At 65.8% G+C, this 113,522-nt stretch carries 101 protein-coding genes and 2 tRNA genes (1 of these 103 running past the window's edge); 40 read left to right on the top strand and 63 right to left on the bottom strand.

From position 1 onward, the window contains the following. Positions 1-110: 110 nt before the first annotated feature. The 3 genes from STE01S_RS12385 to hpaE all read right to left on the bottom strand — a co-directional run bounded on the left by STE01S_RS12385 (position 111) and on the right by hpaE (position 4,436). Entirely contained in the window at positions 111-1,217 is a 1,107-nt protein-coding gene (locus STE01S_RS12385) for an MFS transporter (protein ID WP_255265946.1), read from the bottom strand. Positions 1,218-1,485: 268 nt separating this feature from the next. Further along, on the bottom strand, positions 1,486-2,928 hold the full coding sequence (locus STE01S_RS12390) for an NAD-dependent succinate-semialdehyde dehydrogenase (protein WP_062768033.1): 1,443 nt from the start codon (positions 2,926-2,928) through the stop codon (positions 1,486-1,488). After that, positions 2,928-4,436 carry a 5-carboxymethyl-2-hydroxymuconate semialdehyde dehydrogenase gene (gene hpaE, locus STE01S_RS12395; RefSeq protein WP_062768036.1) on the bottom strand — a complete coding sequence of 503 codons (1,509 nt, stop codon included), beginning with the start codon at positions 4,434-4,436 and terminating at the stop codon, positions 2,928-2,930. Before hpaE ends, STE01S_RS12390 begins: the two co-directional genes overlap by 1 nt. 154 nt (positions 4,437-4,590) lie before the next feature. On the opposite strand from hpaE, the gene STE01S_RS12400 reads away from it, so the two are divergent. The 10 genes from STE01S_RS12400 to STE01S_RS12445 all read left to right on the top strand — a co-directional run bounded on the left by STE01S_RS12400 (position 4,591) and on the right by STE01S_RS12445 (position 12,621). Further along, the gene (locus STE01S_RS12400) at positions 4,591-5,199 is read left to right on the top strand and encodes a fumarylacetoacetate hydrolase family protein (RefSeq protein WP_062768287.1); all 609 of its coding nucleotides are present in this window, start codon (positions 4,591-4,593) and stop codon (positions 5,197-5,199) included. After that, positions 5,196-5,948 carry a fumarylacetoacetate hydrolase family protein gene (locus STE01S_RS12405; protein ID WP_062768039.1) on the top strand — a complete coding sequence of 251 codons (753 nt, stop codon included), beginning with the start codon at positions 5,196-5,198 and terminating at the stop codon, positions 5,946-5,948. Before STE01S_RS12400 ends, STE01S_RS12405 begins: the two co-directional genes overlap by 4 nt. Further along, the gene (locus tag STE01S_RS12410; protein ID WP_062768042.1) at positions 5,945-6,271 is read left to right on the top strand and encodes an aromatic ring-opening dioxygenase subunit LigA; all 327 of its coding nucleotides are present in this window, start codon (positions 5,945-5,947) and stop codon (positions 6,269-6,271) included. Before STE01S_RS12405 ends, STE01S_RS12410 begins: the two co-directional genes overlap by 4 nt. After that, positions 6,268-7,086: a DODA-type extradiol aromatic ring-opening family dioxygenase gene (locus STE01S_RS12415; protein WP_062768045.1), complete on the top strand. Its 819-nt coding sequence runs from the start codon at positions 6,268-6,270 to the stop codon at positions 7,084-7,086. The genes STE01S_RS12410 and STE01S_RS12415 overlap by 4 nt, the downstream gene beginning before the upstream one ends. Next, the gene (locus STE01S_RS12420; RefSeq protein ID WP_062768048.1) at positions 7,086-7,481 is read left to right on the top strand and encodes a 5-carboxymethyl-2-hydroxymuconate isomerase; all 396 of its coding nucleotides are present in this window, start codon (positions 7,086-7,088) and stop codon (positions 7,479-7,481) included. Before STE01S_RS12415 ends, STE01S_RS12420 begins: the two co-directional genes overlap by 1 nt. A 2-nt stretch (positions 7,482-7,483) precedes the next feature. Further along, a complete protein-coding gene (gene hpaH, locus STE01S_RS12425) occupies positions 7,484-8,290 on the top strand; it encodes a 2-oxo-hept-4-ene-1,7-dioate hydratase (RefSeq protein WP_062768051.1) in 807 nt (268 codons plus the stop codon). Beyond that, positions 8,287-9,057 (top strand): HpcH/HpaI aldolase family protein, encoded by a 771-nt coding sequence (locus tag STE01S_RS12430; RefSeq protein ID WP_062768054.1) that lies wholly within the window; start codon positions 8,287-8,289, stop codon positions 9,055-9,057. Before hpaH ends, STE01S_RS12430 begins: the two co-directional genes overlap by 4 nt. 28 nt (positions 9,058-9,085) lie before the next feature. Beyond that, the gene (locus STE01S_RS12435; protein ID WP_062768057.1) at positions 9,086-10,498 is read left to right on the top strand and encodes an aldehyde dehydrogenase family protein; all 1,413 of its coding nucleotides are present in this window, start codon (positions 9,086-9,088) and stop codon (positions 10,496-10,498) included. Between the two features lie 117 nt (positions 10,499-10,615). Further along, entirely contained in the window at positions 10,616-11,803 is a 1,188-nt protein-coding gene (locus STE01S_RS12440) for an amino acid aminotransferase (protein ID WP_062768060.1), read from the top strand. A gap of 68 nt (positions 11,804-11,871) precedes the next feature. Further along, complete coding sequence (locus STE01S_RS12445) at positions 11,872-12,621, top strand: IclR family transcriptional regulator (protein ID WP_062768063.1); 750 nt, start codon at positions 11,872-11,874, stop codon at positions 12,619-12,621. Here STE01S_RS12445 and STE01S_RS12450 read toward each other — a convergent pair. After that, entirely contained in the window at positions 12,618-13,784 is a 1,167-nt protein-coding gene (locus STE01S_RS12450) for an aromatic ring-hydroxylating dioxygenase subunit alpha (RefSeq protein WP_062768066.1), read from the bottom strand. The genes STE01S_RS12445 and STE01S_RS12450 overlap by 4 nt on opposite strands. Positions 13,785-14,017: 233 nt before the next feature. Here STE01S_RS12450 and STE01S_RS12455 point away from each other — a divergent pair, with 233 nt between their 5' ends. Then, on the top strand, positions 14,018-15,691 hold the full coding sequence (locus tag STE01S_RS12455; protein ID WP_062768290.1) for a thiamine pyrophosphate-binding protein: 1,674 nt from the start codon (positions 14,018-14,020) through the stop codon (positions 15,689-15,691). A 25-nt stretch (positions 15,692-15,716) separates the two neighbouring features. Here STE01S_RS12455 and STE01S_RS12460 read toward each other — a convergent pair whose 3' ends face one another. From STE01S_RS12460 to STE01S_RS12485, 6 genes are all read right to left on the bottom strand, one after another. After that, the gene (locus STE01S_RS12460; protein ID WP_062768069.1) at positions 15,717-16,178 is read right to left on the bottom strand and encodes a MarR family transcriptional regulator; all 462 of its coding nucleotides are present in this window, start codon (positions 16,176-16,178) and stop codon (positions 15,717-15,719) included. Between the two features lie 94 nt (positions 16,179-16,272). Beyond that, positions 16,273-17,247, bottom strand: a complete 975-nt coding sequence (locus STE01S_RS12465) for a fumarylacetoacetate hydrolase family protein (RefSeq protein ID WP_062768072.1) — start codon at positions 17,245-17,247, stop codon at positions 16,273-16,275. Beyond that, positions 17,244-18,893 carry an FAD-dependent oxidoreductase gene (locus tag STE01S_RS12470; RefSeq protein WP_218016989.1) on the bottom strand — a complete coding sequence of 550 codons (1,650 nt, stop codon included), beginning with the start codon at positions 18,891-18,893 and terminating at the stop codon, positions 17,244-17,246. Before STE01S_RS12470 ends, STE01S_RS12465 begins: the two co-directional genes overlap by 4 nt. Then, positions 18,890-19,912, bottom strand: coding sequence for a DODA-type extradiol aromatic ring-opening family dioxygenase (locus STE01S_RS12475; protein WP_062768078.1), 1,023 nt, complete (start codon positions 19,910-19,912; stop codon positions 18,890-18,892). Before STE01S_RS12475 ends, STE01S_RS12470 begins: the two co-directional genes overlap by 4 nt. Before the next feature lie 37 nt (positions 19,913-19,949). Continuing rightward, entirely contained in the window at positions 19,950-20,915 is a 966-nt protein-coding gene (locus tag STE01S_RS12480; RefSeq protein WP_082813322.1) for a fumarylacetoacetate hydrolase family protein, read from the bottom strand. Between the two features lie 43 nt (positions 20,916-20,958). Next, positions 20,959-22,188, bottom strand: a complete 1,230-nt coding sequence (locus STE01S_RS12485) for an aromatic ring-hydroxylating dioxygenase subunit alpha (protein ID WP_255265947.1) — start codon at positions 22,186-22,188, stop codon at positions 20,959-20,961. A gap of 140 nt (positions 22,189-22,328) precedes the next feature. Between STE01S_RS12485 and STE01S_RS12490 the strand changes: the two genes are divergently transcribed. Next, entirely contained in the window at positions 22,329-23,174 is an 846-nt protein-coding gene (locus tag STE01S_RS12490) for an IclR family transcriptional regulator (protein ID WP_062768086.1), read from the top strand. A gap of 98 nt (positions 23,175-23,272) precedes the next feature. On the opposite strand, the gene STE01S_RS12495 is transcribed toward STE01S_RS12490, so the two are convergent. Both STE01S_RS12495 and STE01S_RS12500 read right to left on the bottom strand, forming a co-directional pair. After that, the gene (locus tag STE01S_RS12495; RefSeq protein ID WP_062768089.1) at positions 23,273-25,537 is read right to left on the bottom strand and encodes a TonB-dependent receptor; all 2,265 of its coding nucleotides are present in this window, start codon (positions 25,535-25,537) and stop codon (positions 23,273-23,275) included. A 372-nt stretch (positions 25,538-25,909) separates the two neighbouring features. Further along, complete coding sequence (locus tag STE01S_RS12500; RefSeq protein WP_062768092.1) at positions 25,910-27,514, bottom strand: carboxylesterase/lipase family protein; 1,605 nt, start codon at positions 27,512-27,514, stop codon at positions 25,910-25,912. A 168-nt stretch (positions 27,515-27,682) separates the two neighbouring features. On the opposite strand from STE01S_RS12500, the gene STE01S_RS12505 reads away from it, so the two are divergent. Further along, complete coding sequence (locus tag STE01S_RS12505; protein ID WP_062768292.1) at positions 27,683-28,978, top strand: PA domain-containing protein; 1,296 nt, start codon at positions 27,683-27,685, stop codon at positions 28,976-28,978. A 9-nt stretch (positions 28,979-28,987) separates the two neighbouring features. Here the strand turns inward: STE01S_RS12505 and STE01S_RS12510 are convergent, their stop codons facing one another. The 9 genes from STE01S_RS12510 to STE01S_RS12550 all read right to left on the bottom strand — a co-directional run bounded on the left by STE01S_RS12510 (position 28,988) and on the right by STE01S_RS12550 (position 39,707). Then, a complete protein-coding gene (locus tag STE01S_RS12510; RefSeq protein ID WP_062768095.1) occupies positions 28,988-30,313 on the bottom strand; it encodes a glycoside hydrolase family 1 protein in 1,326 nt (441 codons plus the stop codon). After that, positions 30,310-31,974 carry an MFS transporter gene (locus STE01S_RS12515; RefSeq protein ID WP_062768098.1) on the bottom strand — a complete coding sequence of 555 codons (1,665 nt, stop codon included), beginning with the start codon at positions 31,972-31,974 and terminating at the stop codon, positions 30,310-30,312. The genes STE01S_RS12510 and STE01S_RS12515 overlap by 4 nt, the downstream gene beginning before the upstream one ends. A 70-nt stretch (positions 31,975-32,044) precedes the next feature. Beyond that, on the bottom strand, positions 32,045-32,944 hold the full coding sequence (locus tag STE01S_RS12520) for an SDR family NAD(P)-dependent oxidoreductase (protein WP_040589026.1): 900 nt from the start codon (positions 32,942-32,944) through the stop codon (positions 32,045-32,047). A gap of 93 nt (positions 32,945-33,037) precedes the next feature. Next, positions 33,038-33,730, bottom strand: coding sequence for a TetR/AcrR family transcriptional regulator (locus tag STE01S_RS12525; protein ID WP_003038903.1), 693 nt, complete (start codon positions 33,728-33,730; stop codon positions 33,038-33,040). A 48-nt stretch (positions 33,731-33,778) separates the two neighbouring features. Next, entirely contained in the window at positions 33,779-35,338 is a 1,560-nt protein-coding gene (locus STE01S_RS12530) for an AMP-binding protein (protein ID WP_062768101.1), read from the bottom strand. Continuing rightward, complete coding sequence (locus tag STE01S_RS12535; protein WP_062768103.1) at positions 35,335-36,981, bottom strand: carboxylesterase/lipase family protein; 1,647 nt, start codon at positions 36,979-36,981, stop codon at positions 35,335-35,337. Before STE01S_RS12535 ends, STE01S_RS12530 begins: the two co-directional genes overlap by 4 nt. 23 nt (positions 36,982-37,004) lie before the next feature. Continuing rightward, the gene (locus tag STE01S_RS12540) at positions 37,005-39,305 is read right to left on the bottom strand and encodes a TonB-dependent receptor (protein ID WP_062768106.1); all 2,301 of its coding nucleotides are present in this window, start codon (positions 39,303-39,305) and stop codon (positions 37,005-37,007) included. Between the two features lie 85 nt (positions 39,306-39,390). Further along, positions 39,391-39,603, bottom strand: a complete 213-nt coding sequence (locus tag STE01S_RS12545; RefSeq protein ID WP_062768109.1) for a hypothetical protein — start codon at positions 39,601-39,603, stop codon at positions 39,391-39,393. Positions 39,604-39,630: 27 nt separating this feature from the next. After that, positions 39,631-39,707: transfer RNA gene (locus STE01S_RS12550), tRNA-Arg, on the bottom strand. 72 nt (positions 39,708-39,779) lie between these two features. Here STE01S_RS12550 and STE01S_RS12555 point away from each other — a divergent pair. Then, positions 39,780-40,526, top strand: coding sequence for a queuosine precursor transporter (locus tag STE01S_RS12555; RefSeq protein ID WP_003049541.1), 747 nt, complete (start codon positions 39,780-39,782; stop codon positions 40,524-40,526). A gap of 5 nt (positions 40,527-40,531) precedes the next feature. Beyond that, entirely contained in the window at positions 40,532-40,921 is a 390-nt protein-coding gene (locus STE01S_RS12560; RefSeq protein ID WP_062768112.1) for a hypothetical protein, read from the top strand. Here STE01S_RS12560 and purQ read toward each other — a convergent pair. Both purQ and purS read right to left on the bottom strand, forming a co-directional pair. Further along, positions 40,883-41,548, bottom strand: a complete 666-nt coding sequence (purQ, locus tag STE01S_RS12565; RefSeq protein ID WP_062768115.1) for a phosphoribosylformylglycinamidine synthase subunit PurQ — start codon at positions 41,546-41,548, stop codon at positions 40,883-40,885. The two genes, STE01S_RS12560 and purQ, sit on opposite strands and share 39 nt — an antisense overlap. 22 nt (positions 41,549-41,570) lie before the next feature. Then, positions 41,571-41,801, bottom strand: coding sequence for a phosphoribosylformylglycinamidine synthase subunit PurS (purS, locus tag STE01S_RS12570; protein ID WP_058812514.1), 231 nt, complete (start codon positions 41,799-41,801; stop codon positions 41,571-41,573). A 198-nt stretch (positions 41,802-41,999) separates the two neighbouring features. Here purS and STE01S_RS12575 point away from each other — a divergent pair, with 198 nt between their 5' ends. The 3 genes from STE01S_RS12575 (at position 42,000) to STE01S_RS12585 (ending at position 43,390) form a co-directional block, all read left to right on the top strand. After that, the gene (locus STE01S_RS12575; protein ID WP_003049527.1) at positions 42,000-42,173 is read left to right on the top strand and encodes a (2Fe-2S)-binding protein; all 174 of its coding nucleotides are present in this window, start codon (positions 42,000-42,002) and stop codon (positions 42,171-42,173) included. A gap of 99 nt (positions 42,174-42,272) precedes the next feature. Further along, entirely contained in the window at positions 42,273-42,755 is a 483-nt protein-coding gene (gene bfr, locus STE01S_RS12580; RefSeq protein ID WP_003049525.1) for a bacterioferritin, read from the top strand. Positions 42,756-42,958: 203 nt separating this feature from the next. Continuing rightward, positions 42,959-43,390 carry an addiction module antidote protein gene (locus STE01S_RS12585; protein ID WP_255265948.1) on the top strand — a complete coding sequence of 144 codons (432 nt, stop codon included), beginning with the start codon at positions 42,959-42,961 and terminating at the stop codon, positions 43,388-43,390. Between the two features lie 63 nt (positions 43,391-43,453). Here STE01S_RS12585 and STE01S_RS12590 read toward each other — a convergent pair whose 3' ends face one another. The 7 genes from STE01S_RS12590 to STE01S_RS12620 are packed head-to-tail and all read right to left on the bottom strand — an operon-like array spanning position 43,454 to position 48,900. After that, positions 43,454-44,047, bottom strand: coding sequence for a VOC family protein (locus STE01S_RS12590; protein ID WP_058812516.1), 594 nt, complete (start codon positions 44,045-44,047; stop codon positions 43,454-43,456). A 19-nt stretch (positions 44,048-44,066) separates the two neighbouring features. Next, positions 44,067-44,684, bottom strand: coding sequence for a glutathione S-transferase family protein (locus STE01S_RS12595; RefSeq protein ID WP_062768120.1), 618 nt, complete (start codon positions 44,682-44,684; stop codon positions 44,067-44,069). A 59-nt stretch (positions 44,685-44,743) separates the two neighbouring features. Further along, on the bottom strand, positions 44,744-45,658 hold the full coding sequence (locus STE01S_RS12600; RefSeq protein ID WP_062768123.1) for an SMP-30/gluconolactonase/LRE family protein: 915 nt from the start codon (positions 45,656-45,658) through the stop codon (positions 44,744-44,746). Then, the gene (locus tag STE01S_RS12605; RefSeq protein ID WP_062768126.1) at positions 45,655-46,302 is read right to left on the bottom strand and encodes a carboxymuconolactone decarboxylase family protein; all 648 of its coding nucleotides are present in this window, start codon (positions 46,300-46,302) and stop codon (positions 45,655-45,657) included. The genes STE01S_RS12600 and STE01S_RS12605 overlap by 4 nt, the downstream gene beginning before the upstream one ends. Before the next feature lie 12 nt (positions 46,303-46,314). Continuing rightward, entirely contained in the window at positions 46,315-46,710 is a 396-nt protein-coding gene (locus STE01S_RS12610; protein ID WP_058812519.1) for a nuclear transport factor 2 family protein, read from the bottom strand. A gap of 10 nt (positions 46,711-46,720) precedes the next feature. Further along, positions 46,721-47,608 (bottom strand): SDR family NAD(P)-dependent oxidoreductase, encoded by an 888-nt coding sequence (locus STE01S_RS12615; protein WP_062768131.1) that lies wholly within the window; start codon positions 47,606-47,608, stop codon positions 46,721-46,723. Beyond that, a complete protein-coding gene (locus tag STE01S_RS12620; RefSeq protein ID WP_062768134.1) occupies positions 47,605-48,900 on the bottom strand; it encodes a spinster family MFS transporter in 1,296 nt (431 codons plus the stop codon). The genes STE01S_RS12615 and STE01S_RS12620 overlap by 4 nt, the downstream gene beginning before the upstream one ends. A gap of 104 nt (positions 48,901-49,004) precedes the next feature. On the opposite strand from STE01S_RS12620, the gene STE01S_RS12625 reads away from it, so the two are divergent. After that, positions 49,005-49,772, top strand: coding sequence for an SDR family NAD(P)-dependent oxidoreductase (locus STE01S_RS12625; RefSeq protein WP_058812522.1), 768 nt, complete (start codon positions 49,005-49,007; stop codon positions 49,770-49,772). Between the two features lie 60 nt (positions 49,773-49,832). Here the strand turns inward: STE01S_RS12625 and STE01S_RS12630 are convergent, their stop codons facing one another. Genes STE01S_RS12630 through STE01S_RS12640 form a run of 3 tightly spaced genes read right to left on the bottom strand, consistent with a single transcriptional unit; the run spans position 49,833 to position 53,294 of the window. Next, positions 49,833-50,543, bottom strand: coding sequence for a glutathione S-transferase N-terminal domain-containing protein (locus tag STE01S_RS12630; protein WP_003049501.1), 711 nt, complete (start codon positions 50,541-50,543; stop codon positions 49,833-49,835). Then, a complete protein-coding gene (locus STE01S_RS12635; RefSeq protein ID WP_062768137.1) occupies positions 50,540-51,037 on the bottom strand; it encodes a nuclear transport factor 2 family protein in 498 nt (165 codons plus the stop codon). The genes STE01S_RS12630 and STE01S_RS12635 overlap by 4 nt, the downstream gene beginning before the upstream one ends. A gap of 13 nt (positions 51,038-51,050) precedes the next feature. After that, complete coding sequence (locus tag STE01S_RS12640) at positions 51,051-53,294, bottom strand: TonB-dependent receptor (RefSeq protein ID WP_003049496.1); 2,244 nt, start codon at positions 53,292-53,294, stop codon at positions 51,051-51,053. Between the two features lie 125 nt (positions 53,295-53,419). Here STE01S_RS12640 and STE01S_RS12645 point away from each other — a divergent pair, with 125 nt between their 5' ends. Further along, entirely contained in the window at positions 53,420-53,917 is a 498-nt protein-coding gene (locus STE01S_RS12645) for a DUF3237 domain-containing protein (protein WP_003049493.1), read from the top strand. Between the two features lie 21 nt (positions 53,918-53,938). Here the strand turns inward: STE01S_RS12645 and STE01S_RS12650 are convergent, their stop codons facing one another. Next, entirely contained in the window at positions 53,939-55,504 is a 1,566-nt protein-coding gene (locus STE01S_RS12650; RefSeq protein ID WP_062768144.1) for a long-chain-fatty-acid--CoA ligase, read from the bottom strand. Here STE01S_RS12650 and STE01S_RS12655 point away from each other — a divergent pair. Further along, positions 55,485-56,642, top strand: a complete 1,158-nt coding sequence (locus STE01S_RS12655; RefSeq protein ID WP_409371980.1) for a 5-methyltetrahydropteroyltriglutamate--homocysteine methyltransferase — start codon at positions 55,485-55,487, stop codon at positions 56,640-56,642. The two genes, STE01S_RS12650 and STE01S_RS12655, sit on opposite strands and share 20 nt — an antisense overlap. Before the next feature lie 89 nt (positions 56,643-56,731). Here STE01S_RS12655 and STE01S_RS12660 read toward each other — a convergent pair whose 3' ends face one another. From STE01S_RS12660 to STE01S_RS12685, 6 genes are all read right to left on the bottom strand, one after another. After that, positions 56,732-57,424: an alpha/beta fold hydrolase gene (locus STE01S_RS12660; RefSeq protein ID WP_062768150.1), complete on the bottom strand. Its 693-nt coding sequence runs from the start codon at positions 57,422-57,424 to the stop codon at positions 56,732-56,734. A 111-nt stretch (positions 57,425-57,535) separates the two neighbouring features. Further along, a complete protein-coding gene (locus tag STE01S_RS12665; RefSeq protein WP_062768153.1) occupies positions 57,536-58,456 on the bottom strand; it encodes an NAD(P)-dependent oxidoreductase in 921 nt (306 codons plus the stop codon). Further along, entirely contained in the window at positions 58,453-59,751 is a 1,299-nt protein-coding gene (gene eno / locus STE01S_RS12670; protein ID WP_062768156.1) for a phosphopyruvate hydratase, read from the bottom strand. Before eno ends, STE01S_RS12665 begins: the two co-directional genes overlap by 4 nt. Next, positions 59,748-60,728, bottom strand: coding sequence for a phosphotransferase family protein (locus STE01S_RS12675; protein WP_062768159.1), 981 nt, complete (start codon positions 60,726-60,728; stop codon positions 59,748-59,750). The genes eno and STE01S_RS12675 overlap by 4 nt, the downstream gene beginning before the upstream one ends. Beyond that, positions 60,729-61,856 (bottom strand): alpha/beta hydrolase, encoded by a 1,128-nt coding sequence (locus STE01S_RS12680; RefSeq protein ID WP_058812530.1) that lies wholly within the window; start codon positions 61,854-61,856, stop codon positions 60,729-60,731. Positions 61,857-61,979: 123 nt separating this feature from the next. Further along, positions 61,980-63,638, bottom strand: a complete 1,659-nt coding sequence (locus STE01S_RS12685) for a long-chain-fatty-acid--CoA ligase (RefSeq protein WP_255265949.1) — start codon at positions 63,636-63,638, stop codon at positions 61,980-61,982. A 393-nt stretch (positions 63,639-64,031) separates the two neighbouring features. Here STE01S_RS12685 and STE01S_RS12690 point away from each other — a divergent pair, with 393 nt between their 5' ends. Next, positions 64,032-64,469: a MarR family winged helix-turn-helix transcriptional regulator gene (locus STE01S_RS12690; protein WP_003049467.1), complete on the top strand. Its 438-nt coding sequence runs from the start codon at positions 64,032-64,034 to the stop codon at positions 64,467-64,469. Between the two features lie 2 nt (positions 64,470-64,471). Here STE01S_RS12690 and STE01S_RS12695 read toward each other — a convergent pair whose 3' ends face one another. Beyond that, the gene (locus STE01S_RS12695) at positions 64,472-65,047 is read right to left on the bottom strand and encodes an NADPH-dependent FMN reductase (RefSeq protein WP_062768162.1); all 576 of its coding nucleotides are present in this window, start codon (positions 65,045-65,047) and stop codon (positions 64,472-64,474) included. A 74-nt stretch (positions 65,048-65,121) separates the two neighbouring features. After that, complete coding sequence (locus STE01S_RS12700; protein ID WP_003049460.1) at positions 65,122-65,628, bottom strand: MarR family winged helix-turn-helix transcriptional regulator; 507 nt, start codon at positions 65,626-65,628, stop codon at positions 65,122-65,124. A gap of 131 nt (positions 65,629-65,759) precedes the next feature. Between STE01S_RS12700 and leuD the strand changes: the two genes are divergently transcribed. Then, positions 65,760-66,338 carry a 3-isopropylmalate dehydratase small subunit gene (gene leuD / locus STE01S_RS12705; protein WP_062768165.1) on the top strand — a complete coding sequence of 193 codons (579 nt, stop codon included), beginning with the start codon at positions 65,760-65,762 and terminating at the stop codon, positions 66,336-66,338. Here leuD and leuC read toward each other — a convergent pair. After that, positions 66,335-67,762 carry a 3-isopropylmalate dehydratase large subunit gene (gene leuC, locus STE01S_RS12710; protein ID WP_062768168.1) on the bottom strand — a complete coding sequence of 476 codons (1,428 nt, stop codon included), beginning with the start codon at positions 67,760-67,762 and terminating at the stop codon, positions 66,335-66,337. The genes leuD and leuC overlap by 4 nt on opposite strands. A 249-nt stretch (positions 67,763-68,011) precedes the next feature. On the opposite strand from leuC, the gene STE01S_RS12715 reads away from it, so the two are divergent. After that, complete coding sequence (locus tag STE01S_RS12715; RefSeq protein ID WP_062768171.1) at positions 68,012-68,920, top strand: DMT family transporter; 909 nt, start codon at positions 68,012-68,014, stop codon at positions 68,918-68,920. Position 68,921: 1 nt separating this feature from the next. Here STE01S_RS12715 and STE01S_RS12720 read toward each other — a convergent pair whose 3' ends face one another. Genes STE01S_RS12720 through STE01S_RS12730 form a run of 3 tightly spaced genes read right to left on the bottom strand, consistent with a single transcriptional unit; the run spans position 68,922 to position 72,079 of the window. Then, a complete protein-coding gene (locus tag STE01S_RS12720; protein ID WP_062768298.1) occupies positions 68,922-70,010 on the bottom strand; it encodes an alpha/beta fold hydrolase in 1,089 nt (362 codons plus the stop codon). A gap of 12 nt (positions 70,011-70,022) precedes the next feature. Continuing rightward, positions 70,023-70,727: a histidine utilization repressor gene (gene hutC / locus STE01S_RS12725; protein WP_062768174.1), complete on the bottom strand. Its 705-nt coding sequence runs from the start codon at positions 70,725-70,727 to the stop codon at positions 70,023-70,025. Next, on the bottom strand, positions 70,724-72,079 hold the full coding sequence (locus tag STE01S_RS12730) for a formimidoylglutamate deiminase (RefSeq protein WP_062768177.1): 1,356 nt from the start codon (positions 72,077-72,079) through the stop codon (positions 70,724-70,726). Before STE01S_RS12730 ends, hutC begins: the two co-directional genes overlap by 4 nt. 85 nt (positions 72,080-72,164) lie before the next feature. Here STE01S_RS12730 and hutI point away from each other — a divergent pair, with 85 nt between their 5' ends. The 4 genes from hutI to hutU are packed head-to-tail and all read left to right on the top strand — an operon-like array spanning position 72,165 to position 77,360. Then, complete coding sequence (gene hutI / locus STE01S_RS12735) at positions 72,165-73,370, top strand: imidazolonepropionase (protein WP_062768179.1); 1,206 nt, start codon at positions 72,165-72,167, stop codon at positions 73,368-73,370. Then, a complete protein-coding gene (gene hutH, locus STE01S_RS12740) occupies positions 73,349-74,896 on the top strand; it encodes a histidine ammonia-lyase (protein WP_082813323.1) in 1,548 nt (515 codons plus the stop codon). Before hutI ends, hutH begins: the two co-directional genes overlap by 22 nt. Beyond that, positions 74,896-75,699: an N-formylglutamate deformylase gene (gene hutG, locus STE01S_RS12745; RefSeq protein WP_058812542.1), complete on the top strand. Its 804-nt coding sequence runs from the start codon at positions 74,896-74,898 to the stop codon at positions 75,697-75,699. The genes hutH and hutG overlap by 1 nt, the downstream gene beginning before the upstream one ends. Further along, complete coding sequence (gene hutU, locus STE01S_RS12750) at positions 75,696-77,360, top strand: urocanate hydratase (RefSeq protein ID WP_062768182.1); 1,665 nt, start codon at positions 75,696-75,698, stop codon at positions 77,358-77,360. The genes hutG and hutU overlap by 4 nt, the downstream gene beginning before the upstream one ends. On the opposite strand, the gene STE01S_RS12755 is transcribed toward hutU, so the two are convergent. The 6 genes from STE01S_RS12755 to STE01S_RS20830 form a co-directional block, all read right to left on the bottom strand. After that, positions 77,357-78,604, bottom strand: a complete 1,248-nt coding sequence (locus tag STE01S_RS12755) for an MFS transporter (RefSeq protein ID WP_062768184.1) — start codon at positions 78,602-78,604, stop codon at positions 77,357-77,359. The genes hutU and STE01S_RS12755 overlap by 4 nt on opposite strands. A gap of 65 nt (positions 78,605-78,669) precedes the next feature. After that, positions 78,670-81,039, bottom strand: a complete 2,370-nt coding sequence (locus STE01S_RS12760) for a TonB-dependent siderophore receptor (RefSeq protein ID WP_003049417.1) — start codon at positions 81,037-81,039, stop codon at positions 78,670-78,672. Between the two features lie 14 nt (positions 81,040-81,053). After that, on the bottom strand, positions 81,054-84,002 hold the full coding sequence (gene pgmB, locus STE01S_RS12765) for a beta-phosphoglucomutase (RefSeq protein WP_255265950.1): 2,949 nt from the start codon (positions 84,000-84,002) through the stop codon (positions 81,054-81,056). A gap of 135 nt (positions 84,003-84,137) precedes the next feature. Beyond that, positions 84,138-85,142, bottom strand: a complete 1,005-nt coding sequence (locus STE01S_RS12770) for a LacI family DNA-binding transcriptional regulator (RefSeq protein ID WP_062768190.1) — start codon at positions 85,140-85,142, stop codon at positions 84,138-84,140. 85 nt (positions 85,143-85,227) lie between these two features. Then, a complete protein-coding gene (locus STE01S_RS20825) occupies positions 85,228-87,033 on the bottom strand; it encodes a TonB-dependent receptor domain-containing protein (RefSeq protein WP_255265951.1) in 1,806 nt (601 codons plus the stop codon). A gap of 219 nt (positions 87,034-87,252) precedes the next feature. Beyond that, positions 87,253-88,014 carry a TonB-dependent receptor plug domain-containing protein gene (locus STE01S_RS20830; RefSeq protein WP_255265952.1) on the bottom strand — a complete coding sequence of 254 codons (762 nt, stop codon included), beginning with the start codon at positions 88,012-88,014 and terminating at the stop codon, positions 87,253-87,255. A 184-nt stretch (positions 88,015-88,198) separates the two neighbouring features. Here STE01S_RS20830 and STE01S_RS12780 point away from each other — a divergent pair, with 184 nt between their 5' ends. Together STE01S_RS12780 and STE01S_RS12785 are read left to right on the top strand one after the other, a co-directional pair. Continuing rightward, on the top strand, positions 88,199-90,133 hold the full coding sequence (locus STE01S_RS12780; protein ID WP_062768303.1) for an isoaspartyl peptidase/L-asparaginase: 1,935 nt from the start codon (positions 88,199-88,201) through the stop codon (positions 90,131-90,133). Beyond that, positions 90,133-90,579, top strand: a complete 447-nt coding sequence (locus STE01S_RS12785) for an Lrp/AsnC family transcriptional regulator (protein WP_040590524.1) — start codon at positions 90,133-90,135, stop codon at positions 90,577-90,579. Before STE01S_RS12780 ends, STE01S_RS12785 begins: the two co-directional genes overlap by 1 nt. 29 nt (positions 90,580-90,608) lie before the next feature. Here STE01S_RS12785 and STE01S_RS12790 read toward each other — a convergent pair whose 3' ends face one another. Then, a complete protein-coding gene (locus tag STE01S_RS12790; RefSeq protein WP_003049396.1) occupies positions 90,609-92,255 on the bottom strand; it encodes a sulfatase-like hydrolase/transferase in 1,647 nt (548 codons plus the stop codon). A 19-nt stretch (positions 92,256-92,274) separates the two neighbouring features. Further along, on the bottom strand, positions 92,275-92,922 hold the full coding sequence (locus STE01S_RS12795) for a hypothetical protein (protein WP_058812550.1): 648 nt from the start codon (positions 92,920-92,922) through the stop codon (positions 92,275-92,277). A 122-nt stretch (positions 92,923-93,044) separates the two neighbouring features. Here STE01S_RS12795 and STE01S_RS12800 point away from each other — a divergent pair, with 122 nt between their 5' ends. Continuing rightward, on the top strand, positions 93,045-93,689 hold the full coding sequence (locus STE01S_RS12800; RefSeq protein ID WP_062768192.1) for a TetR/AcrR family transcriptional regulator: 645 nt from the start codon (positions 93,045-93,047) through the stop codon (positions 93,687-93,689). Further along, entirely contained in the window at positions 93,686-94,624 is a 939-nt protein-coding gene (locus tag STE01S_RS12805; protein ID WP_062768195.1) for a formylglycine-generating enzyme family protein, read from the top strand. Before STE01S_RS12800 ends, STE01S_RS12805 begins: the two co-directional genes overlap by 4 nt. Here the strand turns inward: STE01S_RS12805 and STE01S_RS12810 are convergent. The 3 genes from STE01S_RS12810 to STE01S_RS12820 form a co-directional block, all read right to left on the bottom strand. Next, positions 94,544-96,376 (bottom strand): sulfatase-like hydrolase/transferase, encoded by a 1,833-nt coding sequence (locus STE01S_RS12810; RefSeq protein WP_003049385.1) that lies wholly within the window; start codon positions 96,374-96,376, stop codon positions 94,544-94,546. The genes STE01S_RS12805 and STE01S_RS12810 overlap by 81 nt on opposite strands. Then, positions 96,373-97,386 carry a glutathione S-transferase N-terminal domain-containing protein gene (locus tag STE01S_RS12815; protein WP_082813325.1) on the bottom strand — a complete coding sequence of 338 codons (1,014 nt, stop codon included), beginning with the start codon at positions 97,384-97,386 and terminating at the stop codon, positions 96,373-96,375. The genes STE01S_RS12810 and STE01S_RS12815 overlap by 4 nt, the downstream gene beginning before the upstream one ends. A 110-nt stretch (positions 97,387-97,496) precedes the next feature. Further along, a complete protein-coding gene (locus STE01S_RS12820; protein ID WP_062768198.1) occupies positions 97,497-98,696 on the bottom strand; it encodes a hypothetical protein in 1,200 nt (399 codons plus the stop codon). Positions 98,697-98,940: 244 nt separating this feature from the next. On the opposite strand from STE01S_RS12820, the gene STE01S_RS19725 reads away from it, so the two are divergent. Next, positions 98,941-100,152 carry a DNA cytosine methyltransferase gene (locus STE01S_RS19725; protein ID WP_162928278.1) on the top strand — a complete coding sequence of 404 codons (1,212 nt, stop codon included), beginning with the start codon at positions 98,941-98,943 and terminating at the stop codon, positions 100,150-100,152. After that, positions 100,153-101,064 (top strand): XamI family restriction endonuclease, encoded by a 912-nt coding sequence (locus STE01S_RS19730; protein WP_162928279.1) that lies wholly within the window; start codon positions 100,153-100,155, stop codon positions 101,062-101,064. 59 nt (positions 101,065-101,123) lie between these two features. On the opposite strand, the gene STE01S_RS12835 is transcribed toward STE01S_RS19730, so the two are convergent. Both STE01S_RS12835 and typA read right to left on the bottom strand, forming a co-directional pair. Next, positions 101,124-101,681 carry a pseudouridine synthase gene (locus STE01S_RS12835; RefSeq protein ID WP_062768206.1) on the bottom strand — a complete coding sequence of 186 codons (558 nt, stop codon included), beginning with the start codon at positions 101,679-101,681 and terminating at the stop codon, positions 101,124-101,126. A 192-nt stretch (positions 101,682-101,873) separates the two neighbouring features. Next, positions 101,874-103,706 carry a translational GTPase TypA gene (gene typA, locus STE01S_RS12840; protein ID WP_003050854.1) on the bottom strand — a complete coding sequence of 611 codons (1,833 nt, stop codon included), beginning with the start codon at positions 103,704-103,706 and terminating at the stop codon, positions 101,874-101,876. A gap of 162 nt (positions 103,707-103,868) precedes the next feature. Here typA and STE01S_RS12845 point away from each other — a divergent pair, with 162 nt between their 5' ends. Beyond that, positions 103,869-105,587: a M61 family metallopeptidase gene (locus STE01S_RS12845; protein WP_062768209.1), complete on the top strand. Its 1,719-nt coding sequence runs from the start codon at positions 103,869-103,871 to the stop codon at positions 105,585-105,587. Here STE01S_RS12845 and STE01S_RS12850 read toward each other — a convergent pair. Continuing rightward, positions 105,577-106,236, bottom strand: coding sequence for a 5'-methylthioadenosine/S-adenosylhomocysteine nucleosidase family protein (locus STE01S_RS12850; RefSeq protein ID WP_062768212.1), 660 nt, complete (start codon positions 106,234-106,236; stop codon positions 105,577-105,579). The genes STE01S_RS12845 and STE01S_RS12850 overlap by 11 nt on opposite strands. A gap of 104 nt (positions 106,237-106,340) precedes the next feature. Between STE01S_RS12850 and STE01S_RS12855 the strand changes: the two genes are divergently transcribed. From STE01S_RS12855 to STE01S_RS12865, 3 genes are all read left to right on the top strand, one after another. Continuing rightward, positions 106,341-107,300: a bile acid:sodium symporter family protein gene (locus STE01S_RS12855; protein ID WP_062768215.1), complete on the top strand. Its 960-nt coding sequence runs from the start codon at positions 106,341-106,343 to the stop codon at positions 107,298-107,300. Between the two features lie 73 nt (positions 107,301-107,373). Next, complete coding sequence (locus STE01S_RS12860) at positions 107,374-108,585, top strand: toxic anion resistance protein (protein WP_003050867.1); 1,212 nt, start codon at positions 107,374-107,376, stop codon at positions 108,583-108,585. 7 nt (positions 108,586-108,592) lie between these two features. Continuing rightward, positions 108,593-109,318, top strand: a complete 726-nt coding sequence (locus tag STE01S_RS12865) for a hypothetical protein (RefSeq protein WP_231737490.1) — start codon at positions 108,593-108,595, stop codon at positions 109,316-109,318. 6 nt (positions 109,319-109,324) lie between these two features. Here STE01S_RS12865 and STE01S_RS12870 read toward each other — a convergent pair whose 3' ends face one another. Further along, complete coding sequence (locus tag STE01S_RS12870) at positions 109,325-111,007, bottom strand: sensor domain-containing diguanylate cyclase (RefSeq protein ID WP_255265953.1); 1,683 nt, start codon at positions 111,005-111,007, stop codon at positions 109,325-109,327. A gap of 268 nt (positions 111,008-111,275) precedes the next feature. Further along, positions 111,276-111,349 (bottom strand) — tRNA-Gln (locus STE01S_RS12875). A gap of 175 nt (positions 111,350-111,524) precedes the next feature. On the opposite strand from STE01S_RS12875, the gene STE01S_RS12880 reads away from it, so the two are divergent. Together STE01S_RS12880 and STE01S_RS12885 are read left to right on the top strand one after the other, a co-directional pair. Beyond that, positions 111,525-112,817 carry an FAD-dependent oxidoreductase gene (locus tag STE01S_RS12880; protein ID WP_062768221.1) on the top strand — a complete coding sequence of 431 codons (1,293 nt, stop codon included), beginning with the start codon at positions 111,525-111,527 and terminating at the stop codon, positions 112,815-112,817. Continuing rightward, positions 112,814-113,206, top strand: a complete 393-nt coding sequence (locus tag STE01S_RS12885; RefSeq protein WP_231737387.1) for a DoxX family protein — start codon at positions 112,814-112,816, stop codon at positions 113,204-113,206. Before STE01S_RS12880 ends, STE01S_RS12885 begins: the two co-directional genes overlap by 4 nt. Before the next feature lie 33 nt (positions 113,207-113,239). On the opposite strand, the gene STE01S_RS12890 is transcribed toward STE01S_RS12885, so the two are convergent. After that, positions 113,240-113,522, bottom strand: partial view of a dipeptidase gene (locus tag STE01S_RS12890; RefSeq protein ID WP_062768223.1) — the final stretch only. 977 nt of this gene lie beyond the right edge of the window; 283 of the gene's 1,260 nt are visible here — the last part of the coding sequence; the start codon falls outside the window, past its right edge; its stop codon occupies positions 113,240-113,242.

Consider the following 113,522-nt stretch of genomic DNA (forward strand, 5'->3'; position numbering starts at 1 on the left):
CCCCTACGATCGCAATGCTCCCGGCAAACTTCTGCGTCCGCAGCATGATCGCCGCCTGCGCACCCCCGTGGCCACCGCCAACTATCAATACGTCGAAGTTCATGGCGGCCTTAGCGCGGCATCGTCGCCACGCGTTCCCGGAACTGGCGGCGACCATAAGCGATCAGCGCAGCGGTGATCGGCGCCACGACGAGCGCGGTGATCGCGATCGACACGTTGAGCTGGCTTTCGTCGCGGATCAGATAATCGCTCATGAAAGCGGGCACGATCGGTCCGAGCGCGGTGCCCAAAATGCCGGTGGTCAGGAGAAACACCGCACCCAGTTGCGCGCGCAGATTGTGCGGCGCGATCATCTGGATCGCCGCCGGGATCAGCACCGGGTTGAAGCCGCCGAGGAACTTGATCGGCCATACCATTACCGCCATCCACGTCGCATTCGGCATGATCGGCATCAAGGCGCCGAAGACACCGAGCCCGATCGCGCCGATCATTGCGAGGAAAAGACAGGCATCGGCGCGGCCCTGCTTGATCAGCCTGCTGGTGTACCAGCCCGCGAATATCATACCCGCCGGGCCGGCGGTCAGCGACGCGAGCCCGTTGACCCGGCCCGCTTCGTCCGGGTGCCAGCCGTACATGCGGATGAACAGTTCGGGATACCAGGCATCGAGATAGCTGAGGATCGAGAGGAAACCGGCGCCGATGAACAGCGCCAGCGACATACGCGGCCATTCGCCGAAGAACCGGGCGATCGCGGAAAGCGAAAAAGACGCCTTTTCCTCGGCCTCGGCTGGCCGCTTGCGAACGGGCTCCTTGAGCGTCGCGACCCACAGTGCGACCACGATGCCCGGAGGTCCGACGACCAGGAATACCGCGTGCCACGAGCGGAATGTGCCGAGCAGCGGCACCTCGACATAGGGGGTGACGGCGAGCGCGCTGACGACCATGCCGCCGATGATCAGCGCAAGGCCCGCGCCGATGAAGATGCCGAGCGAGTAGATGCTCATCGCGCGCGGCAGGCGCGAATCATCGAAGCGGTCGCGCAGCATCGAATAGGCCGACGGCGAGAGCGTCGCCTCCCCCACCCCGACCATGATGCGCGTCGCCATGAGCTGGGGAAAGGTGCGTGCGAAGGCGCAGGCACCCGTGGCCATCGTCCACACCGCGATTCCCGAGGCGATGACCCATTTGCGCGGATAGCGATCCGCCGCCCAGCCCATCGGCAACGCCATCACGGTATAGAAGAGCGCGAAGGCCCCCCCCGGTCAGCATGGCAAACTGCGTGTCGGTGATGCCGAGGTCGGCCTTGATCGGCCCAACCATCAGCGTCAGGATCTGACGATCCAGAAAGGACAGCGTGTAGGCGACCATCAGGACGATGGCGGTATACCAACCATATCGATAGTCGCCGTCAGCGGGCGCTTGATCCTCGGCCTTCATCATTCCACTCCCGCTAAAAATCCGTTGTTCTGAATTCACCCGCCACGATCATGGTGTCCCGAGATCGAGGCAGACATATTTGAGTTCGACATAATCCTCGATCCCGTGGCGCGACCCTTCGCGCCCCAAGCCCGATGCCTTGACCCCGCCAAAAGGCGCAAGCTCTGTGGAAATCAAGCCGGTATTGACGCCGACGATTCCCGCCTCGATCCGCTCCGCGATGCGCCAGGCGCGGCCGAGGTCGCGCGTATAGAGATAGGAGGCGAGCCCATATTCGGACCGGTTCGCGAGCGCGACGACTTCGTCTTCGGTCGCAAAGCGGACGACGGGCGCGAGCGGTCCGAACGCCTCCTCCTCCAGCGCGAGCATCCCGTCACGCATGCCGGCAAGGACGGTGGGCCGGAAGAAGCGCCCGCCGCGCGCGTCGCGCGTTCCGCCCGCGGCAATGCGCGCGCCTTTTGCGACCGCGTCGGCGATCAGGCGCTCGATCTTGTCGACCGCCTTGTCTTCGATCAGCGGGCCGATCTCGACGTCTGGATCGCAGCCCGGGCCAACACGCAGCGCCGTGACAGCGGCGACGAAGCGGTCGAGAAAGGCATCGTGCACGGCGTCCTGAACATAGATGCGATTGGCGCAGACACAGGTCTGTCCTGCGTTGCGGAACTTGCTGTCGATCGCGCCGCGAACCGCGGCGTCGATGTCGGCATCGTCCATCACGATGAAGGGTGCGTTGCCGCCAAGCTCGAGGCTCAGCTTCTTGATCGTCGGCGCCGACTGGGCATACAGCGCCGCGCCGACCGGCGTCGAGCCGGTGAAGCTGAGCTTGCGGACGACCGGGTTCGCGCATAGTTCGCCGCCGATCGCGACGGCATCCCGTCCCGTCACAACATTGAGCGCGCCAGCCGGAATCCCCGCCTCTTCGGCCAGCGCCGCAAGGGCAAGCGCCGTCAAGGGCGTCTGCTGCGCGGGCTTGACGACGACGGTGCAACCCACGGCAAGCGCCGGGCCGATCTTGCGCGTGATCATCGCGGCGGGAAAATTCCACGGGGTAATCGCGGCGACGACACCGATCGGTTGGCGCAGCACCATGATGCGGCTGCCCGGTCGCGGGCCGTCGTTGACCTCGCCATAAACGCGCTTGGCCTCTTCGCCGAACCATTCGATGAAGGCGGCGGCATAGGCGATCTCGCTTCGCGCCTCGGCGCGTGGCTTGCCCTGTTCGGCGGTCAACAGGTCGGCGAGCGCGTCGCGTTCATCCATGATCGCGTCGTGAAAGCGGCGCAGCAGCGCGGCGCGATCTTTGCCGGTGCGCGCGGACCATGCCGGCAGCGCCGCCTCGGCCGCGGCGATCGCGCGGCGCGTTTCGGCAACGCAGAAATCGGGAACCTGTCCGATCACCGCACCGCTCGCGGGATCGCTGACCGGAAGCCACGCTTCGCCGGTCACCCATTCGCCGCCGATCGGACAGGCTTCGCGCCGCAACCGGTTCATTACTGCGCGACGCCGAGCCGCATGATCTTGTGATCACCCGTCGCGAGCGCGACATTCTTGGTTTCCATATAGAAATCGAAGCTCCAGTCGCCGCCATCGCGCCCGATGCCGCTGGCCTTCACGCCGCCGAACGGGGTCGGCAGGTGGCGGACATTTTCGCTGTTGACCCAGATCATACCGGCTTCGAGACGGTCGGAGACGCGCAGCGCGCGGCCGAGGTCGCGCGTCCAGACATAGCCCGCAAGGCCATAGTCAACGGCATTGGCCTTGGCGATCGCATCCTCTTCGTCGTCGAAGACGATGGCAGTGAGCACCGGACCGAAAATCTCTTCCTGCGCGATCCGCATTGAGATGTCGGCGCCGGTGTAGAGGGTCGGCGCATAAAAATAGCCCTGCCCGCCAGCCGGCGCGCCGCCGACCGCGACGGTCGCGCCCTCGCCGCTGGCGACGGCGGCATAGCTCGAAACCTTCTCGAGATGGCGCTGGTGGATCAGCGGACCGACTTCGGTCGCGGCGTCGAAGGGATCACCGACCTTGAGCTGCTTCACGCGCTCGATCAGCTTCGCGATGAAGGTGTCGTGGATCGAGCGCTGGACAAGAACCCGCGACGACGAGGTGCAGCGCTGACCGTTGAGCGAATAGATCATGAAGACCACGGCATCGAGCGCGCGATCGAGATCGGCGTCGTCGAAAACGATCACCGGGTTCTTGCCGCCGAGTTCGAAATGCACCCGCTTCAGCGTTTCCGAACCCTGGCGCATGATCGCGCTGCCGGTCTTGCTTTCGCCGACGAAGGCGACCGCCTTGATGTCGGGATGTTCAGTCAGCCGCCGCCCGGTCGTTTCGCCCAGCCCGTTGACCGCATTGAACACCCCGGCGGGAAGCCCCGCCTCATGCGCGATTTCGACGAGCAGCCGTGCCGAGTAGGGTGACCATTCGGCGGGTTTGTGGACGACGGTGCAGCCCGCCGCGAGCGCCGGCGCGATCTTCCACGTCGAGAGCATGAAGGGCGTGTTCCACGGCGTGATGACGGCGACGGGACCGATCGGAGAGCGGGTCGTGTAGTTGAGATGCCCCGCGGTCGGCAGCGCCTGCCCATCGGCTGCCCCCGGCGCGCGATCGGCAAAGAAGCGGAAATTTTCGGCACCGCGCAGCGCCGCCTTCGACATGAAGCGCCACGTCTGCCCCGCATCGAGACATTCAACGGCGGCGATTTCCTCAGCCCGCGCCTCAATCAGATCGGCGACCTTGTGGAGAAGGGCCTTGCGCTCGTTTCCCGGGGTGCGCGACCATTGATCGAACGCCGACGTTGCCGCGGCCACCGCCTGGTCGAGCTCCCCCTCGGTCGCGTCGCGTGCCTCGCCGAGCGATTCGCCGGTCGAGGGATCGAAGACGGGAAACAGGCTGCCCGTCCCGTCGACCGATTGCCCGTCGATATAGTGGCCAAGCGGGCGATCGCGGAACGGAGCGGTCGCCCCAAGGGCCAGTTCGCGGCGGGTCGAAGGCATGAAATTCTCCAGCGAAATTGATTATCGTGTTAAATATATAGCGCGATTGAAGCGCAGGTCAAACGACTTGTTCGATCATCTTTTCGAGCTCGCCGGGTTGACATTTATCGTGTTAAGTATCATCGGGGAGCCAGTCAAACACGGGAAGAATGGCATGTTCGCAGGCACCGCCTATGGCACGGCGCTCAATGATCGCAGGCAGGTTGCGGCGCTCGATCCGGCGTTCCGCGCTGCGCCCTATAAAGCGCCGCCCCAGGCCCCCGTCCTTTACATCAAACCCGGCCATTGCGTCGTTGCCGGGGGCGCGGTCGTCGCCCTGCCTGCAGGCTGCGACGCGCTCGGCATTGCGGCGACGGTGGCGCTGCAATGGACGGTGACCGGTCCGACGGCGGTGCGGCTGGCGATCGACGTGTCGATCCCGCACGACAATTTCTATCGCCCCGCGGTCGCCGAACTGGCGCGCGACGGCTTCCTTCCCGTCGGCGCGGCGATCCGCCGGCCCGCCGACCTCGACGCGCTGGAGATCGTGACCGAGATCGACGGTGAGACCGTGCATCGCTGGAGCTTGTCGAACCTGGTTCGCAACGTGCCCACGCTGATTGCCGACGTCGCCGCCTTCATGACGCCGATGCCGGGCGACATGCTGTTGGTCGGCACCGCCTTCGACCGTCCGACCGCCGGGGCGGGACGTCGCATCCGCGTTTCGGCACGGGGGTTTCCTGCGCTCGAAGCCCGCATCGCAGCTGCGGGAGACGGCGCATGAAACATGTCCGTCTGGTCCATGCCGGCCGCGAGCAATGGGGCGTGTTGAGCGCCGACGGCGCTTCGGTGCGCCTCGCGTCGGGGCATGATGTCGCGTTCGACGAGGCTGTGTTGTTGCCGCCGGTGACGCCCGGCGCGCGAATTTTTGCTCTGGGCCTGAATTACGCCGATCATTCGGCCGAGCTGGGCTTCAAGGCGCCCGACAAGCCGCTCGTCTTCCTGAAAGGGCCGAACAGCCTTGTTGCGCACGGCGGGACGGCGTGGCGTCCGCGCGATGCCGAACAGATGCATCCCGAATGCGAACTGGTGGCGGTGATCGGGCAGACCGCGCGCAATGTCGCCGAGGACGACGCGCTGGCGCATGTCGGCGGCTATACGGTCGCCTGCGACTATGCGGTGCGCGAATATCTGGAGAATTATTACCGCCCCAATTTGCGCGTGAAGAATCGCGATGCGCTGACCCCGCTCGGGCCGTGGGTGGTCGATGCGGCAGACGTGGGTGACCCGCAGGCGCTGCGTCTTTCGACCACCATCAACGGCGCCGAGGTCCAGTCGGGTTCGACCGCCGACATGGTGTTTCCGATCGCGCGGCTGATCGCCTATCTGTCGGCGATCATGACGCTGGAGCCGGGCGACATGATCCTGACCGGCACCCCGCATGGTGTCGCCTTCGTCAACGATGGCGACGCCGTGGTGTGCGAAGTCGAGGGGGTCGGACGGCTCGCCCACCGGGTGGAGCTTGCGCCATGAGCCTGTACCAGCTTTCCAAGCTCCTGTTCGAGCTAAACCGCGACACGGCGCTGCAGGCCGAATTCACCGCCGACGCGAAAGCCGTGACCACGCGCTACGATCTTAGCGACGAGGAACGCGGGGCGGTGATCGACGGCGATGTCGGCCTGCTCTACGTGCTCGGCGTCAACGGCCAGATCCTGATGCATTTCGCGGCCTTCCGGCAGATCGCCTGGGCCGATTACCTCCAGCGCATGCGCGACGGCGTGCGCATCCACGGCCCCGTGCGCGCGGGCATTTATGCGATGACCACGGGCCTCGACGAAAAGGTGGCGGGCGTATGACGCTGGTCTTTACCGGAATCTGCAGCCACGGCCCCGGCATCACCGGACGCGCCGACCTCGCCCCGCCCGAGCTGCGCGACCCCTTCTTCGCCGCCTATCGCGCGATGCGCGACGCGCTGCATGCGGCGCGTCCCGACGCGGTAATCATCGTCGCGGCCGAACATTTCGCCAATTTCTTCATGAACAATATGCCGAGCTTCGCGATCGGCATGGCCGACGGCTATGAAGGACCGATCGAGGATCCCGACTGGCTGCGCATCCCGCACCGCCGCGTCCGCGGCGATGCCGCACTGTCGCAGGCGATCATCGCCGAGGTGCAGCAGAGCGTCGACGTCGCCTATGCCGAGGAATGGAAATTCGACCATGGGATCATGGTGCCGCTGAGTTTCCTCGATCCCGACAACAAGCTGACGGTGATTCCGGCCAACATCAATTGTCAGGGACCGCCGCTGGCGCCGCTCCACCGTGCCTGGGCCTTCGGCGAAGCGCTGCGCCGCGCCGCGGACGCCGTGCCGCAGCGGATCGCGCTGATCGCGACGGGGGGCATCTCGCACTGGCCCGCGACCCCCGACAGCGGCCGGATCAACGAAGAATGGGACCGCGAATTCCTGCGCCGCTGGGCGGCAGGCGACAAGGCGGCGCTGCTCGATTACACCGATGCCGGCACCTATGCCGAAGCCGGCCAGGGCGGGTTCGAGATCCGCACGCTGATTGCCGCCGCCGCCGCAGCGCGCGGCCCCGGCACGGTGCATTTCTTTACCCCAATCCCGATCTTCAGCACCGGCTGCTTCGTCGCGACGGCAGAGATCGCCTGATGGCGCACGCGACCATCGAGTGGACCGCCAACCTGCAGGGCGAATTCGATCTGCCCGCCTTGCTGGCGCTGATCGCGGCGGAAATGCGCGAGCGGTCGGGCGGCGTCTTTCCCGTCGGCGGTATTCGCGTCCGCGCACGACGGGTCGACGATTATGTGATCGCCGACGGCACCAATCCGGCCGATGCCTTCATCAATATCGACGTCAAAATGGGTGCGGGACGCGACGCGGCCTTTGTGCAGCGCTTTTTCACCCAGATGTTCGACGCCGTAAAGACGCATCTCGGCGACCTCTTCGATCGCCGCCCGCTCGCGCTGTCGCTCTATATCGACGAAGCCGAGGGGTGGAAGCACAACAGCATCCATCGGCGGCTAGCCGCCAACAACCGGAACTGATCATGCCTCTCGACACCCCTCAGATCGCGGCGCTCGCCGCCGAACTCGACCGCGCAGAACGCGACCGGACGCAATTGTCCCAGCTTTCGATCCGCCACCCCGACATGACGATCGAGGACGCCTACGCCGTCCAGCGGGCGTGGACCGCGCGCAAGATCGCCGACGGCCGCAAGCCGATCGGCCACAAGATCGGCCTGACCAGCCGCGCTATGCAGCGGTCGTCGAACATCGATGAGCCCGACTATGGCTTGCTGCTCGACGACATGCTGTTTCCCGACGGGCGCGACATTCCGGTCGAACGCTTCATCGTTCCGCGCGTCGAGGTCGAACTGGCCTTTCGGCTCAAGCATCGTTTGTCTGGCCCCGACTGCACGCTTTTCGACGTGCTCGACGCCACCGATTATATCGTTCCGGCGATCGAGATCATCGACGCACGGATCGAACAGGTCGACAAGGCGACCGGAACGACGCGCAAGGTGTTCGATACGATTTCGGACAATGCCGCCAACGCTGGCCTTGTTCTTGGCGGGCGCCCGGTGCGTCCGATGGACGTCGATCTGCGCTGGGTATCGGCGCTGATCTTTCGCAACGGGGCGATCGAGGATTCGGGCGTTGCCGCCGCGGTGCTCGGCCATCCGGCGCACGGTCCCGCGTGGCTCGCCAACAAGCTGCATCCTTATGGCGAGACGCTGGAGCCCGGCGAGATCATCCTCGGCGGCAGCTTCACCGCCCCCGTCCCGGCGCGTGCGGGCGACAGCTTCCACGTCGACTTCGGCCCGCTGGGCACCATTTCGGTGCGCTTCGCATGAGCGACTTCACGCAATGGATCGCCGCGCGCGACGCACAGGGCGGCCGCGCGATGCTGGGCCTGTGGCAAGCGCTCGCGACGCCTTACACCGCCGAGATTTGTGCGCGTGCCGGTTTCGACTGGCTGCTGTTCGACGGCGAACATGCGCCGAACACCGCGCAGACGATGCTCGCGCAGTTACAGGCGGTCGCACCCTTCCCTGTCCACCCCATCGCGCGCGTCCCTGTCGGCGATCCGGTCCAGATCAAACAATATCTCGATCTCGGCTTTCCGACCCTGCTCGTGCCGATGGTCGACAGCGCCGAACAGGCGCGCGCAGTCGTCGCCGCGTCGCGCTTCCCGCCGGTCGGCGTCCGCGGCGTCGCGAGCGCGACGAGCCGCGCGTCGGGCTTCGGCGCCGATGCCGACTATCTGAAGCGCGCGGGCGACCGTGTCGGCATCATCGCGCAGATCGAAAGCGCGGCAGCGCTCGAACAGGTCGATGCGATCGCCGCCGTGGAGGGCATCGACGGGCTTTTCGTCGGCCCGGCCGACCTTGCCGCCTCGCTCGGCCATCTCGGCAACCCGCGCCACCCCGACGTGCAGGCGGCGATCGAAACCGCACGGCAAGCGATCGCTCGCGCCGGCAAGCCCGCAGGCATCTTCGCGCTCGATGCCGAGGATGCGCGCGCGCGCGCCAAACAGGGTTTCGCTTTCATATCGATCGGGACCGACATCGGCCTGATAGCGCGCGGCGCTTCGGCTTTGCTCGCCAGTTGCGCCGACTGACCTTCACGGATTTTCAGGAATCATCGACATGCCCGACCAGCCCTTTCATCTTCTTATCAACGGCCGCGCGGTGGAAGCCGCCACCAGCTTCGGCGTGATCGATCCCGCGACGGGCAGCCAATTCGCCGCCTGTCCGCTCGCATCGATCGAACAGCTCGACGCCGCTGTCGCCGCCGCGCGCGCAGCCTTCGCGGGCTGGGCGGCGACCCCGGTCGATGACCGCGCGGAGCGGCTTCTCGCGATCGCCGACGCAATCGAAGCCGAACAGAACGACCTCGCCGCACTGCTGTCGCGCGAACAGGGCAAGCCGCTCAAATCGGCGCTCGGGGAAATCGGGGGTGCGCTCTACTGGATCCGCGCCACCGCGGCGCTGCGCCCGCCTGTCGAGCGAATCGACAAGGGCGACGGTCCGATCGTCGAAATTCGTCGCCGCCCGCTGGGCGTCGTCGGATCGATCACGCCGTGGAATTTCCCCGTCATGATCGCGATCTGGCACATTATCCCGGCGCTGCTCGCGGGCAACAGCGTGGTCATCAAGCCATCGCCGAACACGCCGCTGACCACGCTGCGCCTGGCGGAGATCGCGAGCGCGCATCTGCCCGCGGGCGTGTTCAATGCGGTGACCGGCGATGTCGAAATCGGCAGCGCGATGGCGCGCCATCCGGGGATCGACAAGATCGTCTTCACCGGATCGACGCCGACGGGCCGCGCCATCATGCGCGACGGCGCGGCGAACCTGAAGCGGCTGACGCTGGAGCTCGGCGGCAACGACGCCGCGATCGTGCTGGCCGATGCCGATGTCGACGCCGTGGCGCCGCGCATCTTCAGCGCCGCTTTCGGCAATTCGGGGCAGATCTGCGCGGCGATCAAGCGGCTTTATGTGCATGAGGATATCCACGACGCGCTCGCAGCCAAGCTGGCCGAAATGGCCGCGGCGGGCGTGGTCGGGCCGGGATCCGATCCCGCGAGCCAATATGGCCCGCTGCAGAATCGCAGGCAGTTCGACTATGTAAGCGCGCTCGCCGACGACGCCCGCGCCGCCGGTGGCCGCTTTCTGGCTGGCGGCGAGGCATCGGGCGGTGACGGCTATTTCTTTCCGCTGTCGATCGTCGTCGACGTCAGCGACGGGACGCGGATCGTTGACGAGGAACAATTCGGTCCGATCCTGCCGATCATCCGCTTCGACGACGCGGAGGATGCGATCGCGCGCGCCAATGCCAGCGAAAACGGGCTCGGCGGATCGGTCTGGTCGTCCGATGTGGCGCAAGCCGCCCGCCTGGTCCAGCGGCTCGAATGCGGCAACGTCTGGGTGAACGACCATTCGACGATTTCGCCCGACATACCCTTCGGCGGCGCAAAGCAGTCGGGGATCGGGGTCGAGTTCGGCCAGCACGGGCTCGACGAATATAGTCAGCTGCAGACGGTGCGCATCCCGCGCTGATCACCGGAAAGAATGGTGCCGGCCACCCGCAGGTCGGGCACGGCCGCGCCTTGCCAAAATCAAATTTGTTACGTATAACGTAATGGCGTCTCATATTATGAGACAATAGGAGGAACGATGTTTGCCGACCTGAAGGACGCCCCCGCCGATCCGATCCTGGGCATGGCCCAATTGTTCGCAGCCGACCCCGATCCGCGGAAGGTCGATCTGGGCATCGGCGTGTACAAGGATGCGGCGGGCGACGTGATCGTCCTCGACACGGTGAAACAGGCCGAACAATGGCTGGTCGAAACGCAGGCGTCGAAGGGCTACATCTCCTCCGCGGGCAATCCGGTCTATAATGACGCGATCCGTGCGCTGATCTTCCGCGAGGGCAGCGACGCCCATGGCCGGGCGCGCACGGTCCAGACCCCCGGCGGCACGGGCGCGCTGCGCGTCGCGGGCGATTTCATCCATCGGCTGCGCCCCCGCGGTCGCATCTTTCTGCCCGATCCGACTTGGGCCAACCATCCGGCGCTGTTCACCGCGGCAGGAATCGGGATCGTCACCTATCCCTATTATGACGTCGCGACGGGGCAGCTCCGCTTCGATGCCATGATGGCCGCGCTGGAGGCATTGACCGCCGACGACACGCTGCTCGTCCACGGCTGTTGCCACAATCCTTCGGGAACCGACCCCGATGCGGCGCAATGGGCCGCGATCGGCGACCTGCTCGCGGCCAAGGGTGCGACGCCGCTCGTCGACCTTGCCTATCTCGGCTTCGGCCAGGGACTCGAAGAGGATCGCGCGGGCATCGCTATCCTGGCGGGCAAGGTACGCGAAATGATCGTCGCGAGTTCCTGTTCCAAGAATTTTGCGCTCTATCGCGAGCGAACGGGCGCGCTGACGCTGGTTGCGGGCACGCCGGCGCAGGCCGACGCGGCGAAGGGCCATCTGCTGCCTGTCATTCGCGCCAACTACTCGATGCCGCCCGATCATGGCGCGGCGGTCGTCGCGCATATTCTGGGCGATGCCGGGTTGCGTGCCCGCTGGGAAAGCGAGCTCACAGGAATGCGAACTCGCATTCAGGATGTCCGTCGGCGGCTGGTGGCGCAGCTCGACGGACGCGGAGGCCGCGACTTTTCCTATCTCGCCGAGCAGAACGGCATGTTCGCCCTGCTCGGCCTGTCGCGCGATCAGGTCCAGAAGCTGCGGAACGACTGGCACATCTATGCCACCGATTCGGGCCGCGCGAACCTCGCGGGACTTACCGCCGGCAACGTCGATTATGTCGCGGAAGCTTTTGCGGCGGTCAGCCACGGCTGAAGGCTTGCCATCGGCGTGCCAGTCGCGCCATGCTGCACGCGGGGCAACAGACGGGAAGATGGATACGGATGAGGGCGAAGAGCGACGATCAACCCGGGTCCGTCAAAAGCGTGGAGGTCGCGGTCCAGATTCTCGATGCGTTGACCGACGCGACGGGTCCGGTTCGCGTTACCGATCTGGCGCGCGATCTCGACATGACCAAGGCCCGCGTGTCGCGGCATTTGCAGACATTGTCGATGCTGGGTCTGGTCGACAAGGCGCCGACCGGAAGCGGCTATGTCTTTGGCCGCAAGCTGATGAAATACGGGCGCGCCGCGGTCTATCGCAGCAATATCGTCGAAGTGGCGCACCCCTTCCTGCGCCGTTTGCGCGACGTAACGGGGCATACCGCCGTGCAGACATTGCCGACGCGCGAGGGTTCGCTCGTCGTTGCTGCGATGCCCAACGAGTTCGAGCCGGGCGTCGCGATACAGCTCGGCACCCTGCTCGCCTTTCCGAAATCGCCTTCGGCACGGCTTGGCCGCTATTTCGAGGGCGGGCGCTTCGATTTTGGCCGGCTCGAGGAGAATCTCGCGCGCTTCGGCATGGATTACGAGGTCGATGTGCATGGCAACGGTCTAGGCGGTATTGCGGCACCGATCTTCGAAGCCGACGGCAGCCTCGCCTCGACGATCGGGCTCGTGCTTTCGACGACGCTGGTCGACCCCGAACCCTCACCCGAGCTGGTCGAGCATGTCAGCCGCGCCGCGGCGCAGGTGCAGGCGCGCTATGCAGAGGGCGCCACATCACCGCGCATGCCCGCAGTGTCCGCGGCCTAGCTCGCCAGCTCGAAATTTCCCGACTGCGAGGCGATCCATTCTTCGCCCGGCGTCTGCGTCCAGCCCACCGGATCGCCCCCTTCGGCGACCAGCCTGACCTGACGCGCCAGCAATCGGCGCAACATCGCGATTCCCGCATCGCTGCTCGCCAGATGCTCCTCCGAATGAAAGGCGATCGCGCCCTGACTGGTCTGTGCTTCCCAATCGCCGGGGAAGCGTTGGCGTTCGGCATCGCTCATGTCGCGCCAGTCCTTACCGCCGGGCTTCGACCGGATCGCACCCAGGTCGGTCCCTGGGGCAGCGCGCGCGACATTATAGACAAGATAATGGGTCGAATCGATCGGCACGACAAAGCCGATCCCCTCGGTTCTTCCCATCGCGAGGCGCGGGCTGGGGACGACGCGGACATTGGGCAACAGCGCCTCGGTCACGCGGCGCAGCGTTCGTCCGTCGCCAAGGTCGCGGAGTTGTTCGGACCGGACGCCCTGATCGAAGGATTCGAAGCGGACATCGGGTTTGACCCCCATTTCGGCGACGAACTGGATGCCGCTGAAGGACTGGTGCAGCACCGGCACGTGAAAGGGATCGACGACATTGTCGAAATGCTGGAGCCAGTTGCACGGCGCGATGCCATAGCCGCCCGACCCCAGATTGCTGTCGTCGGTGACGATCACCTCGCCCTCGGCCAGATTTTCGAGCAGTTCGTACCGCGGCAGCAGCGGCTTTTTGTCGGGGGGGCCCATATAGGCGAAGATCAGGCCGTAGCGTTCCTCGACCGGATACCAGGGCTGGCGAATGCGTCCGCGCACCTTGCAGCCATTGTCGGGCTCCATCGGCATGTCGAGGCATCGCCCTTCGACGTCGAACAACCAGCCATGATAGCAGCAGCGGATGCCCTCGGCCTCGCCGCGGCCGAAGAAAAGGTCGGCGCCGCGATGCATGCAGCGCGCGTGGACGAGCCCGGGCCGGCCTTCCCCGTCGCGAAACAGGATCAGATCTTCCGACAGGATGCGCACGCGTCGTGGCGTGGCCGTCGCGTCGTCCGTCAGTCCGACCGGATGCAAGAAACGGCGCAGATATTCGCCCATCGGCGTGCCGCGTTCGACGAGCGTCAGCTCTTCCCGGAAATGCGGTTTGCGTCCGCTGTAGCTGTAGCCGTCCACGCGTCTTTCTCCACTTCGATCCTGCCTTGCGATTCACCCGGAGGCCTCGCAAGCATTAAAAATATATCATGTTAAATTATTACCGACTGTCAATGCCTCTTTCTGCGCAAGCGGCGATATTGCCGCTTGAAACCCATGCCCTGCCCCCATATAGATAACGTGTTAAATTTATTCGGAAGGTGCAATTGCCGCGCCTCCGCCCCCGATATTCGCCTTTCGATGGAGAAGATGACGTGAGCCAATATACCCCCCAGGAACGCACCGGCGGCGAAGCGCTGGTTGCCCAGCTCCTCGAAGAAGGGGTCCGCGATATCTTCGGCATTCCGGGTATCCAGCTCGACTGGGCAGTCGAGGCTATCCGGCAACAGCAGGGCAAGCTGCGGCTGATCGTCCCGCGCCACGAACAGGCGACATCCTATATGGCCGACGGCTATGCGCGCACGACGGGCCGCGAAGGCGTGTGCATGGTCGTTCCCGGTCCCGGCATGCTCAACGCGCTGTCGGGCATCGCCACCGCCTATGCCTGCAACGCCCCCGTTCTCTTTCTGGTCGGGCATATCCCGTCGGATACGATCGGCAAGCGTTACGGCATGCTGCACGAATTGCCCGACCAGTCGGGGATCGTCCAGCGGCTGACCAAGTGGCACGGCATCGCCCACAAGCCCGAGGATATTCCGGGGCTGGTCAATGAGGCCTTCCGCCAGCTCCGCTCAGGCCGCCCGCAACCGGTCGCGATCGAATTGCCGACCGACATGCTGCAGGCAAAGGGCCTGTGCGCACTGCTGCCCGCCGCGCCGAAAGCGCCGACGGTTCCCGACGACAGCGCAATCCGCGAAGCCGCCGATCTGCTTGCCAACGCACGCTTCCCGGCGATCCATCTCGGCGGCGGCGCCGTCGCCGCCAATGCCGGCGATGCGGCGCGCGCGCTCGCCGAAAAGCTGCAGGCGCCGGCGGTCATGAGCGAGAACGGACGCGGGGCGCTCGACGATCGTCACCCGCTGGCACTCACCGCGCTCGGCGGCCGGGCGGTCTATCCGCATGCCGACGTCATCCTGGTCGCGGGCAGCCGCTTCCTGGATGGTCATGCCCACCCGATCCACGCCAATGCCGACACGCGCTACATCTATCTGAATGTCGAGCCCAGCGATGCCGGCGCGCCGCGCAACGACGGCCTGTTCATCGCGGGCGATGCGCGGCTGGGGCTCGAGGCCATCCTCGCCGCGCTGCCCGCCGACATGGTGCGCGCGTCGGCGGCCGATCGCATCGCGCTCGTCAAGGCATGGAGCCAGCAGCAGACCGGCGCAATCCAGCCGCAGACCGACTATGTCGAGGCGCTGCGTTCGACGATGGCGGACGATGATATTCTGGTCAGCGAGCTGACCCAGGTCGGCTATTTTTCGAACATCGGATTCCCCGTCCACGCGGCGCGCAGCTTCATCACCCCCGGCTATCAGGGCACGCTGGGCTATGGGTTCAACACCGCGCTGGGGGCCGCCCACGGCAACCCCGACCGCCGCGTCGTATCGCTGAACGGCGACGGCGGCTTCGGCTGGGGCCTTCAGGAGCTGGCGACCGCGGCACGCGATCAGGTGAACCTGTCGATCGTCGTCTTCGTCGACGGCTATTTCGGCAATGTCCGCCGCATCCAGAACCGCGTCTTCGGCCATGAGATCGGCGTCCAGCTGACCAATCCGGACTTCGAGCATCTGGGCAAGGCCTATGGCCTACCGACGCATAGCGTCGATTCGCCCGCGGGGCTCAAAGAGGCGCTCGCCGCCGCAAAGACGCGCGGCGGACCGGCGCTGATTCAGGTGTCGGTGGGACAGATGCCGAGCCCGTGGGCGCTGATCCACCCGTTCGTCCCCTCGCCCACTCCGGTACCAGCCAACCCGCTCGGCGAACCCTGACGCCGGAGCGCGACCGCCCCCGGGGCTATTCGGCTTCGGGGGCGAAGGGCGCCAATGTTTCCTGGAAGGCCGCGAGTTCGTCGAGCAGCGCGGTGAGCCGCTCGCGCCCGAAAGCTTCGACATAGCGATTGATCAGCAGCACCGTATGCGCCGCGGTTTCGTCGATCGCCTCGCGTCCCGCGGGCGTGATATCGACGATCGAGCGGCGCCGGTCGGCCTTGTCGAGTTCGCGCGCGGTCAAGCCGCGATCACCCAGTTCCTTGAGAATCCGCGTTACGCTGGGGCCGTGCAGCATCGCGCGTTCGGCGAGCGACGCCACGTCGAGCGGCCCGCCGTCGGAAAGCACGCGAAGGACGCGCCATTGCTGTTCGGTGAAGTTGGCCGCGCGAAGCAGCGGCCGGATCGGCGCCATCGTCGCCTCGCGCGCGGCGAGAAGCGAACCGGCTATTGAGTGACGATAGGGCGGTAAGTTTTTGACTGCGCTCATCGCTGATAGCTATAAATCGAAAACGCTGCCGACAGCAACGCGCCAAGCCAAAAATTTCACCTGATAAGCGAATGATATCTGGCGCGGCCCGCAATCACGCGGGCGCGACCAGTTTGTTGCGCAGGACGCCGATGCCTTCGACCTCCAGTTCGACGACATCGCCATCGGACAGGAAGGTGAGGCTTTCGTAGCCGCAGCCGTCGGCGACGGTTCCCATCGCGATCAGGTCGCCGGGATGCAGCGTCTCGTCGCGCGAGATATAGGCGATGGTTGCAGCGATCGAATGCTGGCCGCCGCCCGAGACGGTGCGCACCTTTTCCTCGCCATTGACCCGCGCGATCATCGTCAGCGCTTCGGGGTCGTGGACCTCGTCGGCGGTCAGGATGCACGGTCCGATCGCGTTGCCGGTATCAAAGTCCTTGCCCTTCGCGGGGCCGAAGCGGAACTGCGTCTCGCGCGACTGGATGTCGCGGGCGCTGAAATCGTTGAAGATGGTATATCCGAATACCGCATCGAGCGCGTTTTCGGGGCTCAGATCCTTGGCAGGACCGCCGATGACGACCGCGAGTTCGAGTTCATAGTCCATCAGCTTTGCCGAGCGCGGGCGCACCACTTCGGCATCGGGGCCGACGACGGTCATCGGGTTGCCCTTGTAATAGAGCGGCTGTTCGAACCACACCGGCGGAATTTCGAACAGGCCGGCCGCGCGGAATTTTTCGAGCGTGGCGGCGGGATCGGGTGTCGCGCTGGCGCGCAATTGCATCGCCGCCGCAATCGCCTGCGCGACATGGCGTTCGTAATTGCCGCAGTCGCGGATCTGGGTCGGGCGCGGCAGCGGCGCGAGCAGGCGCACGTCAGCCAAGGCGCGGAAATCGGCATGGTCCGCCGTCTCCATCAGCCGGGCGATACGCGCGAGGCCGGCTTTGCCCGCCGCGATCACCGCCAGCATGTCGGGCAAGGGCGCACCATCGCGGGCGGTCGCGGCGGCGATATCGAACAGCCGGTCGTCGGCGAGCAGCACGGCGGGCCGCGCGGGGCCCTGCGCCTCGATGAATGTCACCAGCTTCATTGGACGTCCTCCGCTCCGCGTACGCGTTCGAAAAGGGCTGCCGTGTCGGCGGGCGGCGTGTCGCCGCGCCAGGCGACATGGAGATCGGGCCGTGAGAGCAGCAGCGCATGGCGATAGACCTGCGTGCGTTCGTCGGGTGCGATGTCGAGCAGCTTCACCGGAACCCCCACCGCTTGCGCCGCGGCCAGCATCGGCGAGACGTTGATCGCGGGATCGAAACGCAGAAGCGTATAATCGGAGCCGAAATCGTCATAGACCGATCGGCCGCTGCGCCGCCAGAAATGCGGCGTCCGGCAACCGGGAACCGTCGATTGTTCGAAACCCGCCATCGAATAGCCCGGCTGCGCCTCGCCATCATAGGCGATGACCGGCGAGGCGGGATAGAAATAGCCGAAATTCAGACCGCCGCAGCAATATTGCTGGACGTTGAGCGCATGGACCTTTTCCCCGAACGCGCTGCGCGCGGCGTCGCCCGCGGCGCCATCGGCCTCGATGTCCGAAGGTACCTCCCGGCGATGGGCGATGGCGCCCAGCGCATGGTTCATCGCATAATGCGACACTTGTTCGGTGATCGGCAGTCGTTCGGCCTCATAGGCATCGAGCAGCCCTTGCCCACCCCACCCGTTCAACGTCGCGGCGAGCAACCAGGAGAGGTTCATCGCATCGGCGATCCCGGCATTCATGCCATAGCCGGCATAGGGCACCCACAGATGCGCGCTGTCGCCGCATATGAACAGGCGCCGGTCGCGGAACTTGTCGGCGATCAACCGGCGGCCGATCCAGTCTTCGTTGGCGATGACCTCATAGTCGAAGTCGGGACCGACGCCCAGGATGGTGCGGATCGCGGCGTCGCGATCGATCGCGTCGAAATCCTCCTCATGCTCGTACAGATAGCAATGGATCAGCCATTTTTCCTTGCCGTCGATGGCGACGGTATTGCCCGAACGGCGCGGGTTGAGCGACAGGTTCATCCAGCCGGGACGGCCGTGCATCATGGCGAGAAGCCCGGGTGCGCGAATATAGGTCGACTGGACGCGCTGGACGACGGGATCGCCCGAAAGCGTCGCGCCGATCGTCTTGCGCACCAGCGAGCGCCCGCCGTCGCAGCCGATCAGATAGGCCGCGCGCGCGCGCTCTTCGCTACCGCTGTCGAGATCGCGATAGACTGCGGTGACGCCATCGGCATCCTGCTGCGCCTCGACCAGCTCGTGACGGTTGAGAATGGTAATGAGCGGATGGGCCGCCGCGTGCGCGAACAGGATCGGTTCGAGATAGATCTGGTTGATCCGGTGCGGCGGCTCCGCCGTCGGCCACCAGGTATCGGCGCCTTCGAAGTCGGTCCAGCGTTCGGCGCGGGCCGGAATCGCGATACGCGTGATCTCGTGCCCCTGCGTCACCGTGGTCCGGTAGACGCAGTCGTTCGGATAGTCGGCGGGCAAGCCGCCGGCGCGAACATCGTCGGCGATGCCGAGACGGCGGAACGCCTCCATCGTGCGCGCCGCGACATGGTTGCACTTGACGCTCGGCGGTTCGCCCGCGCTGCGGCGCTCGACGATCGTCGAGCGGATCCCGCGCCGCGCGAGGTCGAGCGCCAGCACCATGCCGACCGGGCCGGCACCCGAAATGAAAACCCGATTTTCGTTCATTGCCATTCCACAAAGGCGCAGGAAGACCCCGTCCCCCCCTCGGTCCGATAAAGCGGCTGATATCCGACCACCGACATGCGTAGCCCCGCCTCGCGCATCGCCGCCGACGTCGCGATCCAGCTCTTGCACTCCGACGTGCCCGCCATCAGTTCGGCCTGCGGAATACCGCACAGCGCCTCGCGATCGTCGCGCGCCAGCGCATCGAGAAACCAGCGGTCCCATTCTTCGTCGACCACGAAGTGCGTGAGCCCGCCCGTCGTCAGGATAGCAACGCGGGCATCGCTGTCCCACGCGGCGATCGCGCGGGCGACCGCGGCGCCGAAATCATAGCAGCGCGCCGCCGGAGGGCTGTTGTCATAATACCAGCAGTTCACGTCGACGGGGACGTTCGGCTTCACCCGGTCGCGCAGCAGATTCTTGTACAGGAAGCCATAGGCGTGCGGCAGGCCGTAGAGCAGCGACTTATCGTTCCGCACCGTCGGCTTTTCATGACACAGCGTCACGTCGAAGCCTTCCTTGCCCACCACATGCCGGGCGATATGCTGGCCCAGCGTGCGGTGGCCGGGAAAATTGACCTGATCCTCGGGCAGATGCCCGTGATCGGAGATTTCGATCCCGACCGGCAGCCGCGCATTCTGCTCGGCAGTGCGCGGCAGATTGGGCAGTTCATCGGCGGCCACGACCGCAAAGGCGGGGACGATCTCGGAGAAGAATTCGTTCTGATCGTTGCCGATCATCACGACGACATCGGGATCCACTTCGGCAAAACGCGCATGCAGGCGGTCGATCGCATCGAAACTCGCTTCGAGGGCGGCGCGGCGGGTGGCGAGATCGAGCCTGTCGGCGAGCCTTTCGGGCGCGCGTTCGGCCTCGAGCTCCGCATATTTGAGCTTGCGCCCGCGGAACCAGAGGGGGATGCCGTCCGCGCGGTCGCGCGCGGCCCGGATATCCCAATCCTCTGCCATCGTATGAAGCTGCGGCGTATGCGCGCAGCCGATTCCCAGCACGATCTCGGCCAAGCCGTCCTCCCGTCGCGTCCCTGAAGCCCGAGTTCGATCAGGCGATGATCTTGATGCGGTTCGACAAGCGGCCCAATCCCTCGACTTCCACGTCGGTCAGCTTGCCGTCGTAGAGATTGAGATAGGTGCCGATGTTGCCGCGCGGATGCTTTTCGGTGCCCTTCGACGCGGTACCCGTGTGCAGGCAGTCGCCGACCTCCATCGTGAACCATTTGCTCGCTTCGGAGATCACGCGTTCGACCGGGAAGAAATAATTGGCGGTGCTGTCGTCGGCATAGCATTCGCCGTCGATGTAACCGCGGACACGCAGCACATTCGGATCGGGTATTTCATCCTTGGTGGTCAGCCACGGCCCCATGGCGGCGAAAGTGTCGGCGCCCTTCGACTTGCTGTGATAGATGAACAGCAGATAGGTGTCCTCGTCGCCTTCGAACTTCGGGCGCCAAGCGAGGTGATGCGGCTTGATGACTTCGGGCCGCTGCTTGAGCGCGATCGAATCCTGCGAAAATTTGACTCCGCTGGCGGTGACGTCGTTGGTCAGCGTGTAGCCGAAGACATAGTCGAGCGCCTTTTCGGGCGGCACATTCTTCGCCGTCTTGCCGAACACGACCACGGGTTCGGGTTCGGGGATCGACTGGCCATGATCCTTGAGCAGTTCGATCGGCTTGTTATGCCCGGTCAGCGCCGAACGCCCCTTGGTGAAAAACATCGGGGCGGTCATCGGCTTGACGGCATATTGGTTGAGATTGTTGTTGTTCACCGCACAGCCAAGGATCTTCGAGGCTTTGGGGCTCGGCGCCATCCAGTCGGCGTCGGCCAGATCGATCACCGGCAACCGCCCGGCTTTCGCCGCCTCGATCGCCGCTGCAGCGGCATCGAGCCCCGCGTTTTCGGCTTCGATCAGATCTTCCATCCACGCATAGTCCAGCGCGACGGCGCGGTCGTCGGCGACGCGCGCGATGACGGTCGGCTTGCCGTTCAGCCTTATCATTCCCAGTTTCATAAACAGTCCTCCTCCGGCGGCCGTCGGGCGCGCGCTGTGGTTGTCAGATGGTTTCGGTGGCGTCCTCGGCGATCATGCCCATCGCGATCTGATATTCGCGCTTCACCGCTTCGGGCTGGCCGACCTGATGCTGATAGTCGGGGCGGTTCAGGCGATAGGCGAGCGAGTCCCCCAGCGCGCGGCTTTCCTCCAGCGTCATCGAGGTGGTGAACAGTTCGCGATGCTTGATCGGCATTTCGATGCAGCGGTTGGCCTCGGGATCACGGATCAACCCCTTCGGCTCGCGCCCTTCGGCGACCGCCTTGATATTGTCGTCGAAACAGCGGCGCATCATCACGATCCCGCGATCGCTCTGCCCCAGATGCTCCTCGGTCCGGTCGGCGATGCGGCCCTGCCCCGCCCAGGCGACGATGTCCTGGTTGAGCACATGGCTGGTAATCCAGTTGCCCTGCGCATCCTTGACCGGCCCCGTCCAATAGGGAACCCGCTTCTGCACATAGGGTTCGCGATCGACGGGGACGCGGTGAAACATCCAGGTGATGCTCAGCGTATTCTCGTCATCGACCGGAATGCGCCATTCGATATGGTCGCCCAGGAAAAAGGCGTTCGGCCACAGCGCGGTCGCGCCAACCGTCCAATGCTGGTTGCTCTTGTCGGTATCTTCGCGAACGCGGCGATAGATGTGGCCATAGTCGAATTCGTCGAACTGCAGCTCGAGATGCTTCGGCCCATAGCTGCCGTCGCCGAACAGCCGCGACGACCAGTTGCGGTGCATCCATTCGAAATGAACGGGGTCGAGGCTGTTTTCCTGGCACTGGAACCAGTTGCACGGCACATCGGCATAGACGATCTGGCGAAAGCCGTTGGCCCAGGTGAAAGGCTCCCAATTGGGTACCAGCGGCGCGGGATCGGGGCCCATATAGGCCCAGAGCATTCCCGCCTTTTCTTCGACCGGATAGGCTTTGGTGCGAATCTTGTCGCGGAAGTTGGCCTTGGGATTCGCGACATCCTCATAGGGTTGTTCGAGGCACTTGCCCGATGCGCCAAAGCACCAGCCGTGATAGCTGCAGCGCAGTCCGTCCTCTTCGATGATCCCGTGCAGCATATCGGCGCGGCGATGCGGGCACTGGCGGTCGATCAGCCCGTAGCTGCCGTCGCCGGCGCGGAAAGCGACGAGCGACTCCCCGAGCAAGGTCACCGGCTTGATCCCCAGATCGTCAAGCTCGGCTGCCGCGACGAAAGGGTGCCAATACCGCCGGAGCAATTCGCCCATCGGGGTTCCCGGACCCACGCGGGTCAATCGTTCATTCTGCGCCGGACTTGCCATTGCCGCCCTCTCGTCTCCCTCGTTTTGCTGCCCTCACCTATCCATGATGTATCGACATACGCAACATATTGGTCTAATAGTTGCGTATGTCGCAACAAATTCCATCCCCCATCAGCGAACGCGACCTGCGCCGGCAGTCGCCGACCGAGGGGCTGGGCAAGATCGAGGCGGTTGCGACGGCGACGGCGATCATCGACCTGCTCGCCGAACGCGGCGGCAAGGTCAGCGTGCAGGACGTCGCCACGATGCTGGGCCTGACCAAGTCGCGCGCCTCGCGCCACCTGTCCAATCTCGAGCAATTGGGTCTGGTCCAATTGCAGGGCAGCCGCGGTTATGAACTGGGCTGGCGCCTGATGCGCTGGGGCCATATCGCCGCGAGCCGCTTCGACCTGGGCGCGCTGCTCGACGACTATCTCGTCGCGCTGGGCAATACGCTGCAGCTTACGGTCCTGCTGGCAACCGCAGCGGGCGGCGACGCGGTCGTGATGCGGTCGATCCCGGCGCCGCAGGCGATCCACATCGACGTCAAGCCCGGCTTGGTGTTGAGCCTGCCGCATTCGCCGACGGCCCGCATCGTCTTTGCCTTTCAATCGCGCGAGCGGCGCGAGGAACTGCTCGACCATCTGTGTGCGCGCGAACCCGATTTCCGGGTCGCCGACCGCGCCGTCTTCATGAAGCAGATCGCCGATATTCAGCGCCACTATGTCTGCTGGACGCGCGACAAGTTCAACCTGGGTCATGGCGCGGTGGCAGCGCCCATATTCGATGCCGACCACCGGCTGTGCGCGGTGATCACCGTCATGCTGCCCAGTGCCATGCTGGGCGAGGACGGCCCGCCGATCCACGTCATCCGGGCGTTGATCGATTGCTGCCGCCAGTCGTCGAGGCGCCTGAATTCGCGCTTTCACTTTCCCGACTATCCGGCGCGTTGATCGCCCGCGGCCTGATCATTCCATAAAAATTCGGCCCCGAACGCAAAGCGTCCGGGGCCAGGGAGTGCATATCTGGTCCGGCCCGGCGGCCGCGACCCTCAATATTTAACGCTGAATTCGACACCGATCGTACGCGGCGTCGCATAGAGCGCGCTGTACGGCGTCACGCTGTCGGCGGTCAGGTTGAACAGCGCGCGCTTGTCGAAGAGATTGTCGACGAACAGCTTGGTCGACCAGGTGTCGCCTTTCGACAGCGTCGCCGACACATCGACCAGCGTATAGGCGCCCGGCGTGTGGAGATTATATTGCGGGCGATAATCCGAATAGGCGATGCGGCCCGAATTCTGGACGTTTGCCGCGAGCGCCATGTCGAAGTCGCCGCCGAGGTTCCAGTGATAATTGGCATAGGCGCTGAACGTGTGGCGCGGCGTATCGGTGAATTGCGTTCCGGCGAGCGGGCTGCCGTTCATCGCCGGCTGATCCTTCAGCCATTTCGCCTTGAACAGCGTGCCGCTGAACCCGATGTCCAGCCCGCGTACCGGCCGCGCGCTGATATCGACCTCGATCCCCTGCGACCGGGCGCACAGCCCTTCGCAGTTGAGGATGCCTTCGAACGCACCGTTGTAGAACTCGCCCGAGATCTGCGTGTCGTACCAGTTGATGTGGTAGAGGGCGATGTTGGCGGTCAGATGGTTGTTGAACCACTGGGTCTTCGCGCCGGCCTCGAAGTTCCACGTATAGTCGGGGCCATAGGCATCGGGAAGTTCGGGAACGACCTTCAGCACCGTGCCGCCGACGCGATAGCCCTGCGACGCGGAGGCATAGAGCATGACATTGTCGGTCGGCTTGTAGTCGGCCTCGAACTTGAAGATCGCCTTGTTTTCCTTCGACGTCAGCGTATCGGGCGTGCCCGCCGTACCCAGACGCAGGAAGGGAACGATCGGCGTCAGCACGTCGCGGCGTTTCGCGGTGAAATAGCGGATGCCGCCGAGGACCGAGAAACGATCCGAGAATTTTACCGTCGCTTCACCGAAAGCCGCGAACTGGTCGAGCTTGAACCGCGCCGAGCGCTGGAACCAGATCGGGTTGGTGGCGCTGGCCGGAATGACGTCGCCCGACACCCGATCGACGTCCTGCAGGATGTTTTCGATCTCGGTATCGCGGGTCTGATACATGACGCCGGCGACCAGATTGAACGGACCATCGAACTTCGTCGCGACGCGCGCTTCGGTGTTCCACAGCTCCAGCTTCTGATGCTGGATGAAGGCCAGATCGGTCGGCGTCGCGGTGTCGGGGAAGGCGTCGATGCTCTGGAGGAAGCGGAAGAAGTCCCCCATCCCCGAATTGTCCTTGATCGCGTCGTTCTTGCGATGCTGATAGGCCTGCGTCAGCGTGACGACCGCCGGCCCGAAATCATGTTCGAGGGTAAGGCCGCCCAAAACCGTCGTATCGTTGAACTGCCCCTTGGTCGGCAGCTTGCTCTGGAGCTCGCCGACCGCGGGATAGGCCACGCCGCCGATCGACGACGCCCACGGCTGCGAAAAGCCCGCGCCCGCCGATTCGAGCCGCTGGACATAGAGCTGCGAGGTCAGCGTCGTGTCGGGGCCGAGCTCGACCTTGGTGTTGAGGCGGAAGCCCGTCTGGTCAGCCTGATTGAAATTCTTGATGCCATGCTGGACATCGTCGACGAAGCCGCCGGTATGGACCTGATAGCCGACTAGGCGAACCGCCGCCTTGTCGCCGACCGGCAGGTTGAGCATGCCCTTCACCGACCAGCTCGGCGAGCCTTCCTTGATCGTCGCGGCGCTGAGGTCCATGCGGCCGGCGAAATCGGCCGGATCGGCTTCGTTCGAAATGATCCGCACGACGCCCGCGAGCGCCGAGGAGCCATAGAGCGTGCTCTGCGGTCCGCGCAGGACTTCAACGCGAGCGGCGTCCCACACCACGAGGTCGGTCTGGCGCCCCGACGTCAGCGCGGCGCTTTCGCCCGAACCCGAGGTCGGCAGATTGTCGTAATAGAGCCCGACGGTCGATTCCCCCGCACCGACGAGGCCGCGGATCATGATCGTGTTGAGGCCGGGGCCTTCGTTGATGACGTTCAGACCCGCGACGTTGCGCGTGATGTCGTCGAAGTTCACGACATTCTTCGATTCAAGCTGATCCGCGGTCAGCACGCCGATGCTCGACGGCGTATTCTGGACCGTCTCGTTGCCGCGCTTGCTCGCGGTCACGATGATCGGTGCCTGCGCATTGTCGTCTGCCGTCGATGCGTCCTGCGCATAGGCGGGCGCAGCCCCGCAAAGAATCGCGGCGGTCGCCGCCGATGCCGCCCAGATCGTCCGCGATTTCAAAAATGCCGACATAAAGTCCCTCCCCAGCCATCCGTTGTTTCAGACCGCCTCACCAGAAGCGGTTTCCGTGATTTGTTTCACATGTTATATATTTCTGGATGACCGACAAGCGGATTTTGCAATTTGTTTCACAGAACGCAACATTGGATCACAGTGCGCGACACATAATCGCTGGTTTCACCGATACCGCGGGATGGTTCGTAGGGAGCCTATACGGGGCCGAGCGGTCCGGGCATATCCGTTCGATCAAGGGAATCGCGAAAAGGCGCCGGCACGCGCGCGTCTCGCCGCCTTCGATGGCGCAGCGAACAGGATCGGGAAGGGCGTCGATCAAGCGACGCGGAATAGCGGCTTACCGGCGGCCCTGCTGCATGCGCTATGGCGCTAGGGTATGAACCATTGCAGCCCGTCGGCACGCTGGCGCTGCATGCGGTCTTCGTGAAATTCGAAGCTGCCGGGAAAGGGATTGCGTTCGGGTCGCGGACGATCGGCGAAGCGCATGGCATATTCCTGGCCGCCGTAGGGACGCCAGCGGGCTGCCGACGGCGCGACCGGCTTTCCGGTCGCGGCAAAGCTGGTCCAGTAATCGATCATCTGCTCCGCGAGCCGCTCCTCGGCCGGTCCCTCCGCGTCCGGCCAGTTGCGCGACCCCGCGACCGGACGCCCGGCAATGCCGAAGACGAACGGCAGTTCGCTCGCATGAAAGGCGCAAAGATCGCGCGCGCGGGCCGCCGGGTAGCAATGATCGAAGACGTAAAGATAAGCCGGCGCTCCGGCCGCGGTCTGCGCGCGGACGAGACGTTCGGTCGCCCAGCCGTAGATGGTGTCGCGCGTCGCGGCGAGCATGCTCTCCGTCCCGCCCGACGCCGGATAGAGTTTGAGATAGGCGGCGGCGAGATCGCCGTAACGCTTCGCGGCCGCCGCCGCATAGTCCGCCGGGTCGCCCGGCATGGCCGGCACGAGCCGCCGCTGCGATCGCACCTCGCCGCTGTTGAAGCCGGCGAGCAACGGCACCTTCATCTGCGCGCCGCGGTCGAGGATGTTGACGAGCTGGTCGGGGACGACCACGCCATCGACGACCGGCTGCGCCGGGAAACGGGCGCGCACCGCCGCCGCCAGCAAAGCATCGGGATCGACGGCGCGCAGCGCGGCGATGTCGGCAGCGCCCAGCGCTTCGCCCAAAGCCTGCCCGCTCGCTTCGGCGGATGGCAGACCGAACGCCGCTTCGCGCAGGCGCGGCATCGCGCGCATATTGGTGCTCTGCACGATCGCCTTCGCGAACAAGCCGCGGGCTGGTGGGCTGGCGAGAAGATAGGAGACGCTGAGCGCCCCGGCCGATTCCCCCATCGCGGTCACATTGGCGGGATCGCCGCCGAAGGCCGCAATATTGCGCTGCACCCAGCGGAGCGCCGCCATCTGGTCGAGCAGGCCGTAGTTGCCCGAGACATTTTGCGGCGATTCGGCGCTCAGCCCCGGGTGTGCAAACCAGCCGAAGACGCCGAGGCGATAGTTGATCGACACGAAGACGATCCCGCGCCGGGCGAATTCGCGTCCATCGTACATCGGGCTCGCGCTGCCGCCGAATTGCAGCGATCCGCCGTGAATCCACACGATCACCGGCGCCTTCTTCGCCTCCGCCGGCGCCCAGATGTTGAGCGTCAGGCAATCCTCGCTCTGGGGGCGGGGCGCTTCGAAATAGACGCTGTCGGCGGGATAGGCGGGCTGGACGCAGTCGGGTCCGAACTCGGCCGCCTGTCGCAAGCCCGACCAGGATGGCGGCGCTTCGGGCGGCTGCCACCGCCGCTCGCCGACGGGCGGCGCAGCATAGGGCAAGCCGCGGAATATGCGCACATCGTCCTGCCATGTGCCGGCGACGCGTCCTTCGCCGACGGTCGCCGTCGGCGCCTCGCGGGGGGCGGGTGCGGCCCCCGACAGACCAAGGACGGCGCACAGGCCGGTGACGATCTTTCCAAGCGGCGACAGGCCCATCAGCGCATTTCCTCTTCCCGGCGGCGATGCTTGCCATCGTCCGGCGAAGAACTTACGCTCACTTGTGAGTGAATATCAAGCGGCCGATCGTCATTGACGGGCGCCGGCCTCGCATCACATGGCAACGCGGCCAAGCAATGGCGGCGGAACAGCCGCAAGGGAGAGCCGATGACCGATCCGACAAGGCGCCATTTCATCGCCGCCGCAACCGCCCTTCCCGTCGCCGCCGGCGCCGCGCACGCGGCTGCGGCGACGAGCGACACGATCGCGAGCGACCTCGCCGCCTATATCGGTTTCGGCAACAAGCGCGCAGGCGGCGCCGGCGACAATGCGTGCGGCCACTGGCTCGCCGATCAGCTCGCGCGTGCGGGCTATACGGTCGAAAAGCCGGCCATCTCTGTTCCCCATTTCGGCGCCGGACCGTGCGACATCGTCGTCGGCGACATCCGCGCCGCGCTGATGCCGCAGCCGATCGTGACGCCGACCGCCGCCGGGGGCGTGACGGGGCCGCTGGTGCGCGTCGATGCGCAGGGCCGCGCCGACGCGCCGCTGGCAGGCGCGATCGCGCTCGTCGACCTGCCCTATGGCCGCTGGTCGTCGGCGCTCGCCAAACCGGTCCGCGCGCCCGTCGAGACCGCCTTCGCGGCGGGCGCCAAGGCGGCGGTGATCGTCACCAACGGACCGACGGGCAAGATCATCGCGCTCAATGCCGATGGCCGCGCGCCGATGTTCGTGGGTCCGGTTGGTCTGCTCGCGCCTGCCGACGCCGCACCTTTTTGGGAGGCAGCGATGCGCCATGACGCGGCGACGGTGCGCCTGACCGGCGAGGGTAGGCGGCGGAGCGCCTTCAACGTCATCGGGCGACTCGACCGCGGCAAGGCGAAATGGGTGGTGGTATCGACTCCGCGTTCGGGCTGGACCGACTGTGCGGGCGAGCGCGGCGGCGGCATTGCCGCATGGCTGGACCTGGTCCGCGCTATCCCGGCGCTGCTCCCCGACCACAACCTCGCTTTCCTGTGCAACAGCGGCCATGAATATGAAAATCTGGGCGCCGAGGAGGCGCTGAAGGCGGTGGCCCCCAAGCCCGACGCGACGCATTTCTGGCTCCACCTTGGCGCCAACCTCGCGGCGCGTGACTGGCACGAAGGCCTGTTCGGCCTCGCCCCGCTGGCTGGCACCGATTCGCAGCGCTATCTGGTCGTCAGCCCCCCGCTGCTTGCGACGGCGCGGCGCCTGTTCGCGGGCTTTGCCGGACTTGAAAGCCCTTACCCCAGCGACAAATTGTCGGCCGGCGAACTCACCGCGATCATCGCCGCAGGCTACACATCGGTCGCAGGCATTTTCGGCGTCCATCGTTTCCATCATGTCGAAGGAGACGATGCGCGCTGCGTCGATGCGGGTGCGGTCGCGGCGACGGCCGCCGCCTTCCGGAAGCTGCTCCTTGCCGCGGCCGCGCCGAGATAGTGTAGGTTTCTAGATCCGGTTCGCGCGCGCGATCGCGCCGAAGTGATGCGCGCTGGGTCGCGGGGCGCGGACGAAAGTGTCGCGATCAACCGCGGCCAGCCCGAAGGGTACCGCATAGCCCGACGTCCATTCGAAATTGTCGAGCAGCGACCAGTAGATATAGCTGTGGACGGCAATGCCTTCGTCGAGACAGGCGCGGACCCCGTCGAGCGCCGCGTCGATGAAGGCGATGCGGCGCGCATCGTCGGCGACGGCGACCCCGCTTTCGGTGACATAGATGGGCTTGCCGATCGTCCGGTGCGCCCAGCGGATCGTATTCGCCAAGGCCTGCGGATAAAATTCATAACCCGACAGCGTCTTTTCGGCGTCCTTCGGGGGCGGCACCATGCCCTTTTCGTCGAAGACGAGCCGCGTGTAGCATTGCACCCCGAAGAAGTCGGCGTGGTCGCGGGCGACATCGATCCAGTTGCCGTAGAGCCGCCGCTCATAATCTGCGACGAGCGACGGTGCGCCGGCCGACTGGATATCCTGCGTCGTGAGCGTGATGCCGACCGGAAGTTCGGGCCGCGCCGCCTTGATCGCCGCATAGGCCTGACGATGCGCCTCCTGCATCAGCGGGGTCGTAACCGCAGGATCGGCGAAGGCGAGGCGCGAGAATTTGGGCGATCCGGTTGCGGCGACCGCGGCCGCCTGCGCCGCCCGTTGCAGCTCCGCACCGGCTTCCGACTGGGGGAACAGCGACACGAGCAGGCCGATATTGGCTTCGTTGAAGGTGGTGACGAGATGCATCAGCCCGCCGAGCCGCTCCGCGACCCTGGCGCAATAGCGCGCGAAGAGCTGCGGCGCGTCGGCAACCTCGAACCCGCCACGCTTCGCGAACCACAGCGGCACGGTGAAGTGGCTCAGCGTCACGACGGGAGCCAGCCCCCGCGCGCGGCAGGCAGTCAGCACCCGGGCATAATGGGCGAGTTCGGCGTTCGAGAAATGCCCCTCGCTCGGCTCGATCCGCGCCCATTCGATGCCAAGCCGGTAGCAGTTCAACCCGAGTTGCTGCGCGAGCGCGAAATCCTGATCGTAGCGGTGATAGCTGTCGCACGCGTCGCCCGACCGCTCCTTGAACAGCGTCGGTTCGATATTCTCGGCAAGCCAGGCGTCGCTGTTGGTATTATTCCCTTCGCTCTGGTGCGCCGAGATGGCCGCGCCCCAGAGAAAGCCCTTCGGCGCGGGCTTGCGCCGCGCCGGCGCCGGGGCGTTGCCGAGCAGCACCGGCGCAGCGGCGGCGCCGACCGCCCCCTGGATCAGCGCGCGGCGCGCAATGGCATCGCCGCCGCTCATGCCTCGATGTCGCGCTTGTAGGTTTCGGGCAGGAACAGGATGCCGACGACCGCGGTCACCGCCGCAATGATGACCGCATACCACAGCCCCTGATAGATATTGCCGGTCGCCGCGACCATCGCGAAGCCGATCGTCGGCATGAAGCCGCCGATCCAGCCGTTTCCGATGTGATAGGGCAGCGACAGCGAACTGTAACGGATGCGCGCCGGGAACAGCTCGACGAGCAGCGCGGCGAGCGGGCCATAGACCATCGTCGCGAGCAGCCCGAAGACGCAGAGGATCAGAATCACCTTGACCTTGTTGACCTGCGCCGGATCGGCTTTGTCGGGATAGCCCGCCGCATCGAGCGCCGTTTTCGCCTCGCGCCCGAAGGCGGCGACCACCGCCGCCCGAGCATCCTTGTCGAGCCCCACCGGGTCGGCGACGGCGATCACGCGGTCGCCGACGCGCACCGACGCGGCGCTTCCCGCCGGCGCATCGCGATTGGCATAGTTGATGCCGTTCTTTGCCAGATAGGATTTGGCGATGTCGCAACTCGAATGGTCAAAGCTGTTCTTGCCGATCGGGTCGAACTGGAACGAGCATTCGCCGGCATCGGCAATGACCGTGACCGGCGCGCGTTCGACCGCCGCGGCCATCGCGGGATTCGCGGCGACGACGAGCGCCTTGTAGAGCGGAAAATAGACGAACACCGCGATCACGCAGGCGGTCATCATGATCGGTTTGCGGCCGATACGGTCACTGAGCCAGCCGAAGAAGACGAAGCTTGGAATGATGATGAGGAGCGCCGTCGCGACGAGGAAATTGGCGGTCGCGCCGTCCACCCGCGCGATACGTTCGAGGTAGAAGAGCGGATAGAGGTGCGCGGCAAAGCCGATCACCGCTTGCCCCGCAACCGCCCCGAACAGCGCAATGAGCACGATCTTCAAATTGCGCCATTCGCCAAAGGCCTCCTTCAGCGGCGCCTTCGACGTCGCGCCGGCCGCCTTCATCCGTTGGAACACCGGGCTTTCCTCAAGCTGCAGGCGTATCCACAGCGCGACCGACAGCAGCACGATCGAAAAGATGAAGGGAAGCCGCCAGCCCCAGGCGTTGAAGGTATCGGCATCCATGAACAATCGCAGCGACACGACAAAGGTCGACGCCAGGATCAGCCCGATCATCGCCGTCGTCTGGATGAAGCTGGTGTAGAGGCCGCGTTTTCCGGGCGGGGCATGTTCGGCGATATAGACGGCGGCGCCGCCATATTCGCCGCCGATCGCCAGTCCCTGCAACAGACGCAGCAGCATCAGGATGATCGGTGCCGCTACCCCGATCGTGTCATAGCCGGGCAGAAAGCCGACCGCGAAGGTCGACAGTCCCATGATCGCCATGGTGACGAGGAAGGTATTCTTGCGGCCGACGATGTCGCCGACGCGGCCGAAGACGAGCGCGCCGAACGGCCGCACCGCAAACCCCGCGGCAAACGCCATCAGCGCAAGGATGAAGCCCGTCGTTTCGTTCACCCCCGAAAAGAAGTGATGCGAAAGCGCCGTGGCGAGCAGGCCATAGAGATAGAAGTCATACCATTCGAACACTGTCCCCAGCGACGAAGCGGCGATCACCAGCTTCTCATTCTGCCCCTTGCCCGCTTCGGGCGCGGCCTGGCTGTCGGTCGTCATATCCTTCTCCCTTCGTCCCGGCAGCGACGGCGGGCTCTTGACCGGCCCGTCCGCCACGCCCCGGGGATTGTCAGCGTTGCACCGCCATCGTCGGCGCCGTGAAACCCGCATTCGCCAGTTCGCGCTCGGCCTGCGTGAAGCCATAGGCCGGCACGACCTCGCCGCGGCGATCGGTGATGCGGTCCCATTCCGAAACCACGCGCGCGGCCGCATCCTCGCCGCGGCCCACGAACAGCCCGTCGGTCAGCGTGACATGCGCGCTCGCGAAATGCCCGGCCCCCGCACAGAGGATGGCGCGCGTCGGCGCGGTATCGCCGACCAGCGCGAGCAGCCCGGGGCTCACCGCCTCGGGCGCCAGCCGCGCCAGCGCTTCGGGCGCGAGCACGCCGTCGGTCATCGCCGTCGCCGCGGTCGGCGCCAGACAATTGACCCGGATATTGTGCCGCTCGCCTTCGAGCGCGAGCGTCTGCATCAGGCCGACGAGTGCCATCTTTGCAGCGCTGTAATTGGCTTGGCCAAAATTGCCGTAGAGCCCCGACGAAGAGGTCGTCATCACGATGCGTCCGAAGCGCCGCGCGCGCATCTGGTCCCACACCGCCTTCGAACAGATGGCGGCGCCCATCAGGTGGACGTCGACGACCAGACGGAAATCGTCGATGTCCATCTTCGCAAAGCTCTTGTCGCGCAGGATGCCGGCATTGTTGATCAATATGTCGATGCCGCCCCATGCGGCGGTCGCATCATCGACCATCGCCGCGACCTCAGCGGTGTCGGTGACCGAAGCGGGCGCCGCGATCGCCTGCCCGCCCGATGCGACGATCTCGGCCGTCACGGCTTCGGCGGCGGCGGCGTCGCGATCGTTGACGACGACGCGCGCGCCGTGCCGCGCCAGCATCAGCGCGTGGGCGCGGCCCAGCCCGCCGCCCGCTCCGGTCACGATCGCCACCCGGTCCTGCAAGTCCCTCTTCATCGCCGCCCTCTCGCTTTCAAATCATAACTCACTAGTGAGTGAATTTATTTATGCGTACCGCGAATCCCCATCGAACTGCGGCGTATCGGCCTGTCAGCCCCTATCCTGCTTTCGCTGCTCGCAAATTTCGCGGAAACCTGCCGCCATGAAGCGCGCCATCCGGTGCTTTACCGCTTCATAATCGTCCGACAGGCACAGGCCGTGCGACAATTTATCGATACGCCCGGTCCGCGCGAGCGTGAGCATCAGCGCGCCGGTGACGAAGTGATAGCCCCAGAAAATATCTTCCTCGGCCGCGTCGGGCAGCGCCTTTTTCAATATGTCGATCAGCCGCAAGACCACGGGATCGAAATATTTGTCCATGAATTCCGCGCCTTCGGGGCTGTTCGACGCCTGTGCGCCAAAGGCCCCGTAATTCTTCCACCCCTCGCCGCCCTGGATATAGAGGTCGAGGTCGGTGTCGAGAAAGGCGTGCAGCGCACCCTCGACTGTCGGCTTGCCCGCGGCTGCGCGCTCATAATCGTCGAGTGCCTGCATCCGCCGGTCGATCGTAACGACGGCGCGGCGCGCGAAAACGGCATCGAACAGCGTCTGCTTGTCGTCGAAATAATAGTTCAGCAGCGTGTGGTGGACGCCGACCTGCTTTGCGACATCCTTCAGCGTGACGCCGTGAAAGCCATGCTTCGAAAACAGAAGTTCGGCGACGTCGAGAATCTGCTCCATCATTTCGGCGCGCTGCTCCGCCTTCGATGGCCGCTTTGCCGCAGTCTTTGCCTTCGACGCCAAATTCACTTCCTTCCGGGGCTTCGTTCAATCGGGTGCGACCGCGTGGGCCTACACCTGTCCATATTCCGCCCGCAATTGCATTTTGTCGATCTTGCCCGTCGGCGCGAGCGGCATCGCGGCCAGACGCACGACGGCATCGGGAACCCACCAGGATGCGACGCGGCCATCGAGCGAACCCAGAAGATCGGCGTCGCTGATCGCATCGTCGCAGGTTTCGACGAGCAGGATCGGCCGCTCGCCCCATTTCGGATCGCTGCGCCCGATCACCGCGGCGAGCGACACTTGCGGCAGCCCCGCGACGATCGCCTCGATCTCGGCGGGATTAATCCACTCGCCGCCCGATTTGATCAGATCCTTGGCGCGCCCGGTGATGGTCAGATTGCCCCCGGCGTCGATCCGCGCGAGGTCGCCGGTGTCGAACCAGCCATCGGCATCGGTCGCCGGCTCGCTCTGCCCGAAATAGCGTTCGACGACCGAGCCGCCGCGCACGCGCAAATGCCCCTCGGCACCGCGCTGCTCGGCGAGCGCCCGCCCGTCGCCGTCGGTGAGCAGCAGGTCGATGCCCATCGCGGGGCGCCCCGACAGATCCGGCCGCCGCGCCGGGTCGCCCGGCAGCGCCGCCGTCCCGAGCGGCGACAACTCCGTCATGCCCCAGCTCGTCTGCACCTCGACCCCCAGTCGCCGTTCGATCCGGTCCATCAGCGCCGGCGGCATCGACGACCCGCCGACCAGGATACGCTCGAGCGTCGGCACCTCGCCGCCCTCGGCCTCCAGATGCTCGACCAGCCCCAGCCACACCGTCGGCACGCCGACCGCCGCGGTAACGCATTCGGCCCGGATCAGCCGGGCAAGATGCGCGCCGTCGCTGTGCCGTCCGGGCAGCACCAGCTTGGCGCCGACAGCAGGCGCGGTGAAGGGAATTCCCCACGCATTGGCATGGAACATCGGCACGACGGGCATCACCGCATCGCGCGCGGTAATACCGAGGACGTCGGCCTGAAGCTGGCGCATCGTGTGAAGATAGCAACCACGATGCGTGTAGGTGACGCCCTTGGGCGCGCCCGTGCTGCCCGATGTAAAGCACAGCCCCGACGGGGTATTCTCGTCGAAATCGCCCCACGGCACATCGGCGGCCGCGCCGACGATATGCGGTTCGAGCGCATCCTCCCCTTCGGCTTCGTCGAGCAGCAGGATGCGCGGCGGCGCGCCGAGGCCGCGCGTCGCGTCGCGTGCCAGACCCAGAAGGTCGGCGCTCGCCAGCAGCACCGACGCTTCCGACTGGCGCAGCATCGACCCGAGCTGCGCCGGGGTCAGGCGCGGGTTGAGCGTGTGACAGATCGCGCCCATCCCCATGATGCCGTACCACGCCTCGACATGGCCCTGCGTATTCCAGGCCAGCGTCGCGACCCGCGCGCCCTTTGCGATCCCGAGCGCCGCCAGCGCCGCTGAAACGCGCAGCGCCCGGTCGCGAAGCGCCGCATAGGCGATGCGCCGCACGCCGCCGTCCAGTCCCGCCGACACCACTTCGGCGCCGGGATGCCATTTCGCGGCATGGGAGAGGAATTTGTCGAGCGTCAGGGCATAGGACTGCATCGAACCGTCGATCATTGGCACCCCTCGGCCTTCGGAGGCAGCGACGGCGCGATGATGCCGACGTTCCAGTTCCACGCTATATCGCCTGCCGCGCGGCGGCGGCAGACCACCGCCTCGTGCAGCGCCGCGGTGCCGGGGAAGAGATTGTGGCCAGCGCGCGGTGTGTCCGCGAAATGCAGAAAGCCGCGATCGTCGGCATAGTCGGGCCAGTCCGGCCAACCCTTGGCCTGCGGCTTGCCCGTCGCGGCAAAGCTCGCCCAATAATCGCCCATTGCTTCGCTGAGCTTGCGCTCGGCCAGCGTGTCGGGAATTTTCGGCCACAACGGCGGTGTCCGCGACGCGGTGCCGAATACATAGGGCAGTTCGGACGCGTGAAAGGCGTGGAGATTCCACTCCTGGGTCGCGGGATAGCCATGATCGAAGAGATAGAAATAGGCGCCCTTGCCCGCCGCCGCCTGGTCTGAAACCAGCCGCTCGGCGGTCCAGCCGTACATCGCATCGCGCGTCGCCGCGAGCATGCTTTCGTCGATGTTCTTGGCCGGATAGCGCGCGAGGAACATGTCGGCGAACTCGCCATAGCCAGCGCGAACCGCGGCCTCATAAGCAGCCGCATCGGCCGGCGGCTTCGGCAAGAGAAAGCGCAGCGACCGGATTTCGCCGCTGTTGAAACCCGCCAATATCGGCACCGGCGCCTGTTCGCCGCGATCGAAGCTGTCGACGAGCTGGCGCGGCACGGTCTTGCCGTCGATCGCCGGAAAGGGGAAATAGCCCGTCGTCGGCACCTTGTCGGCGATCGTCTCGGCGGGCAGCGCCCGCAGCGCCGCAAGGTCGGTCGCCCCAAGCTTGGCGGCCAGATCACTCCCCTGCTCTTCGGCCGGAACCATGCCGTTGACCCGGTCGCGCAGTGCGGGTGCCGACACCATATAGGCGCTCTGTGCCACCGCCTTGGCGAACAGGCCGCGCGCAGCGGGTGCCGTCATCAGATACATCACGCTGAGCGCACCGGCCGATTCGCCCGCGACGGTGACATTTGCCGCATTGCCCCCGAAGGCGCCGATGTTGCGTTTCACCCATTGCAGCGCGGCGATCTGGTCGAGCAGGCCGTAATTGCCCGACACATGATCGGAGGCCTCGGCGCTGAGCGCCGGGTGCGCGAAATAGCCGAACATGCCGAGCCGATAGTTGATCGTCACCACGACAATCCCGCGCCGCGCCAGCGCGCTGCCGTCATAAAGCGGTTCGGCGCCCGATCCCGACATCAGCGATCCGCCGTGTATCCACACGAACACCGGGGCATTTTTCGCATTTTCGGGCGCCCAGACGTTGAGCGACAGGCAATCCTCGCTCATCGCGGGCAAGCTTCCCGCATAGATATTCCCGGCGCGCGGCTTGGGCTGCATGCACGCGGCACCAAACTGACTCGCGTCGCGCACCCCGTCCCAGTCCGCCGCCGCCGCCGGGGGACGCCAGCGGCGCTCCCCGACGGGGGCCTGGGCATAGGGAATGCCCCGGAATATGCGGACGTCGCGTTCCGCAACGCCGCGCACGCTACCCGCGGGGGCCGCGACCACCGGATCGGCATCCGCCGCCGCCGCCGCCGCGATCGGGGCCGGGAGAAGAAGCGAGAGCGCGAGCGCGCAGATCCGCAAGCGGGGCATGATGTCTCTCCTTCTCGGGCCGATCAGAAGCGATAGTCCGCGCGAACGCCGACGGTGCGCGGGCGCATCCGGGCGTAGCGACCGTCGAGGAAGGCTTCGGGGTGGACGTAGGTGATCGAACTGTCGTTGAAGAGATTTTCGACATAGGCGGTCAGCCCGAGCGCGCCGAGCTTGACCCCCGCGTAAAGGTTCACGTTGGTCCAGGCCTCGGTATAATCGAAGGTCGGGCTGACCACATTGGGCTTGCCCGGCACGTTGGGGAACTGGTTGGGGAATGACCCCGCATGCGACACGTTCACCGCGCCGAAGCCGCTGTTGCTGCCGGCCATCCGGAAATCATAGCGCAGCGTTGCCGAACCCTGAAAATGGGGCGAGGCCAGCCGGGTGCCGACCTCGGCGCCCGAAATCGCCGCCTCGACCGCCGTCAGCTTGGTCACCTTCGCCTCGTTGAACGATCCGTTGACCGCGAGGCTGAGGCCTTGGATGGGCCGCGCCATGATCTCGAACTCCAGGCCATAGCTTTCGGCGCCGCCGATATTGGTCGCGAACTGGATCGAATCCGACACGCGGTTCGCCTGAACCTGAATATTCTTCCAGTCGATATAATATGCGGCGATATTGGCGGTCAGGTCGCCGCCGAGCCACCGGCCCTTCAGCCCGGCCTCATAGTTGGTCACGCTGTCCGAACGGGCGCCGCTGGGGATGACGATATCATTGGGATCGATCGTGCTCACCAGCCCGGCGCGCGCATTGACCACCGGGGTACGAAAGCCGGTCGATACCGTGACATAGGTCGTCAGATCCTCGCTCGGCTTCCACGACGCGCTCGCCTTCCACGACAGGCGGTCGTCCGAAACCTTCAGCCCCTCGGCATAGGGGATCGAGGTGATCGCGAGCGGCGGCACATAAAAGCCGCACGCCGCCGGGAAGGACAGGCAATAGGCGATGGTCAGGTAATTGCTGTTGTAGCCGCCGCCGCGGGTGAAGCTTTGCACCTGCGTATTACCGTAGCGCAGCCCGCCGGTGATCCAGAATTTGTCGCTGAACTTGTAGGTCAGCTCTCCGAAGCCCGCGACCTCGCTCTGGTCGGTATAGCTGTTGAAGCGCTGATAATATTCGTCGGGCAGCCCGACGATATTCTTCGCCGCCAGATATTCGGGGCTCGACCGATAGGCGAAATCGACGCTCCGGCGCTTGTCATAATAGAAGAAGCCCGCAACCCACTGGAACGGCCCGTCGCCACGCGAGACGAGCCGCGTTTCCTGAACGAACAGATCGTCATAGCCATAGGCGTCGAGCGCGAAGGGAAAAGCCTGCGCATAGGTGCCGGCCAGGTCGACATAGAAGGACGCATCATAGGTCGACAGCGTCGTCGAACTGATCAGCTCGGCGAAATCGAACTCGTAATTGACCGTGAGATTATAGTTGGTGAGCTTGCCCTGAAACAGGTCGGGCCGGTCCGAATTGCGCACGAACTTGCCAAGCGTCGGATTGATCAGGCCCGAATCGGCGGGCTTGCTGTTCTCATAGGAAATGAGCAGCTTTACCTTCATCCGGTCGCTGGGCCGCATCAGCAGGATCGCGCGGCCGCCATAGGCTTCAAGGCTGTTCGAATCCTTGATCCCGGTGCCGATATTGTCGACCCAGCCGTCTTCGTTGCGATAATAGCCGGTGATGCGAAGACCCATTTCGTCCTGCATGATCGGCACGTTGACCATCGCATTATAGCGCTGGCGCAGCGAACTCGATCCCGTCAGCCCCAGATCGACGCTCGCCGATGCGGCAAACGCATTGAGGTCGGGGCTCTTGGTGATGATCCGCATCGCACCCGCGAGCGAGTTCGATCCGAACAGCGTCCCCTGCGGCCCGCGCAGAAACTCGACGCGCTCGACATCGTAGAGATTGGGATCGAGGATGGTCGAATTGCCGTTCGCCGAGATCGGCAGTTCGTCGACATAGATGGCAACCGCACTCTGCAGCCCCGCCGAATAGCCGTTGGTGTTGATGCCGCGAGCAGTGAAATTGTTGAAATTCTGCGTCGGCCGGTTGACGACGATGCCGGGCGTGTTCTGCGCAATGCCTTCATAGCCGACGATACCCAGATCATCGAGCTCGCGCTGGCCGAACGCCGTGACGCTGAGCGGCACGTCTTGCAGCCGTTCGCTACGGCGCGTCGCGGTGACGATGATATCTTCGCTGGGCCGCGCGCCGTCCCGTGCCGCCTCGTCGGCGGGCGGCGGCGCGTCGGACGACTGGGCCTGGGCAGCAACGGGTAGCGCAAACAGGGCGACCGCCGAAGCGGACACGAGCAACGGTGCCTTCATGAAACCTCTCCCTCCTGGACGGCCTTATCGAAGCCGTCTCTGCCGCGGATTTATGACCGCGGCCCCCTGCGATGTCAACACTCACTCACATGTGCGTGAATAAATGAAATGCCGCAAGGGTGAAGCGGGCGAGCGCCGTTGCGATGCCTGGATATCTCGAACGGGGTGGGAAGCTGCCGCCCTCCATTTTCGTCATCCCGGCGAAGGCCGGGATGACGATGGAAGAAAGGTCGGCCGATGGCCGCAATCGGCCGTTTCCAGTCGGAACGAAAATGTCGTAGCCGACCGCGAGCGGCAATGTCGCACCATAAAGAGCAACGGAAAATGGTGCGCCCGGCAGGATTCGAACCTGCGACCACCCGCTTAGAAGGCGGGTGCTCTATCCAGCTGAGCTACGGGCGCGTGCACCAAGGCTGTGGATCGCGCGAATAGCGTGGTTTGCGGGGGCTGCAAAGCGGGTTAAGCAATGCGGCGATGACCGAGTCTCCGCCGCCCGCCCATCCCGTGCACGTCCGCGCCGCCAGCGTGCACCAGTTCCGCTATTATGATCTGATGATGGCGGCGTTCGTCGCGATCCTGTTGCTCAGCAACATCATCGGGGCATCGAAGCCGAGTTATGTCACCCTGCCGTGGGGCACCGAATGGGCGTTCGGCGCGGGCGTGCTCTTCTTTCCGATCAGCTATATCATCGGCGACGTGCTGACCGAGGTTTATGGCTATGCGCGCGCGCGGCGGGTGATCTGGACCGGGTTCGCCGCGCTCGTCTTCATGGCGTTCATGGCGTGGGTCGTCGTCGCGCTGCCGCCGGCGCGCGACTGGCCGGGGCAAGCGGCCTATGAGTTCGTGTTCGGCAACAGCTGGCGCATCGTCATCGCTTCGATGACCGCCTTCTGGGTCGGCGAATTCGCCAACAGCTATGTCCTCGCGCGCATGAAGCTGTGGACCGAGGGCCGGCATCTGTGGATGCGCACCATCGGTTCGACGATCGTCGGCCAGGGGCTGGACAGCCTGATCTTCTACCCGCTCGCCTTTTACGGGCTCGCCGGCTGGCCGCCCGAGCAGCTTTATCAGGTCGTGCTGTCGCAATGGTTCATCAAGACCGCCTGGGAGGCGGCGCTGACCCCCGTCACCTATCTGGTGGTCGGCACGCTCAAGCGCCGCGAGGGCGTCGACGTCTTTGACGAGGGGACCGATTTCACCCCCTTCCGCGCCAAGGTCTGATCCGCGTGACGCTGACCCTGCTCGCCGCGCTGTTCGAGGAGCGCAAGCTGTCGATCGTCTCCTCGGTCGGGCTCGGCAAGGATGCGCTGCATATCTATTTCGGGCTGGCGCTGTTTCTGGCGGTGCGGCTGGTCTGGCGGCGGCGCGGTGGCGGACTGATCGCCTGGGGCGCGGTACTTGTCATGGCGTGCGGCGGCGAATGGCTCGACCTTCAGGCCGAGATCGGCCGCTCGGCGATCCAGCCCGACGCGGCGCACTGGCACGATATCTGGAACACGATGTTCTGGCCGACGATGCTGCTGATCGTCGGCCGCTGGCTGGAGCCGCGCGCCGACGCGCCAGCGCAAGCGGTCATATCAGGCGAGAACGCCGAGCGCGGCTTCGAACAGGCGTAGCCCGTCGGTGCCGCCGTGCGCGCGGTCGATCGCGCGTTCGGGGTGCGGCATCATGCCGAGCACATTGCCCGCATCGTTGAGCACGCCGGCGATGGCGCGCGCCGAACCGTTGACGCTGTCGGCATAGCGAAAAGCCACGCGCCCCTCGCCCTCGATCCGGTCGAGCGTATCGGCGTCGGCGAAATAATTGCCGTCATGATGGGCGACCGGAATATGGATCGTCTCGTCCGCGCGATAGGCGGCGGTGAACAGCGACTGGCTGTTCGCGACCGTCAGCGGGACCGTGCGGCAGACGAAATTGAGGCCCGCGTTGCGCATCAGCGCGCCGGGCAGCAACTGTGCCTCGGTCAGCACCTGAAAGCCGTTGCACACGCCCAGCACCGGCACGCCGCGCGCCGCGGCGTCGGCGACGGCGCGCAGGATCGGCGACCGCGCCGCCATCGCGCCCGAACGCAGATAATCGCCATAGGAAAAGCCGCCAGGCAGCGCGATGAAATCGGTGCCGTCCGGAAGCGCCGTCTCGCGGTGCCAAACCATCGCGGGCTTGACGCCGGTCACGGTTTCGAGCGCGACGGCCATGTCGCGATCGCAGTTGGAGCCGGGAAAGACGATGACGGCGGTCTTCATGAGCAAGGCTCCTTCGCGGCGGTCAGGCGCGTTCGATGCGGTAGTTTTCGATCACCGTGTTGGCGAGCAGCTTTGCGCACATCGCGTCGAGATCGGCATCGCTGGTGCCGTCGGCGACGTCGAGTTCGATGAAGCGTCCGGCGCGCACATCGGCCACGCCGCCGAAGCCCAGCCCTTCGAGCGCATGATGGATCGCCTTGCCCTGCGGGTCGAGCACCCCGGGCTTGAGCGTCACATAGACATTCACTTTCATGGGCGCGTACCTTCATGTTTCGGCCGGGCGGGTTTCGGGCCGGGGAGGATGGGCGCGCCTATGCCCGCGAATCGCCGCGCGGGCAAGGGGCCAGCGCGGCAAATCGGCCGCACCAGCGAAATGCGAACCGCTCGCAACTTTCCTGTTGCGAATCCCTCGCACTATCCCTAGATCAGCCCTGTTGAGAAGGATTCGCACATGGTCGTCTGTGTCTGCAACGCAATAAGGGAACGCGATTTGCGCGACGTCGCAAAGGACGGGCAGTTGCGCTGCGCCAAGGCCGCCTATGCGCAATTGGGTCGCAAACCCAAATGCGGCCAATGCCTGCCTTTCGCTCGCAATATCATCAGCGACATTACGGCGACCGCCTGAATTTTTCCAAGATTTCCGCCACTTTTCGGCTTGGCCTGAACGGGTCCGGGCGCCTATAATCCTGTCTTCTTACCCCACCCGACAAGGACAGGACGGACAATGAAGGGCGACCCCAAGGTCATCGATTTTCTCAACGAAGCGCTCAAGAACGAGCTGACGGCGATCAACCAATATTGGCTGCACTATCGCATGCTCGACAATTGGGGCGTTGCGCGCCTTGCGCATTTCGAGCGCGAGGAATCGATCGACGAGATGAAGCACGCCGACAAGCTGGCCGACCGCATCCTGTTTCTGGGCGGCCTGCCCAATTTCCAGCTGCTCGGACGGCTGCGCGTCGGCGAAACGGTCGAGGAGATCCTCAAGGCCGACCTCGCGCTCGAGGAAGAAGCGATCCCGCTGCTCAAGGACGCGATCGCGCATAGCGAAAGCGTGCGCGACTATGTCAGCCGCGATCTGTTCGCCGACATTCTGGAAAGCGAAGAGCATCATGTCGACGAGCTGGAGAAGCAGTTCGAGATGATCGAGCGCATGGGAATGGAAAATTACGTCCAGCTCCAGTCGAAGCCCGCCGGCGACGACTGACGCCGGACCGGCAAAAATCCACGGATTTTTGGGGGCGCCTGCGGGCGCCTCACTTTTCGCTTGTTTTTGCGACTGATTATCAATAGCACTGTTTACGCAGTCCCCTCCTGCCGGCTGCTGCGGCCCTGCGGCAGCCGGCATCTTTTTCGGAGGAACCGGGCTGCATGCCGATGCGCCGCGGATTTGGGCCATCGATGGGAGGAATGATGGAAGCCAGCACGCTCGTCCGCCGCCTGACCGAACAGCCGTTCGTACGCGACCTGCCGGTCGATGCGGCGCAGGCGGTCCTCGCGCTGCGCTATTGCGTGCTGTGCCATCGCAGCGAGCGCGACCCGATGCCCGAACTCGAACGGCGCTGGGGCAACATCCTCGCGGCGCGCCGCTACCGTCTCGTCGTGGCGGCGATCGGTCATTGCTGGCCCGACCCCTTCGCGGTCGCCCCGCCCTGCTGCCCGCGAGCCAGCTTCGACGAAGCGTTGCTCGCGGCGCTGGTCGGTGTCGCCGGTCGCGACGACCGCGCGGCGTTCGACTGGCTCAGCGCCGAAATGCTGGGCGGCGACGCGCGCGAAATGCTGTTCGTGGCGCTCGGCAATTTCCTCCGCGCCAAGGCGCCGCGCCGCGCGCCGAATGATTAGCGCTCGGGCGCAAAATGGGCCCGGCGCAGCGGCCGGGCCCGAGGAGTGTTTCGCTATTTCGGCTTATTCGGCGGGAACCGGCTTGCGTGCGGTGATCATGCCTTCGACCTTCGTTCCGTCCGCACGGACCGGGTCGTGCGCGACGTCGCTGTCGTCGAACACCTTCGTCCAGGCCGCAAATTCGAGGCACACGCCGTCGGGGTCGAAGAAATAGACCGAACGGACGAACACATCGTCGTTCATCTCGTCCGACGATTGCGTCGGCGAATTGTCGTGGTTCAGGATCTTGGTGACCTTGACGCCCTTTTCGACGAGGCGGTCGTAATATTCATCGAAGCGCTCGGCGGGCACGTTGATCGCGATATGGTTCATCGATCCGTGCGCCGACATGAAATTGCCCTGCGTCGGCAGCGCTTCGGGCGCCGAAATTCCCGGCACCGCTTCGGGCGCACCGTCGAACCAGAAGAAGGCCAGGCTGTCGCCGTTGCCGATATCGAAGAAGAAATGCTGGCCGCGATTGCCCGGCAGGTCGATCGTCTTGGTCAGCGGCATGCCCAGGATGTCGCGGTAGAATTCGACCGTCCTGGCCATGTCCTTGCACACAAGCGCGAGGTGGTTGACCCCGCAAAATTCGAATTCCTTGTTTGCTTCTGCCATCATCCGTCTCCTTTGCGTCTCAGTTCGAATTGGCGCCGGGCCGGGCCTTCATGCCCTGGTACCAGCGCAGGATATTCTTGTTTTCGGGGTCGAGCGGCTGACCGACACTTGCGCCGAAATCGAGGAAAGCGAAGAGCATGATGTCGGCGAGCGTCAGCCGGTCGCCGGCGAGGAACGCGCGATCGGCGATCAGCGGATCGAGCCATTTGAGCCCGTCCTGCGCCACCGCCTTCAGCCCCGCCGCGGCTTCGGGCAGACAGCGCATGCGCGGTTCGAACAGCGGCAGCCCCTCCGCAAAGCGAAAGCCGTTGGTCAGCGGTTCGCAAATCTTTAGGTCGACGCGCCGCGTCCACATCCGCGTCACCGCGCGCTCTTCGGCCGTCGTGCCGATCAGCGCCGGATCGGGGAAGCGTTCCTCCAGATATTCGCAGATCGCGGTAATCTCGGTCAGCACCGTGCCGTCGTCGAGCTCGAGTGCGGGGGTCTGCCCCGCCGGGTTCACGCTGCTGTTATAGGGCGGCCGCCGGTTTTCACCGCCGCGCAGATCGACCTCGACCTCGGGCAGGCTGATCCCCTTTTCCGCCATGAACAGTTTCACGACACGGGGATTGGGGCCGACGCTATTGTAGAATTTCATGGCCATCCTCTCATGATCCTTCTAGCAGCTTCCCGCATAACCGTCAACTTAATTGACGATTATGCGGGAGCCAGTCCGGGGCGCGGCCAGCGGACGCGGTAGAGCGCCCCGGTGGTCGAGACGGTGATATAGGCGTCGCGCCGATCGGCCCCGCCAAACGCGATGTTGGTCACGCCGATATCGGGAAGCGGCAGAAACTCCGACCCGCCGCCATCGGGATCGAAGATGGTGATGCCGCCTTCGACCATTGTGCCGACGCAGATGCGGCCGCTTTCCTCGACCGCAAGGCTGTCGAGCAGGCGGAAGGCGGGCGGCGTGCCGACGAACCGCCCCGGCGCCCACGGCGGCGGCGGCGCGAGTTGGCCCGGTGCCACCACGTCCATCGCCCAGACGCGCGCGGTCATGGTCTCGCTGACATAGAGCGTCTTGCCGTCGGGGGAGAGGCCGATGCCGTTGGGACCGATCATCTCGGCGCGCTGGCGCGTGATCGAGGAGCCGTCGATGCTGGCATGATAGATGGCGCCATGATCGCGCCCACTGCTGCGCACCTGACCATGGTCGGTGAACCAGAAACCGCCCTCGCGGTCGAAGACGATGTCGTTCGGCCCCTTCAGCCGCTCGCCCTCGAAACTGTCGTAGAGCGTCGTCACCGCCCCGCTGGCAAGGTCGACCCGCTGGATCGAGCCGCAGGCGGCGTCGTGCGCGGCATGACCGGGAAAGAGCAGCGGCCCCGCCCGGGTCCACTGGAACCCGCCATTGTTGCAGACATAGGCAGCACCATCGGGGCCGATCGCCACGCCATTGGGCCCGCCGCCAAGCTCGGCCACGACCGACAGGCTTCCGTCCGGGGCGACGCGGGTCAGCGTGCCGCGCGCAATCTCTACAAGCAGCACCGACCCGTCGGGCATCGGCACCGGCCCTTCGGGAAAGCGCAGGCCGGTGGCGACGACCTCGGGCGCGCCGAAGTCGCTCATTCGGGTTTCGACCGCGGCGCGCTCAGGAAGTCGGCGGCATCGAAGCCTTCGGGGGCCGCGACCTCGACGATCGGATCTTCGCGCGCGTCGAACTCCATGCGCAGCGCGCGGGTGATGACCGCGTGCATGTCATAGAGGCAGGTGATGTAGGTGAATTCGAATATCTGCTCGTCGTTCCAGAAGGTCTTGAGCTTGTCGAACACCGCCGTCGGGACGCGGCCGTTCGCCTGGCTGAGGCAATCGGCATAGGCAAGGACGGCGCGTTCCTGATCGTTATAGCAGTCGGCGACCTGCCAATGGGCGATCGATGCGATCTTGTCCTCGCTGACCCCCAGACCGCGCAGCGACTTGCAATGCTGCGAAAAGACAAACTGGCTGCCCTTCACCCAGCCCGCGCGCGTCTGCCCAAGCTCGCGCAGCACCGGGTCGATCGAGCGCGCCGGATTGCGATAGACCGCGAAACCGTCGACCGCATGTTTGAAGATGTCGGGCGACAGCGCATAGACGGTCCACCAATCGCCCGGCGTGCCGGTCGCAGTGCCGGGTTCGGCCACCGGGTCGCGGTCGCCGAACAGGCGCTGATAATAAGCGAGAACGATCTCGTCGGTCACTTCGGACCGGGGTACCTGGCGCAAGACGGGCATGAAACGGACTCCTCAGGCGTTGGCAAATTTGCGGAATTCGGCGACGTGCGCGCTGTCGAAATATTCGTCGAGGCGCGTGATCCGGCCGTTTTCCACCTCGCAGATGATGGCGCACGGCAGGCGCACCGGGCCGTCGTCGTGAACGCGGCGCCCCTTCAGCACATGCTGCTGGACGAATCCCCCCGGAAAGGTAGTCAGGCGGCGGTCGGCATATTCGCGGTCCTTGATGCGCGCGACCATCCCGGTCAGCGTCTGCGCCGTCTGCGCCGGGGTCACGATCAGTTCGTCGGTATTGTGCCATATCTCGGCATCGGGCGTGAAACTGTTCTGCATCGTTTCGATATCGCCCTGCTCGATCGCGTCGAAGAAGCGCGTCGCCATGGCGCGAATGTCGTCCTGTTCGTTCATCAGTCTCTCCTCAAATCCGCGCGCCGAACATGCGGCCGCCATTGGCCGCAATCAGCCCGTCGATATCGTCGCCCTTGTAATCCGGATCGGCGGATTCGCCGAAGGCGGTCAGCATGTCGCGCGTCACCAGTTCGGCCATCGCCTTCCATTCGGGATGGGTGAAAATCCAATAGTCGCCATGCTCGATCGCCCGGACAACCCGCGCACCGATCTTTGCCGGGTCCATCCCGCCCGCGAGCACGCCCTGCATGGCTTGGCTGGTCGCCGCCGCGCGACCCACCTCGACCTGCGCCGGGCGCAGATCGCGCGTCGTTTCGACAATGCGCGTCGCCGACATCCCCGGCATCAGGACCGAAATATCGACGCAGGTGCCCGCAAGCTCGTTGCGCAGCGCCATCGCGATGCCGAGCGTGGCATATTTCGAACTGATGTAGGCGACCGAGATCGGCGGCGGCACGATCGCAACCATCGACGATGTGATGATAAGGTGGCTCGCCTCGCCCGATGCCTTCATCGCACCGAGGAAGGTGCGGCAGGCATAAAGATGCGCATGGGCGTTGACGGCATAGTTCCAGCGCCAGACGTCGGTGTCATAATCCTCGAACGGGCCCGAACCGCCGCCCACGCCGGCATTGCTGAACAGGATGCGCACCGGGCCGAAAGCCTGCGCGGCGGCACCGGCATCGGCCCAGCTTGCCTCGTCGGTCACATCGAGCTGCAACCCCATCGCCTCGGCCCCCGCGGCGCGCAGGCTTTCCGCCGCCGCTTCCGCGCCCGCTCCGTCGATATCGGCGAGGACCAGCCGCGCCCCCCTGTCCGCCAGCGCCCGCGCCGTCGCGAGGCCAAGCCCGCTGGCGCCGCCGGTGACGAACGCCGTCTTGCCTGAAACATCGGTCATTCGGCGAAATCCTGATCGAGGTGGCGCGTCATCGCGAACTGGGCCAGCCCTGCGGCGACGGCAAAGGGAAGGATGGCAAGCAAGGCCCAGCGCAGGCTTTCATCACCATAGACCGGTTTGAGATGATCGCTCACCACGCCGATGAACAGCGGACCGAGGCCGAGGCCGACGATATTGAACATCAGCATCAGCACCGCGGCGGCCGTCGCGCGGCTGCGCGGCGGGGTCAGATTCTGCACCAGCGCCAGCGCCGGCGCGACATAGGCGGTGCAGGCCGCCATCGGGATCAGCATCAACGCGAGCGACACTTGCCAGCTATCGACGAGGAGCGCCGCGGCGAAGCTGGGGATCAGGACGGCGGTGGCCAGCGCGGGAATCGATCCATAGGCACGCGGCGATCGCTTCGCGACGTGGCTGACCAGCCAGCCGCCGCCGAGGATGCCGATCCCGAAGGTGATGCCCGCGGCGGGCGCAAACCAGGTCGCCATCGCATCGAGCGGCATGCCCTGCGTCCGCATCAGGAAGGCCGGGATCCAGTTGAGCATGCCATAGCTGACGAAGGCGGCAAGGCCGCTGCCGACCATCACCATGCGCAGCGACCGGCGGCGCACGAACATCGCAAGGCTCTGCCGAAAGGGTAGCGCCTCGTCGGCCGCCTGCTGCTTGTCCATGGCGCCGCGCGCGGGTTCGCGGACCAGCCAGATCAAGAGCGGCGCGACAAGGACGCCAACGACGCCGATGACCAGAAAGGCGTTGCGCCAGCCGATGTTGGCCGCCGCCCAGGCGCCGAAGGCGGCGCCGACGAACACGCCGAACGGACCGTTCAGCGTGAAGAGGCCGATCGCCAGCGGACGGCGATCTGGCGGGTAATAATCGGCGATCACCGACAGCGACGGGGCGGTGCCCCCCGCCTCGCCCGCGCCGACGCCGAAGCGCATCAGCGCCAGTTGCCAGAAGTTCGACACCATGCCGCACGCGGCGGTGAAGCCGCTCCACACCACGCAGGCGATACCGATCAGCTTCACCCGGTTCCAGCGATCGGCGATCATCGCGACCGGGACGCCCATCGCCGCATAGAAGAGCGCGAAGGCAAGGCCGGTGAGCAAGCCGAACTGCGTATCGCTGAACTGCATATCGGCTCGGATCGGTTCGACGAGCACCGACAGCAGTTGACGGTCGACGAAGTTGATCGTGCCGACCAGGAACAGCATCGCGAGCGCAAAATTGCGGCGGACGGCGATCGAACGGTCGGCCGGCGCGGCGCCCGCATCAAGGGCGGTGGCTTGCGTCATGGCTCTCCCCAAACATGTGATTCTTGTCGGGTCAAAATACTTAGGTATTTAAGTTTATCTGTCAATGTGCTTTACGGTAAGGCGACATCGAACGGGAGAGAGCAATGGATATCAAGGGTAAAACCGCCATCGTTACCGGGGCCGCAAGCGGCATCGGTCGCGCCACCGCCGTCGCGCTTGCCGAGCGCGGTGCCGCCGCGATCGCACTTGTCGACGTCAACGATATCGACCTGCGCGAAACCGCGGGTCGCGTCGAGGCGGCGGGCGCGCGGGCGACGGTCCACCGCCTCGACCTGTCCGACATCGCCGCGACCGAAGCCTGGTTCGCGGCGCATGGCGACGTCGACATTCTCCACAACAATGCCGGGGTCGTATCGGGACTGCCGCAATTTCCCGACGTCGACGCAGCGCGCATCCGCTGGATCATCGACGTCAATGTGACATCGCTGATCGCCGCGACGCAGATTGCCGTGCAGGCGATGCGCCGCCGCGGCGGCGGGGTGATCGTCAACACCGTGTCGACCGTCGCGCTCGGCACCGGATTCTACGATGCGATGTATGCGACGACCAAAGCGGCAGTGATGATGTTCACGCGCTGCTGCGCGCCGCTGAAGGCCGAATGCAACGTCCGCGTCGCGGGGATGCTGCCGGGCCTTGTCGATACACCGATCCTCGACACCACGGGCGCGGGCGGCAAATCGGAGTGGATGGAGCAGGTGCTCGCCAATAATGAAGCCTGCGAACCCAAGGATATCGCCGGCGGCGTCATCGCGCTGATCGAGGACGACGGCCTGGCCGGGGGCGACTGGCTCGCGGTGCGGCGGCTCGCCGGAAAGATCGAATATCAGTGGGGTCATGCCGATACGGTCTGATCCACGCTCGTCATTGCGGGCGAAGCCGCGTCGCTTCGCTCTTCGCAATGGCGCAGGAGGTCAGCGCGTCGGTGCGGCGAGCATATTCTTGCCGAACAGGTTCGACCATTGCTCCTCGGTCAGCACCGGCCGCGCGCTCGCAAGATTGGCGGCGTTTTTGACGTCGGTCCCGGCAATCACCGCCGGCCGCTCGCCCACGCGCGCGAACCAGTCGGCAACGGCGGGATAATCGTCGAGCGTCAGCCCGATCAACTGCACCGCGCGCGCCCAGGGCCAGGCCGCCATGTCGGCGATGCTATATTCCTCCGCCAGATAGTCTGCCTCGGACAGCCGTCCGTTCAGAACGTGCAGCAGGCGAACCGTCTCGTTCCGGTAGCGCTCGGTCGGGTAGGTCTGGCCTTCGGGTGCGTAGCGGATGAAATGATGCGCCTGCCCCTGCATCGGCCCGAAGCTGGCCATCTGCCACATCAGCCATTGCTGCGCCTGGCTGCGACGGCGCGGATTTTCGGGCAGGAACTTGCCGCTCTTTTCGGCAAGATAAAGCAGGATCGCGCCGCTTTCGAAGACAGGCAGCGGCGCCCCGCCGCCGATCGGTTCATGGTCGACGATCGCGGGCAGGCGTCCATTGGGGTTGATGCGCCGAAAGTCGGGGGTCAGATGATCGCCCGCGAGCACATCCATCTTGAGCAGGCGGTGCGGCAAGCCCGTCTCTTCGAGCATGATCGAAACCTTGTGCCCGTTGGGCGTGGGGGTGAAATAAACCTCGATCATGCAATTCCTCTTTCGGCAAAACGGGCGCGGGCGGCGGCAAATGCGGCGTCGAAGGCAGGCTTCCCCGCCGGGTAACCCGCAACGGTGAGCGTGACACCCGCGATCCGCCATCGCCCGTCACGGATCAGATGGTGGGTGTAATGACCGACCAGGTCGCCCATCAGCGCGGCGCCATCGACGGCAATAAAGTGCGCGGCATCGACGATACCCGTCACCACGGCGCGATCGCCCTCGATCTCGGCCCGCAGATTGTGCAGCCGGTGCGCGGTCGCGTCGAAACCCTCGAGCGCGCGGCAGCGGCGCGTCCATTCATCGGCATCGATCGTCGCGACGATCGACCCGATCGCGCCATAGTCGATCGCGATCCGGTCGGCGAACAGCGCGCGATACGCGCCCCAGTCGCGCGCATCGAGCGCGGCGGCATAAGCGGTCACGACCGCCACCGCCGCTTCCCGGTCAAGGAAAGCGTCGATAGCGGTCGCGTCCGTCGGCATTCTAGTGGGACTGCTAGAATTTGAAGCCGGCTTCGATCGACAGGTTGCGCGGCGGTTCGAGGTAGAGAATCGCGCGCGGAACCGCGGTGATCGGCGCCGGCAGGTTGAACGCGCTGCCCGTCGTCAGCTCGTTGGTCAGATTCTTGCCGACGAAGGCCAGGAACCAGCGCTCGTCCGCATCCGAAAGCTGCACGCGCAGGTCGAGCTTCACATAGCCCTTCTGAATGCCGAAAATCGGGCTCTGATTGTCCGAGTCGAAATATTTCGAGCGGCCCGCGGCGACGCCCGTAATGTCGAGCTTCAGGTCGTCGCCCAGCGGCACGCGGCCGTGGGCCGAGACATTGCCGGTCCATTTCGAGGTGTAGGCAAGGCGATAGCCGGCGAGATTGTTGGTCGCCGGCGTGCAGGTGCTCGGCTGCGACGCAAGGCAGGCAGCCCCCGGATAATCGTCGTATTTGATGTCCTGATACGCACCCGATGCGGTGATATCGAGGTTGGGCGACAGATAGAGCGCAAGCGATCCTTCGATGCCCTTCGACGTCGCGCTCGCGGCGTTGCCGGTCAGATAGCTGGAGCTTGCCGGCTGATAGACCGAAACCTGCAGATTCTTGAACTGGGTGTCATAGACCGAGACGTTGGCGACGACCTTGCCGTCGAACAGCGTCGATTTGACGCCCGCTTCATAGTTGGTCGAGCGCTCGGGCTTGAATGCGAAGGTCGCGTCCGTTGTGCCCAAGGTATTCGACACAAAGCCGCCCGACTTCGAACCGCGGCCATAGGTCGCATAGAGCATGATGCGCGGCGCGACGTCGAACTGCACCGTGACCGACGGATCGACATTGCCTTCGCTGAGCGAACCGTCCGCGCTCGAGATCGGGCGGATCGCGAACGGGCCATAGACCAGCCGCGAAGCGAAATCGGCGTCCTTGCTCGTGTGGCTGTAGCGCAGGCTGCCGATCACGCGGAAGGTGTCGGCAAGGTTCAGCGTACCCTGTCCGAAGAGCGACCAGCTTTCCGAGGTCTGGTTGAAGCGGCTGTCGATGCGGCCGAAATAGGGCGAACCGAACAGGTCGGCGATATTGAAGCCCTGCAGCTGGTCGAGCCGGTATTTGCCATGGTCATAATAAGCGCCGACGATGAAGTCGAAGGTGCGGCCGGTCGGCGACAGCAGGCGGATTTCCTGCGAGAATTGCTCGAAGCGCTCGGGGAAGCTGTTGTAGACCGAATTGTTGGTAAACGCGCCGCCGCCGCCCGGGATCGTCTGATCGAAACCGTTGACGATATTGGCGTTGAACCAGCTGTAACCCGTCACCGACGTCAGCGTATAGTCGCCGATCGCGATGTTGCCGGTTCCCGATATCATGACCGACTTGGTCTTCGTCCCTTCATCGCCGAGCGCCGACTTGTCGAGATAGCGCGTGAGGTGCGGATCCTGCGCGCTGGTCAGCGGGCTCGACACGGTGATGCCGCCCACGACATCGCGGTTCGCATATTCGACCTTCGCGGTGTAATCGAAATTGGCCGACGGTTCCCATTTCATCGTCAGGCGGAGAAGCTGCTGCTTGATCTCCGGATCGTCATGATCGGTCGCGAGATTGCGGATATAACCCTGCTGGTTGAGCACCTTCATCGCAAGGCGCGCGCTCAGCGTGTCGGTCAGCGGCCCCGACAGATAGCCCGAGAAATCGGTGCCCTTGAAATCGAAGTTATAATTGGCGGTCAGCTTGCCTTCGAAGCGGTCGGTCGGCCCCGCCGACACGACGCTGACCGCGCCCGCGGCGGTGTTCTTGCCGAACAGGGCGCCCTGCGGACCACGCAGCACCTCGACGCGCGCGAGGTCGAAGAAGGGTGCCTGCGCCTGACGCGACCGGCCGGCGTAGACGCCGTCGACATAGAGCGAGACCGACTGGTCGAACGCGAAGTTCGCCGGCGGCGAGCCGAAGCCGCGAATGTAGATCACGTCATTGCCCGCGGTCGACTGGACGAAGACGTTCGGCGTGTAATTCATCACCGCCTTGATGTCGTTCGAGTTGAAATCGTCGAGTCGCTGGCCGCTGACGACTTCCATCGAGATCGGAACATCCTGGATGTTCTGGGCGCGCTTTTGCGCCGTCACGATGATTTCATTGCCGCTGCCGCTTGCCCCGGCGGCCGTTTCGGCGCCATCGTCGGCGGTTTGTGCCATCGCCGGCGCGGCGGTGGCCAGCATCGCAAGCGTCGCGACGCCGGCGAGCAGATTCGAATGTCGAGCCTTCATCTTCACCCTCCCATAGAGCCTAGTGCAACGGTACCGGTTTCTTCGTCCGATCCGTCAATCTGATTGACCCTTAGTATACTAATTGTTTTATACTTGTCCAGAGTTTCAAGAGAGGATTCCCGATTATGCCCGACGAAAATCGCCAGAGCGCGCTTGCGAGCCGCCCCTTGTGCACCGTGGAGTTCGAGGTGGGGGGCGGCCTGATCGGGATCGGCGCCTCGCCGTTCGGCGACCAGCGGCTCGGCTATATCACCGGCGGACGATTTTTCGGACCGCGAATCAACGGCATCGTTCTTCCGGGTGGCGGCAATTGGTCGCGCAGCGGGCGGCTGGGCGAGGCGGCGTCGGTCGGCACCTTCGACGCGCGCGCGGTGTGGCAGACCGACGACGGCGCGCTCATCTACCTCAGCTATACGGGGCGCAGCCTGATCCCCGACGACGTCCGCGCCGCCTTCGCCGACCCTGCCGCGCCCGATGTCGATCCCGCACTTTATTATCTGCGAATCGCGCCCGTGTTCGAGACCGCGAGTCCCCGATACGACTGGCTCAACGGCCTGCTCGCCGTCGGCGTGGGAGAGCGCACCGACTTCGGCGTGCGCCATGTGATCCACGAAATATTGTAGGGCGCCCCTAGAGTCGGGGCCCTAGCCCACAGCGCGGTCGCGGCCTTCCCAATAAGGCGCGCGCAGTTCGCGGCGCAGCACCTTGCCCGACGGGTTGCGCGGCAGCGCGTCGATCGTCTCGACGCTCTTCGGCGCCTTGTAGGCAGCGATGCGCTCGCGCGCCCATGCGATGACATCGGCGGGCTCGACCGTGGCGCCGGGCGCGGGGACGATCAGCGCCTTGACCGCCTCGCCCCATTTGTCGTCGGGCACGCCGATGACCGCGACATCGGCGACACCGGGGCAGCCCATGATCGCGCTTTCAACCTCGGCCGGATAGACATTCTCGCCGCCCGACACGATCATGTCCTTGATCCGGTCGTGGACGAAGTAAAAGCCGTCGGCGTCGCGATAGCCGACGTCGCCGGTGTGCAGCCAGCCGCCGATCACGGTTTCGGCGGTCGCCTCGGCGCGGTTCCAATATTCCTTCATCACAATGTCGCCGCGGATCGCGATCTCGCCGATCTCACCGTCGCCGAGCGGCCGCCCCTCGCCATCGAGGATCGCCATCTCGGTCTGCGGCCAGGGCTGACCGCACGAGGTAAGTTTGCCGGGCAGGTCGTGCGCGGCGGGCGAGAGGTAGGAGCCGCCGCCCGAGCTTTCGGTCATGCCATAGAATTGCACGAAATCGCAGCCGAAGGTCGTGCGCGCGCGGCGCAGCACATCCTCCGCGATCGGCGAGGCGCCATAGGCGATCGACCGCAACGCCGAATAGTCGCCTGTCGCTGCGGCGGGCTGTTGCAGCATCATCTGGATCATCGCGGGCGCGAGGAAGGCGTGCGCAACGCGTTCCTCGGTCAGCATCCGCACCGCATCGTCCGCGGCGAAATCCTTGACCAGCACCAGCCGCCCGCCCTGCGCCAGCCCCGAAAAGCTGACATTGGTCCCGGCAACATGGAACAGCGGCATCACGATCATCACCGTTTCGTCCTCGCTATAGGCGAAGCCGTCGACCTCGGTCGCCATTTCGAGGAAGCGGCGGTAATTCTTGTTGGCGAGCACCACACCCTTTGGCCGCCCGGTGGTGCCGCTCGTGTAAAGTTGCAGCACATCGTCGGCGAGTTGCGGCGCGTCGGCGGGCGGGGTCGCGGCCGCATCGTCGAGCCAGGCGTCGAAGCCTTCAAAGTCCGGGTGCGCGCCATAAAGCGCCACCAACCGCGGCTTGTCGGCGAGCCCGGCGACGGCAGCCAGCGCGGTGTCGAAGAAATCCTCGCCCACGAAGAGCAGCGTCGGGGCGGCGTCGCCCAAAATGAAACCAATCTCGCCCGCGGCGAGGCGGCAGTTGATCGGCGCGAGGCAGGCGCGCGCACGCGCGGTACCGAAGAAGAGCGGATACCAGGCGTCGTGGTTCTTGGTCAGAACCGAAACCCTGTCGCCGGGCGCGACCCCCGACGCCAGCAGCGCGTTCGCGACCCGGTTCGACTGCGCATCAAGCTCGGCAAAGCTCGTTTCGCGATCTCCATATTTGACCGCGACCGCCTGCCCACGCGCGCGCGCCTGCGCCGCCGGAATATCGGCCAGCGTCCGAATGGCCTCCAGATCGATCATTTCGCTCTCCCATCGTCACTTTGATCTTGAATTAGATAGAATACTAAGCAAATACTTGGCCAGCAAAAAAGCGAGAGGATCCGCCTTGTTCGATCACCCCATCCTGCCGACAACGATCGTCGGAAGCTACCCCCAACCCGATTGGCTGATCGACCGCGAACGATTGAAGGCCAGCCTGCCGCCGCGCGTGCGTGCCGAGACTTTGTGGCGCATCCCCGAACCCTGGCTGGCGGATGCGCAGGAAGCCGCGACCTTGATGGCAATCCGCGATCAGGAAGAGCTGGGCATCGACATCGTCGGCGATGGCGAAATGCGCCGCGAAAGCTATTCGAACCGGCTCGCGACCGCGCTGTCGGGGATCGACACCGAACAGCATGGCACCGCGATCGACCGCACCGGCAACGCCAATCCGGTGCCGCTCGTCTCGGGCCCGATCCGCCGCGTGGCGCCGATCGAGGCGCAGGACGCCGCCTTTCTCCGTCGCCATTCGTCGAGGCCGGTCAAGCTAACCCTGCCCGGCCCCTTCACCATGACCCAACAGGCCGAGAACGCCTATTATCCCGACCTCAGATCGCTCGCGATGGATTATGCCGATGCGGTCAATGCCGAGGTGAAGGATCTGTTCGCCGCCGGCGTCGATGTCGTCCAGCTCGACGAACCCTATCTGCAGGCGCGCGCTGCCGAGGCGAACGCCTATGCGATCGAGGCGATCAACCGCGCGCTCGACGGCGTCGGCGGCACGACCGCGCTGCATATCTGCTTCGGCTATGCGATGGTGCACCACAGCGCGGGGGCGACGGGGCCGAAGCCGAAGGCCTATGACTTCCTCGCCGAACTCGAAGCGTCGGCGATCGACGTGATTTCGATCGAGGCGGCGCAGCCGGGGCTCGACCCCGCGATCCTCGCCGAACTGCCAACCAAGACGATCATGTACGGGGTGCTCGATCTATCGATCCCCGAGGTCGAAACCCCCGAAATCGTCGCGGGCCGCATCCGCGAGGCGCTGCGCTATGTCGACGCCGAACGGCTGTGGATCGCGCCTGATTGCGGGATGAAATATCACAGCCGCGACCATAGCCAGGCGAAGCTGAAGGCGATGGTCGACGGGGCGGCGCTGGTACGGGCGGAGCTGAAGTAATATTGTCATCCCCGCGAAAGCGGGGACCCAGGGGGCTAGCTCAGTTGACGCACGCTCTGGGTCCCCGCTTTCGCGGGGATGACAGGAAATTATTGGTCGATGAAATCCGCCAACAACGGCACCACCAACTCCGGTGCCTCGACCATCGGCAGATGCCCTGCCCCCGCGATGACCTCGAGCTTCGCGCCCGGAATCGCGTCCAATATCTCGTCATGGTGCGCGCGGCTCGTGATGCCGTCCTTATCACCCCAGATCAGCAAGGTCGGCACCGCAATCTCGCCGAGGAGTGGGCGGCTGTCGATGCGCGCCATGATCGCGCGCTGCTGGGCGAGGAAGGTGTCGGCGCCGGTGTCTGCCGCCATCTTTCGCGCAATGCCGAGCAGGCGCGCGTCGCCGCGCTTTTCTTCGGGAAACAGGATCGGGATGCGCTCCTCGACCACCTGATCGAACTGCCCATTCTCGACGAGATCGATATAGCCCTGCCGCCGCGCCGTCTGCGCGGGGCCGTCGGCCGAGGCGAGCGTCGAGATCAGCGCCAGCTTCGCAACCCGCTCGGGCGCCCGGCGCATCACCTCGAAGGCGACGAAGCCGCCCATGGCGTGTGCGACCAGCGCGAATTTCGGGGGGCTATTGTCGAGCAGCCGCTGCGCGAAGCCCGCGATCGTATCGTCGCTGCGGTTGTCGGCGACAATCACCTCGCGGTCGGTCCAGGCATCAAGGAGTGGCTGCCACACGGCATCGGTCAACAGCTGGCCGGTGATGAGGACGATCGGAAGAGTCATGGGGTCAATCCTAAAGCGTCGTCATTGCGAGGAGCCGAAGGCGACGCGGCAATCCAGAGCAGGCGTAAACCGCGCTGGATTGCTTCGCTTCGCTCGCAATGACGAAATATTTCATACCACCTGATGCAGCAGCGCTTCGCCCGCCCCCAGCCGGCGGCAATTCTCATGCGCCACCGTCAGGCTGCGCACGAGCGTCTCGGGGGTCAGCCAAGCGATATGCGGCGCGAGCACCGCATTGGGCAGGCCGAGCAGCGGATTCCCGCGCGGCAACGGCTCCTCCGCAAACACGTCGAGCCCCGCGCCGCGCAGATGGCCCGCGGTCAGGGCCGCGACCAGCCGCGCCTCATCGACCAGTTCGCCGCGCGCGGTGTTCACGAGTACCGCACCCTGCTTCATCGCGAACGGGTCGATGCTGGCGCGCGTCTCTTCGGTGAGCGGCATGTGCAGCGAGACGATATCGCTCTCCGCGAGCAACTGGCCAAGCTGCAGAAATTCATAAGGCCCGTCGCGCTCGCTCCGCGCCGTATAGACGACCCGCGCCCCCAGCGCGGCGAGCACGGGCGCGAGCAGCTGCGCCGAATTGCCGAACCCGACAAGCCCCACAGTGCGCCCGCCGACCTCCCCCACCGAATCGAGTTCGGACGGATCGGCGGTCCATCCTTCTCCCGCGCGCGTTCGCGCATCGAAGAAACAGGTGCGGCGCAGCACCGCCATCATCAGCGACAGCGCCATTTCGGCGACTGCCTGGCTGTTGGTGCCGGGCATGTTGCACACCGCGACGCCATGCTCGCGCGCCGCGTCGAGCGCAATCGTGTTGACCCCGACGCCGAGCTTCTGGATCAGCTTGAGCCTGGGCGCCGAGGCGATGAAGTCGGCCGTAACTGGCGTCAGAACGTGGAGCAGCACGGTGATTTCGCCGGCCACCGCGTCGAGCGGTGCGGCTTCGTCGACATGGGTAACAACGCCCGCGCCGAAGACGGCATCGACCGCCGCGCGGAAGCCGGGGCTTGGGCGGGCGTGGAGAACGATCATGCCGCGACCCGTCCGATCGACCCGGCAAAGGCCGAAAAGCCGGCAAATTCGGCATCGGCGCCCATCGCTTCCTCGATCCGCAGCATCTCGTTCCACTTCGCCATCCGTTCGGAGCGGGTAAAGCTGCCGACCTTCAATTGCCCCGCGTCCCAGCCGGTGGCGAGATGCGCGATCGTGACATCCTCGCTCTCGCCCGAGCGTGCCGAGACGATCGCGCCCCAGCCGCGCGCGACCGCGGCATCGAGCGCGGCCTTGGCTTCGGTGACGGTGCCGACCTGGTTCACCTTGATCAGCGCCGCATTGCACACCGCTGCATCGCCCGCGCGCTCGACGCGCGCCGCATTGGTGACGAGCACATCGTCGCCGATGATTTGCACCCGGTCGCCGATCGCGGCGGTCACGGCCGCCATCGCGGTCCAGTCATCCTGCCCCGCCGGGTCTTCGATGGACAGGATCGGATAGCGCCCCGCCCATTCGATAATGCGCGCCGCCATCGCCTCGCTCGTCAACTGCCCCTCGTCGAGCGCGAGGCTGTAGCCCGAAGCATCGCCGAGCTCGTTCGCCGCAATGTCGAGCGAGATGAACACGTCTTCGCCGGCGCGGTGCCCGCTCGCCTCGATCGCCTTGGTCAGCGTATCGAGCGCATCCTCGTTCGAGGCGAAATTCGGCCACCAGCCGCCTTCGTCGGCGACCCCCGACAGCGGCCCCTTGGCTTCCATCAGCCTACCCGCGGTGCGATACACATCGTCGGTGATTTCGAGCGCGCGGCGAAAGCTGCCCGCCGCGGGGCACATGATCATGAAATCCTGCACGTCGGTGCGCCGCCCGGCGTGGGCGCCGCCGCCGAAAATCTGGATCTCGGGCAGTGGTATTCGCACTTTGCGTTCCCCGGCGAGGTAGCGCCACAGCGGCAGCCGCGCATCGGCGGCGGCCGCGTGAAGCACCGCCATCGACACCGCAACGACGGCGTTCGCGCCCAGCCGCGCCTTGTTCGGGGTGCCGTCCAGAGCGCACAGCGCCTTGTCGACCGCCGCCTGATCGCCCGCATCCATGCCGATCAGCGCGGGCGCGATCTCGGCCCCGATCCCGGCAACCGCGCCATTGACGCCATAGCCGCCGAAGGCCGGGCCGCCGTCGCGCAGGTCGATCGCCTCATGCGCGCCGCGCGAGGCCCCGGCTGGCGCGATGGCGCGACCAACCGCGCCCGATTCGAGGGTAACTTCGGCCTCGACCGTGGGGCGGCCACGCGAATCCCAAAGCTGGCGCCCGGTAACCGAAGCGATAGGCGACGTCATTCCTTGGTCCTTTTCCAGTTTGCGACGAGCGCATCGATGGGCGTCGGCGCGAGCAGCAACGCGCGCGCCTGATCACGCACGATTTGTTTGTGATGGGGGTCGGTCAGATAGGGCGCCGGGGATTTGCCCTCGACCCGCGCGAGCAGCAACGCCGCGGTCAGTTTGCCGGCGCGCAGCGCCAGCGCGTCGGCGTCTTCCCAATCGATGCCGGCGCGATAGGCCTCGACCAGTGCCGCCGCGGCCTCGCCGAGCCGTTCGTTCCCCAGCCACACCGCCTTCAGCAGCAGATGCGTGGTGCAAAAGGCTAGGTCGAACGCCGGGTCGCCATAGACTGCACATTCGGCGTCGAGGAAAACCGGCCCGTCTGCACCGACGAGAATATTCTTGGGGCTGACGTCGCCGTGAACAAGCGCCACCTTGCGCGACGAGAGGTCGTCGGCGAGCGCGTAGAGCGCCGACGCAAGCTCGGCATCCTTTTGCGCAACGAACAGCAGAAAGGGATCGACGCGCAGCGCGCGGAACATCGCATCGGTCGGAAAGGCGTCGCGGTCGGCAGTGCTGTTCGCGGTCGCGGCGTGGACCGCCACGATGCCGCGACCGACAGCCGCCGCGAACGCCGGATCGACACGGCCCGCGATCAATTCATCCTTCCACACCGGACAATCCGGCAGGAAGCGCATCGCGAAGCCGTGGCCGGGCAATTCGGCCAGCACCTCGGGCACCAGATGCGGATCGACACCGCGCGCCCGGCGCAGCCAGCGCACTTCGCTCGCGCCGCGCTCAACCGGCGCGTGCCATTCGGCGGCGACACGCAATTGCTCGAGCGGCCGCTTGACCACGATCGGCCCCGCCGGGCCGTCGACCCGCCACACGTCGCAGGACACGCCGCCGGTCAATGGCTCGAGGACGACCTCCCCCTCGCCCGTCAGCCCGGCCGCGCGCAGTCCTGCAATGATATCGGCGGTCGCCGTGTCCACTTACAGCTTCTCCCGGATCCAGCCGCTGACCAGATCGGCGGCATTTTGCCGTTCTTCGATCGAATCCTCGAAATAATGCGCGCCGGGGATCAGTTCGAGCCTTTTGTCCGCGGTGCCGAGGAAGTCGAAAATCTTGCGCGCATCGCTGGGGAAAACGCCGGTGTCGGCGAGCCCCTGCACCACCAGCGCGGGGGTGTCGTGCTTGGCGAGGTGCGGCTGCCCCTGGCACGGCGATGTTTCGAGGCTCCACATGTTGAGCCAGGTCTTGATCGTATTGGCGCGGCCGATGCTGGGGGTGCGGTTGGCGATTGCCGGGTCGCCGCGATAGCACCAGTTGGGCTTGCGGTCCGACGGGTCGATCGCCGGATCGACGCAGCGAATATCGCCCCAGCAGCGGAACATCGGAAAGATGCGGTCGGGGATTCCCGCCGCGTTTAGCCGCGCGAGTTCGGCCTTTGCCCAGTCGGTGATGCGCTGGTTGCGCGCGCGCTGGCCGGCGCGATATTTTTCGATGAAGGCGTCCGAATAGGGCGGGCCATTGTCGGGATTGAACGGGTCGAGCTCGGGATCGGTCAGCGTCGGATCATTCTCGTCGATCACCGACGCGTCCATCCAGTCGGTCAGCACTTCGGGACGTCCCTGGTGGGCGTTGAAGCTGATATAGAGATCGCCCTTGATGAGCTGCGCCAGCGCATCCTGGCCGATCGACGGCAGCCGGTCGGTCAAGGTCGGCGCGATTGCTTCCGCCTGATAGGCGCCCATCAGCGAGCCGCCGCCCGAATTGCCGAGGATCACAATCTGTTCGACCCCGGCCTCTTCTTTCAGCCACTTCATCCCGACCCCGATGTCGAGGATGGCATGTTCGAGCAGGAACTGGTCCTCGAACCCGCGATAGCGCGTATTCCAGCCGAGAAAGCCGAAACCGGCGCGGGCAAAATAGGGCGCGATATAATGTTCGGAAAAATCGACATTATAATGGGTGGCGATGATCGCGACCTTGGGCCGCTTGCCCGCCTCGGTCCAATAGATGCCCTGACAGGGATGGCCGCCCGCCTGAATCCGCGGCGCGGTCGGCGACGTGCGGCCGATGAATTGTGCGTCCAGTCCTGCAATCCCGTTCGGGTCCATCAGTCTCTCTCCTGCCTGTTATATCTCATAATCGTCATCCCGGACTTGATCCGGGATCCATTTAACCAGCGTCGCGAGAATGGATCCCGGATCAAGTCCGGGATGACGAGCGTGGGAAACATATTAACGGCTCACCTCGAAGGGCAGTTCATACCCCTCCAGCCCGGCGCGGATCGCCTTCTTGTCGATCTTGCCCGTCGGGCCGAGCGGGATGGCGTCGACGAACACTATATCGTCGGGCATCCACCATTTGGCGATCTTGCCATCCAGATAGCTGCGAATATCGTCGGCGCGCGCCTGCGCGCCCGGCTTGAGCTCGCAGAGCAGGATCGGCCGTTCGTCCCATTTGGGATGCGCGATGCCGACGACCGCGGCGATGGCAACCGCGGGATGGCCGGTCGCGATATTCTCTATCTCGATCGAACTGATCCACTCACCGCCCGATTTGACCACATCCTTCGCGCGGTCGGTAATCTGCATATAGCCTTCGCCGTCGATCGTGCTGACATCGCCGGTATCGAAAAAGCCCTCATCGTCGAGCACATCGCCGCCTTCCCCGCCGAAATAGCCGCGCGCGATCGTCGGCCCCTTGATCATCAGCCGCCCCGGCGTCTTGCCATCGTGCGGCAGGCGGTGGCCGGCATCATCGACCAGCTTCATCTCCAGCCCGCACAGCAACCGCCCCTGCTTGAGCTTGTACGCCATCTGCGCGTCGTCCCCCTTCGCCGCGACCGAGGCATTGGGGACCGACACGGTGCCGAGCGGCGACGTTTCGGTCATCCCCCACCCCTGGATGACATCGACGCCATAATCGTCGCGGAAGGTGCGGATCAGCGATTCGGGGCACGCCGACCCGCCGATCGTGACGCGTTCCAGCGTCGTGAAGCGCTTGCCATTTTCCTGCATATATTGGAGCAGCATCTGCCACACCGTCGGCACCGCGGCCGAATAGGTCACGCCCTCCTCCTCGATCAGATTATAGATGGATTCGCCGTCCATCCGCTGTCCGGGCAGCACCAGCTTCGCACCGACCGCGGGCGCCGAATAGACGACGCCCCACGCATTGGCATGATACATCGGCACGACGAGCAGCACCGTGTCGCGCGCCGACAAGGCCAGCGCATCGCGCTGCAGCGTCATCAGCATGTGGATATAGTTGGAGCGATGCGAATAGAGCACGCCCTTGGGATTGCCCGTCGTCCCGCTGGTGTAGCACAGGCCGCAGGCGCTGTTTTCGTCGAACCCGCCCCAGTCATGGTCGGCGGGATAGCCCGCGATCCAGTCGTCGAACGCCAGCGCGGGATAGTGTGTTTGCGGCAGCGCAGCGCGATCGCAGAAAAAGATCACCTGCTCGATCGACGGCACCTGCGCAAGCAATTCGCCGACCAGATCGGCCACCGCCGGATCGGCGATCAGCAACCGGTCGGCGGCATGATTGGCGATATAGGCGATCTGCTCCATGAACAGCCGTGGATTGAGCGTGTGAAGCACCGCCCCGATCCCCGCCGCGCCATACCAGGCGGCGAGGTGCCGCGCGCCATTCCACCCCATCGTCGCAACGCGGTCGCCCGGCTTGATCCCGGCGGCCACCAGCGCGTTCGATACCCGCTTCGCATCGGCGTGGATTGCGGCATAGGTCGATCGGGTGACGCGTCCTTCGGCGTCGCGCGACACGACTTCGCGCGCGCCGTGCCAGGCCGCCGCATGGTCGAAAATGCGGTCGACCGTCAGCGGGACATTCTGCATCAATCCGTCCATCGGCGGCGTCTCTTCCTCGCTCATCCCAAAAACATAGTATACTAAGTATTTTGTCTTTACACGCTCAACCCCGCCTTGCCTAGCCCCCGCGCTTCTTCTAGGGTCAGGACCCATTAATTCCGCGTTCGAGGTTTGAAGCGATTTTGCTCAGGGCGAGGAGAAAAGGCGAAGGAATATGTCGATATTTCGAGACTTTTCGACGACGCCATGGGCAAAATCGGTCAAATCCCGCAGGGACGCCGAAATGGCTTCGATCTCAGGCCCGCGCGGCCTTGCGAGTAGCGATGCTACCCGCTGCACCCGCCCGAACCCGATATCTTCGCCATTTCGACGCCTCGATCGTGGAATTAATGGGTCCTGACCCTAGCGTGCGCGCCATCGGCGTGCCGCCGAAAACGGGGAATATCGCGTCACTCCATGCGCACCAACCAGCTTATCATCGCTCTTTTCCAACGCTTCTGCTGGCTCGACGAAGGGCTGCAGGCACGGCTGCACGATCGCGGCTGGCCCGACATCAGCCGCCCGCAATCGATGGTGATGACGAATATCGTCAGCGGTATCGTGCGCCCGTCGGACATCGCGCGCAATCTGGGCGTCTCGCGGCAGGCGATTCACAGCACGATCAACCAGATGGTCAAGCTGGGCATGGTCGAACTGGCGCCCGATCCCGACGACCGGCGGCACATGATCGTCTCGCTCACCGAAACGGGCGCCCGGATGCGTCAGGACGCGCAGCGCGCGATGGATCAGCTCGCCGACCAGCTGGCCGATCGGCTTGGCCATGACCGCTTCGACGCCTTGCTCGCAACGCTCGAGGCCGACTGGGGCGACAACAAGGAACGCCGCCCGGCCTAGGGTCAGGCGGCGAGCGCGGCCGCCACCTTGGCGAGCCGCATCGCCGTCATGTCGATCAGCGATGCGGGTAGCGCGTCCTTCAACGCGCCGCTCTCGTCGAAAGCGGCATGCGCGTTGGGGATCAGCACCTGTTCGGGAATCACGAGCGCCTGCACCGTCGACAGGATCTGGCGCAGATGAATCAGGCCGCGCAACCCGCCGAACGGGCTGACCGAGGCCGACATGATCGCCGCCGCCTTGCCGCGATAGGCGACGAGCGCGACAAGCCCCTCGTCGCCGGTCGGCCGCGACGCCCAATCGATCGCATTTTTGAGCAGCGGCGACACCGAGCCATTATATTCGGGCGAGACGAACAACAGCCCGTCCTGCGCCGCAAAGACCCGTTTCAGCCGCTCGGCATCGGCGGGAAAGGCGCCGGATTCGATCGCGGCCGAATAGAGCGGCAGGTCGAAGCTGGCGAGATCGACGTCGGTGACCTCAGCCCCTTGCGCCTCGAGCGCGCGAATGGCGAGCCTGCCCAGCGCCCGGTTGAACGATCCTTCGCGCGTGCTTCCGACGACAACCGCAATTTTCGGCAATTTACCCTCCCCGCGATAATGATTAGAATACTAACCTATTATCGCGGACGTCCGCAAGCCCGTTGCGAAAGGGGTCAGGCCTTGATGTCGGACAGCGTCGACAGCTTGGCGGTTTCGTCGGCCAGATTCTCGATCACGCGGCGCATGAGCGCCTGCAGCGTTTCGACCTCTTCATCGGTCATGCCGCGGGTCGCGATTTCATGGACCTCGGCATTCATCGGCGCGAGGATCAGCTCGAGCTTGCGCGCGTGCGGGGTCAGATGGATGAAGGTCTTGCGCCGGTCGTCCGAGGTCTTCTTGCGCGTGATGAAGCCCGCCTTCTCCAGCCCCTTGAGCGCGACCACCGTCGTCGGCTCGCGCATGCCGACACGCTCGCTCAGTTCGCGCTGGGTGATGCCGTCCTCGCGCCAGAGCTGGCGCAGGAACCGCCATTGCCCCGCCGACACATCATAGGTCAGCGTCCCGCGCTCGAGCAGCCGCGAAAAGGAGCGGAAGACGATGCGCGCCAGATAGCCGATGCTGTTTTCGGGATTGGTGTAATATTCGGCCGGATGCCGAAACGTCTGGGTCTTCTTCGCCAATTCTCTTCCCCTTTTCCCGAACCTTAGGGGCCTATGATTTGCCCGGCAATATGCTTCGATGTACCAATATCGTTGGACAGGGAGGGGCAACCCATATACTTAGTGTTCTAAGTTATGGAAAGGATAATCGGATGTTCGACCGGCTGACCGCCGTGGCGGCGCCGCTGCCGATCGCCAACGTCGATACCGACATGGTCATTCCGGCGCGCTTCATGAAGGCCCTGTCGCGCACCGGACTGGGGCGGCATCTGTTCCAGGAATTGCGCTACACGCCCGATGGTTTGGAGCGTGTGGATTTCGTCCTGAATCGCGGCGCAACCCGCGGCGCGCAGATATTGATCGCCGACCGCAATTTCGGCTGCGGCTCGTCGCGCGAACATGCGGTGTGGGCGCTCCGCGACTTCGGCATCCGCTGCGTGATCGCGCCGAGCTTCGGCGATATTTTTTCGAACAATGCGCGCAAAAACGGCCTGCTGCTGATCCGGCTGCCCGCCGCAATCTGCGACCGGCTCCGCGACGAGGTCGCGCTCGCGCAATTCGCGCCGATGACCGTCGACTTGGTCGAGCAGCGCCTCACGCTGGCGTCGGGTGAAGGCATCGATTTTGCCATCGACCCCGACGATCGCCGCACGCTGCTGGACGGACGCGACGACATCGCGCGCACCTTGCGGCACGAGGCCGCGATCACCCGTTTCGAAGCGGCGGCCTAGCCCGATCCTTCATCGGTCAGGATCGCCGGATCGGCGATGCAACCGGCAATCGCGCTCGCCGCCGCGAGCGCGGGGCTCATCAGATGGGTGCGGCCGCCGCGCCCCTGCCGATTCTCGAAATTGCGGTTCGACGTCGCCGCGCAGCGTTCGCCAGGCAAAAGGCGGTCCGCGTTCATCCCGACGCACATCGAACAGCCGGGCTCGCGCCAGTCGAAGCCCGCTGCGCGCAGGATGCGGTCGATCCCTTCCGCCTCGGCCTGTCGTTTGACCAGCCCCGACCCCGGCACGACCATGGCGCGCACATGATCCGCGACCCGGCGTCCCTCGACCACCGCCGCGACGACGCGCAGATCTTCGATGCGGCTGTTGGTACAGCTTCCGATGAAGACGCGATCGATCGGCGTCCCGGCGATCGGGCGGCCCGGCGTCAGGCCCATATAGGCGAGCGCCCGCTCGGCTACCGCGCGCGCATCGGGATCGGCGAGGGCGGCCGGGTCGGGGACGGCGCCGTCGATCGCAATCACCTGCGACGGATTGGTACCCCAACTGACCATCGGCGCGACCGCGTCGGCATCGATCCGCAATTCGCGGTCGAAGGCGGCCCCGGCGTCGGTCGGCAAGGCGCGCCAGCGCGCCAGCGCCGCGGTCCAGGCATCGCCCTTCGGCACCGCCGGCCGATCCGCGAGATAGGCGAATGTCGTGTCGTCGGGCGCGATCAGTCCGGCGCGCGCGCCCATTTCGATGCTGAGATTGCACAGCGTCATCCGCGCTTCCATCGACAGCGCCCCGATCGCGCTGCCCGCATATTCGATGACATGCCCCGTCGCCCCGTCGACGCCAATCGCCGCGAGCAGATGCAGCGCCAGATCCTTTGCCTGGACATGCGGACGCAGCGCGCCGTCGACGGTGATCCGCATGTTGCGCGAACGGCGCTGCCGGATCGTCTGCGTCGCCAGCACATGTTCGACTTCGGACGTGCCGATGCCGAAAGCGAGCGCGCCGAACGCGCCATGCGTCGACGTGTGGCTGTCGCCGCACACGATCGTCATGCCGGGCTGAGAGCGCCCCTGTTCGGGGCCGACGACATGGACGATGCCGCCGCGCGGGTCGCCCATGGCGAAATTCTCGATGCCGTGCCGCGCCGTGTTGCTGACCAGCGCCTCGAGCTGCGCGCGCGCTTCGATATCGGCCACTCCGGCGGGCCCGGCGGCCTGTCCTTCGGTCGGGACATTATGATCCGACAGCGCGAGCGCCCGCTCGGGCCGGCGGACCCCCCGCCCCGCCTCCTCGATCGCGGCGAAGGCCTGCGGCGACGTCACTTCGTGCAGCAGATGCAGATCGACATAGAGCAGGGTTTCACCATCGTCCTCGGCAACGGCGTGGGCGTCCCATATCTTGTCGTAAAGCGTGCGCGGGCCGGTCATCGATTCGCCGCCCGCACCGCGCCCGGATTTTCGAAAGACGTCACCCTGTCCTTGCTCCCCGCCGGATAGATTCCGGTTGCCCAGAATTACTTAGTATACTAACTTATAGGGTGAGCCAGATGGCATGATCAAGAGATTTTCGGTGACGACAGCTCATCAAGACATGAAATACGTAGTAGCTAAAGCATTTGACTGCTCGCACTAAGTGGGACGGAGATGTATAATCAGCCCGCCTGACGCCGCCGCCGCATGAACCCCATCTGGCTTCCCGCCTCGCTGTTCGGCGGGCTCTTTCAGGCGTGGCGCACTGCGCTGCAGCAGCGGCTGCGCGCCGAACTGAGCGTCAGCGGCGCGGGGCTGGTGCGCTATCTCTACGGCCTGCCCTTTGCGCTCGCCTTTGCGGTCGCCTGGCTCGGCGCGCGCCATGCGGCGCTGCCACCGCTCGGCCTCGCCTTCGCCGGTCTGTCGGCGGTCGGCGCGGTGACCCAGATGGCGGGGACGATCCTGCTCATCACCGCCTTCGGCCACCGCGGCTTCGTCGTCGGCACCGCCTTTTCCAAGACCGAAGCGGTGCAGGCGGCGCTCGTCACGGCATTGTTCCTCGGCGAACAGCTGCCGCTGCTTGCCTGGGCGGGTATCGTTGCAGGGGTCGCCGGGGTGCTGATCCTCGCGCTCGCGGGACGCGGGCTGACGCTGCGCGAAATCGCGGGCTCGCTCGGCCAGCCGGCGGCGCTGTTCGGGCTCGGCGCGGGGTCGATGTTCGCCTGCGCCGCGGTCGCGATAAAGCTTGCCACCGCCGAGCTGCAGGGCGTCGATACGGTGGGATCGGCGCTCGTCACCCTCGTCGTGGTGATGGCGATGCAAAGCGCGCTGCATCTTGCGTGGATCATCGCGCGCGACCGCGACACGCTCGCCGCGGTCGGCCGGACGTGGCGCTCCTCGGCGCAGGTCGGGCTGCTATCGGCGCTCGGATCGGCGTGCTGGTACACCGGCTTCGCCGCCGCCCCCGCGGCACTGGTCCGCGTCGTCGGGCAAGTCGAGGTGGTGTTCACCATCGCCTTTGCGCATTTCTATCTGCGCGAGCCCGTCCGCTGGCACGAGACGCTGGGGCTGCTGCTGGTTGTCGGCGGCGTCATCCTCGCGCTGCTGTCGACATAATTCAGCGCAGCGGCGGCAATCCGTCCATGATCGCGGTCAGCGCGAGCGCATTTTCGCGCTCCATCGCGCTGTGTCCCGCATTGGTGACGACGTAAGTGTCGGGCTCGCGCCCCGCGTCGCGCAGCGCCGCGACCAGCCGCGACGCCTGCGTCAGCGGACACACCTCATCGAAGCGGCCGTGGACGATATGCACGGGGATGGACGCGAGCGTGGACGCGCCGCCGATCAGATGACCGGGTTCTAGAAACAGGTCGTTTGCAAAGAAATGCGCCTCGATCTGCGCAAAGCATAGCGCGAAGTCGGCATCGCCGAACTTGCCGGTCGCGCCATGTTCGGGAATCAGGTTGGAGATCGTCCCTTCCCACAGCGACCAGACGAGCGCGGCATGCAGCTGCCGCTCGCGTTCGGCGTCGGTCTGCGGCACCATGTCGAAGATCGCCTTGTACGACGCCATCACATCGCGCCGTTCGGCGACCGACAGCACGCCGAGCAGTTCGGCCCATTCGTCAGGATAGTTGATATAGGCGCCGGGCGCGGTCAGCGCATAGGGCGCCTCGTGCCAGGTCGCAGCATTGCCCTGATACAGATAGTCAAGATCCTCGGCCGATCCCAGAAAGATGCCGCGCAGGATCAGGCTGGCGCAATGCTGCGGAAAGGCGATGGCATAGGCCATCGCGAGCGTGCTGCCCCAGCTGCCCCCGAACACATGCATCGGCCCTGCGATGTCCAGCGCATCGCGCAGCCGGTTGATGTCGTCGATCAGGTGCGGCGTATCATTGTGGCGCAGCGCCGCGGCGGGGCCAGCGGCGGCGACATTGGGCTCACTCTTGCCGCAGCCGCGCTGGTCGAACAGAATGATGCGATAGCGCGCCGGATCGAAAAAACGCGCCATCTCGGGCGAGCAGGCGCCGCCCGGCCCGCCGTGAAGAACCATCACCGGCTCGCCGCCCGCGGCGCCATATTCCTCCCAATAGATGCGGTGCCCCGCCTGGGCATCGACGTCCAGCCAGCCGCTGCGCCGCGGCTCCGCCGCCGGATAACGCCAGCCGTCGCCGATCTTGCTGCTGGTTTCGAGACGCGAAAAATCCATGACCATTCCTCTTCAGGGCCGAAAATGCGCGACGAGCGCGTAGCGGTCGCCCGGATAGACCTGCCGCGCATAGGTGATGCGCTCGGCGCCGCGCCACGTCCAGCGTTCGAGCGCCATGCAGGCCGCGCCCGCCGCGATGCCGAGCGCGACCAGTTCCTTCGCCCCGGCATTGACCGCGGTGATGCGATGCTCGGCCTCGGTCCAGGGAACATGCGCGAGCAGCCACGATCCCGGCGGCTCGACCGCGAAATCGACGTCGGCCGCGCCGGGCACCGCCGCCAGATTGATGAGGCGCCTCTCGAGCGCATAGGGCCGCCCGCCGGCATGGTGGCGGCACTCGATCGCGAGCACCGACCCGCCGTCGATCTGAAGCAGGCGCCGATCCTCCTCGTTCGCTGCGCGAATTTCGCGGCGGTCGAGGTCGAGCCGATAATCCTCGCCCTGCTGCGCCACCTCGTCGCGGATATCGGGAATTTCGAGCGCGGCGCGATGAATACGCGGGTGCGAAACGAAGGTGCCAGCGCGCTTGCGGCTTTCGATCAGCCCCGCCTCGACCAAGGCGCGCAGCGCCCGGTTCACGGTCATCCGCGAACAGCCATAGGTCGCCATCAATTGATGTTCATAGGGGATGCGGTCGCCGGGCTTCCATTCGCCCGACATGATCCGCGCCTCGATATCGCGGCGGATCTGCGCATGGAGAGCGCCGCTCTGCTTCATGCGAGCAGCGCCTGCATCGCGTCCCGATAGCGCGCGTCGATCGCCGCGCGCGCAACATGGCGGCCGCCCGCGACGCATTGGACGCCGCGGCGCCAGACGCAGTCGACCAGGCGGCCGCCTCGCCCGAAGATCCAGCTGTCGAGGATCGCATCGCCGCGCCGCCCGGCGAGCGCGGGGTCGGCCGCAGTCAGGCTGACAAGATCGGCCGCCGCGCCGGTCGCAATGCCGTGCCCCGCCTGCCCCAGTGCCTGTCCCCCGCCCGCCTGCGCCGCCTGGTGGAGCGCGGCGCCGGTCGAACGCCCCGCACCGCCCGCGAGCAGATTGCGGCCGCGATGCGCCAGCCGCTGACCATATTCGAGCAGGCGCAGTTCGGCCGCCGCGTCGATCTCGACATTGGAATCCGAGCCGACCCCGAAGCGGCCACCGCCCGCCAGAAACTCGCGTGCCGGGAACACACCGTCGCCAAGATTGGCCTCGGTGATCGGGCACAGCCCGACGACGGCCCCGCTCTGCGCGATCGCGCGCCATTCGGCTTCGGTGACATGCGTCGCGTGAACGAGGCACCAGTCGGCGCCGACCTCGGCGTTCGCCATCAGCCATTCGACAGGCCGGGCGCCGCTCCAGGCTTGGCACGCCTCGACCTCGGCCATCTGTTCGGCGATATGGATATGCACCGGCGCGCCGGCCGCCATTGCTGCAACAGCGGTCAGTTCGCTGGCGGTCGCCGCGCGCAGGCTGTGCGGCGCGACGCCGACGATGGCATCACCCAGTCCCGCAACCGCGGCACGCGACGCGTCGAGCAACGCGGCATAGCTGTCGAGGTCGCTGACGAAGCGTCGCTGCGCCGCGGTCGGGGCCGCGCCGCCGAACCCCGAATGAGCATAGAAGACGGGAAGCAGGGTCAGACCAATCCCCGTTTCATCGGCCGCCGCCGCAATCGCCTGCGCCATCGCCGCGACATCGCCATAGGGCCGGCCGTCAGGCGATTGATGCAGATAATGAAATTCGCCGACCCGGGTAAAACCGCTCTCCAGCATTTCGGCATAGGCGAGCGCGGCGATCGCGCGCATGCCGTCTGGATCGAGCCGGTCGACGAAGCGATACATGACTTCGCGCCACGTCCAGAAACTGTCGTCGCCTTCGCCCGCGCGCTCGGCGAGGCCCGCCATGCCGCGCTGAAAGGCATGGCTGTGCAAATTGGGCAGACCGGGGATCAGGATAGCATGCCGGTCGTCGCTCGGCTGCGGCGGCGCCGCCACCTCGATCGCACCGATATGGCCGTCGGTGATCGTCAGCCGGACATTTTCCGCCCAACCCTCCGCCAGCCATGCCTGTTCGCACCAAAGCGCCATCGCCTCATCCCGTCTGGACAATCTTCCGCGTTCGGATTTATGTATATACATTATTGAGTCGATGCCACAAGCCGGAGGAGAGGGCATGCGCTGCGATCGCCTGTGGACCAACGCCCGTCTCGCCACGATGCGCGCCGACCTGCCCGGTCTCGGCGTCGTCGAGGTCGGCGCGATCGGCATGCGCGACGGCCGGATCGCCTTCGCCGGCGCCGCGGCGGATGCCCCCGATGCCGCCGATGTCATCGATTGCGGCGGTCGCTGGATAACCCCCGGGCTGATCGACGCGCACACCCATCTGGTCTTCGCGGGCGACCGCATCGCCGAGTTCGAACTGCGCCAGAAGGGCGCGTCCTATGAAGAGATTGCGCGCGCGGGCGGCGGCATCGCCTCGACAGTGGCGGCGACGCGCGCGGCGAGCGAAGCGGCGCTGGTCCGGAGCGCGCTGCCGCGCCTCGACGCACTGATCGCGGAGGGCGTCACGACGATCGAGATCAAGTCGGGCTATGGCCTGACCCTGACCGACGAAGCGAAGATGCTCCGCGCAGCGCGGGCGCTGGGCGACGCGCGCCCGGTCACGGTGCGGACGACCTTTCTCGGCGCCCACGCTCTGCCGGGTGAGTTTGCGGGCGACGCCGACGGCTATATCGCCCTGCTGTGCGAGCAGATACTGCCCGCGATCGCGGCCGAAGGACTCGCCGATGCCGTCGACGCCTTTTGCGAAAATATCGGCTTCACGCCCGCGCAGACCGAACGGATGTTCGCCGCCGCCGCCGCACATGGCCTGCCGGTCAAGCTCCACGCCGAACAGCTTTCCAACCAGCATGGCGCGGCACTCGCCGCGCGGCATGGCGCGCTGTCGGCCGATCATCTCGAATATCTCGACGAACCGGGAATTGCCGCAATGCGCGATGCGGGGACGGTCGCGATGCTGCTGCCCGGCGCCTTTTACTTCCTTCGCGAAACGAAGCTGCCGCCCGTGGCGGCGCTGCGCGCGGCGGGCGTGCCGGTCGCCCTCGCAACCGATTGCAATCCCGGCACCTCGCCGCTCACCTCGCTGCTGCTGACGATGAACATGGGCGCGGTGCTGTTCGGGCTCACCACCGATGAATGCCTGCTCGGCGTCACGCGCCATGCAGCGCAGGCGCTCGGCCTGTCGGGCAGCATCGGCACGATCGAGGCGGGCAAGCGCTGCGACCTTGCGATCTGGGATATCGAACGGCCGTCCGATCTGGTCGGCCGCATGGGCCTCAACCCGCTGCACCAGCGGATATGGATGGGACAGACGACGTGACGCAGATTGTCATCACGCCGGGCGGCATGACGCTGGCCGACTGGCGGGCCATTTACGAAGGCGCGGCGGCGCGGCTCACTGCGCCGGCCTGGGACGCGATCGACGCCAGCGCCGCGGCGGTCGCGCGCATCGTCGCGCGCGGCGCCCCGGTCTATGGCATCAACACCGGCTTCGGAAAGCTGGCGAGCGTCCGGATCGCCGACGACGAGCTGTCGGTCCTGCAGCGCAACATCGTGCTCAGCCACGCCGCCGGCACCGGCCTCGCTTCACCCACGCCCGTCATCCGCCTGATGATGGCGCTCAAGCTCGCCAGCTTCGGCGTCGGCGCCTCGGGGGTACGGCGCGAAACGGTCGGACTGCTCGAGGCGATGCTGGCCAAGGGTCTGACCCCCGTCGTCCCGTCGCAGGGTTCGGTCGGCGCAAGCGGCGACCTCGCCCCGCTGTCGCATATGGCGGCCGCGATGATCGGCGTCGGCGCGATCGCGGTCGGCGGCAAGATATTGCCCGCGGCCGAGGCCCTTGCCGCCGCCGATCTGGCACCGCTCGAGCTTGGGCCCAAAGAGGGCCTGGCGCTGCTCAACGGCACGCAATTTTCGGCCGCGAACGCCCTCGCCGGGCTGTTCCGCGCCGAAACGCTGTTCCAGTCGGCGCTGATCACCGGCGCGCTCTCGACCGAAGCCGCCAAAGGCTCCGACGCGCCGTTCGACGCGCGCATCCATGCGCTGCGCGGTCATGCGGGGCAGCGCGAGGTCGGCGATGCGCTGCGCGGCCTGATGGCGGGTTCGGCGATCCGCGCCTCGCACGCCGAAGACGATCCGCGCGTGCAGGACCCCTATTGCCTCCGCTGTCAGCCGCAGGTGATGGGTGCGGCGCTCGATCTGCTGCGGCAGGCCGGCACGACGCTGCGCATCGAGGCCAATGGCGTTTCGGACAATCCGCTGATCTTCGCCGATAGCGACGAGGCGCTGTCCGGCGGCAATTTCCACGCCGAGCCCGTCGCCTTCGCCGCCGACATGATCGCGCTGGCGCTGTGCGAGATCGGGTCGATCGCCGAACGGCGCATCGCGATGCTCGTTGACCCTGCGCTGTCGGGCCTGCCCGCCTTCCTCACCCCGCGGCCGGGCCTCAATTCGGGCTTCATGATCCCGCAGGTCACCGCCGCCGCGCTGGTCAGCGAGAACAAGCAGCGCGCCTATCCCGCCAGCGTCGATTCGATCCCGACCTCGGCCAATCAGGAGGATCATGTCTCGATGGCGGCGCACGGCGCGCGGCGCCTGCTCGACATGGCCGACAATGTCAGCGCGGTGATCGGCATCGAATTGCTCGCGGCCTGTCAGGGCATCGACTTCCACGCCCCGCTGACATCGAGCGCCGCGCTCGAGGCGGCGCGCCGGCATCTGCGCGCGGTCGTCCCCACGCTCGACGACGACCGGCATTTCCATCCCGATATGGAAGCCGCGACCGCGCTGATCCGCACCGGCAGCCTCGCCGCCGCGGTGGCCGCGGAGCTGCCGGGGATCGGCTGATGGACTGGCTGCGCATCCACCGCGGCGACGCCCCGCTGATCGTCGCCTTCCCGCACGGCGGCACCGATCTTGCGGGCCTCGATGATCAGTTCGTCTCGCCATGGCGCGCGCAGTTCGATACCGACTGGTGGATCGCCGATCTTTACGCCTTCGCGCGCGATCTGGGCGCGACGACGATCGCGACCGCGATCTCGCGCAGCGTGATCGACATGAACCGCGATCCGTCGGGCGCCTCGCTCTATCCGGGGCAAGCGACGACCGAGCTCTGCCCGACGACGACCTTCGACGGCGACCCGCTCTATCGCTTCGGCGCGGCCGACGAGACCGAAGTCGTCCGCCGGCTGGGCCTCTATCACCGCCCGTATCACGATGCGATCGCGGCAGAGATCGAGCGACTGAAGGCGCAGCATCGCAAGGTCATTCTTTACGACGCCCATTCGATCCGCAGCCATGTGCCGCGCCTGTTCGACGGCGAATTGCCGCAATTCAACATCGGCACCAACGGCGGCGCGACCTGTGCGCCCGAGCTGGAAACCGTGGTTGCAAGCATCTGCGCCGCGAGCGGCCATAGTCATGTCGTCAATGGCCGCTTCAAGGGTGGCTGGACAACGCGCCATTACGGCCACCCCGACGCGGGCATCCACGCGATCCAGATGGAGCTCGCCCAGCGCGGCTATATGGTCGAACCGGCGTCTTTCGACCCCGGCAACTGGCCAAGCCCGCTCCACTCCGATCCCGCGATCCTGCCGACGCTGCAGCAAGTGATCGCCGCGACCCTCGATTTTGCGAAAGGATATCCATGACCCGCCTCGACAACAGCCGCGTCATCAAGGCGCCGACCGGCGACCGGCTCAACGCCAAGAGCTGGCTGACCGAAGCGCCGCTGCGCATGCTGATGAACAATCTTCATCCCGACGTTGCCGAACGCCCCGAGGAATTGGTCGTCTATGGCGGCATCGGCCGCGCCGCGCGCGACTGGGAAAGCTATGACCGCATCGTCGAGACGCTGAAGCGACTCGAAGGCGACGAAACGCTGCTTGTCCAGTCGGGCAAGCCGGTCGGGGTCTTTCGCACCCACCCCGACGCGCCGCGCGTGCTGATCGCGAACAGCAACCTCGTCCCGCATTGGGCGAATTGGGAGCATTTCGGCGAACTCGATAAGCGCGGGCTCGCCATGTACGGGCAGATGACCGCGGGATCGTGGATCTATATCGGCACGCAGGGCATCGTGCAGGGCACCTACGAAACCTTCGTCGAAATGGGGCGCCAGCATTATGACGGCGACCTCGCGGGCAAATGGCTGCTCACCGCCGGGCTTGGCGGCATGGGCGGTGCACAGCCGCTCGCGGCGGTAATGGCGGGCGCATCGTGCCTCGCGATCGAGTGCCAGCCGAGCCGGATCGAGATGCGGCTGCGCACCGGCTATCTCGACGTCGCGGCGCAGACGATCGAGGAAGCGATGGCGATCATCGAAAAAAGCTGCGCCGACAAAAAGCCGGTGTCGGTCGGCCTGCTCGGCAACGCCGCCGAAATCCTGCCCGACCTGTTCGCCCGCGGCATCCGCCCCGACCTTCTGACCGACCAGACGAGCGCGCACGACCCGGTGAACGGCTATCTCCCCATTGGCTGGAGCGTCGCCGAATGGATGGAGAAGCGCGAAAGCGACCCGCAGGCGGTCGCAAAGGCGGCCAAGGCGTCGATGGCGGTGCACGTCCGCGCGATGCTCGATTTTCAGGCCGCGGGCGTGCCGACAACCGATTATGGCAACAATATCCGGCAGGTCGCGAAGGACGAGGGCGTCGATAATGCCTTCGATTTCCCCGGCTTCGTTCCCGCCTATATCCGCCCGCTCTTCTGCCGCGGCATCGGTCCGTTCCGCTGGGCGGCGCTGTCGGGCGACCCCGAGGACATCTACAAGACCGATGCCAAGGTGAAGGAACTGCTGCCCGACGACGCGCATCTGCACAACTGGCTCGACATGGCGCGCGAGAAAATTCACTTCCAGGGCCTGCCCGCGCGCATCTGCTGGGTCGGGCTCGGCGATCGTCACCGGCTTGGGCTCGCATTCAACGAGATGGTGGCGTCGGGCGAACTCAAGGCGCCCGTGGTCATCGGCCGCGATCATCTCGACTCGGGATCGGTCGCCTCGCCCAACAGGGAAACCGAAGCGATGCGCGATGGGTCGGACGCGGTCAGCGACTGGCCGCTGCTCAACGCGCTCCTCAACACCGCGAGCGGCGCGACCTGGGTGTCGCTGCACCACGGCGGCGGCGTCGGCATGGGCTTTTCGCAGCACAGCGGCATGGTGATCGTCGCCGACGGCACCCCCGAAGCGGCCAGGCGGCTCGAACGCGTGCTGTGGAACGACCCCGGCACCGGCGTCATGCGCCACGCCGACGCGGGCTATGACATCGCGATCGACTGCGCGCGCGAAAAGGGACTCGACCTGCCCTCGCTCGGTTAGGCGGGCTGCGCTGTCGCCGTTTCGCTGGCACGGATGCGGCGGCGGAGCAGGAACAGGCCGGCGGCGAGCAAGGCCGTCGGCACCAGCATCAGCGTGAAGGCGGTGCGCCCGTCGAGATGCGCGAACAGCGCGCCGGTAATCAGCGACCCCGTCGTGCCGCCAAGCGCCGAAAAGACGACGACCAGCCCCATCAGCGACGGGTGATGCCGGTTCGGCATCGCGCTCAGCATCACCGAAATGATCGTCGGATAAATGGGCGCGAGCGCGAAGCCGATCATCGGGAAGAGGAAGGCCGCGATCGGCGCGTCGCGCCACGTTTCGATCGGCACCGGACGCAGGCCATCGGCGAGCGGCAGCACGAGGATGATCAGCGCCGCGAGCACGGCCAGGCAGATGTTCAGGACGGGATACCAGTCGAAACGCGCCATCACCGCGCCGGCGCCGAAACGGCCGAGCGCGATGCACGCCGCGAACAGGCTCGCCGCCTGGACGCTCATCTGCGCCGGCAGGTGCAACACCTCGTTGTTGAAGGTCGGCAGCCAGGTGCCGATCCCCTGCTCGATCAGCACGAAGACAAAGGCACAGACGATGAAGACGAGCACCAGCGGCAGCGCCGCGAGCCGCAGCATCGCGACGAGCGGCGGCCCCTGTTCATCGGCGGCCTCCTCCCCCGCATGGGTGCGGCGCTCGTCGAGCGATGCGGACAGGATGAAGGCGAGCGCCAGCGCCGGGATCACCGCCAGCACCCAATAGGCGTTGAGCCAGCGCAGGCCCGTCGGGTCGATGAAGGCGCTGAATACCCAATAGGACGACAGCACGCCGACCATGAACATGCCTTCGATCAGGCTGGTCAGGCTGGCGTGGTGCCGCGCGTCGTCGGTGACGAGGCCGATCATCGAATAGACGACGACTTTCGCGACCGCGAAGGCCGCGCCGACCATCGCGAAATGCAATTGCGCCGCGCCAAAGCTTCCCGCGAGCGGCATGACCGTACAGGCCGCGATCGCGAGCAGCAGCGCCCCGATCAGCGCGTTGCGGAGGCCGATGCGCGGCAGATAGCTCGCGGTCAGGAAGGAAACGATCGCAATCGTGATATCCTTGAAACCTTCGAGCGTGCTCGCCTCGGGCTTCGTGACATGAAAGCCGGAAATCGACTGCAGGATCACCGTCCCGACGCTGTTGAGCAGCATCGCGAAGGCGACATAGGTCAGGATCATTGCGGCAATCAAACGCGTGCGGGCCATGCCAAGTCCTTTGCCGCAAAGAGGGGTGGTCGCGAAGAGGCCGCGACCACCCAGGGAGGGATGACCTAGAATTTATAGGCGGCGCTGAAGCGGAACGACCGGCCCAGAATCGGACGGGCGTTCAGCACTTCAGCCGTATTCTGGCCCAGCGTGCGTGGATCGCCTTCGGTCAGACCGATCTCGTTGGTCAGATTGTCGGCGGTGACCGCAAAGCTGAGCGCACGGTTGACGTCGACCGTCACGCCGGCATCGATCTTGAAATAATGCGGCAGCGACTGGGTGTTGCCGGTGTCCGAGAAACGATCGCCGATATAGGTGAAGGTCGAATAGACGCCGACCTTGCCGTCGTTGCCGAACGGCAGTTCATAGGCCGGGGTCACGCGCCATTGCCACTTCGGCTGCCGCTGGACGCGGTTGCCGCTGAGGTCGGTCGCACCGTTGTTGGTGAAGAAGTCCCGATATTTGGCGTTGAGCCACGTGCCCGAGAAGGCGAGCGTGAAATTGTCGACCGGCCGAAGCTGTCCTTCCAGTTCGACACCCGTGCTGCGCGCGCCGCCGATCGACGCCTGCGGAGCGCCATTCTGGATGACGGTGGTGACAAGGCCTTCGAACTTGGTGTGAAACAAGGTGGCATAGAGCGACAGCATGTCGGTCCGCACCTTCACCCCGCCTTCGAAATTGTCGACGCGCGGCGAGACGCGGATGCCGTCGCGCAGATTGTCGAAGAAGGGATTGGTGTTGCCACGATTGTAACGGACATAGGCGCCGACCGACGACGAGAAGTCGTAGTTCAGGCCCGCCGTCCACGACCAGGCGCCCTTGCTGTACGAAATATTGCGGAAGGTGCCGTCGAGCACCGCGACATTCTGGTCGTAAAGCGTGTTCGGGTCGCCATCGGCGTCGAGCACGGTCGCATTGTTTTCCAGCGTGCCCGTTGCCTTGTAATGCTGATAGCGCAGGCCCGCGTCGAAGCGCAGTTCGGGCGTGATCTGGAACTCGTCGACCGCATAAAAGGCATATTCGCGGCCGTCATAGGCGGCGTTGACGTTGAAGAAGCTGCCCTGCGTGAAGCCGCGATCGGTGACCACCTGGCCGTTGGCGAGCGTCAGGTTGAGCAGCCGCGCGTTGTTTTCGGCGGTCAGTAGCTGGATGTTGCCGAGGTTCCACTGGTCCTTCGACGAAAAGTCGGAGAAATAGGCGCCCAGCGTGAACTTGTTGTTGCCGCTGTCCCATTCGACGTTGAGGTCGTTGGTGAAATCCTCGATCTGCTTGCGCACGATCCAGGTGCCGGCGCGGATCACCTGCTGGCTGCCCGCATTGGCGACCGCATCGCCGCCATTGACATAGGTCAGGCTGCCGATCGTGCTGCCGAGGCTCGCCGCATAGTCGGCGGCCGACATCGCGGTGCTCGCCGGAACCAGCCCGGTCGTATCGGCATCGCCCTTCAGGTAGCTCGCGCGATACCGCAGCTGGAGCCCGTCGCCGATCTCGTAATCGAAATTGGTGCCAAGGTTGATCAGCTTGGCACCGCGGCCGTCGCCAAGGTCGGCGCGCGTGCCGTCGGGAAGCACCGACAGGCGCGTTTCGGGGCCGGCGATCACGCCGGTGCCGGGGTCGATATTGCCGAACTGGCGCACCTTGTCGCCGTCGCGGATCACCGGGATCGGCAGCAGCCACTGGCCATGATCGTTGAGATAGCGCGCGAAGACGAGGATCGAACCCTTGTCGAGGTCATGGCGGATATTGGCGGTGATCTGCCCGCCCTTTTCGGCGGTGAAGCCCGGATTGCGGATGCCGTGGCCGCTCGAATAATAGCCGCCGACCATGAAGGTCGTGTTGTCGCCGAGCGGACCCGACAGGCGCAGGTCGCCGCGCACGTCGCCGAAATCGGTGACACTGGCCTTCACGAGCCCTTCGAATTCGGGGCCGCCCTCTTTCTGGACGAAGTTGACGGTCAGCCCGGGCTGGCCGTTGGCGAACAGCGCGCCGGTGCCGCCGCGCACCGCCTCGACCCGCGCGATCGTTTCGTCGATGCGGATAAGCTGCGTGTTTTCGAGGAACGACAGCGTCGGCGGCGAGAAGAAGGGCACGCCTTGCGTCGTCAGCGTGACGAATTCGGCGTCGCCGCCCGACGGATAGCCGCGCACGAAGATGTTGGCGCCGTTCTGGCCGCCCGAGCTTTCGGCCATGACGCCCGGCACCACCTTCAGCAGGTCGGCGGTGCTGTTCGGCGCAGCCTGTTCGATGGCATCGGCCGAAATGCTGGTGATCGCAAAGGCCGCGGCCTGGCGGCTGACCCCGCCGCCGGCGGTGCCGGTGACGACGATTTCATTGCCTGCCGCATCGTCGGCAGGCTGAGGCGCTTCCTGGGCATGGGCCGCCGCCGGCAGCGCGATGAGCGCGATCGACGAGAGCAGATAGGTCCGTTTCAACATGGCTGTTCCTCCACTTATCCTGTTTTCTTTGAAAGGTTGCCCGCGCTCGCCGCTTCCCGTTCTGCTGACAGGATCTGGTCGACCGAAAGCGCCCCGATGGCGGGGACATGCACGTCGGCGTCGGGCAGCGCCTCTTCAGACCCGATGCCAATCGCCACCATGCCCGCCGCATGGATGGCCGAAATTCCGGCCTGCGCATCTTCGATACCGATGCAGCGTTCCGGGGGGAGGCCCATGCCGTCGGCACAGGCCAGGAATATGTCGGGCGCGGGCTTGTTCGCCGCGATCGCGCCCGCGTCGGCGATGAAATCGAACTGGTCGGCGATGCCGAGCAACCGAACGACGTCGCCGGCATTGCGGCTCGCCGAGGCGAGGCCGATCTTGATGCCCGCCCCGCGCAGCGCCGCGAAAAGCGCGCGCACGCCGTCGAACAGATTGGCGGGCGAATAAGCGGTCAGCCGCGCGCGGTAGAGCGCATTCTTCTCTGCAAGCATCGCCTCGAAGCGCGCGTCGTCGACCGCCGCGCCCGCGCCGTCCAGGATAAGGCGCAGCGATCCCGCGCGATCGACGCCCTTCAGCCGGTCGTTGGCGGCGCGGTCGAAGGCATAGCCATATTGGTCGGCGAGTGCCTGCCACGCATGGTAATGGTCCTCGGCCGTGTCGGTCAGCACGCCGTCGAGGTCGAAGATCACGCCCTGCACCGCCGGGCGCGCCATCCGGACCGCCGCGTCGGCAAGACGAACCGGGCGGCCGTGATCGACAATCTCGACCGGCGCGCCCGACAGGCGGCGATAGGTCGCCCCTTCGGCATCGACCGCAACCTCGATCACGCTGCCGCGCCACATCAGGCGGAAATGATAGCGCGTCCACCCGGCCGGGATGCGCGGCGCGAAGGCGGGGCTATCGCCGTCGAGCCGCAGGCCGCCCCAACCGTGCGCAAGCACCAGCCAGCTCCCCGCCAGCGCCGCCATATGCAGGCCGTGGGAGGTGTTGCCGTGGCGATTTTCCAGATCGACGAAGGCGGCTTCGCGATGGAAATCGAGCGCCTCCGCATCTTCGCCGAGCCGCGCCGCCACGATCGCGAAGGCGACCGACGACAATGTCGAGTCATGCGCGGTGACGCGGCTGTAATAGTCGAAATTGCGCCGCTGCAGCGCGAGCGGCAACGACACGAGATCCATCGCCATCGCCTGCAGCACATTGCCCTGCTTGGCGATCTGGTGCCGGAACAGGATCATCGGGTGATAGCGCATCAGCAGCGGCCCGCGCTCGTCGAGCGGTGCCAGATCAGCCAGCTTCGGGCGTCTCAGAAAGGCGTCGTCCTGCGGGCTTACCCCGGCCTCTGCATCGACCGGCAACCACATCGCCTCGGCGGCGCGGCGCCACATCGCGACTTCTTCGCCATCGAGGCCGATGGCCTGCGCCAGCGCCGCGAAGGCCGCGGGATCAGTATGCGCCAGCCAGTCGGCGGTGTCGGCAGCATAGGCAAGGTGGCGCGCCGCGATCGCGTTGGTGTAATAATCATTGTCGACCAGCGCCGAATATTCGTCGGGCCCGGTCACGCCATAGATGCAAAAGGCACCGCCGCGGCGCGGGTCGAAGGCGCCGATCTCGGGCCAGATCCGCGCGGTTTCGAACAGCATTTCGGCCGCGGCACGGCGGAAGTCGCTATCGCCCGTGGCTGCGACATACAAAGCGACGCCATGCGCGATGTCGCCGTTGATATGATATTGCGCCGATCCCGTCGGATAGTGCGACGAACATTCGGCCCCGCCGATCGTCCGCCACGGATAGAGCGCGCCGCGCGCATGGCCGATGCCGCGCGCATGCGCCCGCGCCGCCGCAAGCTTGCCGATACGATATTGCAGCAGGGTGCGCGCCCGGTCGGGCATCTGGAGCGCCAGCACCGGGAGCATGAAGGATTCGGCGTCCCAGAAATAATGGCCCTCATAGCCTTCGCCCGACAGCCCTTTGGCCGCGATGCTGTGTTCGGGGTCGCGGCTGGCCGACTGGTGGAGCTGGAACAGGTCGAAACGCAGCGCCTGCGTCAGCGCGTCGTCGCCCGCGATCGCAAAATCGGCATGCGCCCACAATTGGTCGACCGCGCGCTCCTGCGCCGCCGCAATGGCGTCGAACGGCTGCGGTTCGGGCAGCGCGGCGATGTCGACCGGGTGGCCGCGGGTGCAGGTCATGGCGACCACCCGGTCGACGCTCAGCGTGCCGCCGGCGACCAACGCGCCGCGCGCCATATGGCCGCCGTCGATGCGCACCACCGGCGCATTGATGCTGGCGACCCGCTGGCGATAGGCGAGTTCGACGGCACCCTGGGCAAACCGGACCACGGAAGGGGTGTCGCCCGGTTCGGAAGGCTGAACGGTCCAGACCGGCCGTAGCCGCCCGGAAATACGCGGATCGTCGGCGGCATCGGCGCTGCCGCCGTCGGCATCGGTGCCGAAGATCAGATCGATCTCGATCGTCGCGGCGAAATCCACCGGCGAGACCGACAGGCGCGTCGCGACGCAGGCATCGCCGTCCAGCGGAACGATGCGAACGGCCGCAATCTCGATCGTCCGGCCATCGGCGAGACGCCAGCGGGTGCGGCGGCGAAGCTGTCCCGAAGCAAGATCGAGCAGGCTCTCGGCTTCGGCGCGCTCGGCAGCCGCAAAATCGACCGGCGCGCCGTCGATCCGCAGGCGCAGGGCCACCGGGCTCGGGCATTTGATCCGCGTGTCGGTCGCGGTCGCGTAGCCGGGGAAGCTTTCATGATAATCGATCGGGCGGCTGACATAGGCGCCGGGAAGATAGGCGCAGGGCGCGGCGGCGCATTCGTCGGCGACGCCCTCGACGCCGACCAGGCCGTTGGCGAGCGCGAACAGCGCGGCCGCCTGATCGCCGACGGCGTCGCCGCCGTGCCGGACAAGCCGCATCGTATCGGAAGCTGCGCTGGAAATTGCCACTGTCATCCTCACCCGCGGCGCACGCTCGGCCGGCGCGCGCTCCATCGAAGCCGTCTTCTGATCCAAAAATGGTATCGATGTCAAGTTATCGATACCATTAGGGGAAAGGTCGCGCGAACTACGGCGCATTCGCGCAGTGATTCAGCTTTCGCGTGCGACCAGTTCCACGTTCATGGCGCGCGAATCGGCGCCCTTGCCCGCTACGAGATCGAGCACCTTCTTGGCGAGCAATTCGCCGCCGACCGCCCAGTCCTGCCGGATGGTGGTGAGTTTCGGCGATACGATCGCTGCGCCGGGGGAATCGTCGAAGCCGACGACCGATACGTCGCCGGGTACGGACAGGCCGCGCGCCTGCAACGCTTCGATCGCGCCCATCGCAATGGCATCGCTCGCCGCGAAGACGCCGTCGAAGGCAGTGCCCTCGGCCAGAAGCCGATCGACCGCCTCGCGCCCCGCTGCGGCGGTGAAGGCGCAGGCGATCCGGTCGATCACCGCGGCGTCGCTGCCCTTCAGCGCGTCGGCAAAGCCCTGAAGCCGATCCTCGACCTCGCCATGCTGGGTTTCACCAAGGAACAGCAGCGCGCGGCGCCCGCGCGCGCGCAGATAGTCGGCGGCGAGCCGGCCGCCCGCGCGATTGTCGCTGCCGACGACGACGCGTCCGGGCGGGCCGTGCGCCGCGCCCCAGACCACATACGGCAGCCCGGTCGCCTCGATCGCCGCGGCGGCGTCGTCATGCACACCCTGCCCCAGCAGGATGACCCCGTCGGCCGACGGCGGATGCTGTGCGAACAGTTCGATCGTCGTCAGCACCATATTCTGTCCGGCCGCGGTCAGTTCCTGCATGATCCCGCCGAGCAGCGAGAGCGGATAAGGCTCGCTCATCAGGCGGTCGTGCGAGGGGGCCATTTCGATGACGACGGCGATGGTCCGGGTGCGCTGCTGCCGCAGATTGCGCGCCGAAATATTGAGCCGGTAGCCCATGCGTTCGGCGGTATCGCGGATCAGCCGGCGCGTGCTTTCCTTGACCGTCGGGCTGTCCGAAAGCGCGCGCGAAACGGTGATCTTCGCGACGCCCAGCTCGCGCGCGATGTCGGCCATCGTCGGGCGCGCATTGCCGCCGCCAAGGGGACCGGTGCCATTAGCCATGGCCCCCCTTAACGCGCGTCCGCCTTGTTTCACAAGCGCCTAAGCGGAGGGCGGCGGGGACGGAAGCCCGCCCCGCCGCGACCGGTCAGAGCGCCGATCCTCCCAATTTGTAGGTGAGCTGCAGGAACACGCTGCGTCCGATGCTGTCGAACCAGCTGGTGTTGTAATAGGGATAGCTCGACCAGGTCGGGTCCTTGACGGGGTTCGTGTCGAACAGGTTGCGCACCGTCAGCGAGCCGCGCAGATGATCGGTAAAATCATATTGCATGGTCGCGTTGAAGAGGTAGCTCGCCTTGATGAAGGCATCCTCGTCATAATTGGGCAGCTTGCCGAGGCGGGTGCCCGAGAAGGTCAGCTGAAAACCCTCATTTTCATATGAAATGCTGCCGTTCGACTTGTCGCGCGGCAGATAATAGCCGCTATCGACCGCGAGCTTGTCGACGAACGGATCGCCGGGATATTGCTGGAAGCTGTGCTTGAACACATGGCTGTGCGCGAGCGACAGGGTGAAGGTGCCGATACCGGTCGGCAGGCTGCCACGGAAGGCGATATCGATCCCGCTCGTCCTTTCGCGCGCAATGTTGATCGGATTGACGCGGATCGACGAGATCTGCCCCGCATTGCCGCCGCTGGCAAAGCGCGTGATGCGCGCGAAGGCGTCCTGACAGGTCGGCGAATTGGGATCGAGCTTGGGCGTGCCGCCCTCGGTCAGCACGCTGCAATCCGCCTCGGTCCGGGCCAGCGTATCGATGCTGAGATCGTCGACCTGATTGTCGAGCGTCACGCGGAAATAATCGACCGAAACATGGAGGCGGCTCGACGGCGAAAAGACGATGCCGCCCGTCAACGTGCGTCCGGTTTCGGCGTCGAGGTTGCGGTTGCCGGTCCGGTTCACGACGACGCCGGTCCCCGAATAGCTGCAATCGCCGATATCCTCGTCGGGCTCTTCGACCGCGCACAGATAATAGTCATCGACGCTGCTCTGCACATTGCCCGGTCCGGTAAAGACATAGTGAAGGTCGGGCGCGCGGAAGGCGGTTCCATAGGCGGCGCGCAGCAGCAGGCTGCTCGTCGGTCGGACTTCGACCCCGCCATTATAGGTGAATTTGCCGACATCGCGGCCGGCAAAGCCGAAGGTGTCATAACGGCCGGCACCCGTCAGCGTCACGAAATCGAGCACCGGCACGCGCACTTCGCCGCCGATCGCGGCATGGCTGCGCTTGCCCGCGCCATCGCTGTCCTTCCAGCTGTAATAATAGTCGGTGAGCGCCAGCGGATCGGGGCGCAGATTATAGCCCTGCTTGCCATATTCGGCGACCACCGCGACCCCGACCGGACCGGCCGGAAGCTGGAACAGCTCGCCATTGGTTAGCGTCGCCTGCAAATTGCTGGTCCAGCTATACGGACGATAGACCGTATCGGCCGAAATGCTGTCATATTCGGCTGGCGTCAGCGCGGTGTAGAGCCGCGCGGGATCGGCGTTGAAGATCGGATAGCCGCTGTCCTCGTCGACCCCCAGCTGTTCGCCCAGAAAGAAAGCGATCGCCTTGGAATTGACGATCTGGGGCCAGCGGACGACCGACTGGTAGCGGCTGTAATTGAACGATGCCTCGTAATTCCAGGCATTGCCGAAATTGCCGCGGATACCGGGCGTGATGCTGTAGGTCGTCTGCTTGCTGCGCTGCATTTCCAGCCCGCCGGTTTCTTCCGGCGCAAACTGGCGCGACCAGTCGTCGATCGTATCGTCGAACGCGTTGTAAAAACTGTTGTCCGAACTCGACGACGAGCTTTCGAACGCCCAGCTCGTGACATCGTACATCAGCCGGACCTTGCTGATCCCGAACTGAAAGTCGGCGAACAATTTGGCATTGTCCGACAGCTCGTAGGACATCGTGCCGAAGCTGTTGAAGCCCTTGCGACCCGAAACGATCGTCCCGTAGCCGATCGACGTCTTGCTGCCGCAGTAATAGCCGGGGCCGTAATCGTCGAGTGCCGGATCATAATCGCCGTAGCGCGGACGCGACGTATAGATGGTCGAACCGCCGTTGAGGTTCGCAACCCCGGCGCAGGCCGCCGGACCCGGATCGATATAGCTGTCGTTTTCAATGCTTTAGCGCAGGAAGGTGCGGCGCGCGATCGTGCTGCCGGGACTGTCGTCGGTGCTGTCCTGGATCGAACGATCATAAGCCCACAGCGGACGCTGATCGAGATATTCGATCCCGGCCGCGATGCTGAAGCGGTCGGTCGACCAGCCGCCGGTCGCGGTGAAGCGATGCGACATGCCGCCGCCATGCTGGGTGCGGCCATGACGATAGTCGAGGGTCAGGCCGTCCAGATTTTCCTTCATCTTGAAGTTGATGACGCCCGCAATTGCGTCCGAACCATAGATGGCGGAGGCTGCACCCGACAATATCTCGACCTTGTCGATCAGCCCCACCGGGATGTTCGAAATGTCGGTGAAGTTGCTGCGGCCGATATAGGGCAGCGGGAAATCGGCTATGCGGCGGCCGTTGACGAGCACGAGCGTGTGGTTGGGGCCAAGGCCGCGCAGGTCGACCTGCTGCGCGCCGGGGGTGAAGTCGGCGCTGCTGCCCGACTGCGGGCTTTGCGTCTCGCCGCTGTTCTGCGTCATCGCCGCGAGCAGTTCGGGGACGCTGGTATAGCCGTTGGCGCGGATCGCATCCGAATCGATGGTCGTGACCGCCGACGGCCCCTGATCCTTGATCGTGGGAATGCGCGAACCGGTGACGATGATCTCCTGCACCGCGCCCTCGTCCGACGCGTCCTGCGCCAGCGCCGGCGTGGCGAGCGCGGGAAGGCAGACGCCCAGCCCGAGAATGATGCGAAGCGACCGTCGGCCGAGATGTTCCATCGAAAAGCCCCTATCCTGTCTGCGGCGCGAATCGGCGCCCCCAATGCCCTGTCACGAGACGCGCCCTATCAGCCAGAACGGACCGAAAATTTCAATCATTATGACGAAAACAGGAATCATATTGTCATTTTGCGTGTCGATTATGTAACATCCATCGATCAGAGTTGCCGAAGGAGATATGCCGATGCCGCCGATCAGACTGTTCAAACGGGTCGCCGTGCTGCTGTCCGCGCTCCTTCTCGCCGCACCGCTTGCGGCGGCGGCGAAGGATCAGCCCTACGAACATTATGTCTATGGCGCGCTCAACACGCCGACGCCGGGTCCGGTATTGGGCGGACTGCTGCTGATGGGTGGAGGCGACCGGAATATCGACGCGATGAAATGGTTCTTCGGCAAGGCCGGCAAGGGCCACATCGTCGTCCTCAGCGCGTCTTACGGCAAGGAAATCGGCGAGGAATTCTATCGCGACATCGGCGGCATCCAGTCGGTCGAAATCTTCGTCTTCCACGCGCGTTCGCAAGCGACCGACAAGAAGATCCTCGACCGGCTGCGCAAGGCCGACGGCATCTTCATCGCCGGCGGCGATCAGTCGCGTTACGTGCGCTTCTGGCGCGGCACGCCGGTCAACGAGATCATCGACGCGCATGTCGCGGCGGGCAAGCCGCTCGCCGGGACCAGCGCCGGCCTCGCGATGCAGGGCGAAAAACTCTATGGCGCGATGGACGACGGCAGCATCACGAGCCCCGAAGCGCTCGCCGATCCGCTCGGCCCGGCGAACACCATCGAAGGCGATTTCCTGCACCTGGCGCTGCTCAAGGGCATCGTCACCGATACGCATTTCAAGGAACGCGACCGGCTCGGCCGCCTTTTCGCCTTCGTCGCCAAAGCGCAGGTCGGACGCGCTGCCGACGCGCCCGCGATGATCGGGCTCGGCGTCGATGAAAGCGCCGCGCTCGCGGTCGAACCCGACGGGTCGGGGCGCATCTATGCGACCGCACCCGACGGCTATGCCTGGGTCGTCGACGGATCGGGGCTGCGCAACGTCAGCGACCGCAGGCCGCTCGATGCGCCGCGGGTCAAGGTGACGGGGGTCGGGCCGGGCTCGGTTGTTCACCTGCCCTCGGGCCGCGTCGATGCCCCCGTGTTCGTGCGCAACTACGCCGCGCGCGCGGGCGAACTGGTCGAGGTGCCGCGCTGGTCGCTCGCGATCCATGGCGGCGCCGGGGTCATCAAGCCCGGCTCGCTTACCCCCGACAAGGAAGCCGCCTATCGCGCCGGCCTCGACGCCGCGCTGCGTGCCGGATCGGCAGTGCTCGACAAGGGCGGCCCGGCGCTCGACGCGGTCGCGGCGGCGGTGCGCGTGCTCGAGGACAATCCGCTGTTCAACGCTGGCCGCGGCGCCGTGTTCACCGCCGAGGGCACCAACGAGCTCGATTCCGCGATCATGGACGGCGCCACGCTCAAGGCCGGTGCCGTCGCGGGCGTCACGCGCACCCGTCACCCGATCGACCTCGCCCGCGCGGTGATGGACAAGAGCCCGCACGTCCTGTTGGCGCGCGACGGCGCCGACCGCTTCTCGGTCGAACAGGGGCTCGAACAGGTCGATCCCGCCTGGTTCCGGACCGATCAGCGGTGGCAGCAGTTGCTCGCCTGGCGCAAGAAGCATCAGGCCGCGCTCGACCCGACGCATCTGTTCGGCACCGTCGGCGCGGTTGCGATCGATGCCGACGGCAATCTCGCCGCCGCAACCTCGACCGGCGGCATGACCGGCAAGCGCTGGGGCCGCATCGGCGATTCGCCGATCATCGGCGCGGGCACCTATGCCAGCAACGGCCGATGCGCGGTTTCGGCGACGGGATCGGGCGAATATTTCATCCGCGAAAGCGCGGCGCGGCAGGTCTGCGACCGCGTCGCGTGGAAGGGCGAAAGCCTGAACGACGCGGCGCAGGCGACCATCGCGGCGGTCGGTGCGATCGGCGGCGACGGCGGCCTGATCGCGATGGGCCCCGACGGCCGCCCGGTCTTTGCGCTCAACGACCTTGGCATGTATCGTGGCCGGATGACGGCCGGGGCGGAACCACAGACGGCGATCTTCGCTGACGAGGCATGGGCGGACTGATGGCGCCGATGACCGTCAGTCTCGACGAGATCGACGATCGCCTGCTCACCCTGCTGCGCGACGATGCGCGCCAGACCATCGCACAGCTTGCGAAGGAACTCGGCATCTCGCGCGGCCAGGTCTATTCGCGGCTCGCGCGGCTGGAAGAGGATAATATCGTCGCGGGCTATACGGTGCGGCTGGGGCAAGCCTTTGCCGCCGGCCGCGTCCGCGCCCATATGATGATCAAGACGCTGCCGCGCTATCATCGCGAGGTCGAGGCCGCCCTCGCCGGCTTCACCCAGGTTCAGGCGATCCACGCGATCAGCGGCGAATATGACATTATCGCGATGCTGGAGGCGGAGGACAGCGCCCTGCTCAACGAGCTGATCGACGAGATCGGCCTGCTCGACGGGGTCGAACGCACGACGACGTCGGTCATATTGGTGACCAAGATCGAACGCTGACCCCTTCCCTCCGGTCGGGGCCGGACGGTTCAGTTGGTCCAGTAGATATAGTCCTGCCCGTCCTTCCACGGCGCGTTGAGCGGCACGTCGATCCGCACCGGCCCCTCGATCAGCCCCGGCCAGATCGGCTTGGCCATCCCCTTGTTCTGCGCCTCGATCATCGCGCGAAGCTGCGCGACGCGCTGCGGCTCCTGCGCCGACACGTCATGCTGTTCGGTCGGATCGACGGCGAGATTATAGAGGCGAACCTTTTCGGGCCGCTTCGTCACCTGCAATTTCCAGTCGCCAGCGCGCACGACGCGATAATCGCCCGAACGCCAGTACATCGCCTGGCGATGCGCCGGCCCGGCCAGGATATTCTGGCTGTCGACGATGCGATCGGTCGGCACCTTCGCCCCCGCCGCGGCGGCGATCGTCGAATAGATGTCGATATGCCCGGTCACGTCGGCACGGGCAGACCCCGGCGCGATATGGCCCGGCCAGCGCATGAAGAAGGGGGTGCGGATGCCGCCCTCGAAAAAGGTCGCCTTCCATCCCCGATAGGGCGCATTGAGGTGCGGGATGCCATTGTACCAGGCCCCGCCATTGTCGCTGGTGAAGATGACGAGCGTATTGTCGTCGATCCCCGCCTGCTTGAGCTTCGCCATGACATCGCCGATGCGGCGGTCGAGCTGCGCGATCATCGCTCCGTAAACGCGCGTCTTGTGGTCCTTGATCTGCGGCAGCCGGTCATATTCCTCGCGCGTTGCCTGCAACGGCGTGTGCGGCGCATTGAACGCCAGATACATGAAGAAGGGCCGGTTCTTGTTCGCGTCGATCGCCTTTTCGGCTTCGGCGGCGAAATAGTCGGTCATATGCCCCTGGGGATGAAAGCGCTTGCCGCCGTTGAAAGTTACGGCATGGCGCAGATTCGCCCAGATGAAACGGTCGATCGGATCCCACGGCAGCTTGGCGTTGACCGTATCGGGATCGTCGTCGGGCAGGAATTTCGCGCCCCCCGCCAGAATCGCGAGGCTTTCGTCGAAACCCTGCGCATTGGGCTGCAAGCGCGGCGCTTCGCCCAGATGCCATTTGCCGATGTGGATGGTGTGATATCCCGCCGCCTTCACCGCCTCGGCGATGGTGATCTCGCTCGGCGGGACGCCCATGTCGGGATAGTCGGGGATATCGTCGGTGATCAGTTCCTTGTGGAATACGGCCTTCAGCGGACCAAGGCCGCCGCCATGCGCCAGATTCTCGGCAAAGGCGGTCGGCACCGCGGTAAATTCGAAACCGAAGCGCGTCGGATAGCGGCCGGTCATCATCGCCGCGCGCGACGGCGAACAGGTGGCGTTCGCGGCATAGGCAGTGGTGAAGTTCAGCCCCTGACGTGCCAGCGCGTCGATGTTGGGCGTCTTGACGATCCCGCCTGCAACGCCGCCGCCGTTCAGGCTGATATCGTTCCAGCCCAGATCGTCGGCGACGATCAGGATGATGTTGGGCGGACGCTTGGTCCCCGGCGCGGTGACGGGGGCCGCACCCGGCCCCTGCTGCCAGACTACGGCGTGGTTCGGCTGCACCGGGTCGCGCCAGTCCTGGATCATCCCGGGCAGACGATATTTATTCTCCTGAAAGCCCCAATAGCCGCCCGCGCCGATCAGCGCGACGACGCCCAATGCAATCCAGCGTTTCTTCATCGGTCCCCTCCGGCCCCCTCTAAGCCCATGTCAAAAGCGCGATATGCGCAAGCGCCGCAGCGAGTGCGAGCCCCAGCCCCACTGTGACCCGCGGGCTGGCATAAAAGGCGATCTGTCGCTGCGTCGGGAAAGAGAAGGTCGTCTCGATCCCCAGCGTCTTGTTCGGATGCACGGCGCGAAAGGCCGGATCGGCCGCCATGCGGATCAGGTCGCGGCGGCTGCGGTATCGCATCGTGCCGACCAGCGACCAGCCGGGGTCGGCGGGTGTGTTCCACGCGTCGATATAGCCGCCGACCTTGGCGCCGACATAGAGCGGATGCCCGCCGCGCGCGATCAGCCCGCGCACGAAGGGGTCCGAATAGCGGCGCAGCCATTCGCTGCCCGCGCGCGTTTCGCCGCTGGCGGGATCGGTGATCTGGCCGGGCCGCGTGCGGACAAGATTGACCATGACGAATTCGCGCCCGTCGTCGTCCTCCAGAAAGGCGCGCAGGCGGGCGCTGTCGTTGCCCGTTTCCTCCATGCGATCGCCCAGCGTGCCCAGAAAAGCGTCGATCTCGGCGCGCGTCAGCGGGCGGCGGAACCCGTCGTAGAACAGCAGGAAGGCGAGCCAGAGCAGCAACGCGCCCGCCCAAATCGCGCCGACAAGAAAAGCCTGCTCCCCCATCATCCCCCCGACTCTTCGGTTGCCCCGAAACTATTGGCACTATATGTGTCATTATATCGGGCGCGGCGCAAGATGCTTCGAAGCGGGCATTGACCACGGCGCCAAGCTGCGCCAGCGGGGAGGACATGACGACAACGGCGAAAGCGGAGGGCGAGGCAAAGGCGAATCCGGCAAGCGTGACGCCCCGGATCGATGGTCGGCGCGAACGCAGCCGGTCGAGCCACAAGCGCATCGTCAAGGCGATGATGGAACTGATCGCCGGCGGCGACCTGATGCCCAGCGCGGCGCGCGTCGCCGACGAAGCCGGGATCGGCATTCGTACCGTCTTCCGCCATTTCGACGATATGGATTCGCTCTATAGCGAGATTTCGGCGACGATCGCCGAACGGGTGATGCCGATCGTCACCGCCCCCTATCTCGACAAGGACTGGCGTGCGAACATGCGCGACCTCGCCCGCCGCCGCGTCCGCGTGTTCGAGGCGATGCTGCCGTTCCGGCTCGCCGCCAATATCAAACGCTACCAGTCGCCCTTTCTGATGGCCGAATATGGCCGCGTCATCACGGTCGAGCGCGAACTGGTGATGCGCCTGCTGCCCGCGCCTGTCCTTGCGAACAAGGTGGCGGCGGAGGCGCTATGTGCCACCCTCTCCTTCCAGAACTGGCGCGCGCTGCGGCACGACCAGGGCCTGCCGGCCGAAGAAGCGGGGACCGTCACCGCGCATATGGTCGAAGCCCTGCTTGCCGCGCTTCCGCAAGGCGGCGATCGGTGAAGCGCAGCGCAGCGCTGATCGCTTTCGCCGCACTGGGCGCCCTGGCCGCATGCGGCGCCAAAAAGACCGAACAGCATGCCGAGGCGCGGACCCCGACCTGCCCGCCGATGCCGGCGCGCGACTATGTCTGGATACCCGGCGCGACCTTCACCATGGGCGCCGACGCGACGCTGCCCGAAGAGGCACCGGCGCGCGAGGTTTCGGTCAAGGGCTTCTGGATGGCGACGCATGAGGTGACGAACGCCGAATTCGCCGAATTCGTGAAGGCGACCGGCTACAAGACGCTTGCCGAGAAAGACCCGCCGAAACTGCCCGGCGCGCCGCCCGACATGCTGATCCCCGGTTCGGCGGTGTTTACCGCGCCGACCGACGGCAATCCCAACTGGTGGCGCTGGGTCGTCGGGGCCGAATGGCGGCATCCCGAAGGGCCGAAGACCGGCATCGCCGGCCGCGACCGCGATCCGGTGGTCCAGGTCGGTTACGACGACGCGCTCGCCTATGCGCGCTGGAAGGGCAAGGCGCTGCCCGACGAGGCGCAATGGGAGCTTGCCGCCGCAACCGGCGGCGCGCGGCGCGATGTCCCTGTCGATGCAAACGGCAAGCCGACCGCCAACTATTATCAGGGCGTCTTCCCGGTCCGCGACCTCGGCACCGACGGCTTCAAGAGCCGCGCGCCCGTCGCCTGCTTCCCCGCCGACAAGCACGGCGTCCACGACCTGATCGGCAATGTCTGGGAATGGACGGCAAGCGCGACCGACCCCGACCGCAATGTTATCAAGGGCGGCAGCTTTCTGTGCGCGGCAAATTATTGCGCGCGCTATCGCGCCGCCGCCCGCCAGTTTCAGGAACGCTCGCTAGGTACCGATCATGTCGGCATTCGCCTGATCGACACGGCGCGCCCGCCGCCGCCGGACGAAAAGCCACACGAGGGCTGACAGCGCGACGATCGCCCCGCCGAGAATCAGTCCGGCCTGAATCGCCCGCTTGCGGCCCTGTTGCCGCCACGCATAAAGGTTGATCTGTTCGTCGGCGGTGTAGCCCGCCGGCATTTCGAGCACCTGGTTGGTCTTGGCGAACGCCGCATAATCGGCCTTCATCGCCGCAAAACGATCGGGCATCGCGGCGGCCAGATCGTGCGTTTCGCCGGGATCGCCGGCGATGTCGAACAGCCGCCATTGACCATCGCCCGTCGGCGGCAGATTGCGCACCAGCTTGTAATCGCCCCGGAACAGCGCGGCATTGCCCGACAGTTCATACCCGATCGGCGCGTCGCCATGAACGCTGCCTGCGCCGCCCGCCAGCATCGGCACCAGACTGCGCCCCGCGATCGGCTCGACCGTCCGCCCGCCCCAGCTGCCGCCGTGACCCGGCACGCCGGCGAGGTCGGTCAGCGTCGGGACGATGTCGGTGACATGCGCGAGCCCGTTCGAGATCGCGCCCGCGCGCACCTGCGGATGGCCGGGCCAGGCGATGATCAGCGGGACGCGCAGCCCGCCCTCGGTCGCGCTGAACTTGTATCCCGACAGCGGCGCCGCCGCGGCGCTCGCCCAGCCGGGGCCGATGGCGCTGAAGCTGTGGCGGCGGCCGATGTTGCCGATCGAGGTGTCATACTCCATCCCCAGGAACAGCCGGTTGCGCAGCCGGTTATAGGGGTTGGTCGGTTCGGGGCCATTGTCCGACAGAAAGACGAAGATCGTATTGTCGTAATCGCCCGTCGCCTTCAGATGCGCGACAAGGCGCCCGATCTCGCGGTCGGCGGCGGTCGCCATCCCGGCATAGGCCTGCATGACGCGGATCGCCGCCTTGCGTTCGTCGCCGTCCAGCTTTTGCCAGTCGGGCGTCGTCGCCATCGTCACCATCGGCGCGCCCGCGGGCATGATGCCGAGCGCCGCGGCGCGCTTGGCCCGTGCGGCGCGCAGTGCGGTCCAGCCTTCGCGGTACATCGCCTGATAGCGCGCGATATCGCTGTCGGGCGCCTGCACCGGAATATGGTTGGCAAGGAAATTGACCGACGCGAAAAACGGCTTTCCGCTCGCGCGGTCGGCGTCGATATAATCGATCATCTTCTGGACGACGAAGCGCGACGAATAATAATCCTTGGGCAGCACCCCCGGCTTGCCATTGTCGGTCCAGTTCGCCTTGTCATACAGGCCCTTGATCGGCTCCTGATCGAAATTGTCGGCGCCCGCATCGGCCAGGCTGAAGGCGCGATCATAGCCGCGCGCTTCGGGAAGCCGCGTCGGATCGCTGCCCAGATGCCATTTGCCGGTCAGATAGGTGCGATAGCCCGCCGCCTTCAGCATTTCCGCGATCGTGACGACGCTGTGGTTCATCACCGTGTCGTACCCCGGCTTGCCACGGTGCGCGTCGGGGATCGTCTCGGGCATATTGCCCAGCCCGGCGCGGTGGTTCATCACCCCCGTCTGCAGCATCGCGCGCGTCGGCGAGCAGGACCCCGACACATGGAAATTGGAAAAGCGCATCCCGGCGTGGGCCAGCGCGTCGATGTTCGGCGTCGCGAATTCGGCCCCGAAGGCGCCGACATCCGAAAAGCCCCAGTCGTCGGCCAGCAGGATGACGATATTGGGGTGGCGCGGCGATGCGGGCGCGGTCGGCGCCGCGGTCTGCGCGGCCAGCGGCGCCGCGACCAGCGCGGCGGCGACCCCGGCGGCGAGCGCGCGCCTCATGCCGACACCAGCGCGGGCAGGCAGCCCGTCCGCTCGAGCAGCGGATCGACCACGCCGCGCGCCGCGTCGTTCAGCGCCGCGTAGCGCATGCGCAGGTCGGCAAGGCATTTCGCCTGATATTTGAACACCCCCTGGTCATAGCCATGCCCCATCGCCTCGAAACGCATCATCGCCTCGCCCCTTTCCAGTGCCGCCGCATTCGCCCGCAAGAAGGGCAGATAGACCGCGCCCGCCACCGCCAGCAGCGCCTCGACCACGGGCGACAGCGGCGCATCGGCCGCGTCCCATTCGCCGTCGATCCCCGACATGTCGTCGATGTGCGAAAGCCAGCGATAGGCAAAGGGATAGTCGGCGCGCATCATCGCCTGTGCCGTCGGATCGACGCCGAGCTGCGACAATTGGCCGAACAGGCCGAACTCGGCGAGCGACGGCCGCGTGCCGAACAGGCAGTGCCGGTCCTGGACATGCGTCTCCAGCGCCGCGAGCACCGCGCGGGTCGACGCTTCGATCAGCGGGAAGTTCGCGGGCGTGCAGCCGACGATCGCCATGCGCCCGACCTGCCGCTCGCGAAAGCTCGCCGCAAAGCGCTCGCGCTGTTCCGCCCCGCCGCCCTTGAACGCGTCGAAGGCCAGCCAGCGGCTCATCTGCAGCTGGTCGACCTCGGCCAGCCAGCGATAGCCGAACATCGCCTTGGTCAGCCATTCGTCGGCGAAATCCTCGATCAGATGCGCCAGAAAGGCGCGCGCGGGATCGGGCGGCACCACCGACCGGCTGCCCGGATGGCGATCCTCGAGCAGATAGAGGAGCGGGGTCGAATCATTGTGCCAGCTATCGTCGGGAAAGCGCACTACCGGGATCACCGGCGCGCGGACATGCGCCAGCGCCCCGCCCTGCGTCGCGGCGCCATGCACCCAGATATGCGGCAGGCGGCGATAGCGCATCGCCGCGCGAATCTTCATCGAATAGGGCGAACCCAGCGCGCCATGCACCTCATAAGGCCGTTCGTTCACCCGTCCCTCCCATGTTTTGGCATATGCTATGCCAATATATCGGCGAGCGCAATGGGCGGCGTCCCCTCCCGCCGCACGGACGGATCAGCGGGCGCGGCGAGCGCGGCCCCTCATTCGCGCGCCGCCGCCTCCGCCGCCCGCGCTTCGCGGGCCTTGCGCGCCTTGCGCCACGACGGGCGCGTCTTTACCGCGGCCACCCCGTCCGCCGCCTGCGCCGGCACCGCGCCGGTCAGCGGCACCGCGGGCGTCAGCGGCACCGCCGGCGTCGGCCGCCCCGCCGCCTCCTCGGCCTCGATCCACGCCAGATAGGCTTCGGGGATCGTATCGCCCGCCGCGACCCAGTCGGCCTCACCGGCAAAGCGCTGCGCCGGTTCGCCATCGACCGGCGGCCCGTCGAACATCTGCATCGGCCCGTGATAGGGCGCGTCATGGTCGCGCAGCGACACCATCGCGGTGCCCGGATCGTCCAGCTGCGCCGCGATCGCATCGGCCCCGCCCGCGTCGGCGGCGGCGATCAGCGCGCGCTGCCGCTCGGCCAGCGCGAGCAGCGCCGCGTCGATCTCGGCCTGCGCCTGCGCGTCGAGCGCCACCCCGTCGAACCCCTCGATCAGCGCCGCGGCGTCATCCTGAGCCGCGACCCCATCCCCGTTCGTCCCGAGCGAAGTCGAGGGACCGTGGATCACCGTCCGCACCGTCGTCGTCGAAGCCTCGGCCAACGCGCCCGCGGCGTCCCCGACCTCTGCTCGTCCTGAGGAGCCGCGCAGCGGCGTCTCGAAGGACCCGGCCACCGCTCCCGCGACGCCCCCGACCTCCGCTCGTCCTGAGGAGCCGCGCAGCGGCGTCTCGAAGGACCCGGCCCCCGCGCTCGCCCGCGTCGAAAAATAGTTGATCACCGTCCGCTTGCCGCCCGCATCCTGCCCATAGTGCCGCAGGCAGAACATCAGCAGCGCGTCATTATGCTTGCGCCGAAACCCCATCAGCTTGCCCGCGACAAAGACGGGCACCAGATAGCCGTCGATCGCGCGTTCGAACGCGATATCCTTCAGCCGCGCGACCCCGAAATCGAGCGCCGCCTCCCACGCCCGCCGAAAGCTCTCCGCGCCGGGCGCGCGCCGCAGTGTATAGCAATTCGCCTGCGCCATATTGACCATGGCGGCGGCACGGCTGACCGACCCGGTATCGGCGAGCGCCGCGATAAACGCCCGCTGCCGCTCGGGCGTCCACCCGTCGTGCCGGTACTTGCGCGGCACCGGCGTAAAGTCGGGAAGCGGCGGCCGCGCCTCCTTCGCGATTGGGGTGCGGTTCTGCATGATGCGTCCTCCTGTTAGCCAAACCGGACAGGATATGACGCGGCGGAGAAATGTAGGAAAGAGGTTTGTTTATGATTTGTTCTATGTATTATTTGGACCGAATTCCTCGTTCACGCCCTATGGTTTGCAGGCCGCAGGAATAGAACAAAAAGAAAACAAAATGGACCAAACGGACCTTGATCCGGTGACATTGATGCCTTAGGCTCCTTGTTGTAAGGGCATGGCCAGTGGCCAAGGAACGATAATGCGTAGATTTATCTCGATATTTTCTGGAGCGGGCGGGCTCGATCTCGGATTGGAACAGGCAGGCTGGGAATGTCTGTTTGCGACAGACCACGATACGGCGGCAATTGCCACGCTGGAACATAATCGAGGCTATGCGCTTGGGCAGGGACGCAAGGCGCTGGCGGACACCATCATCAGGCAAGCCGACGTCTGCAATCTGCGTGGCGAGAAGATATTATCTGAGTTAGGAATTCAGAAAGGCGATGTTCCTTTGCTCGCAGGTGGTCCGCCCTGTCAGTCGTGGAGCAGTGGAGGCCTGCAAAAAGGCTTCTCAGATCCGCGCGGGCGGTTGGTAGATGAATATTTGAGGTTGGCCAAAGAGATTGATGCGCGCTGGTTGCTATTTGAAAATGTTCGCGGACTGCTAACTGCTCGGGGACAGGATGGGACACCCGGCAGCGCGCTTGCTTATGTTCGTGCGAGTCTTCACGATCGCGGATGGCTGTCTAAGGTCGCTCTACTCAACGCCGCCGACTACGGAATCCCGCAGCGCCGTGTGCGTCTTATTTTGATCGGGTATCGCTCTGGCGATGAGCCCAGCTTCCCCAGTCCGACGCATTCCAATGCGCCGAGTGGCAACGAACGCCCTTGGCTCACGCTGGGCGAATGCCTCGCGCGTTTGTCGCCACTTTCCGAAGATGAAATCATCCGACCCACTGGAAAGATGGCCCTTGAGCTTGCAAACTTGCCAGCGGGTACCGGCGCAAAAAGCCAAGGCAAAAAGGAAGCTACTCGCCCCGGTGGTCATTGGGGATATAAGCAGGGCGCCTTCATCGCCGACACGCTAAAGCCTGCTCGTACCGTCACAGCCAGCTCTCAACAGGATTGGATACGGGACCCAGCGTTAGGCTTACGGAGGCTAACTCCAAGGGAGTGCGCCGCAATCCAAACTTTTCCGAGTGAGTGGGCGATGGTCGGCAATCGGCAGGCGCAATACCGTTTAATTGGGAATGCCGTACCTCCAGAGTTGGGACGGGCATTAGGTTTGGCTTTGGCAGAGGCCTTTAGCCGGCAACCTGAACGCGTCTCCTTCGCTTGCAATGCTGCTTTGGCTCCGCTTCCTCCTGAGCTTCAGTCGGCGATCGCTTACACGATTAGAGAGGATAACCGGAATGGCCCCTCCCGGCGAGCCACAGGGAAGCGCAACGCCGATGTTGCGGCAGCCTATTAAGTGGTCAACGCTAAACTGCGGGACTATCACCGCGAGCAAGCAGCCCGCGCAAAACAGATCTACGTTGAAGGTCTCACTTCAGCGCAGGCTGGGCAAGATTGGCGAAATGCCCATGTCGCTGCTCGTCGGCAGGTGATTGCAGCTCTAAGGGCGACTGACTGTTTCCGGGATATTCCAACGGGGTTGATCGAAAGTGGCCGTCACTTAACGGTCCTCCGGCACCTCATGGCTCCACCCATCAGCCAAGATCAGTTTGCTTTGTTGTGTACGGACTATCCGAAGCGCGCGGAAGTTACAGGCAAAGGCATCAGTGCGACGGCGGCAGCAGCGGTAACCGCCGCGTTCCTCGCAGGACGGGATCGAGCGTTAACTCATTGGCTAGACGGTAGCTACGAGCCGCGGCCTACCCAAATTAGAAACCTGCTGCGGGGAGTAACACCCCTGTTGAGCGTACAGAACACGGCCACGGTGCGGCGTGGCCGAATGTCCATGGAACAAGAAGCAGCCATCGTTACACTCTTAAGCGCTCGCGGGTGGGGACAACAGTCCAGTGGACTCATCTCGCAGTTGACAGACGTGAAGCCGCTTCATTTCCTGCACAAGGCCAAGTTTGCAACCAAAACGCGTCCTCAAGAAGTCGATATCGCGTGCGGCCTTACAGGCACCGTGGTGTTAGCTATGGAATGCAAGGTTACCAACGACGAAACGAACTCGGTAAAACGCATCAACGACGTCCTCAAGAAGGCGGCTGCTTGGCAGGATCATTGGGGCTCCTTCGTTCGAACCGCCGCTCTCTTGCAGGGCGTGATTGCATTCAAGGACGTTGAACGCCTCTTGGAGGGTCAAGTTGAGGTGTTCTGGTCGCACGACCTGATTGCCTTCGAAGCTTGGCTTACCAAAGAGGGCTGTTAGGCCAAGCGGCCAGATCGCCCCCATGGCAAAGCCACTTCTATGGTTTGATGGCTAAATTCTTACCCAACCTCCCGCCACTCTCCCAACCCCAAATCCCCAATCTCCCACCCCCCGATCCGCCATCGCACGAGCCGCAGCGTCGGAAACCCGACCGCCGCCGTCATCCGTCGCACCTGGCGGTTGCGGCCTTCGGTGATCGTCAGTTCGATCCATGAATCGGGCACGCTCTTGCGGTACCGTACGGGCGGGTCGCGGTCCCAGAGCATCGGCGGGTCGATGCGGCGGACGGTCGCGGGGCGCGTCGGGCCGTCGTTCAGCGTGACGCCGCGGGCGAGTGCCGCCAGCGCGGCGTCATCGGGCACGCCCTCGACCTGCGCGAGATAGGTTTTGGGCATCTTGTGCTTCGGCGACGAAATCCGCGCCTGCAACGCGCCGTCGTCGGTCAGGATCAACAGGCCCTCGCTGTCGCGATCGAGCCGCCCGGCGGGATAGACGCCGGGGACGTCGATATAGTCGGACAAGGTCGCGCGCGGGCCGTCCGCAGGCGCGGTCATTCCCTTGTCGGTGAACTGCGACAGCACGCCCCAGGGTTTGTTGAACAGGATCAGGCGGGTCACGGGGTGTCCTCGGCTACCGGGAAACTCACCTGTAACCGTTCGTGTCGAGCGAAGTCGAGACACCCATCGTTCGCGCGTGCCTTCGGGGTGTCTCGACTTCGCTCGACACGAACGGGAAAATGAGGCGCGAACGGGAAAGAGCGAACGCCAAAAACAAAACCGGCGGCCTTTGTCGGGCCGCCGGTCTGTCTCTTAAGCCGCTTCTTTTTTCCGCGACGCCTTCTTCCGCTCGTGCGGGTCGAGGATCGCCTTGCGGATGCGGATGTTCGCGGGGGTCACTTCGACCATTTCGTCATCGTCGATATAGGCGATCGCCTGTTCCAGCGTCATGCGGCGCGGTGGGGTCAGGCGGATCGCGTCGTCCTTGCCCGTCGAACGGAAGTTCGTGAGCTGCTTCGACTTCATCGGGTTGACCTCAAGGTCGTCGGGCTTCGCATTCTCGCCGATGATCATCCCTTCATAGAGCGCCTCGCCGGGCGAGACGAACAGGATGCCCCGCTCTTCGAGGGGGCCGAGCGCATAGGCGACGGCTTCGCCCGCGCCATTCGAGATGAGGACGCCATTCTTGCGGCCCTCGATCGCGCCCTTGTACGGGCCATATTTCTCGAACAGGCGGTTCATGATCCCGGTGCCGCGCGTGTCGGACAGGAATTCGCCGTGATAGCCGATCAGGCCGCGCGACGGGCCGCTGAAGCTGATGCGCGTCTTGCCACCGCCCGACGGGCGCATGTCGGTCAGCTCGGCCTTGCGGATCTGCATCTTCTCGACAACCGTGCCGCTATGCTCGTCGTCGACGTCGATGACGACGGTTTCATAGGGTTCGGTGCGCTGGCCGTTCTCGTCGGTCTGGTACAGCACCTTCGGGCGGCTGATCCCGAGTTCGAAGCCTTCGCGGCGCATCGTTTCGATGAGCACGCCGAGCTGAAGCTCGCCGCGGCCCGCGACTTCGAAGCTGTCCTTGTCGGCGCTTTCGGTGATGCGGATCGCGACATTGGTTTCGGCTTCGCGGTACAGGCGGTCGCGGATCATGCGGCTCGTCACCTTGCTGCCTTCGCGGCCCGCCATCGGGCTGTCGTTGACGGCGAAGCGCATCGACAGCGTCGGCGGGTCGATCGGCTGTGCGGCGATCGGCTCGCTGACGCTCGTGTCGGCGATCGTGTTCGCGACGGTCGCGTTGGTCAGGCCCGCGATCGCGACGATGTCGCCCGCGCGCGCTTCCTCGACCGGCACGCGGTCGAGCCCGCGGAACGCCAGCAGCTTCGACGCGCGGCCGGTTTCGATGACCTTGCCGTCCATGTCGAGCGCGTGGATCGGCTGGTTGACCTTGACCGTGCCCGACTGGACGCGGCCAGTCAGGATGCGGCCGATGAAATTATCGCGGTCGAGCAGCGTCGCGAGGAAGGTGAAGGGCGCCTCTTCGTCCAAGCCGGGCGTCGGAACATGCGACACGATCGTCTTGAACAGCGGCTCCAGCGTGCCTTCGCGCGCGTCGGGGCTTTCGGAGGCATAGCCGCCGCGGCCCGAGGCATAAAGGATCGGGAAATCAAGCTGTTCGTCATTGGCGTCGAGCGTCAGGAACAGTTCGAACACCTCGTCGAGCACTTCGGCGGCGCGCGCGTCGCTGCGGTCGATCTTGTTGACGACGACGATCGGCTTGAGGCCGAGCGCCAGCGCCTTGCCGGTCACGAACTTGGTCTGCGGCATCGGGCCTTCGGCCGCATCGACGAGCAGGATGACGCCGTCGACCATCGACAGGATCCGCTCGACCTCGCCGCCGAAGTCGGCGTGGCCCGGCGTGTCGACGATGTTGATGCGCGTCGCATCGGCGCCTTCGCCCCACTCGACCGAGGTGCACTTGGCGAGAATCGTGATCCCGCGTTCCTTTTCCAAGTCATTGGAATCCATAGCTCTTTCCTCGACACGCTGGTTGTCGCGGAAAGTGCCCGACTGGCGGAAAAGCTGGTCGACGAGGGTCGTCTTGCCATGGTCGACGTGTGCGATAATCGCAATATTGCGCAAAGACATGCGGTAGGAACCTTGATGGAAGGGGGCAGCGCCCGGAGCGCCGCTAAACGCCGCGCCCCTAACAGAAGCGGTGCTGCGGCGCAACAAGAGAGGCGCGGGCGTCCGATTTGACACTGTATTGTTCGGGCGATACACCTTGGGCGTTCAGCTCAAGGAATATCGATGCGTCTCTCCCTCGCCCGCCGCCTTATCATCGCCGCCATTTCCGCCAGCCTCGCCGCAGCAGCACCGTCGGGCGCGGCCGAGCCCGATGCGGGCCTCGCGCTCACCTATCAGCCGGTCGTCGCAGCCGACGGCCGTTTCCGCGCGATCGACGTGACGCTGCGCTTTCGCGGCGCCGCGAGCGGCGTCACCATCATCGACCTGCCGAACGAATGGGGCGGCTTCGACAAGCTGTATACCTATCTGGGCGACATGCGCGCCGAAGGCGCGATGCTGGCCCCGTCGGCCGACCCCGCCAAGATCGCGTTGCGCCACGCGCCCGGCGCCCCGATCGTCCTGCGCTACCGGGTGCGTGGCGCCGACCGGCCCGAGCAATTGCAGGACGGCGAAGTCGTCAACGACTATCGCCCGCTCATCCAGCCGACATGGTTCCACCTGATCGGCGACGCCGTGGTGGCGCGGCCAGAGCATCTGGATGGCGATACCCCGGCAAGCTTTTCGGTCCGCGGGATGCCGGCCGGGACGCGCTTTGCGTCCGACCTCGAACATCCGGGGCTGACGCTCGACGGCCTGACCGAAAGCATCGCCGTCGGCGGCGATTTCCGCCTGATCGATGCGGGCCATGGCGCACGGCTCGCGGTGCGCGGTAGCTTTGCGACGCGCGACGACGCCGGCTGGACGCAAAGCTTCCGCCGCGTCGCGGCAGCCATGTCCGATTATTGGGGCAGCGACGCCGGGCGCTATCTCGTCACCATCATCCCCTTCGCGCCGCCGGGACCCGGCGCAACCTCGATCGGCGGCACCGGACGCGGCGATGCCTTCGCCTTTTTTGCGACGACCAACGCGCCGCCTGAAATGCTCGACCGGCTGATGGCGCATGAAATGGCGCATAGCTGGGTCAATGTGCGGATCGGCGGCTTTTCCGAAACAGTCCCCGAAGCCGAGCAATTCTGGCTGTCGGAAGGTTTTACCGATTTCACCTCATGGCGGGCGCTGGTCCGCGCCGCGGTGTGGACGCCCGAACAATATTTTGCGCAGTTCAACGACGCGCTGCGCGAATATGATGCCTCGCCCCTGCGTGCGGCTCCCAACAAGGAGGCCGCGGGGCTATTCTGGACCGACGAAAAGGCACAGCGGCTCGCCTATCTGCGCGGGATGCTCTTCGCGCACTGGGCCGACGACCGGCTGCGGCGCGCACCGGGCGGGTCGTCGATGCGCGACCTGCTGCTGGCAATGCAGGCGGCTGCTCCGGCAGCCCGCAGCGATGCCGTCACCCTGTTCGGAGCCGAGGCGCAGCGCCGCGACGCGGCGATCGGCGAAGGCATCGCCCGCTTCATCGATCGCGGCGAACCGATTGTACTGCCCGCCGACATGCTCGCCGCCTGCGGCACGCTGCGCCGATTCGAACGACCGGTGTTCGATCGCGGCTTCGATGTCGACGCGACGCTCGCGCACGACCACATTATCGCCGGCGTCGCCCAGGACGGCCCGGCATGGCAGGCCGGGATGCGCGACGGCATGACGCTGATCGGTCGCAGCGGCGGCGAGATCGGCAACAGCCAGAGCGAGATCGCCTATGATGTCGACGATGGCGGCACGAAGCGCACGCTGCGCTATATGCCGCAGGGGCGAGCCCGCGAAACGGTGCGCGAATTCGCGCTCGGTGACCTTTCGCCGCCCGCCGCGCGGCAGGCCTGCATCGGTGTGCTCAGCCGCTGACCCGCGCGACCAGACGCTCGATCGCCGCCCCCGCGATGCGCGCCGCGCGGACGAGATTGGTATGGAAGTCGCCCGCGCTGTCGCCGTTGGCGTCGTCGGTCACCGCCTTGACTGCGGCCCAGGGCTTGCCGAGCCGCATCGCCGCCTGCGCCACCGCGCCGACCTCCATATCGACCAGCGTCGCGCCCAGATCGCGCACCAGTCCGGCCGCGGCGTCGGGGCAGGCGACGAAGCTGTCGCCGCTCGCGATGCGCGCATGCGGCAAGTTCAGGCCGGGGTCGGGCATCGCGGCGAAATGCGCCTCGCCCGCTTCGCCGATCGGCCATTCGCCGGCTCGATAGCGGCGGAACAGACCGGGCTGGACCGCGCCATAATCGTGCTGCACCGCCTCGGCGATCCAGTAGGCACCCGGTCCGGGGCCGAGCGAGCCGCAGGTGCCGCTCATCACCAGCAGATCGGCCGCGCCGCCAAGCATCCCGGCGCATAGCGCCGCGTTGACCTTGCCAAGACCGCAGATCGCAATCGTCACGCCATGCCCATGCACCGACAGGGACCGGGGAGCGAACGCTCCCGCTTCGACCGTGCCTTGGCCGGGAAAGACGGCATCGGCCTCTTCGGGCAGCGCGGCGAGGATCAGGATGCGGGCCATGCGCGCTCCATAATCCTCTTTCGCACCATGTCGAGCGAAGTCGCCGCCGCGACCGGCGCGCGCGGACTTGCCAAGGCGCCGCCTTCCGGCCATCGCTCCGCTCCATGCTCGCGCGCCTGTTCCCCGACCGCTTCGTTCCCGTCCTCCTTGCCGCCATCGTCGTCGCGAGCCTGCTGCCGGTGCGCGGAAGCGCGGTGCCGGTCGCGCAAGGGATTTCGACCGCGGCGATCGTGCTGCTCTTCTTCCTCAACGGCGTCCGCCTGCCGCGGCACGAGGTGCTGCACGGCATCCGCAACTGGAAATTGCAGGGCGGCGCCTTCGCCTTCTGTTTCGGCGCGATGGCGCTGGCCGGGCTCGGCGCGCAGGCGTTGACGGCGCCGCTGCTGCCGCCGACGCTGGCGCTCGGCTTCCTCTTTCTCGGCATATTGCCATCGACCGTACAGTCGGCGACCGCCGCCAGTTCGATGGCGGGCGGCAATGTCGCCGCGAGCGTCGTCGCGGCGGCGCTGCTCAATCTGGCCGGAGTGTTTCTGTCGCCGCTCCTCTTTGCCGCGCTCGCGGGCAAGGCGGGGGCGATCCACGGCGCCGCGGCGCTGCGCATCGTTGCGATCCTGCTGCTTCCCTTTCTGGCCGGACAAGCGGCGCAGCGCTGGCTTCGCCCGCTGGTGCTCCGGCACCGCGGTCTCGCGACGCTGATGGATCGCACCGCGATTGCGACCGCGGTGTATGTCGCCTTTTCGGCGGCCGTGGTCGGCGGCATCTGGACGCAGCTCGACGGGCGCGAGATCGCGATCGTGCTCGGCGTCGATGCGCTGCTGCTCGGTAGCGCCTTCGGCGGTACCTGGCTGCTCGGCGGGCTGCTCGCGCTCCGCCGCCCCGACCGGATCACCCTGTTGTTCTCGGGCGCCCAAAAGAGTCTTGCCGTCGGCGCGCCGCTCGCCGCCACGCTCTTTCCCTCGGCGATTGCCGGCATGGTGCTGCTGCCGATCCTCATCTATCATATGGCGCAACTGATCCTCTCGGCATGGATCGCGCCGGCGCTGGCGCGCCGCCAAGGGGTGTAGTGCTTGAATAACACAGGTCCGCATGCCATATAGGCAGGCGGCCCGTTATCGACTTGGGGCTGGAAGGATTGTTATGAGCGAAGAGACCGCGACGGCGACCGCAACCGACGAACTGAAGCTGACGCCGCCCGAACCCGTTCCTGCCGTCGCGCCCGAAAAGGCCGCCGGCCTCGTCCCGCTCTCGACCGAGCAGAAATCGAAGCTCGAGGAACGCGTCGACAGCTTCATCGACGATCTGGTGGCGCAGGACGAAAATTCGCCCGAGTTCGGCAAGCGCATCGATCAGATCACCAATATGGGGCGCAAGGAAATGCTGGAGGCGGCGAATCATTCGAACCGCTTCCTCGACCGCCCGATCAAGGCGATGGACCGCGATACCGACATCGGCCAGAATCTGATCGAACTTCGCACTACGGTCGAACGGCTCGATCCCTCGGCGAACGGCAAGCTGCTGACCAAACGCGGCTTTCTGGACAAGATCCTGGGCAGCAAGATCAACAATTATTTCGCGCAATATCGCAGCGCGCAGACCCACATCGGCGGCATCCTGACCGCGCTTGCCAACGGCAAGGACGAGCTGTTGATGGACAATGCCGCCATCGATGTCGAGCGCCGCAAGATGTGGGAATCGATGGGCAAGCTCGAACAGATGATCCACATCGCGGGCACGCTCGACCAGCGGCTCGAGGCGAAAGCGGCCGAACTCGACGGCAGCGATCCCGCCAAGGCGAAGGTCATCCGCGAAAATGCCCTGTTCTATGCCCGGCAGCGCACGCAGGATCTGCTGACCCAGATGGCGGTGACGGTGCAGGGCTATCTTGCGCTCGATCTCGTCAAAAAGAATAATGTCGAGCTGGTGAAGGGCGTCGACCGCGCTTCGACCACCACCGTCGGCGCGCTCAAGACCGCGATCACCGTCGCGCAGGCGATGACCAACCAGAAGCTGGTGCTCGAACAGATTACCGCGCTCAACACGACGACCGCCAACATCATCGACGGCACGTCGAAGATGCTGAAGGACAATACGGCGCGCATCCATGAACAGGCGGCGTCGAGCACGATCCCGATGGAAACGCTCAGCCGCGCCTTCCAGAATATCTACGACACGATGGACGCGATCGATACCTTCAAGCTCAAGGCGCTCGACACGATGAAGACGACCGTGACCTCGCTCGAGGGCGAGGTCGCCAAGTCGAAGGGCTATATCGCGCGCGCCGAAGGCGCGAGCCAGGCGCAGGCAAGCGTCGGCGGCGCCGACAGCCCGCTGGCGGCGATCGAGGGCTAGGATGAGCATGAGCGAGGTCGACAAGATCAGCGCGCTCGGCAACGCCGCGATCGAACGCTCGCGCGAACGGCGGCGACCGATCGGCACCAAGAGCGTCGCGCTGCGCCGCCAGCATCTCTACAAGAAGCTCGGCCGTGTCCTTGTTGCGGGCGGGATCGTGCTGATCGGCGCGGCGCTGTTCGGCGCGCTCATCAAGCCGCTCGGCTTCACGGGCCTGCTCGCGCTCATGGTGCTGCTGATCGGCGTCGCGGTGCTGTTCGGCAAATGGCCGCCCTTTCCCGAACCGCGCCAGGCCGATCTCCCCAAGGCCGACCTCAAGCAGCTCGCCGGCCGCACCGAAATCTGGCTCGAGGCGCAGCGTCCGGCGCTTCCCGCCCCGGCGCGCCAGCTCGTCGACGGGATCGGCGTCCAGCTCGACCTGCTCGCCCCGCAGCTCCAGACGCTCGACGCCGCGACACCGGCGGCCGCGAATATCCGCAAGCTGGTCGGCGAGGATCTGCCCGAACTCGTCGCGGGCTATCAGCGGATCCCCGCGGGGCTGCGCGGCGAAGCGCATGCGGGACGTACGCCCGACGAAACGCTGCTCGGCGGGCTCAAGATGCTCGAACGCGAAATCGGCGACGCGGCGCGCAGCCTGGCGGCGGGCGAGATCGACAAGCTGGCGACGCGCGAACGCTATCTCCAGCTCAAATATCAGGGTCTCGAAGCCGACGACACGCCCGGCGCGGCCTGATCCGCCTCAGGCGGGATAGGCTATGCCGCGATCGCCGGCATCGGGCGCGCCGTCGCCGCGCGGCGGCACACGCTGGACATTGATCCGGTTCCGGCCGGCGCGTTTCGCGTCATAGAGCGCCTCGTCGGCGATCCGGTAGAGATATTGAAAGTCGGGGGCCGGCCGCACTTCGGCAACGCCGACGCTGGCGGTCACCGGCCGGTCGCCCATCGTGTCGCTGTGATCGCACAGCGCGATTTCGCGGCGGATGCTCTCGGCAAAGCGATCGAGCATGATGCCCTCCATCCCGATGGTCAGCAGGCCGAACTCCTCGCCGCCCAGGCGCGCGACGCTGCACATCGTCCCTTCCCACCGCGCGATGCGTTCGGCGATGCGGCAGAGGACGGCATCGCCCGCTTCGTGGCCGTAAATATCGTTGATCGACTTGAAGCGGTCGACATCGACAAGCAACAGCGCCGCGGGCAGCGCCCCCTCGCGCGCCTGATCGAGCAGCGGGGTAACGGCATCGACGAAGCCCCGCCGGTTGAGCAATCCGGTAAGCGGGTCGCGGCGCGCAAGCTCGTTCGCCTGCGCCTCGGCCGCCAGCGCATCGTCGCGCTCGACACGCAGATGCGCGAGCCGCCGCGTCGATGCCGCCGACAGCCATAGCGCCTGCCAGGTTGCGGCGACCAGCACCGCCAGTTTCGACCCGCCGCCCCAGAATCCGTCCTCGACATCGACCAGATGAATGATCGCGAGCGTCGCCATCGGCAGGCACCAGGCGAGCGCGAAATCGCGTGCCTCGACCGATCCCTTGCGCCAGCTCCAGCCGATGCACAGCGCAACCGCGACCAGATCGACGATGACCGCGATGCCCAGCAGATTGCCGAGCATCTGCAGATTGCCGGTGCGAAGCAACGCCAGCGGCACGCCAGCGACAGCGATCGCCAGCCCCAGCGCGAGGGTTCCCCGGCGCAAAGCGTGGGGAAGATGCCGGGCGTCGATCGCGGTCACCGCGCTGGCGGTCGCGACGCCGATGGCAAGGCAGGCAAGCAAGGTCGATGCCTGCGCCGACACCGTCCCCGCCATGGCGGGAAAGATCACCAGATGAATCTGCGACCATAAGGCGCCCCAGACGATCATCACGCCCGACCATGCCGCCTGCCACAGCAGATATTGGCGGCGCACCGCGACCGCGAGCGACAGGCTGTAGATGCCGCTGACGAGCAGCAGGGTGAGCGAGGCGCCGACGAGCGCCGCCATCCCCGCCGCCTGCAGGCTCGCATTTTCCTTGGGGATGAGGCGCGCGCGCAGCAGGCTGTGGTCGGCGAGGCGGTCGAAGCGCATGGTCACCGCGGTCAGCGGCGCGACGCGGGCCGGGGTCTCGAACAATATCTGGCCGCCGACGCGCCAGTGCGCGCCATAATCGCCGCGGCGCACCCTCTGCCAGCGCGTCTGGCCGTCGGCATAGGTGAACCCCACCGCAAGCCGGTCGAAGCGCGAGAAATGCACCATCAGTGCGGCGCCGTTGCGATCCTCGGAACGATTGCCGACATCGGCCCGCAACCACAGGCTGCCGTCGCGATACCCCGTCGGCTCGCCGCTGCACGAAAAGCGCAGCGCGGACAGCGCGTCGTCGGGTGCGGCCAGCGGTCCGACCGAGTGGCAGAGCGGCGCATTGATGTGCAGCGGCGTTGCCGCAGCGGGCACGGCCCAAAGCGCGGCAGCAAGCCACAGCAAAACAAGCGTCCAAGACGCCCGTCTCCGTCCGCGATGTTCCTGCGCCCCGATCATGCGATTCCCTTTAGCCCCCAATATCTTGGGAAAGCGTAACCGCCCAGCCCCGATCGCGCTGTGGCCGCAATCACTGGCGCGGTCGAGGGGCTCGCACATTTCAAGGCGCACGCCGCACCAAGGCTGGCGCCGCAGCATTCGATGCGTTGCCGCGAGCCGGCTCGGACTATTCAATTTTGGGAATTGGATGCCCCGTGAGGATTCGAACCTCAATAGACGGAATCAGAATCCGTAGTCTTACCATTAGACGACGGGGCAATGAGGGGCGCGCAATATGATTGCGTGGGCCGTCTGTCAAGACTCGTGCGACCACCCGGTCGGGTTCGCGCAACAGGCGGCTTGCCCTTATCCAATTCGCCGCTAGCATCGCCCGCAGAACAGAAGAACAGAGGGGCCGCGCCCCGGCGCAGGTCCTGCACTTGGAGGTGGGCTGATGCGTCATGTCGCGATCGTCGGGTCGGGTCCGGCCGGATATTATACCGCCGAAACCTTGCAAAAGGCGGAGGATATCACCATCGACGTGATCGATCGCCTGCCCGTTCCCTATGGGCTGATCCGTACCGGCGTCGCCCCCGACCACCAGTCGATCAAGGCGGTGTCGCGCCGGTACGAGGGCGTCGCCCTGGCGGACAATGTGCGCTTCGTCGGCCATGTGTCGGTCGGCACCGATGTCGGGATCGACGAACTGACGCAGCTCTACGACGCTGTCGTGCTCGCGACCGGGGCACCCAATGACCGGCCGCTGGGGATTCCCGGCGCCGATCTGCCCGGCGTCATCGGCAGCGCCGCCTTCGTCGGCTGGTACAATGGCCACCCCGATTTCGCCGATCTCGACCCGCCGCTCGACAGCCCCGGCGTCGCGGTGATCGGCAACGGCAATGTCGCGCTCGACGTCGCGCGAATCCTTGCCAAGACCCCCGCCGAATTCGCCGGCAGCGACATCGTCGCCCATGCGCGCGACCTGCTCGCGACGAGCAATATCCGGCACATCCACATTCTCGGCCGCCGCGGCCCGCACCAGATCGCGATGACACCGAAGGAGCTGGGCGAGCTGGGCCATCTCGAACGCGCCAGCCCGCGCGTCGACCCCGCCGATCTGCCCGACGAGGGCGACGACGCGCTGCTCGAACCCGGCATGCGCAAGTCGGTGACGCATCTGCGGCATTTCGCGGCGAATCCGGTCGCCAAACCGGTGACGATCGACTTCGACTTCTTTGCCATGCCCGTCGCGATAGAGGGCGACGGGCGCGCCCAGCGCGTCATCGTCGAACGGACGCGGCTCGACGCCGATCTGCGTAGCCACGGCACCGGCGAAACCTATGCGATCGAGGCGGGCCTGGTCGTCAGCTGCATCGGTTACCAGACGCCGCCGATCCCCGGCGTGCCCTATGAACATGGTCGCGGCCGCTTCGCCAATGACGAAGGGCGGATCCTGCCCGGCCTCTATTGCGTCGGCTGGGCGCGGCGCGGGCCGTCGGGGACGATCGGCACCAACAAGCCCGACGGCGCGCGCATCGCCGACATGGTGCTGGAGGATATCGGCCGCGGTGGCGGCAAGGCGGGCCGTCCCGGCCTCGACGCGCTGCTCGGGGGGCGCGGCATCGCACCCGTCACCTTCCGCGACTGGCGCAAGATCGAGGCGGCGGAGGTCGCCGCCGCGCTCGAAGGCAACCCGCGCGAGAAATTCGTCCGCGTCGAGGCGATGATCGAAGCCATCGGGCGGTGACGATCCGCACGGCGCTGCGCTGGCTGCTCGCGCTCGCTTATGGCTATGCGGGCTACCGCCACCTCGCCACCCCCGCGCCCTTCGTGGCGATCACCCCGCCCTGGGTGCCGCAGCCGGCGCTGGTTGTCGCCGCGACGGGCGTTGCCGAGCTGGCGGGTGCGCTGGGGCTGCTGATCCCGGCGACGCGCAAGGCGGCGGGCTGGGGCCTTGCCCTCTATGCGCTGTGCGTGTGGCCGGCGAATTTCCATCACGCCTTCGCGCATGTCGCGATCGGCGGACAGACGCTCGGCTGGTGGTACCACGGCCCGCGCCTCGCCGCACAGCCGCTCATCATCTGGTGGGCGCTGTGGGCGAGCGGCGCGATCGACTGGCCGTTCAAGAGGAAATAGCCGCCACCTCCGCCGTCGCGGCGGCGACGTGCATTATTTCGCCACCGGCGTCTCGATCGGCGGCTGGCCCTTCTGGCTCGCCGCATAGGCCTCGACCGCCTTCAGCACGCGCAGCATGTTGCCGCTCGCGATCTTTTCGAGGTCGGCCTGCGAATAGCCGCGCTTCGCCAGTTCGACGAACAACGCGGGGTAGCCCGACACATCCTCCATCCCGACCGGCGCCGAATCCATGCCGTCATAATCGCCGCCGAGCCCGATGTGGTCGATCCCGGCCAGCTTGCGGATATGATCGATATGGTCGGCAACCTTCGCGACG

Source organism: Sphingopyxis terrae subsp. terrae NBRC 15098 (assembly GCF_001598815.1).
GTDB classification, from domain to species: domain Bacteria; phylum Pseudomonadota; class Alphaproteobacteria; order Sphingomonadales; family Sphingomonadaceae; genus Sphingopyxis; species Sphingopyxis terrae.

What these genes read in the sequence shown, in the direction of transcription:
- STE01S_RS12610 (WP_058812519.1), bottom strand. Translation starts at nt 46,710, where the DNA reads ATGAACGAACAGGACGACATTCGCGCCATGGCGACGCGCTTCTTCGAC.
- STE01S_RS12555 (WP_003049541.1), top strand. Translation starts at nt 39,780, where the DNA reads ATGACCGAGTCTCCGCCGCCCGCCCATCCCGTGCACGTCCGCGCCGCC.
- STE01S_RS12595 (WP_062768120.1), bottom strand. Translation starts at nt 44,684, where the DNA reads ATGAAATTCTACAATAGCGTCGGCCCCAATCCCCGTGTCGTGAAACTG.
- STE01S_RS12615 (WP_062768131.1), bottom strand. Translation starts at nt 47,608, where the DNA reads ATGACCGATGTTTCAGGCAAGACGGCGTTCGTCACCGGCGGCGCCAGC.
- bfr (WP_003049525.1), top strand. Translation starts at nt 42,273, where the DNA reads ATGAAGGGCGACCCCAAGGTCATCGATTTTCTCAACGAAGCGCTCAAG.
- STE01S_RS20825 (WP_255265951.1), bottom strand. Translation starts at nt 87,033, where the DNA reads ATGTCCTACGAGCTGTCGGACAATGCCAAATTGTTCGCCGACTTTCAG.
- STE01S_RS12485 (WP_255265947.1), bottom strand. Translation starts at nt 22,188, where the DNA reads ATGGGCGAATTGCTCCGGCGGTATTGGCACCCTTTCGTCGCGGCAGCC.
- STE01S_RS12770 (WP_062768190.1), bottom strand. Translation starts at nt 85,142, where the DNA reads ATGGCTAATGGCACCGGTCCCCTTGGCGGCGGCAATGCGCGCCCGACG.
- hutG (WP_058812542.1), top strand. Translation starts at nt 74,896, where the DNA reads ATGGACTGGCTGCGCATCCACCGCGGCGACGCCCCGCTGATCGTCGCC.
- STE01S_RS12635 (WP_062768137.1), bottom strand. Translation starts at nt 51,037, where the DNA reads ATGCCGACGGACGCGACCGCTATCGACGCTTTCCTTGACCGGGAAGCG.
- STE01S_RS12500 (WP_062768092.1), bottom strand. Translation starts at nt 27,514, where the DNA reads ATGGGCCTGTCGCCGCTTGGAAAGATCGTCACCGGCCTGTGCGCCGTC.
- STE01S_RS12515 (WP_062768098.1), bottom strand. Translation starts at nt 31,974, where the DNA reads ATGACGACCGACAGCCAGGCCGCGCCCGAAGCGGGCAAGGGGCAGAAT.
- typA (WP_003050854.1), bottom strand. Translation starts at nt 103,706, where the DNA reads ATGTCTTTGCGCAATATTGCGATTATCGCACACGTCGACCATGGCAAG.
- STE01S_RS12850 (WP_062768212.1), bottom strand. Translation starts at nt 106,236, where the DNA reads ATGGCCCGCATCCTGATCCTCGCCGCGCTGCCCGAAGAGGCCGATGCC.
- STE01S_RS12810 (WP_003049385.1), bottom strand. Translation starts at nt 96,376, where the DNA reads ATGAGGCGCGCGCTCGCCGCCGGGGTCGCCGCCGCGCTGGTCGCGGCG.
- STE01S_RS12440 (WP_062768060.1), top strand. Translation starts at nt 10,616, where the DNA reads ATGTTTGCCGACCTGAAGGACGCCCCCGCCGATCCGATCCTGGGCATG.
- STE01S_RS12630 (WP_003049501.1), bottom strand. Translation starts at nt 50,543, where the DNA reads ATGATCGAGGTTTATTTCACCCCCACGCCCAACGGGCACAAGGTTTCG.
- STE01S_RS19725 (WP_162928278.1), top strand. Translation starts at nt 98,941, where the DNA reads ATGCGTAGATTTATCTCGATATTTTCTGGAGCGGGCGGGCTCGATCTC.
- STE01S_RS12795 (WP_058812550.1), bottom strand. Translation starts at nt 92,922, where the DNA reads ATGATGGGGGAGCAGGCTTTTCTTGTCGGCGCGATTTGGGCGGGCGCG.
- STE01S_RS12470 (WP_218016989.1), bottom strand. Translation starts at nt 18,893, where the DNA reads ATGAACGAAAATCGGGTTTTCATTTCGGGTGCCGGCCCGGTCGGCATG.
- STE01S_RS12590 (WP_058812516.1), bottom strand. Translation starts at nt 44,047, where the DNA reads ATGGCAGAAGCAAACAAGGAATTCGAATTTTGCGGGGTCAACCACCTC.
- STE01S_RS12490 (WP_062768086.1), top strand. Translation starts at nt 22,329, where the DNA reads ATGTCGCAACAAATTCCATCCCCCATCAGCGAACGCGACCTGCGCCGG.
- STE01S_RS12860 (WP_003050867.1), top strand. Translation starts at nt 107,374, where the DNA reads ATGAGCGAAGAGACCGCGACGGCGACCGCAACCGACGAACTGAAGCTG.
- STE01S_RS12650 (WP_062768144.1), bottom strand. Translation starts at nt 55,504, where the DNA reads ATGATCGATCTGGAGGCCATTCGGACGCTGGCCGATATTCCGGCGGCG.
- STE01S_RS12640 (WP_003049496.1), bottom strand. Translation starts at nt 53,294, where the DNA reads ATGAAGGCTCGACATTCGAATCTGCTCGCCGGCGTCGCGACGCTTGCG.
- STE01S_RS12535 (WP_062768103.1), bottom strand. Translation starts at nt 36,981, where the DNA reads ATGCCCCGCTTGCGGATCTGCGCGCTCGCGCTCTCGCTTCTTCTCCCG.
- STE01S_RS12780 (WP_062768303.1), top strand. Translation starts at nt 88,199, where the DNA reads ATGCCGCCGATCAGACTGTTCAAACGGGTCGCCGTGCTGCTGTCCGCG.
- STE01S_RS12460 (WP_062768069.1), bottom strand. Translation starts at nt 16,178, where the DNA reads ATGAGCGCAGTCAAAAACTTACCGCCCTATCGTCACTCAATAGCCGGT.
- STE01S_RS12865 (WP_231737490.1), top strand. Translation starts at nt 108,593, where the DNA reads ATGAGCGAGGTCGACAAGATCAGCGCGCTCGGCAACGCCGCGATCGAA.
- STE01S_RS12505 (WP_062768292.1), top strand. Translation starts at nt 27,683, where the DNA reads ATGACCGATCCGACAAGGCGCCATTTCATCGCCGCCGCAACCGCCCTT.
- hpaE (WP_062768036.1), bottom strand. Translation starts at nt 4,436, where the DNA reads ATGCCTTCGACCCGCCGCGAACTGGCCCTTGGGGCGACCGCTCCGTTC.
- STE01S_RS12660 (WP_062768150.1), bottom strand. Translation starts at nt 57,424, where the DNA reads ATGACTCTTCCGATCGTCCTCATCACCGGCCAGCTGTTGACCGATGCC.
- STE01S_RS12655 (WP_409371980.1), top strand. Translation starts at nt 55,485, where the DNA reads ATGGCCTCCAGATCGATCATTTCGCTCTCCCATCGTCACTTTGATCTT.
- hutI (WP_062768179.1), top strand. Translation starts at nt 72,165, where the DNA reads ATGCGCTGCGATCGCCTGTGGACCAACGCCCGTCTCGCCACGATGCGC.
- pgmB (WP_255265950.1), bottom strand. Translation starts at nt 84,002, where the DNA reads ATGACAGTGGCAATTTCCAGCGCAGCTTCCGATACGATGCGGCTTGTC.
- STE01S_RS12430 (WP_062768054.1), top strand. Translation starts at nt 8,287, where the DNA reads ATGAGCGACTTCACGCAATGGATCGCCGCGCGCGACGCACAGGGCGGC.
- STE01S_RS12855 (WP_062768215.1), top strand. Translation starts at nt 106,341, where the DNA reads ATGCTCGCGCGCCTGTTCCCCGACCGCTTCGTTCCCGTCCTCCTTGCC.
- hutH (WP_082813323.1), top strand. Translation starts at nt 73,349, where the DNA reads ATGGATGGGACAGACGACGTGACGCAGATTGTCATCACGCCGGGCGGC.
- STE01S_RS12530 (WP_062768101.1), bottom strand. Translation starts at nt 35,338, where the DNA reads ATGATCGACGGTTCGATGCAGTCCTATGCCCTGACGCTCGACAAATTC.
- STE01S_RS12480 (WP_082813322.1), bottom strand. Translation starts at nt 20,915, where the DNA reads ATGAAACTGGGAATGATAAGGCTGAACGGCAAGCCGACCGTCATCGCG.
- STE01S_RS12415 (WP_062768045.1), top strand. Translation starts at nt 6,268, where the DNA reads ATGACGCTGGTCTTTACCGGAATCTGCAGCCACGGCCCCGGCATCACC.
- eno (WP_062768156.1), bottom strand. Translation starts at nt 59,751, where the DNA reads ATGACGTCGCCTATCGCTTCGGTTACCGGGCGCCAGCTTTGGGATTCG.
- STE01S_RS12585 (WP_255265948.1), top strand. Translation starts at nt 42,959, where the DNA reads ATGATGGAAGCCAGCACGCTCGTCCGCCGCCTGACCGAACAGCCGTTC.
- STE01S_RS12845 (WP_062768209.1), top strand. Translation starts at nt 103,869, where the DNA reads ATGCGTCTCTCCCTCGCCCGCCGCCTTATCATCGCCGCCATTTCCGCC.
- STE01S_RS12720 (WP_062768298.1), bottom strand. Translation starts at nt 70,010, where the DNA reads ATGGATTTTTCGCGTCTCGAAACCAGCAGCAAGATCGGCGACGGCTGG.
- STE01S_RS12405 (WP_062768039.1), top strand. Translation starts at nt 5,196, where the DNA reads ATGAAACATGTCCGTCTGGTCCATGCCGGCCGCGAGCAATGGGGCGTG.
- STE01S_RS12800 (WP_062768192.1), top strand. Translation starts at nt 93,045, where the DNA reads ATGACGACAACGGCGAAAGCGGAGGGCGAGGCAAAGGCGAATCCGGCA.
- STE01S_RS12390 (WP_062768033.1), bottom strand. Translation starts at nt 2,928, where the DNA reads ATGAACCGGTTGCGGCGCGAAGCCTGTCCGATCGGCGGCGAATGGGTG.
- STE01S_RS12665 (WP_062768153.1), bottom strand. Translation starts at nt 58,456, where the DNA reads ATGATCGTTCTCCACGCCCGCCCAAGCCCCGGCTTCCGCGCGGCGGTC.
- STE01S_RS12540 (WP_062768106.1), bottom strand. Translation starts at nt 39,305, where the DNA reads ATGAAGGCACCGTTGCTCGTGTCCGCTTCGGCGGTCGCCCTGTTTGCG.
- STE01S_RS12435 (WP_062768057.1), top strand. Translation starts at nt 9,086, where the DNA reads ATGCCCGACCAGCCCTTTCATCTTCTTATCAACGGCCGCGCGGTGGAA.
- STE01S_RS12690 (WP_003049467.1), top strand. Translation starts at nt 64,032, where the DNA reads ATGCGCACCAACCAGCTTATCATCGCTCTTTTCCAACGCTTCTGCTGG.
- STE01S_RS12465 (WP_062768072.1), bottom strand. Translation starts at nt 17,247, where the DNA reads ATGAAGCTGGTGACATTCATCGAGGCGCAGGGCCCCGCGCGGCCCGCC.
- STE01S_RS20830 (WP_255265952.1), bottom strand. Translation starts at nt 88,014, where the DNA reads ATGGAACATCTCGGCCGACGGTCGCTTCGCATCATTCTCGGGCTGGGC.
- STE01S_RS12445 (WP_062768063.1), top strand. Translation starts at nt 11,872, where the DNA reads ATGAGGGCGAAGAGCGACGATCAACCCGGGTCCGTCAAAAGCGTGGAG.
- STE01S_RS12520 (WP_040589026.1), bottom strand. Translation starts at nt 32,944, where the DNA reads ATGAAGAGGGACTTGCAGGACCGGGTGGCGATCGTGACCGGAGCGGGC.
- STE01S_RS12760 (WP_003049417.1), bottom strand. Translation starts at nt 81,039, where the DNA reads ATGTTGAAACGGACCTATCTGCTCTCGTCGATCGCGCTCATCGCGCTG.
- purS (WP_058812514.1), bottom strand. Translation starts at nt 41,801, where the DNA reads ATGAAAGTGAATGTCTATGTGACGCTCAAGCCCGGGGTGCTCGACCCG.
- hutU (WP_062768182.1), top strand. Translation starts at nt 75,696, where the DNA reads ATGACCCGCCTCGACAACAGCCGCGTCATCAAGGCGCCGACCGGCGAC.
- leuC (WP_062768168.1), bottom strand. Translation starts at nt 67,762, where the DNA reads ATGACCGGCCCGCGCACGCTTTACGACAAGATATGGGACGCCCACGCC.
- STE01S_RS12400 (WP_062768287.1), top strand. Translation starts at nt 4,591, where the DNA reads ATGTTCGCAGGCACCGCCTATGGCACGGCGCTCAATGATCGCAGGCAG.
- STE01S_RS12625 (WP_058812522.1), top strand. Translation starts at nt 49,005, where the DNA reads ATGGATATCAAGGGTAAAACCGCCATCGTTACCGGGGCCGCAAGCGGC.
- STE01S_RS12420 (WP_062768048.1), top strand. Translation starts at nt 7,086, where the DNA reads ATGGCGCACGCGACCATCGAGTGGACCGCCAACCTGCAGGGCGAATTC.
- STE01S_RS12820 (WP_062768198.1), bottom strand. Translation starts at nt 98,696, where the DNA reads ATGCAGAACCGCACCCCAATCGCGAAGGAGGCGCGGCCGCCGCTTCCC.
- STE01S_RS12645 (WP_003049493.1), top strand. Translation starts at nt 53,420, where the DNA reads ATGCCCGACGAAAATCGCCAGAGCGCGCTTGCGAGCCGCCCCTTGTGC.
- STE01S_RS12730 (WP_062768177.1), bottom strand. Translation starts at nt 72,079, where the DNA reads ATGGCGCTTTGGTGCGAACAGGCATGGCTGGCGGAGGGTTGGGCGGAA.
- STE01S_RS12880 (WP_062768221.1), top strand. Translation starts at nt 111,525, where the DNA reads ATGCGTCATGTCGCGATCGTCGGGTCGGGTCCGGCCGGATATTATACC.
- STE01S_RS12605 (WP_062768126.1), bottom strand. Translation starts at nt 46,302, where the DNA reads ATGCCCGTCTTGCGCCAGGTACCCCGGTCCGAAGTGACCGACGAGATC.
- purQ (WP_062768115.1), bottom strand. Translation starts at nt 41,548, where the DNA reads ATGAAGACCGCCGTCATCGTCTTTCCCGGCTCCAACTGCGATCGCGAC.
- leuD (WP_062768165.1), top strand. Translation starts at nt 65,760, where the DNA reads ATGTTCGACCGGCTGACCGCCGTGGCGGCGCCGCTGCCGATCGCCAAC.
- STE01S_RS12620 (WP_062768134.1), bottom strand. Translation starts at nt 48,900, where the DNA reads ATGACGCAAGCCACCGCCCTTGATGCGGGCGCCGCGCCGGCCGACCGT.
- STE01S_RS12685 (WP_255265949.1), bottom strand. Translation starts at nt 63,638, where the DNA reads ATGAGCGAGGAAGAGACGCCGCCGATGGACGGATTGATGCAGAATGTC.
- hpaH (WP_062768051.1), top strand. Translation starts at nt 7,484, where the DNA reads ATGCCTCTCGACACCCCTCAGATCGCGGCGCTCGCCGCCGAACTCGAC.
- STE01S_RS12715 (WP_062768171.1), top strand. Translation starts at nt 68,012, where the DNA reads ATGAACCCCATCTGGCTTCCCGCCTCGCTGTTCGGCGGGCTCTTTCAG.
- hutC (WP_062768174.1), bottom strand. Translation starts at nt 70,727, where the DNA reads ATGAAGCAGAGCGGCGCTCTCCATGCGCAGATCCGCCGCGATATCGAG.
- STE01S_RS12680 (WP_058812530.1), bottom strand. Translation starts at nt 61,856, where the DNA reads ATGGACCCGAACGGGATTGCAGGACTGGACGCACAATTCATCGGCCGC.
- STE01S_RS12410 (WP_062768042.1), top strand. Translation starts at nt 5,945, where the DNA reads ATGAGCCTGTACCAGCTTTCCAAGCTCCTGTTCGAGCTAAACCGCGAC.
- STE01S_RS12495 (WP_062768089.1), bottom strand. Translation starts at nt 25,537, where the DNA reads ATGTCGGCATTTTTGAAATCGCGGACGATCTGGGCGGCATCGGCGGCG.
- STE01S_RS12755 (WP_062768184.1), bottom strand. Translation starts at nt 78,604, where the DNA reads ATGGCCCGCACGCGTTTGATTGCCGCAATGATCCTGACCTATGTCGCC.
- STE01S_RS12785 (WP_040590524.1), top strand. Translation starts at nt 90,133, where the DNA reads ATGGCGCCGATGACCGTCAGTCTCGACGAGATCGACGATCGCCTGCTC.
- STE01S_RS12510 (WP_062768095.1), bottom strand. Translation starts at nt 30,313, where the DNA reads ATGAGCGGCGGCGATGCCATTGCGCGCCGCGCGCTGATCCAGGGGGCG.
- STE01S_RS12575 (WP_003049527.1), top strand. Translation starts at nt 42,000, where the DNA reads ATGGTCGTCTGTGTCTGCAACGCAATAAGGGAACGCGATTTGCGCGAC.
- STE01S_RS12600 (WP_062768123.1), bottom strand. Translation starts at nt 45,658, where the DNA reads ATGAGCGACTTCGGCGCGCCCGAGGTCGTCGCCACCGGCCTGCGCTTT.
- STE01S_RS12385 (WP_255265946.1), bottom strand. Translation starts at nt 1,217, where the DNA reads ATGGGCTGGGCGGCGGATCGCTATCCGCGCAAATGGGTCATCGCCTCG.
- STE01S_RS12790 (WP_003049396.1), bottom strand. Translation starts at nt 92,255, where the DNA reads ATGAAGAAACGCTGGATTGCATTGGGCGTCGTCGCGCTGATCGGCGCG.